Genomic DNA, 115343 nt, shown 5'->3' on the forward strand with positions numbered 1-115343 from the left:
AAAAGGCACGTAAATCAGGTCACACTCGCCCTGGATTTGAAGGTGGTCAAACTCCTTTATACAGACGTTTACCAAAATTTGGTTTTAAAACTGTAGGTTTTAGAAAACAAACTTTATCAGTTTCACTAGACGTTCTTGAAAGATTAAAAGAAACATCAATCAACCGTGAAGTTTTAGTAAAATATGGCATCATTAGTTCAAAAACTAATGAACCAGTAAAAATCATCGGAAATAAGATTGATAAAAAAATTGATGTTAAAATCAATAAAATTTCAGAAGGTGCCAAAAAAGCAATTCAAGCAGCTGGTGGCAGCGTTGAACTAATTTAATCTAAAAAGATGGCAAAAACTAATTCAAAAAATCTTTTAGGTCAAAAAATTATTAAGTTATGCAAAAACAGGGATTTTGTAATCTCTGTTTTTGTCACATTATTCTTGATTTTGTTGTTCAGAGTGATCAGTGTAATTCCACTACCTGGAATTACCATCCAACAACACGATAATGCTAACGCAGGAGTAAGTGACTTTTTTGATCTATTTAACTTATTAGGTGGTGGTGGATTAAGTCAACTTTCACTATTTGCAGTTGGGATATCACCATATATTTCAGCACAAATTATCATGCAGTTGTTATCAACTGATTTAATCCCTCCGCTTAGTAAATTAGCAAAAACAGGTGAGCTAGGAAGAAGACGCATCGAGTTAATTACGCGTTTTGTAACTCTTCCGTTTGCAGTGATTCAAGCTTTTGCAATTATTGCTTTAATCAATAACCAACAAAATGGTCAAATTAAGTTTGATAATAATGATGCTTTACACCAAGCGTTTTATATCATTACCATGACCGCAGGAACATATATCTCAATTTTCATTGGGGATATTATTTCTAAAAAAGGTGTTGGTAACGGGATTACATTATTAATTCTGTCAGGGATCTTAGCAAGATTACCAGATGGTTTTATCGTAATGTATCGTGTGCTAGGTGGGGTGATTATCACTTCAACACCAATGCTAACAGCAGCAATTAACTTCAGCTTATACTTCATTGCGTTCTTGGTATTGTTATTAGCAGTTACTTTTGTCAATTCATCAACAAGAAAAATTCCAATCCAACAAACTGGTGAAGGAATGATCTTAGATTCTGAAAAACTGCCATTCTTGCCAATTAAGCTCAATGCAGCTGGGGTTATTCCGGTAATTTTTGCCTCTTCGATTATGTCAATTCCGATCACAATCGCAGAGTTCCAACCACAATCAGAAGGTCGTTGATTTGTTGAAGATTATTTATCATTAAGAACACCTGTGGGAATTAGTATTTATGTTTTATTAATTATTATCTTCACATTCTTTTATAGTTATATTCAAATCAACCCTGAACAAATTGCTCAAAACTTTAATAAGTCACACAAATTCATTCCAGGGGTTCGTCCAGGAATTGATACTGAAAAACACATTACTAAAGTTTTAATGCGCATTAACTTTATTGGTGCACCATTCTTAGCAATTATTGCTGTAATTCCTTATATTATTTCATTATTACTCCACGTGCCAACAACACTGTCATTGGGTGGAACAGGAATTATCATTATGGTATCAGCAAGTATGGAGTTATACCGTTCATTGCGTTCAGCAGCAACAACCACTTCATACCAAAGATTACGCAAAGATATTGCCAACAGAATTGAAACTGAACTATCATTGAATGATTATGCCAACAAGCCAAATCAACAACATGATCAGTATGGTTTAAATATGCAAGAAGATAAAACTAATGCACAAAAGAAAGAAAAAGATGATTCATTAGAGGTTAGCCAACTTTGATAAGATTAATATTTCTAGGAGCACCAGGAACAGGAAAGGGAACAATCTCTTCACACCTAAAAGAAAATTATCAATTCTTTCACATCTCAAGTGGAGACTTGTTCAGATTTTATACAACCAATGGTTCACAATTAGGTGAAGAAATTAAAAGTTATATCAACAATGGTTTATATGTTCCAGATGAACTAACTAATAAATTGGTGCAAGATTTTTATCAAAATAATCAAAATCAAGAAAAGATTATTTTTGATGGATACCCAAGAACATTAAACCAATGTCATTATTTAGAAGATGTTGTTGGTATCACGCACGTTATCTTATTAGAACCATCAAATTGGGATTATATTATTAACCGTTTAAGTTCAAGACGATCATGTCCAAACTGCAAGCGTATTTATAATATTAGTTCTGAAAACTTCAAACCAAAGGTTGATAATCAATGCGATGTTTGTCATATTGAATTATTACACCGTAAGGATGATGAAGCTGGCGTTATTAAAAAACGTATTGAAGTTTATAATGCCGAAACCAAAGCTGTAATTGATTATTATAAGAATAAAAACCTATTACATACAATTGATGCTAATAAGGATTTTGAAGAACTTTATCAAGCAGTTTTAGATATTGTTAGTAAATAAAACTAATCACTAATGATTTACTTAAAAAACCAAGAAGAAATAGATAAAATCAAAAAAGCATGCGAAATTTATAAGCAAATTGTTCAAGAATTTACTTATGAAAAAATTGCTAATAAATCACTTAAAACAATTGATTTAATGCTAAAAGATTTTGTTGAATCAAAAAATGCCAACAACTGTTATCATGGTTATTTAGGTTTTAAGGGTTATCATTGTTTATCTTTAAACCAAACAATTATTCATGGAATAGCCACTGATGAAATTTTTGGTGCAAAAGATAAATTATCAATTGATATTGGAATTGAATTAGATAACTATTATTGTGATTCAGCTTTTACCATCCTTGGTCCAGAAGTAAATCAAAGACAAAAAATGTTGTCAGAAGCAACATTAAACTGTATCTTTGAAGTTGTTAAAAAAATTGTTCCTAACCAAACAACCACTGGTGATATTGGTTATTGAACTGAACAGTATGCCAAGAAATTTAATTATCAAGTAATTCGTGATTTTGGTGGTCATGGTTGTGGGATAAAAATTCACGAAGATCCATTAGTATTAAATTTTGGTACACCAAACAAAGGTACAAAATTAAAACCAGGAATGATCATTTGTATTGAACCAATGTTTTTTGAAAAAAACAATCAATACTACATCGATCCAGCCGATCAATGATCAGTTAAACCAATAAATAAAAACCAATTTGTTTGTCACTGAGAACACATGGTTTTAATCACAGAAGATGGCGCACAAATTCTTACTATATAACTTAAATAAATAATATTTGAATAATTATTTTTAATTTTGTGCAAAATCTAATTAATCAAAACTCATCAAAATAATATCCAAGTATCTATGCTTGGATTTTTTTATTTCATATACTTAATATATTAATACCTATAGACAGGAGAAAATAAAATATGAAAAAAATTGGTGTAATTGGATGTGGGTTCGTCGGATCTACATACATTCACGCATTACTAGAAGAAGGAGTTCAAGCTGAATTTGTTTTAGTTGATAAAAATGCGTCATTAGCAGAAGGACACGTTAAAGACTTACGTGACTGCAAAGCTTTAAAAACTTACAATGGTTCTACATTTACATATGGATCATACGAAGAACTTAAAGATGCAGATGTAGTGGCAATTACAGCTTCAATTCCAACTGTTCCAACAGCAGATGGTCAAATGTTTACTGACCGTTTACAATTAATGACTTCTAATATCAAAATTCTTTATGAAATCGGAACAGAATTAAAGAAAGTTGGTTTCAAAGGATTAAGCATTATTCCAACTAACCCATGTGACGTAATGGCTGGTGCTTACCAAAAAATTACAGGATTTGATCCACACAAAATCATTTCAACAGGTTGTTTATTAGAAACAGCTCGTACTAGAAAAATGACAGCTGAATTACTAGGTGTAAACACTGAATCAGTTGAAGGATTTGTTATTGGTGAACATGGTTCAGGTGCTGTTGTTCCTTGATCAATTTTCAGAGTTGGTAATGTTCCAGTTAGCCAATTAATTGAAGAAAAGAAACTTTCAGAAAAAGACGTTAAAGAAATCTTCCCTAAAGTTGTTAAAGAAGCTTTTGAAATTATTAAATACAAAAAAGCAACTTACTACGGTATTGCTGAATCAATGTCATTAATTACAAGAGCTTACATTTATGACATGAACATTATTTTAGGTGTTGGTGTTCAACTAGATAAAGAATACCTTGCTCCAGGTATTTACTTCACCGTTCCAGCGATCGTTGGTGAATGTGGTTGAAAACTTCACTCTAAACTAAAACTAACAAAAGAAGAACAAGAAGCCTTTGATAAGAGCGCTTTAAACATCAAGAAAGTAACTGAAGAAGCACTAGCTATTGTTGGTATTAAATAATATTATTTAACCAATTCATTTAAGAAGCCTTTCAAATATTTATAACTCTAATATCCGTCTATCCTAATATTAATGAATACGCAGTGTTTTGCTGCGTATTTATTTTTATTTTTATCGATTTTATAGGATTTTTAATGATATTTTTAATAATTACCCTCATATTTGAAATTAAAAAAATACAAAGTTATTTTGTAAAACAAAATAAACTAGATAAAAAAATAAAATATAACTGGATTTTTTTGGAATTGTTTGATAAAATTATAAAGTCGTGATTGCGACAACATTGTTCTTTGAAAACTGAATACAACAAATCTTTCTAGTCCGAAATTTGATTAAAGTATCAATCAAATTTCATCAACAAAAAATAGATTCAAATAGCTAATGGATCAAATACATAAGTTACTAAGGGCTTATGGTGGATGCCTTGGCACTAGAAGGCGACGAAGGACGTGCAAACCTGCGAAAAGCTACGGGGAGCTGGTTGGAAGCGATAATCCGTAGATGTCCGAATGGGGGAACCTGATTAATAGCGATATTAATTATTTAGATCTGAATTCATAGGGTCTAAAAGCAATACGTTGTGAAGTGAAACATCTCAGTAGCAACAGGAAAAGAAATCGAAAGAGATTCCGTGTGTAGTGGCGAGCGAAAGCGGAACAGGCCAAACCAAGATTTATCTTGGGGTTATAGGACTGCAATGTGGACTTTGAACTGATAGGAGAAATAGTTGAAAAGCTATGCGACACAGGGTTATAGCCCCGTATCTTAAATTGGTTTGATACCTAGCAGTATCCTGAGTAGATCGAGAAACGTTATCTTGATTGAATTCGCCCAGACCATTGGGCAAGCCTAAATACTAACTAGTGACCGATAGCGTATAGTACCGTGAGGGAAAGGTGAAAAGAACCCAGGGATGGGAGTGAAATAGATTCTGAAACCATATGCCTACAACGTGTCAGAGCACATTAATGTGTGATGGCGTGCGTTTTGAAGTATGAGCCGGCGAGTTATGATAGCAAGCAGGTTAACCGATAGAAGGGTAGCCAAAGCGAAAGCGAGTTTGAATAGAGCGTTTAAATGTTTGTTATTATAGACCCGAAACGGGTTGAGCTAGTCATGGGCAGGTTGAAGTTAGAGTAACATCTAATGGAGGACCGAACCGACTCTCGTTGAAACGATAGCGGATGACCTGTGACTAGGGGTGAAATTCCAATCGAAATCCGTGATAGCTGGTTCTCGTCGAAATAGTTTTAAGACTAGCGTAAGATCATGATTAGTTGGAGGTAGAGCTACTGAATGTATGATGGCGCCGCCTTGGTGTACTGAATACAATTAAACTCCGAATGCCAATTAATTTACTCTTGCAGTCAGACAGTGGGGGATAAGCTTCATTGTCACAAGGGGAAGAGCCCAGATCATTAAATAAGGTCCCTAAAATATGCTAAGTGGAAAAGGTTGTTAAAATACTTAAACAGCAAGGATGTTGGCTTAGAAGCAGCCATCGTTTAAAGAGTGCGTAACAGCTCACTTGTCGAGTGTTTTTGCGCCGAAGATGTAACGGGGCTAAGCATATTACCGAATTTATGGATTATCTAGATTGTCTAGATAGTGGTAGACGAGCGTTGTATACGGGCTGAAGTCAAACCGTGAGGATTGGTGGACTGTATACAAGTGAGAATGCCGGTGTAAGTAACGCTTGAGAGTGAGAATCTCTCAAACCGATTGACTAAGGTTTCCTGGACGAGGGTCGTCCTTCCAGGGTTAGTCTGGACCTAAGGCGAGGCAGAAATGCGTAGTCGATGGAAGAACAGGTTAATATTCCTGTACAAACAAAATAACTGATGGAGTGACGGAGAAGGTTAATGCATCCCCATTATTGGATTTGGGGTTAAATAAGAAGTCTTAGGAGTTGGTAAATCCGCTTCTTTTAAGGACAACTTATGAATACGAGCGAACGCTCTGCAAGTAGCGAAGATGCATACATCACGCTTCCAAGAAAAGCTTCTAGGGTTAATTATTTTGTTTCCAGTACCGAGAACGAACACACGTGGTCAAGGAGAAGATCCTAAGGTTAGCGAGTGAACTATAGCTAAGGAACTCTGCAAATTCATCCCGTAAGTTCGCAAGAAGGGATGCTCAATGTAAAAGTTGAGCCGCAGTGAAGAACAAGGGGGGACTGTTTAACTAAAACACAGCTCTATGCTAAATCGCAAGATGATGTATATGGGGTGACACCTGCCCAGTGCTGGAAGGTTAAAGAAGGGTGTTAGAGCAATCGAAGCTCCCGACTGAAGCCCCAGTGAACGGCGGCCGTAACTATAACGGTCCTAAGGTAGCGAAATTCCTTGTCGGGTAAATTCCGTCCCGCTTGAATGGTGTAACCATCTCTTGACTGTCTCGGCTATAGACTCGGTGAAATCCAGGTACGGGTGAAGACACCCGTTAGGCGCAACGGGACGGAAAGACCCCATGAAGCTTTACTGTAACTTAATATTGGGCAGAGTTTAGACATATAGAGAATAGGTGGGAGACTTTGAAGCAACTTCGCTAGGAGTTGTGGAGTCACCAGTGGAATACCACCTTTGTTTACATTCTTCTCTAACTGGTTGCTGTTATCCAGCAACAGGACAGTGTTAGGCGGGCAGTTTGACTGGGGCGGTCGCCTCCTAAAAGGTAACGGAGGCGTGCAAAGGTACCCTCAGCACGGTTGGAAATCGTGTTAAGAGTGTAATGGTATAAGGGTGCTTGACTGTGAGACTTACAAGTCGAACAGGTAAGAAATTAGGTCATAGTGATCCGGTGGTTCAGTATGGAATGGCCATCGCTCAACGGATAAAAGCTACTCTGGGGATAACAGGCTGATACTGCCCAAGAGTTCACATCGACGGCAGTGTTTGGCACCTCGATGTCGACTCATCTCATCCTCGAGCTGAAGCAGGTTCGAAGGGTTCGGCTGTTCGCCGATTAAAGAGATACGTGAGTTGGGTTCAAACCGTCGCGAGACAGGTTGGTCCCTATCTATTGTGCCCGCAGGAAGATTGAAAAGATTTACTCTTAGTACGAGAGGACCGGAGTGAAGACACCTCTTGTGCTCCAGTTGTAGTGCCAACTGCACCGCTGGGTAGCAACGTGTCGAACGGATAAACGCTGAAAGCATCTAAGTGTGAAACCGACTTTAAGAATAATCTTCCCTCCCAGCAATGGGGTAAGAATCGTTGTAGACTACGACGTTGATAGGCTAAATGTGTAAGTGCCGTGAGGTATTTAGCTGATTAGTACTAATAATTCGAGGACTTAGGTTTGATCAAATAACATTAGTTATGAAATCATATATGATTTGTTGTATTTAGTTTTTCAAAGAGCAATGTAAGTGTGATATCCATATCGTGATGGAAACACCTGGACCCATTCCGAACCCAGAAGTTAAGCATCATGGAGCCGAAGGTAGCTTAGGTGAGAATAGGAAAATATCACGCTAATTAAAAACATCACCCGTTAAAAGGTGATGTTTTTTTATTATCTAAATAACTTTTTCATTAATTGTTACATTTTACTTATTAGCCTTCTTTTTCTTTGCTAGTTTAACAAAACCATAAACAGATAAGATTATGATGGCTAAACCAATTAATGAAGCTGAAACAGCAACAATAGCGATATTCTTTGGATCTTTAAAATCAAAACCAGAAGTACTATCTTTTTGACCTAATTCTTGCTCTTGTGGCGTTGAGTTTTGATCATCATTAGTTAGTTCATTATCATTCTTATTTTCATCAAAACCTGCTTGTGTTACAAGATCTAAGTTATTAATCGGCTTTGTGATGTCAAAATCACTCCAGTTTCTTACAATCTTATTTAGTTTATTAATTTCAGTTTTCAGTAAATCTGAAATCTTAGTTTTATTATTATTAATTGGAGTGATTTTAGCAACCTCAGGATTTAATAATTCAATCGTCATTTTTTCATTAGATAAATTGATTTTGTAATTAATTTCAAAGATCTCATTTTTATCAAATTTACCGTAAATTCTATAAATATTAGGTTGGACAGTTTCTAATTTAATAGAAAAATCTTTAATAGGATCAAAACCAGTATTTTTAATTTTGTCTAAACTATATAAACTATAGTTTATTTGATTAGATTGTTCATTTGTTTTTATTGAATCGTTGAATATATATAACTTTTGCTTATCAAGAATACTTATTAATTTAGACATCAAGACTTTTACATCTTTTTTACTAATCATGTATTCATCATTAATTTTCAAATTAATTACTTGCTCAGAAGCTAATTTATTTTCATAGTCAGTTTGAAGATTAATTTCAAAATTCTTGTTTAGATATTTAAGTTTAAACTTAGGATCTTTAGACCAATCAAAGCTAATCGCAGTTTTATTTAAATCGATTAATTTGTTAAATGTTTTAAATTTAACTAAATAGAATTTAGACTTTACATCCTCATCATTTTTAAAGAAATACATTTTTTGAGGAATAATTTCAGGATTTCTTTCATTTCCGTGAGTTTCAAGATCATGAGCATTCAGAACCCTTACAACCATTCAAAAGTATCCATCAGTATCATTAGAATTTAAATTAAGCTTATACTCATCTTTTAATTTATTTTTAATTTTTACATCTTCTGGTTTTGTTAGATTATGATCAAGTGAATAAACATCATTTTTGTTTATTATTAAACTATTTGAATTTTCATAAACAGTTTTAAATGAATCGATAACAAGATCGCTAATATCTTCTGAACGATCAATCCCTATTTTTTGATTAAAATCTGAAGCAAATAAAGGATCGAAACTTTTAACAGTAAAATCTTTAATATCAGCTATTTTATTTCTAAATTTAATACCTAAATAATCATAGCGATATTTGATAACTAAAACAATTGAAGTTTCATCAATTTTAAATGCTTTATTTTCACTTTTTATATTTAAAAAATTGTTAATTTTACCGTTGTTTTTTTCGATTTCTGAACTTTCAAACCGTAAATTATCAATCTTAATTTGTGCTAAATTTCTACTCAAATCTTTTGATGGAATTTTATCAATTATTTCACTACTTTTTAAATCAATAGATTTAGATTCACCATTAACAATAAAATCTCTATCAACAATTTTATTGTCTGAAACATATAAATCACCTACTAATTTAGTTGATGAATTAAATTCTTCGTAATATTTAGGTAAATTCATGATGAATTCATACTGATCATCATCAATTTCTTTTGTTTCAATTCCTAATAATTTAAATACTTCTTTTTGAAAATCACTTACGTAATTATCAGCTTTTGAACTCATTAAATTATTGATAGAACTTTCTTCATTATAAGACTCAGAATTTTGTTCTTTTTCTTGTTTAAGTTTTTCAAAATCAGAATAATCTCATGATAAAGCTTTAGACTTATTTCATGTCATTTTTTCCGCATATTTTTTAGTTTCTTTAATATGATCTATGATTTTTAAAAACTCTTTTTTATAACCTAAATGAAAAGATAAATTTTCATCATTTTTAGAAAAAACATAATTGCTTTTGATAACAAAATCAGGTGAATAAATTTCAATATTATCTTTGAATACATTTAATAGATTTCGATAACCATTATTGATTAAAGTTCTATCAAATGAAAATGTTAAAGCCTTGTAATCAAATGTTTCACCTAATTTAAAGTAATCCTTGAACAAATTGTATTTTGGACTAATTAATGTTGAACTAGAATGAATTGATAAAGTATTTGTATCTTCCTGGGTTGTTGTTTTATATAAATTCTTAATAAAATCGTTATTATCACGATAATATGTGTATTTTTTATCGTTTAAATAACCATAAATCTTGTTATATAAACCTCTTCCATCTGTAAAATAAAAATCTTCATCAGAACTTCTTATTAGATAATAACGAATCTTGGATTCAGTGTTATTTATATAGTCAGTATTCGGAATAAAACTAAAACCATCTCAACTATATGCTTGCGTTTCTTCTAAGCTTCATTTCAATACCCGATAATAATCAATAGTTGAACCATTTCCATTAAATTTATTTAAATCCAGACCTCCCCTTCAGGGTACGTTTAATTCTGGTACTGAATATACTTTGTCTGACAAATCAATATTAGTAAACGCAATGAAATCATTAGGTTTTGCCGCATCATCTTCTGATTTTCTTAAAATAGATGATACAAATCCTCTCTTTTCAGTTTTATCTTTTTCTAATAATGAATCATCGATATATTTATATAGCTTGTCACTAAAATCTTTTGGTGATAGATCTAATATAATTTTTTCATAAGTTGGATGTTGAACTTTAACTAATGTTGGATATGCACCAATAACCTTTGTTTCATATGATTCAGTAAAACCATTTTTCTTTCCTTGGAATTCATAGGTTTTATTTTTAGGTTCATCATACGTTCCAAAATCTGTTATTGGTGGATATTTTCCTAGGGGTGAATGACCTAAAGGTTTCCATGTGTATGAACTACCTGTCAAATCTGGTCATACGAGAGAGCCTTTTTTATCACCATCTATATAATTATTTCCATATTTTTTGTAATCAATTAAAGCATTTTTAAGATTAACCTTTTTTTCAGTATCTAGCCGAGTTGGAGAAATTGCTTTAACTTCATAAATCTTATAGAACTTATTATTAAAACTTTCTATAGTGCTTTTAACTTCACTAACCAAATCACTTATTGCACTATTAGTCTCTTCTAGAACCTTTTTCCTAATTGAACTAATTGAGTTTTTCGAAGGATCTTTTTCCAAATCAAACGACTTAGAACTGGTGTAATTATTCTTTTCTTTAAAACTAATCTTATCGTGGTTAATTAATTGAAATTGATTAAGATCAGCTCTATGTGTTGATGGGATTGGTCTGTTTATAAAACTTAAACTAAAAACCGATAATCCATTAATTAATAAATATAACTTTTTCATTTCATAACAAGATATGTATAAAATGTTCAAAAGCGTTAAAATATGTATTATTATTTTTTATAATTATTAAACTAAACACAATATTAAGTAATTAAAAATATGTCAAGAAAACTAAATGATCAGGAGTTAGTTCGTTTAGATAAATTGAATCGATTAATTGAATCGAATCAAAACCCTTACGAAGTAACTAAAGTTGATAACACTCACAATAGCAAAACATTCAAAGAAGAATTTGAAAAGTATTCTAAAGAAGAATTGTCTAGCTTGAAGTTGAAGCAACCTATTACTGTAAGTGGTAGAGTAATGGGGATAAGAAGAACATTTATCTTGATTCAAGATTTTTATTCGGAATTCCAACTATATATTAATAAGAACAACCAACCTGATGTATTTAAGTATTTCCAAGAATATTTAGATTTAGGTGATATTGTTACAGCCACAGGTAGACCAATGAAAACTAATACCAATGAATTATCATTGGATATTGATTCATTGAAAATTATTTCAAAATCATTAAGAATTCCACCAGAAAAATTCCATGGGATTGCTGATGAAGAAATTCGTTCAAGAAAACGTTATTTAGATTTAATTCATAATGAAGAATCAAGAAAACGTTTTGTATATCGTTCAAGAATTATTACAGCAATGCGTCAATTCTTTAATGAAAAAGGATTCTTAGAAGTTGAAACGCCATTCTTACACGCTCAAGTAGGTGGTGCTGCTGCTAAACCATTTATTACGCACTACAACGCATTAGATCGTGATTATTATTTAAGAATTGCTCCAGAATTACCATTAAAGAAAGTTATTGTTGGTGGTTTTGATAAGATCTTTGAAATTGGTAAATGTTTCAGAAATGAAGGGATGGATTCAACCCACAACCCTGAATTTACCAGCATGGAAACATACGTAGCTTATGCTGATTATGTTTATATGATGGAATTAACAGAATCAATTATTAAATATGTAGCAAAAGCAGTTGATGTTTCATCAACAACATTTAATGATCAAACTGTTGATTGAACTAAACCATTCCACAGAATCAAGATGACCGATCTGATTAAAAAACATACAGGCATTGATTTTACGCAAGTAAAAACTCTTGATGAAGCATTAAAATTAGCTAATGAACATAAAGTTCATGTTAAAGAACATGAAAAAACAATTGGTCATATTACTAGCTTATTCTTTGAAGAATTCTGTGAAAAGAAATTGATTGAACCAACCTTCGTAACACATCACCCAGTTGAAATTTCACCATTATCTAAATTAGATTATTCAGATACTAGATATACTGAACGTTTTGAATTATTCGTGTTTGGTCGTGAATTAGCTAATGCATTTAGTGAATTAAACGACCCAATTGATCAACGTCAAAGATTTGAAAAACAATTAGAAGAAAAGCAAAAAGGTAATGATGAAGCTTCAGAAATGGACGAAGACTTCTTAGAAGCACTAGAAAATGGATTACCTCCAACTGGTGGTTTAGGAATTGGAATTGACCGTTTAGTTATGATGCTAACTGGAACAGCTTCAATCCGTGATATTTTAATCTTCCCGCATCTCCGAGAGGAATAAATTAATTTTTAAATAATATTATAATCATTTAACCGACACAACATTGAGGTCATTGGTGGAAGAACAAAATTATTACGAGATATTAGGTGTAAGCACTCGCGCTAGCTCAGATGAGATTAAAAAAGCGTTTAGAAAACTTGCCAAAAAATATCACCCTGACGTAAACAGTGATCCTAAGTCAATTGAAAGATTCCAAAAAATCAATGAAGCCTACGAAGTTCTTCGTGATGAAAATTTACGTAGAGATTATGATGAGTATGAACTAGATCTTTATGATGACGATGAAGATGACTTAGATACTGACGATTTATCACTTACTAAGGATATCCTTAGCAAGATTAAGACACAACAAAGAACCAAAAGTTCTCAAAGTTCAGCTGCACAAACACCACCAAAACAAGAAGCTGGACCAGCCAGAACAACATCGCAAGCTTCAACTCAAGAAGTTAAAAAAGAAGCACAAAGAACTGTTAAAACAGATCCATATAAACCAAGAGATTTATATGAAATTTTAGGTGTTACTAAAAGAACTAGCGATCAAGAAATTGAGAAAATTTATAACCAATTAAAAGCAAGATATCCAGAGAATTCACCAAACCCTGCAATTGCTTGAGCAGCCAAAGAAATTAAGTGTGCTTACACGATTTTAACTGACCACGCTGCTAAAACTAAATATAACCAATTAAAGATGTTTACTTTTGAAAATGTCATCCATTTTGGTGGAGTATTTTCAAGAGCACATCACTTAGAAGAATTACAAAAACAAGCTTCTAAAAAAACAACTAGTTCAAATCAACCAGCTAACAATCGTAGAGTTCATCAAGCTAAAGAAGAGTTCAAACGTCAACCAATCAATAACTTTACAAGAACTACGGTTTTTCAACAACCAACTCAACAGTTCCAAAATACTGCTCAATTTAAAGAACCAGAACCAGAAATCGACATTAGTCAACTAAATGTCGATTTAAATCCACATCATGATAAAGATGCCCTGGAAAAATACGTAAGCAGAATTGAAGCAGCAAAAGAAGCTGCTCGTCAAGCTACAAATAAAGCTAAAGCAGGAATTCATAAAAAAGAAAGCTTTATTACGCGATTTAAAAACGAACACCCAGTATTAACATCATCAATCATCGGGATTTTAATTGCTGTAATCTTAATCGTTATCATTATCGTAATCCTAGCCAAACTAAACATTTTTTAATTATGGACAAAAAAGACATCATCAACCACGTAAACGAAGATCACTTAGATGCTATCGTTGCAATTTATCGTCATTACATCAAAAACGAAGAAGTAAATTCAATTAAATTAATTGATTTGGATTTAGAAAAAATGATCGTTGAAATCAACAATCAAAATCATTCAATTAATTACATAAGACCAGTTAATGATCTTAAAGAAGTTAAGTATGTGATTATTGAAATGTATCAAAATGCACAATACTTATTAAATATGGAAAAGGTGCAAGTTGAATACGATCAATTCATGGACCAAAATCATCGTAGTGTTTATTTATCAACCCAAAATAAAAATAACGAATTGTTATGTAGTTCAACAATTTTATTAAAAAAAGATAAACAACATTATGTTTATATTTCCAAAGTTGCACAGCACTATCAAAATATTAAACATAATCATAAAAACTTAGGCGTTTTATTTATTGAAAACTCTGATGATAACAAAACTGAATTCTTAAGAAATGCTGTTCAGTTTGTGGCTGATTTTGAAGAAATTAACAACCAAGAATTAGCTTATGAATTACTTGATATTTTAGCAACCAATCCAATTGAAGCAAAAATAGCAAATATGCTTAAAAAATTCAATGATTTTGTATTATTCAAGATTAATCTAAAACACGGAAGAGCAAAATTTGGTTTTGGTAAAGCTTATGATGTAATTGATCATAAATTAGTGCCAATTAAGATGGAAGAAGAACACAGAATGCGTGATTAACGCATTCTTTTTTATTTAAAAACTTTATAAATAAGAACAAAACATAGTATAATCTTTATTAACTAGATTAATACATCTATTAATAAATGAATAATAGTATTTTTTTCATGCCAAGTAGCTTTGGTGGAAACACCAATTTGGCAATTTTTGTTAATTTACTTATTTATGTTCTAATCCTATTAGCTGTGCCTACAGTTTTAATTTTTGCCTTAAATTTCATTAAGCCAAAATTAAACCCAACTCAACAGTTATACCTATATGCTTTTTCATCAGCATTATTAATTTGTATTGGAACAATTGGTTTGTTGTTTGAATCGATTGAAGGGGCAAATCTTTATATTGAAACCCCTGAAATTTTAAATGTTGATCCAGCTTATAAGAGCTTAATTAAAATCGGAATATTGGTTGGTGGATCAATAATTGGATTAACAATTGTTATTGGTTTTAGATTTTTATACATTCATTTTACCAAGCAAGACCATTGTAATCATTCACACGATCATTCATTGCACATCATGAATGAACATGAAGATTATGAACATAAAATCAAGCAGCACAAACCAAATGTTAAAGCTGCTTGATTGGTAATTATTTTATTGTTATCTCATAGAACAATTGACGGATTTGTTTTAGGTGGAACAGTATCATTACTAACCTTAGATCCATCTAAAATTAACGTTGGTTTTATTGTTTCATTTAACATTCACATCTTGATTGAAGTTATTATTATTCATTACCGTCAAATTCAATTTGGTGAACGTAAATACAAAGCAGCATTACATAACTTTTATACAACAATTTTAATTGTGCCAATTATGTTTATTGGTGCTTATGTTAATCAATGATTGCGATCGATTGGTTGATTAATTCCATTGGTAAATGCTAGTGGTGGTGTAATTATTACTTTCATGGCAATCATTGAATTAGTGCCTGAATTTATTCACAACAAACAATTAAAAACTGCTGCTTGATATAAAGTATTAATTTCATTTGCACTTGGTTTGGTTGTGGGAATTTTCATCTTATCATTCCACCAACACACGCACGGAAATCCAACCAACACACTAGCCAACCAAGTCCAAGTTATTTTTAATGATCAGATACTAACGCGTGATTTTAAACAACGACTTATACTTCTTAATTAATAAGAATCTTTGCAGATAATTTTTGTTATTAACTTTAAAGAAATGCATTCTTCTTTTAACGTTAAAAACAACACCTCTTTTTAAAATATTTTTTAAAAATTCAAGATTGTTTTCTAAATAATGAATAACGTATTCTTGATGATTATTTGCGATCATTTCGTTTAAAAACTCAATAATTTGATCTTCATGTTTTGGTTGATATCTTCGTAAATTCATATCAAACAATTCAGGGTCGTTGTAACAAATTAATGGCTTAATATATTCTGGTTTTCAACCATCTTTTAAGTATTGATTTAACAGCTCAAAATACGTAATTTCATTGTTATTAATACCACTTAATTTTTGCATTTGTTTCGTGTAAAAAATGGTATTAATAAAATCAAGATTTTCATATTTTAGTTGCGTAAAAAACAACGGCTTATAAGTTTTTGAATAACGAACTAAATTGCCAAAATAGAGGGTTTTTTTATTTAAGAAATTTTCAGCATTAAGGATTGATAAATCTAATTGATTCCTTACATCTATAATTTGATAAAAATCAGTTTGAATTAAATTATTAATAAATAAATAATTTAAAGCATTAGCCAAATTATTAAATTTTTGCTTATGGATAATTGCTGTATTGATCTTATTAGTTTCAAGAATTTTATTGGTTAAATCAACAGATTCATCCAATAAAATTAAGATCTTTTGATCTTTTAATAAATCTAATGTTGCTTGTAAATTGTTACCACAATTTCTTAAATATAAAACAAAAGTAAGTTCCATTAATTCAAGGTGTTGATACTAGTTAAAATAACTAAAGATATATAATAATAAATATAATTAATTTAGCTAATTAAATTTAAATTTTTGCTATGAAGAAATTCGATGGTATCAGTGCATCTAACGGAATTGCGATTGCACAAGCATACGTATTAAAAAATCCAGTATTCGATTTTGATAATAATAAAATTGATGCTTCACAAGTTGATGCAGCAATTAATTCAATTAAACAAGCTTTTGAAAAAAGCTCGTCTCAATTAAGTGAAATTAAAGCAATTGCTAAAAAGAATATCGGTGAAGAAATTGCTGCTGTTTTTGATGGTCATATTAATATTGTTAATGACCCAATGTTGTTTGATCAAATTTCAACAGAAATTAGAACCAATTTAAGCAATGCGCCAACTGCGTTGTCAAAAATTTATGATCAAACAAAAGCAATGTTTGAAGCAATTGATGATGCTTATATGAAAGAAAGAGCTAGTGATATTGCTGATGTTAAAAAACGAATTTTATCAAACTTGTTAAATGTTGAATTACCAGATTTATTATCAATCAATCATGAAGTAATTTTGATTGCTGAAGATTTAACACCATCAGAAACTTCATTATTAAATAAACAATATATTAAAGGATTTGCTACTAATATTGGTGGAAGAACTTCACACTCAGCAATTATGGCAAGAACGCTAGAAATTCCTGCAGTATTAGGTTTAAAAACAATTACTGAAACTATCAAGCACAATGAATTAATTTGTATTGATGGTAACAATGGTAATGTTTATAGCGAACTTAGTGATAAAGACATCAATGACTTTAATCAACAAAAACAAAAATACCAAGAAACTAAAGAACGATTAAAGAAATACTTGCCACCAAAAGCAGTAACATTAGATGGCCATGAAGTAGTGGTGGCTGTTAATATTGGAAAACCTAGCGATGTGCTTAAGGGTAATGAGTATGGTGCTAAGGGTGTTGGATTATTTAGATCAGAATTCTTATACATGGATTCAGCTAACTGACCAGATGAAGAAACTCAATTCAAAGCATATAAAGAAGCAATCGAATATGCTAAGGGTGAAACTGTAATTATCAGAACCTTAGATATTGGTGGTGATAAGAATTTAAATTATTACAAATTCCCAGAAGAAATGAACCCATTCTTGGGATACCGTGCAATTCGTTTTACCAACGATAACCCTGATATTTTTAAATCACAATTAAAAGCAATTCTAAGAGCTTCTAAATATGGAAGTGCTGGCATTATGTTCCCGATGATTGCTAACTTAGATGAATTGCTAAAAGCTAAAGAAATTTTAGAAGAATCTAAGAAAGAATTAGATGCTAATAAAGTTGAATATGGCAAACCACTAGTTGGTATCATGGTGGAAATTCCATCAGCTGCAATTATGAGTGATGTGTTGGCTAAACATGTTGATTTCTTCTCAATCGGAACTAATGACATGATCCAATATTCATTTGCAGTTGACCGAATGTCAAAAAATGTAACTTATTTATACCAACCACTAAACCCAGCATTATTAAGAATTGTTAAGATGACAATTGATGGTGGATTATCAGCTAACATCTGAACTGGTATGTGTGGTGAAATGGCAGGAGAACCATTAGCCATTCCAATCTTATTAGGTATGGGTCTAAAGGAATTTTCAATGTCAGCTTCTTCAATGCTAAAAGCTAAAGAATTGATAAATAACTTAAAATATTCTGATTGTAAATTGTTAGTTAACGAGGTAATAAACCTGAAAAATCAAGAAGAAGTTATTGAAAAAGTTAAGACATTTTTAAAGAAAAATAATTTAGAAATCTTCTAGAAAAAATTAAACAAAAAAACGAAAACAAAAGTTAATTAGTTGTTAAATAATTATCTTAGCTTCACAAAAAGGCAGGTAATTATTATTAACAACGCTATTGATATCAATCAAACTTTAGATCAATATTATTGATATGCATTCAAAGTAGCTAGTAAGATTTTTTATAACTACTACTCATCTTTACCTTATGAATCATCCGACTTGCACCAGATATCTGCACTAGCAATCATGGATGGCACTAAGCGTTTTGATCCAAACAAGAACAATAATTTTGACGCATATTTGCGTAGATATATCTCTTTGTATATTATTGGGATTTTTAAAAAAGAAACTACCAATAAAAGAAAGATATTAAATTTTAACTGTCAAAAAGAAAATGTAACTGATGTTTGTTGAAAATCACCTGAGCATTTTATTAAGCTACAAGAAGTGCGAGATGAGATTAGAAAAATCCTAAAGAAATACCGCCCAAAAGATCGCAGGATTATTCTTAATTTTTTAGATGGTAGCAAGATCCATGAGATTGTTAAAGAACTAAATTTACAAAAACATAAGGTTAGTTATGTGATTCATAAATTTAAAAATGAAATCATTAATAATGATTTAATAAAGATGAATCTCAATTATTAATTCAAAGCATTAGAATATAAATTGATCTATTATTGACGATTGATGTCCAGGCTTAATTGCTTGATTGGTAATAAAATTATTAGTTAGTAAATAAACAATATTTAATTATTTAGCCGAGTTTTAAATTTACTAAAAACAGTATTTGAAGCAAAACTATATGATTGATACTGCTTATGAGCCACTAATAAATAATAAAAACCTTCATAAGATTAATCTTGTTTATTAGTTGTTTGTGCTAGATTATCTTAATTGATGATAGATTTCCGGGAACTTATAATCACTTAAGATTATTTGATTAACAAATATAGCAGTTGGTCCTAAAAAAACTAACTGCTATTTTTTGTTTAAAGCTAATTTGTGATATAATTTTAGTGTTGTTTTCAATATCATACTAATTTTTTCGGAGAAATAAATGGCATTATCAAGCGCTAAAAAGACTGAAATCATCAAAAAGTTCCAAAAAAATGAAAAAGATGTTGGCAGTGTTTTTGTTCAAGTTGCTGTTTTAACTGAAGAAATTAAGTTATTAACAGATCACTTGTTAAAAAACAAGAAAGACTACATCTCAAAACGCGGTCTTTATACAAAAGTTTCGAAGCGTAAGAATTTATTAAACTATTTAAAAGAAAACGATTTGAATGCTTACAGAAACTTGATTTCAGAACTAGAATTAAGACATTCTTAATCTAACTAAAAGTAAATGAAGCACACAAATATGTGTGCCTTTTTTATTTTTACTGATATATTTTTATAAAAGATATGGCTAAAATTAATTTTTTCACACTAGGTGGACAAGACGAACAAGGAAAGAATTGTTCAGTGCTTGAAGTTAATGATGATATCTATTTATTTAATACAGGTAGTTTAGTTCCAATTAACAGTTTGTTAGGAGTAGAACAATTAATACCTGATTATTCATATATAGCTAATCATAAAAAGAAAGTTAAGGGTTTATTTATTGGATACCCTTCACAATCAAACTTAGGTTCATTGCTTTATTTATTAAGATCAATCAAACCACAAGTTTTAACTGTATATACTTCAATTGTTGGTAAAACGATTATTGAAAGTATTATGGACAAAAACCGTGATTTTGAACCTTATAAAAAAGCAATCAATATCGTTGTTTTAAATCCATTAAAAGAATTTAAACTAAGCGAATCAGTTAGTGTGATTCCGTTTAGAGTATTTTCATCAATTCCTCACAGTTATGGATTTTGTATCAATACCCAAGACGGTTTAATCGTTTATATTGATGACTTTATTCTTGTTAATGATAAGAATAAAACCTTTAGTTCTGATTTAATGGACTTAAAGATGATGATTAATAATAAGAAGGTGTTATTATTAATCGTTGGTGCTGGTCAGGTTGGTAAAAATATTAGCAACACTAGTCCAAACCACCGTTCAAAACAAGCAATTGAGAAATTTATTAATGACAACAAAGGTCGAACGATCATTGCTTGTTATGATGATAATGTTTATGCGATTTTCACAGCAGCAACAATTGCTAGAAAACGCCAAAAACCTTTCATTGTTTATAGCCAAGCATCAATTAACTTGTTCAACACGATTATTAAAAAGAATATGTTTAGCACTCGTGATTTGCAAACATTACCAATCAGTGAAATGAACAATGAAAAAAACGCAATCATTGTGATGAGTGGCACGCCCCACAGTTTATATAACCAATTAGCCAAGGTTGCCACAGGTGAAGACAAACGCTTAAAACTTGAAAAAGAAGATCGTTTTATCTTATTAACACCCAAGATTGCAGGATTTGAAAGTTATGAAGCACGCATTCTAGATGAAATTGCTAGATGTGATGTGATTTACAAACGCTTAAGTTCAGAAGTATTACCAATCAAAGCTTCAAACGAAGATCACAAGTTCTTAATTAACTTATTAAGACCACAATATGCAGTTCCAATCCAAGGATTGTATAAAGAATTTGTTAAATATCTAGAAGTAGTTAACCAAACTGGTAATTTCAAAGAATACCAAAAACCAATCTTGTTATATAACGGTGAAATCTTAAACTTTAACAACGGTCGATTAACTAACAAATACGAAGAATTGCATTTAAATTCAAAATGTATTGATACTGCTGGTGTTCAAGATGTTAAGTCTTCAATTCTATCTGAACGTTTCCAAATGGGAACGAATGGGGTAGTGACTTTATCGCTATATTTTTCAAACAAAAAGATGGAATTCTTAGATCCAATTGATATTGAAACTTACGGCGTTAGTGATGAAGTTGATAAACTAAATGAAGCGATTAACAAAGCCAAAGAACAAATCAAAACAGTTAAAACAACATTTATAACTGATATTAAAGAAAAGATTCAAAAGAACATGAAGCGTAGAATTACGCTTAATGATTACAATGATTTCAAGAAGACAATTCGTAAAGTTATTGTAAAAATCTTTGAAAAAACTCTATTTAAAAGTTCAGCTGTCATTACAAGTATTGTTGAATTAGAATAATATTAATACTAAGATTAGATAAAATATGGAAAACATCAAAGAAAGAGTTACCAACTTTAAAATTCCATTAACAAAAAAGAATCATGTCATTAGGGTGATGGTTTCAGCATTTTTAATGGTGTTATTGTTTCTGTCGTTCTTTAGAGCTCCATATTTTGGTGAAGTTATTGATGGAGTAATTTTTGATTTATTATTCTTTGGAACAGCAAAATATATTGCTTATTTTATCTTATTTACTGTTCTGATAATATTGATGCTACCTAACCCGATAATCTTACGGTTTTATCGATCTAAATTAGTTTGGTGGTTCATCTTATTCGTTGATATTTTCATCTTATTATTATTTGGTGTTGCTCATTATTTCATTTATTGAAAAAGTGTTCCTGACATTAATTTAAATAGTTATGTCCAAACCTTTTTTGAGAATTGAAAAAAATATTCAGGCGTTAATGGTGAATGATTATGACAACTAAAAGGAACGTTAGTTTCTGGTGGGATGATTAATAGTTTATTCATTGCAATTAATGCCCAATTCCCAGCGTTGATTGCCGTTGAATTAGCATTACTATTCTTAGCAGTCATCATCATCTTTGTTGGTGTTTATTTCAACATCAAAGGCTTCATTAAATTTAAGAACAAACTAATTAAAGTAATGGGTGGTGTGATCAATAAGGATTTCATTCCTTTATACGATCGTTTGTATCAAAAAGATAATCAAGATAAACCACAAGAAAAAACCTTCGTTGAACCAAAACAAGTTGATGATGTTTATCATGAAACTGGTAATTTACAAACCAAAGAATTATCATTTTCACAAATCCATAAAACGGTTTATAAACAATTACGTCCACTAGAATTAAAACAAGTTTCAATTAATGAACAAAAAAACAACGAATCATTCTTAGAAAACATTGCCACTAAATTAGAAAAACTATTTAGAAAAGCCAAAATCAGAGCAAAACTAATTGAGAAAAAATGTGGACCAACTGAAGTTAAATTAATCTTTGAATTTGCTGATCGCAACCAAATTAAAGAGATTAAAAACTTAAAACAACAATTCATTGATATCTTTGAAACCAGTGTTGTTAATGTTTCACAAAAAGGTGATATTGTTGAATTATCAACCAGCGTATTTAACCAAAGTAAGATTGCTCTAACTGATGTGATGCCAAGGGATGATGGAATTTATCGTAACGAATTAAATTGTGCCATTGGTATTGATGAAAACTTCCACCCAATTAATTACGATCTGAAAAAAGAAAAATGCTTATTATTTGTTGGTGGTCTAGGATCGGGTAAAATGATGTGTGCAATCTCAGCGCTGACATCATTAGTAATCAATCGTTCTCCGAACGATTTACAACTATGTATTATTGATTCACCAAATTCTAAGTTATCAAAATTAAAAGATTTACCACACTTAGTAAATGAACCAATCAATAGTGTTGAAGGTGGCAATAACTTATTTGAAACAATCATCAACGAAGTTAAATATCGAACCAGAATACTAAGAGATCATAATGTTGATTCGATTGATCAATTCAATAAGAACAACATGGATAACCGTATCAAAGATATGGTCATTTACATCAATGATTTAAATGATTATTTAGATTATGATTTCTCATACATGTTTAAGTTTATTTCTCACATTCACAAGGTTGCCAATAAGCTTAATATTTACTTAATTTTAGTAACCAACAAGATTGCTAACAACATGATTGATGATGAATTAATTAAGTGTTATGGTAAGATTATTAATCTAAAAGTTGACACTGAAGAAGAGTCAAAAATGTTGATTAATAAAAATAGTTTGTATAAACTATATAAAAACGGAGACTTATACATTATTGATCCGCTATCTAGAGAAATCATTACTCGTGGGTTGTCATGTTTTATTGATAACCAACTATTAGATAGCGTGATTACACATTACACAATTAACTATGAAAAACATTAGCTTAAAAGAATTAGAAACATTAATCGAAACAAATAAAAAACCACTTTTTGTTAAATTTACATGAGAACAATGTGGTGTTTGTAAAATGAACGAACCGATCATTGAAAAAGTGGCAAAAGAAAGACAAGAACAATATGATTGCTACCACATTGATGTTGATAAAGAACAAATGTGAGCAGAAGATGATCCCAACCACAAATGAGCAATCAAGGTTGTGCCAGTTTATATGGTGTTCAAAGATGGTAAAAAAGTGTTTGAACATGTAAACTTCATTTCAGAAGACAAATTAAACGCAGAATTAGACAAACACATTTAGGTAATTAAATGGATTTAATTAATGGATTTTTCAATTTAGAACGTGAACCGGTTTTCTTTGAAATCCATTATCTTTTTTATTACACATGAACTAAGGATGGGCTAAAACGTCTACAAGAAACTAACAAGATTAGGTTCAGAAAGTATGACAAGATCCAAATTAAACCAGCTCATGCTAATTCGTGATACCAGTTATTTAGCATCTTAAATAAAACCAACAAAGCTGTTGTTGGTGAAGTTTATTTAGATAAACTTAAATATTTATCAAATAGTTCGGTTTTTTCCAAAAAACGAGCAAAACTTTTAGTCGTTAATATTAAGCAAAAAGACTATCAAGAAATCTTGACTAGTAACAAAAATATTATCAGCACTTTGTTTTCGAATTTCTACAAAGGATTATTGATTAAAGAAAACAAAGAAAAGTTTTTAAACGTTTGGAAAAACCGTTTTATTTTTCATAAAAAAGTAATTGCTGATCGTTTGGCTAATCAGTTTGATCAATACGCACATAAACTAACTGAATTACAAAAAACAATTAAGCTATACAATGATCAGTTTTATAATGCTAAGGACATCAATCTTAGTCACTTTAATTTATTAAAAAGAAACTACAAAGAACTGATCGATCATCTAAGTGCTTATGATGTTGATTTTAAAACAATCAATGAAAATAATTTTGACATCATTGCTGCCAAAAATCCATCAGAAAAAATCTCGCAAATTTACTACTTAGAAGATCAAATCAGCAATCTAAAAAAACGTATTGAAAACCTTAAAAATAACAAAAAATACGGACCTTATTGAGTTCAACAACATGATGAAATTAAGCGTGTTGAAACCCAGATCAAACAACTAATCAAAAATAAAAAAGTCCAAGAAAAAGATATTAAAAAAATTCTTAAGAATTACATTAAGGGTTTAAAAAAACAACGAACATTTAACCAATCAAGAATGTTTATTGAATCTGATTATTCAGATAAAATTTATTATTTAACTGAATGATTTAAAGCAAACGAACTAATCAAGATTGTTAAGAAAATTAAATGAATAAAACACTTAAATATTACAGGTGTTAATAACTTCATTGAAAATACGAAAAAGATCATTAATCAAACTGCTGATAACATCGATGATTTTGATCAATTAATCAAACAAACCCAAGCAAAACAGTTAGCAAATTTATACTCAGACTTAAGATATAAATTTAAGAAATTAGCAAAAATTTCTTTACACAAAAGCAATCAAAATCTGAATGAATTAATTGTTAATTTAGTCGAAGAAAACAAACTAAATTACGGTAGACACCTAAATGATATTTTTCAAAAAAATATCTATTTATCACGTCTAAAAGATCAATTAAAAGAAAGTATTAAGATTTATAGAAATCAAACCAAAAAACCTGATCTTTATACTTTATTTAATAAAGAATATAATCCAGATTATTATTCAAACGCTTTAAGAAGACGGTTTAAAAAAACCGTCTTAAATAAGATTTATAAGTTGTCAATTTATAGTTATCAAAAACTGTATCATTACTACTTAAATTTATCAAACACCTCAAGAAATGATATTCAAGCAACAATCTTTTATATCAATGCTTTTGGTTTCAAATTAACCTTAGACTTCTTGAATTCATATAAGATGAATCCTTCAATTAGTTTTTATAGCAATTTAATTAATATCCGATGAGCTACGCGTTTAATTTGAAACCAAATTAAGTATTTTATTGATGAGATTGAATTACAAACTGATAGCTTAACTGATTTTCCTAAAATTAACTTTGATATTAAGAATTATGCGAAAACATTAAAAGAAGAATTCAAAGCCAAATACAAGGATTATTTAGCTAAAAATCATAAGATTCATTCTAAGATTGCTCATCGTTATGAAAACTATATTGTTCAACATGTTTTAGATCTAAAAACTCAAATTAAATCTAATACCCACATTAAAGTAAATTATGAAACTTACAAACAAGATGTTGAACATAAAATTAATGCCACTAAAGAACTAATTAAAGTTGATAAATTACGACAAGAACAATACAAACAAGAATATTTATCTAAGAACTTAATTGATCAAAATAAATCGTATTTTGATCGTTTTAACAAACTTAAAAATACGATTAAAACTTTATATAAAAATCTCGAATTGGTTAATAGAGTTTTATATAAGAAAAAACTATTAAAAACTAAAAATGCAATAGATATTAAACAGATCAATTTAATCTTGAATTATTATCTAGCCATCATTAATCGCTGACAATATTTATACAGTTTATTTAGTGATTGAAGTTTGTTTAAATATCGTTCTAAAAAACTTAATAAGATCTTAACTGAACTGTATTTATACCGTTCATATAAAGATGTTGGTATTAGTGAAGACATCAATTATAGTTATCTAAACTTCTTATCAAATTCTGACGCAATAACAGTTTATTTATTGTCAAAATTTGTAAAATTACCACGACTATTATTTATTGAAGATTTCAAACTTAATACCAAGCATGAATACAACGTATTCAAAGGATTATTGTTGAAATACCAAAACCAATCAGAAGCTGCTATTGTTTTAAATGATTCTGATATTCAATTAATGAATGATCTAGGGACAAAAGAGTTGTAATGAAAAATCAAAAAAAAGATACTTCGAATTTTATTAGTATTGTTGGTGCGCGCCAAAATAATTTAAAAAACATCAGCTTAGATATTCCCAAAAATAAATTGGTAGTTATCACAGGTTTATCAGGAAGTGGTAAATCTTCTTTAGCTTTTGAAACCATCTATGCTGAAGGACAAAGAAGATATCTAGAATCATTATCACCTTATGCACGTCAATTTTTGGGTAATAATGAAAAACCAGATGTTGATTCAATTGAAGGGTTATCACCTTCAATTTCGATTGATCAAAAATCAACATCACATAACCCCAGATCAACCGTTGGCACGGTTACTGAAATTTATGATTTTTTACGGCTATTATGAGCAAGAGTGGGTGATGCTTATTGTGCTAATGGTCATGGGAAAATTAAAACAACAACAATCAAACAAATCATTGATCAAGTTTTAGAATTACCTGATGATAGTCGGTTGCAAATTTTAGCTCCTGTTATTAAGTTACAAAAAGGAACATTTAAAAACGAATTCGAGAAATATCGTAAACAAGGATTTGTTCGGGTTTTAGTTGATGGCACAACTTATAGTTTGGATGATAATATCGAGTTAGAAAAAAACCAAAGACACGATATTAGCATCATTGTTGATCGTATTGTTTTACATAAAGATAACCAAACTAAATTAAGAATTACTGATGCCATTGAAACAGTTTTAAGTATTACCAATGGTTTAGTTCATATTATTACTGATCAAGAAAAATACGAATTTTCTTTAAACCACTCATGTGATCAATGTGGGTTTAGTATTCCTGAATTAGAACCACGATTATTTTCATTCAACAGTCCGATTGGTGCGTGTGATTATTGTAAGGGTTTAGGTTTTACCTTTGAACCTGATGTTGATAAAATTATTCCTGATAAAAATTTAACAATCAACGAAGGTGCGATTGATTATTTTAAAAATACCATCAACACTTCATCAAATGATTGACAACGTTTTTCATCAATCATTAAGCACTATAAAATTGATGTTAATACACCAATTAAAGATCTATCTAAAAAAGAAGTTAATTACTTATTAGAAGGTTCAGATGAACCAATTGAAATAATCATTGAATCCAAGAATAAAAACGGTGTTAGTTCACGTCTTGATTATGTTGAAGGAATTGCCAAATTAATTCAACGTCGTCATTTAGAAACTAACAGTTCAATGGCTCGTGATTATTATTCAAAATACACTTCACAACAAAAATGTAAAACATGTGATGGTAAGAAATTATCACCAGCTGCATTAAGCGTAAAAATTGGTGGATTAGACATTGTTGAATTTACTTCACTTAATATCAACAAAGAATTAGATTTCATTTTAAACCTAAAATTTAGTGAAGAAAAAACCAAGATTGCTAAATTCGTTTTAAAAGAAATCTTAGATCGTTTATACTTCTTAATCAATGTTGGATTAGAATATTTAACATTATCAAGAAATGCATCAACCCTATCAGGTGGAGAATCACAACGCATTCGATTGGCCACCCAAATTGGTTCGCGATTATCAGGCGTTTTATATGTTTTAGATGAACCATCAATCGGGTTACACCAAAAAGATAATGATAAGTTAATCAGCACGCTTAAATCAATGAAAGATTTAGGTAACAGTTTAATCATCGTTGAACATGACGAAGACACCATGATGGCAGCTGATTATTTAATCGACATCGGACCAGGTGCTGGGATTTATGGTGGTAAAGTTGTTGCTGCTGGAACTGTTGATGAAGTGATGAAAAACAAGAACTCATTAACTGGTCAATATTTATCAAAACAACAAAAGATTGATGTTCCTAAAAAACTACATCCAGGTAATGGTCAAAAAATTATTCTTAAAGGTGCTAGTGCTAACAATTTAAAGAATATTAACGTTGAATTTCCCCTAAACAAATTTGTTGTTGTTACTGGTGTTTCAGGTAGTGGAAAATCAACATTAGTAAACCATACTTTAGTTAATGCGATTGAAAAAATTATCTTCAATAAATTCGTTGAAGTTGGTAAATATAAATCTTTAATTGGTATCAATAATATCGATAAAATCGTTAAAGTTTCACAAGATCCAATTGGTAGAACGCCACGATCAAATCCAGCAACATATGTTAAAGTTTTTGATGATATTCGTGATGTGTTTGCTAACGTTATTGAAGCAAAAACTAGAGGGTATACTAAATCACGTTTTTCATTCAATGTACCTGGTGGTCGATGCGATGATTGTCAAGGTGATGGTGTTAAGTGTATTGAGATGCATTTTTTACCAAATGTATATGTTAAATGTTCTAGTTGTAATGGTAAAAAATTCAACGAAGCAACCCTTGAAATTAAATACAAAAATAAGTCAATTTATGATGTTTTAGAAATGTCATGTGAAGAAGCACTAGAATTCTTTAAATCAATTCCAGCAATCAACAGAAAACTTCAATTAATGTGTGATGTAGGGTTGGATTATTTAAAACTATCAACAAGCGCAACTGCACTTTCAGGTGGTGAAGCCCAAAGAATTAAGTTGGCAAAATATCTTCAAAGAAAAGCTACTGGTAAAACAATTTATGTTTTAGATGAACCAACAACAGGATTACATTCTCATGATATTAAGAAATTATTATCCGTATTAAATCGTTTAGTTGAAAATGGTGATTCTGTGATTGTTATTGAACATAATCTTGATTTGATAAAAGTTGCTGATCACATTATTGATCTTGGTCCTAATGGTGGTGATGAAGGTGGTTATGTGGTTTGTGCAGGCAGCCCACAAGAGTTAGTTGATAAATATACTGACAGTTCATATACGGCTAAATATTTAGCTAAAGTGATGAAGGACAAATAGTTTAAAAACATGTTTTTAAACCTAGATTGTCAACAAAATTATCATTAAATAGCAAATTTCTTATATATAAACAATTTCATTTGCAATCCATAAATGTTTGTAATTGCTAAAATGTTATAATAGAATAACGAAAATTATGGCGTCAATTACAGAATTAATTAAACAATTAAGAGCTAGCACACAAGCTGGTTTCATGGATTGTAAGAAAGCTTTAGAAGCTACAAACAATGATATCGATGCAGCAATCAAATGATTAAGAGAAAACGGGATTGCTAAAGCAGCTAAAAAAGTTGATAATGTTGCTGCTGAAGGTATCATTAAATTAAAATTAGCAGACCAAGTTGCAACTGTTGTTGAAATTAACTCACAAACAGACTTTGTTACTAAAAATGATCAATTTATCGCATTTTCTAACGAATTAATTGATTTAGTGCACAAAACTCAAACAACAGATGTTGCTCAAATTGAAGCATTAAAATTAGCAAGTGGTTCAACTGTTGCTGAAACTCAAATTCACTTAACAGCAATTATTGGTGAAAAGATTTCAGTAAGAAGAGCGCAATCTGTTCAAGAAGAAGCTAACACTTCAGTTGGAACTTACTTACACTCAAACAACAGAATTGGTGTTATTGTAAAAACTTCAAAAACTGAAGACAAAGAATTCTTAAAACACTTAGCAATGCACATTGCTGCATCTAATCCGAAGTTTGTTTCAGAAAAAGATGTATCAACTGATTTCATTGAAAAAGAAAAAGAAATTGCAAAAGCACAAGCTTTATCTGAAGGTAAACCAGCAAACTTTATTGATAAGATTGTAGAAGGTCGTGTTAACAAGATTTTTGAAGAAGTTTGTTTAGTAAATCAAAAATTCTTAGTAAATCAAGAACAAACAGTTAAGCAAGCTGCTAAGGATAAAAACATTGAAGTTTTAAGCTTTATTAGATTCGAAGTTGGTGAAGGTATTGAAAAAGTAACTAGCAACTTCGCTGATGAAGTTAAAGCTCAAATGAAATAAGAGATCGGGTTTTAAAGACAATGAACAAGCCAAACATCATTATCAAAATTAGTGGAGCTTCACTTCAAGATAAAAATAATAACGATTGTTATTCTTATGAAAAGATTAATAGTTTGGCAAATCAAATAAAAACCTTATCATCAAAATACAACATTGGATTAATTGTTGGTGGTGGTAACATTTTCCGTGGTAAATTAGCTCAAGATTTCGGTGTTGAAATCAATAAAGCTGATTATATTGGTATGTTGGCTACTGTAATTAATTCATCTTTATTAGAGTCAAAATTACAATCAATTGGATTAAAAACCAAAGTGTTATCAGCGCTAGAAGTTAAGGGATTGACTACTGACATTAATCCAAAGAGTTTGTCAGAAATCTTTAATGACTGTCAAGTGGCATTCTTTGCTGGTGGCACTGGTAATTCACACTTTACAACTGACACAGCTACAGTTTTAAGAGCCATTCAAATTAATGCTGCAATGGTATTGATTGGTAAAGATGGTGTTGATGGGGTTTATACAGCTGATCCCAAAGTTGATAAGAAAGCTAAATTTATCGAAAAAATTACTTATAAAGAAGCATTGTCAAAAGAACTTCGAATTATGGATTTAACAGCTTTTTCTTTGGCTATGGATCATAACTTGAAGTTATTAATCTTTAACATTGAAGCTGACAACGCCTTAATTAATACAATTAAGAAAAACAACAAACATACAACAATCACAAATTAATTAATCGATTTTATGGAACTTAAAGTTTATTCTGATTTCTTTACAAAAGAAGCTGATAGCAAAATTTCATGATTAGAATCTGAACTTTCTAAAATTCGTTCAGGTAGAGCTAATTTAAGCATTTTAGATGATGTTCGTGCTGAATACTACGGCGAAATGACACCATTAATTGAAATGGCACAACTATCAATTCCAGAACCTAGAGAAATTTTAATCAAGCCTTATGAAAAAGCTCAAGTAAACCCAATTCAATCAGCTTTATTAAAGGCTAATTTAAACTTAACTCCTGTTGTTGATGGTGATAAAATCCGTATTAAATTACCACAATTAACTGAAGAAAACCGTAAAGAAAACGTTAAGAAAGCTAAAGCAGTTGGTGAAAAAGCTAAACAAGAAATTCGATTTGTGCGCCGTGATACTTTAAACAAAGTTAAAGCTGACAAAATTGCTGACAAAGATCTTAACAAATATTTTGAAACTGAAATCGATAAGATTAGTAAAAAATACATTGATCAAGTAGATTCGATTTTAGCTAAAAAAGAAAAAGACTTACTTAGCCTTTAGGCGATGAAACTAGGATACCAAAACTTTAAAAATTGAACAACAAACAAGAACTCTAGAGGCTTTATGACTCTAGTTATTGTTTGTTTTTTTGTATTAACATTCATTTTTAGTGCTTTTGCAGATCCTTATAACAATTGATCAGTTTTCAAACCAATTCAAACTTCAACAGGATTAACTGACACAATAAACAATGCAACAATTAGAACAATATTTAGCACCTTTGTTTTAATTATTTTGTGTTTTGTTTTTATCTTGGGATTTAAAGAAATTGGTAACATTATTTTTAATGACAATAAAAAAGCGATTGTTACTTTAATACTAAGTAATTTGGTTTTTTATTTAATTATTAACATCACTTACATTAGCATTGGGCAATTTCATTTAATCAAACCAGACTATGAGTTGATTGCTAACAATGTTAGTGAAAAATTTAATAAAACAGCAAATGCTTCAATTTTTGCTATCGTATTTTTAGTAGCAATTATCATGGTAGTTTTTAACATCATTCTTAACTTTATTTTGTTAAAAATTACGAAAAAAATAAACAAAAAAGACATTTTAAGTTTATTAGGATTATGGTTCTTTTTTAACATGGGATTGTATGCAATTGCATTCACATTATTCTCAAAAGGTTGAACCACTTTCTTATATCTTTCATGCTTAGTTGTGATGACTGATTCGTTTGCTTATATTATTGGTAAACGCCATGGTAAATTAAAAATGATTCCCCACCTAAGCCCAAATAAAACTTGAAGTGGAGCAATCTTTGGATCATTATCAACATTAGTTTGTATGTTGGGCATTACGTTGCTATATTCAATTCCAATCATCCAAGGATTAGTTAATAATTCTCAAACATCAACTGATCAACATAATTTGATTAAAAATATCTTCCAAGTAACTTTTTATACTCAAGATATTAATATGGTCATCTTCTGATGGTTCTTTGCAACCTTAGCAATCTTTGTTTTTTCAATTATTGCAATTCTAGGTGATTTATATTTTTCATACATTAAACGTCTATATCAAGTAAAAGACTATTCAAATGTATTAAGAGGTCATGGTGGTATCTTAGATCGCTTTGATGGCTTTAGTTTTGTTTTTGGTGGTTTTTTAATTTATCAATTTGCAATTAGTTTTGCTAATTAATTTTTAACAACAACCCTTAATTAATTTATGAAAGTATTAGTGCTAGGAGCTACTGGATCAATTGGTAAACAAGCAATTGATGTTATTTGTCAATTAAAATACGAACTAGTTGGTTTTTCTTATAACAAAAACCATAATGAAGCAAAAAACATCATCAAACAGCTAAATCCAGAATACGTATTATGCCATTCAGATCCAAAGCATAATAAGAATATTAATGATCTAATTCAATTAATTGAAAAATCAAAACCAGATATGGTGATAAATGCGATTAATGGATCGGCTGGTATTGGTGCTTCATTAACTACTTTGGTTAAGAAAAAGGATTTATTATTAGCCAATAAAGAATCGTTAATTATTGCTGGTAATCAAATTAATAAACTTAAAAAGAATGCTAAAGTTGAAATCTATCCCATTGATTCAGAACATAGTTCTTTATATGCATTATTAAAAAATGTTAATAAAAAACATGTCAAAGAATTAATCATTACTGCTTCTGGATCAAAGTATTTTGGTTTAAATAAAACCGAATTAAAAAAGATTACATACAAAGATGCAATTAACCACCCAAATTGGAAAATGGGTGAAGAAATATCGATAAATTCAGCAACTTTTATTAATAAAGTTTATGAAATTATTGAAGCATATTATTTATTTAATATCAAAAATATTAGCCCTGTTGTTGAACGCACATCAACGATCCATGCTGGTGTTATTTTTAGTGACAACTCCATTCATTTGCACGCATCAATCAATGACATGCGTTGATCAATTCAATCGGCATTAACAAGATTTAATAACAAATCTAATGTCGTGCACCAGTTAGATATTTACAAAAAACCAATCAAGTTTGAAAAAATTGATTTTAATCAATATCCAGTATTTAAAATTGCTTATGATATATTAAACAATCACGACACAACCAGAGGGGTTGTATTAACCACAATCAATGAGTTTGTCTTGGATTTATTTAGGAATAATAAGATTAACTTCACTAAAATGAGCGAGATTATTATTGATTATTATTGGAATTATCCACATAAAAAAATCAAAGACATCTGGAAGATTGAGGATTTAATATTTAAAATTAAAGAAGATATTTCCAAAAAATATAATCATTTAATGAAATAGAAGATGCAACATAACAACGGAAATTTAGCATTGTTAATTCTGATTTTAGTCTTTGCAATGATTGTGACCTTGTCAATTCATGAGTTAGGTCATTTTGTTTTTGCCAAGATGGCAAAAGTTCATGTCAAAGAATTTTCAATCGGAATTGGACCAACATTATTTTCTTTTTATAGTCATAAAAAGAATATGATTTTTAGCTTCCGCATAATTTTAGCAGGAGCTTTTGTAATGCTTGAAAGTGATAAACTCAGACAAGCATATTTGGATGATCCAAACTCCAAGAACTATAACTTTTATATAATGCCAAAACCAAAAGGCACATACAGCCTTGAAAAGGTGGCATATTGAAAACAAATGCTAATTATGTTTGGTGGCATTTTGTTCAACTTCTTAGGCTTTTTAGTCTTTTTGGGAATTTATAGTTGGATCTTTAAAGATTCAAACTCAACCTTAGATTTAGGTAATTTCTTTAAAAACATCTTTATTAATATTGGTGATGCTTTTGTAGTTCACGAACTATGAAGACCAGTTAGTCCAGGCGGTGGTTCTGGTGGTGGTCACGTAGCACCTTTTGCATCAAGAGAAGCGAACTGACAATATTTATTACTATCAATTACCTCAGTTAATGCAGCTACTGGTGTGTTTAACTTATTACCAATTGCACCATTAGATGGATCTAAGATTTTTCAATACACATACGAACGTATTGCGAAAAAACCAGTTAATGAAAAAATATGAACAATCACAACAATTATTGGTGTTTTGATTGTATTATGAATTTCAATCGGAAGTATTATTAACCAAATTAAAATAGGATAGCAACGATGACTAAGGACGATATTCAAACGTTTATTGCGAATTTGAATAACTATTTAAATATTCCTGCTAATCTAAATAGTTTTCTTAAAAAATCAACGGTATCATGCAATATGGATGTTGGTGACAACCGTAAAACTTTAAACATTGAATTCGTCCTAAATAATGGCATTAAAGCTGAGTATTATCAAGATTATTTAGAAACGATTAAAGCCTTTGAGAATGAAAACAAAGAGCTTTATTTTAACTTTAACTTTACGGTTGATCAAAAATATTGAACTACAGAAATAATCAATGATGCAATCATTGATCTTTATTTGTTTTATAAGACTAAAAACCCGTTTGTTAGTGCAATTAATCAAATTAATGAACGAAGTTATGAAGTAGTGTTTGCTAATGCTGAAATGAAGCAAGCATTCGATGAACAATTAGATTGGTTAATTGAACGTTTAGATAAAATTGGTTTTTTTCAAATTACTTTAACAACATCATTAGACATCAATGTTATTAGTCGTAATTTAAACAAAGAACGCGAAGAAAACGCTAAAATTTTTAATAATAAAACTAGCAATGTAGTTAAAGAAAAAGAACCAGAATTAAGTTTAGAAGAATGTAAAGAATTAAATCAGATTTCTGAGAATGCAGAACTAACTGAGATAGCTGAATTTGATCCTGAAGAAGTTACTTCACTAACCACAATGTGAGGGAAGATTTATAGTTATGACTATAAAGTTAATGGAGCTAATAGAACATTAAGAATCGGGATTGCTGATAAGAATAGTGCCACTTCAATTTTTAGTTGAGTTTCACGCAGCCAACACCTATCAAGTGATTATTTAAGTAGTTTTAAAAAAGGTGATTGAATTAAGATCCAATTAAGAATTAAAACAGGTCGAGAACAACGTAAATTTACAGAAATCTTAAAGATCCAACATGTTGATATTCCTGAATGATTAAAACCATCTCCAGATGATTTTACAGATCGTCATGAGTTTTTCTTTCATACCAAAATGAGTGTTCATGATGGGCTTAATGATGTTGATGATTTAAAAGCATTTTGCGAACAAAATCAAATTAAAGATATTGCGATTACTGATACAGGAGTGGTCCAAGCATTCCCTGAATTGGCTAATTGAAAAGAAAAAGGTAATCCTGATATTAAAGTTCATTACGGACTTGAGGTTGATGTTTTTGATGATGAAGATTTTATTGTTAAAAACAATAAAAAATTACCTTTTGATGATGTTGTTTTTGTTGTTTATGATATTGAAACAACAGGACTGAATGCTTATTATGAACAGATGATTGAAATCGGCGCTGTTCGCATCCAAGTTAAGTTAAATAAAATTAATAACAAACTGGAATTTACTAAACTTGATGAGTTTGAAAAATTCATTAAAAACAAAAAACCACTTTCTGAATTTACCACGAGCTTAACTGGTATTAAAGAAAGTGATTTGAAAGACGCAAAAGATGAAAAAACCGTTTTAAATGAATTCATTGATTTCATTCAACCAGATGATATTTTAGTTGCTCACAACGGGATTGATTTCGACTTTATTTGATTAAATACCAAGATTGATCAATATCAATTAAAAACAATTAACAACCCAATGTTAGACACTTTAAGATTGGCATATCAACTATACCAATCTAAGAGTTATACATTGCAAAAATTAGCAACAAAATTAGGAATCAATTACGACGAAGAAGCAGCCCACCGCGCTAATTACGATACTGATGTTTTAAGTAAATGTTTAATGAAAATGTTAAGTGAAGTTAATGCTAAAGAATGAACTTCATTTTTAGATTTAAATGATAAACAAAAACTTGTAAACGCCCAAGGTGAAAAATTCACAAAACCATTAAAATCTTCGATAAAAATCGAAGAAAATAATAATTCAAGTGATGATAAAAAAGATATGTTGAATGAAAATTTATTCAACCGTATCAGAACTAGAAAAGCACTAGTTTATGCTAAGAATAAAGCAGGTTTAAAAAAGCTTTATAAATTAGTTAGTTTATCATCTACTGATCAGTTTTATGGAACACCAAAATTGTTCTGATCTGATATTCAAAAATACAGCGATGATCTATTAGTTTCATCACACCCATTATTAGGTCATGTGATTCATGCTGCTAAGTATGATACGAATGATAATTTAAGAAAAATCATTAAGAAGCATGATTTTGTTTTAGTGCCATTACCATCATTATTTAAAAAACAAGTTAGTCGCAATGATATTTCGTTATCAGATGTTCAAGATCTAATCAAAAGAATTATTGACATCTGTGAACAAGAAAAAATTCCATACACATTCAGCTCAGCTGCACACTATTTAAGAAAAGAACAAAAACAGTTTTATGAATGTTTAATCAGTGCTGAAGTTACTGGTAAAAAAATTCACCATTTTTATGATCGTGATATGAAAGCGAATCAGCAAATTCCTGATTTACATATCCGTAGAAAACAAGAAGTATATAACGATTTTTCGTTTATTAAAGAACCTGAAATTTTAGCAAATTTAATTCATAAAAATGGTGCTAAAATTTCATCAATGTTTAAGGATGATGGATTATTACCATATCCAAAAGATTTACATCCACCAAAGATTGAAGGCTCAGATGATAAATTAACTGAATTGGTAAAAAATCGTGCTTATGAATTATTTGGTGACAACATTGATCCGATCATTCAAGATCGAATTGATTACGAACTAAAAGCCATTGTTGGTAATGGTTATGGTATTGTTTATTGATTAGCTCACTTATTGGTTAAAAAATCCAATGATGATGGTTATATCGTTGGTTCACGGGGATCGGTTGGTTCATCAATCGTGGCATTGTTGGCTGGTATTTCTGAAGTTAATCCCTTACAACCATACTACTATTGTAAGTTGTGCAAAACTACAGAATTTATTGACGATATTGATGATGGACATGATCTTATCAACAAGCCATGTATTAATAAAAAATGTGATGGTGAAATGAATGGTGAAGGTCATAACATTCCGTTTGCTTCATTCATGGGATTCAATGGTGAAAAAACGCCAGATATTGACTTGAACTTTTCAAGTCAATACCAAGCAACTGCACATAACTACGTAAAAGAGTTGTTTGGTGAATCACACACCACTAGATGTGGAACGATATCAACCATGCAAGATAAAACTGCGTATAAGATTGCGCGGGATTATTTAGAACTAACCAACTCAATTGAACAAGCTGAAAAATTATCTGGTTGATATGCGAGTGAAATTAGTGAAATTAAAAGAACCACAGGACAACACCCTGGTGGGATTTTAGTTTTCCCTAAAGATAAAGAAATCGAAGATTTCTGTCCAGTTAACTATCCAGCTGATGATAAAAAATCAAAATGAAGAACATCACACTTTAAATTTGAATACCTTCATGACACATTGTTAAAACTTGATATTTTATCGCAAGAAGACCCGACAATTTTAAGAAAACTTTATCAGATCACAGGCGTTAAACCAGAAGAAATTCCTAACAATGATAAAGATGTATTATCTTTATTTAATTTAGAACATGGTTTAGATTTTGGTAAAAATGAGATCTTAAGAAATGCCACAGGTGCTTTGGGGATTCCTGAATTTGGGACCAAAACAACTCGTGAAATTTTAAAGATAGCTAAACCACAATCAGTGGCTGATTTAATTCGTGTATCTGGTTTAAGTCACGGGACTGATGTATGAACAGGTAATGCTGCTGATTTAATTCTTTATAAGAATTATCGCCTTGATGAAGTAATTGCTTGTCGTGATGATATCATGACTTATTTAAGTGGTATTGGGATTGAAAAAAAGACTGCTTTCAGCATCATGGAAGATGTCAGAAAAGGCAAGAAATTAAAACCTGAGTATGAAAAAGTTATGCGTGAATTTGAAGTATCAAATGACTACATTGATTCATGTAATAAAATTAAATACATGTTCCCCAAAGCCCACGCAACAGCCTATGTATTAATGGCATGAAAAATTGCTTGATTTAAACTACATCACCCGATGGCGTTTTATGCTGCAATTTATTCATACAAGGTCAAAGAACATGACGTTTTAACTTGTATTAATGGTGGCATTGAAGCTGTCACAAAACGCTATAAAGAAATTAAAACATTAATTACAAAAGCAAAAAATTCTAAAGAAAAAGTTGCACTCAAAAAGAAGGATGAAGATTTATTTTCAACCTATGAACTATACATCGAGATGCTTGAACGAGGCATTAAATTAGAACAAGTAAGTTTACAACATTCTGAAGCTGCAGAATTTACAGTAAAAAATAATAAAATTTATCCACCGTTTAATAGCATTGATGGTCTGGGTGATGAAATTGCAAAACTGATTGTTAAAAATCGTGATGAAAACGGCGGCTTTAAATCCCAAGCTGATTTAAAAGATCGCTGTAAGCTGGATAAAAATGTTTGAAATTATTTTGTTACCTATAAGGTATTTGGCGACTTGAAGGCAGATGAAAAAATTCGGTTATACTAAAATATATTAGACAATTAAGATATGGCTTCTGATTGAACTTGATTAAAGAATAGATTAATAAATGATAAAACGAAATCAAAGAGCTTTTGAATACCATCGTTATCAAGCTCAATGATTGATTTGGGGGAGTTATTAAAAGTAACTTCTAATATCTTTGATCATTCAATGCCAGGGATTATTTCGTATTTAAATAGTAATGATTATCTAGAATTAGATTTAAAAAAACTACGAGAAATTCCTGATGAAGAAGCAGAACGCCGCTTTGGTTTTGATGATGCTAAGGATTTATACAAACATTATGTTGATCAATTTAACAAGTTGTATAAATCAATGAAAAAACAACTTCGTGAAACGGGTGATGATTCCTTATTTATTGGTTTGCCATTAATTGAAGGAAGAAATCAATATGGTGATTATTACAAAGCACCATTATTATATGTTCAAGTTGAATTAAAACAAATCAATCAGTTTCAAAAAATTGTTTTATCAATCAATCGTCAAGAGTATTTAATTAATACGACAATTTTAGCTGTTGAAACTAACAAGCGTGGTATTTTATTTGAAAACAAATACGATCAAACTAAATTAAATCTTAACCAAGCATTAGAAATATTCAGATCACTTGATATTGGTTTTAAACAACCAATTACCAATGAAGTTGTTCCGTTTTTTGAAATAACCAAAAAAGACTTTGCTGCTAAATGAGCTGAAAACGGCGGTGTTAATAGTATTGCCAACAACATTATTTTGGGAATCTTTGATGTTAAAGGTGATAAGTTGTTGCAAGATTTTTCTGACATCATGATGAACGATCCTGTGGCAATTGATGATCTATTTACCAACAAACGGGATTTATTATTTAACCATGATGAGTTTGCCAATAACTATTCATTAAGTGATATTTATTTAGCCTCACACCTAGATTTTTTCCAACAACTAGCCGTTAAACATGCGCTGGATGGTAATGTTGTAATCGAAGGTCCGCCAGGAACTGGGAAGTCTGAAACGATCTTAAATATTTTGGTTAATATTGCTCTTAAAGGTAAGACTGCTTTATTCGTGACTGAAAAAACCACAGCCATGGAAGTGGTGTATAACAGACTGGGTAAATACAAAAATTTAGCACTATATATTCCTGCATTAGATAAAGAAGCTAACCGTTTTTATTCGCAGTTTTCTAGCTATGAAAAATTCTTTACGGATAACTATCACAACAATGTTTTAAACACTCCACAAGCTAAATTTGAACCAGGATATTTAAAACAATATTTAGATTTATCATTCCAGATTCAAAGAATATATAACCACCAAATTAGCTCTGGTGATTTTAGCTATCCATTCTTGGATTTAATCTTAAACTTTAAACCATTAGATGTTGATCATATTGAAATTGATGATTACACCAGATTTAATGAATGAGTAAGATTATTTACGGATGAATCTTGGTTAGTTAAACATAAAGAATACATCGTTTTGTATAACGAAATTGATGCAACATGAAAAGCTGAAACATTTGCTAAATTCTTGAAGATTTATCAAAATGATCCAAACGATCTTAAAACTTTAATGTATGCAATTCATCTTTATGTTAAGAAGAATGTTGTTAAAGAAAATTATGTCGTTCCGTTTTATTTCAAACCATACGATGAATTAATTCGATCAAGCCGATTGGTGGTTGATCAAATTAACCGTTTTTTAGAACTAAACAAATATAAGTCAGAAACTTATAAACGTATTATTCTAAAAAACGAAGAGATCAATATAAAAAAATACCAACGTGAGTATTTTAATTCTTGGTTTGTTCAAAATCATTCAAGTGCATATTTAGGTAAATTGAATTATGCCCAAAATGCGTTGGATCATTTACAAGAAAATTACAGTTCAGATGTTGATGTTTATATTCAATCATGTAAGCGTAATTTAAAGTCGATTATTATTCGTAATTTTTATACCTTATACAAAGAAGATAAAAAGACATTATTAGAAATCTGTCGTCAGGGACGAAATAAACATTTCAAGAATATTAATTGATGGTTTAACTTAAATCGTGACATTATTATGAAGCTATTCAAGATTCATATTATGTCGTTTGAAACTGCTTCTGTTTTGTTAGAAAACAAAAAAGATTTATATGACTATGTAATTATTGATGAAGCCAGTCAAGTATTTTTAGAACGCGCATTACCAACCTTATACCGTGCTAAAAAATACATTATTGCAGGTGATACCAAACAACTTAAACCAACAAGTTTTTTCTCATCAAGATCTGAATATGACGAAGTTGCATTAGACCAGATTGCTGATGAAGATTTAATTGAAGTTGAAGAATCATTAAACGCAGTAAGTTTAATTCATTTCTTAAAAGAACGCAGCCGTATTAACGTGATGTTAAAGTATCACTATCGTTCTAATTTTGGTGATCTAATTGCTTTTACCAACGATCATATTTATGACAGTGAATTAATCTTCATGAATAAAGCGATCAAACAATCTAATTCGTTTATTGTTCATGATGTTGTTAATGGTAAATGAAAAGATCGTAAGAATGTTGCTGAAGCCCAAGAAGTTGTTAATCGGATTCAAAAATTAACATTAACCGAAGATTATAAAAAGACGGTTGGGGTGGTTGCTTTTAACAAAAATCAAGCAACATTAATTGAGTTATTATTAGATAAACTAAACGATCCAAGAGTTAATGAATGACGTGAAAGATACAACGAAAACGGTGAATATGTTGGGTTGTTTGTTAAATCAGTTGAAAATGTTCAGGGTGATGAACGTGACATCATTTTATTCTCAATTGCTTATGATAAGACCGTAACTTCTTATGGTCCAATTAGTAGTGTTAATAATGGAATTAACCGTTTAAATGTGGCAATCACACGATCTAAGGATCGTATTGAAATTTTCAAATCATCAAAAGCTAGTGAATATAATGGTTGGGGTTCGCCTTCTCCTGGTTCACGGTTATTCGTTGAATATTTAGATTATTGTGAAAAAACTGCAATGAATGTAAATATTGCAACATTTGATAAACAAACCAGAGAAATCGAAGAAAAATTAAAACAAAAACCACAGATTTTTAGTGATGTTAAAAAGACATTAGAACAAGCCTTTGGACAATACTTTACCATTAAACAAAATGTGGATAATGGGTCTTATAATTTTGATTTCGTAATCTATTATGATGACATTCCATTCTTAGCGATTGATCTTGATATCAAAAACTTTAATGGCATGGCTGACTTTAATGAAAACTACGTTTATAAGAAAATCTTCTTAACTAAGCGTGGTTGAAAACACTATAACCTTTGATCAACTGAATGAAAACTTGATAAGAAAAAAGTTTTATTAGATATCAAAGATATTTTAGATAAAAGAATTAGACAAATTAATAGCGAAAAGAACCAATAATTTAATTTTTTTAAAAGGTTATTTATTAATTAAGAATAGTTTATCTTTATTTAATTTTGAGGAAATCTTGTGAATAAATTAATAAGCTTCATAAGTCATAAAAGTTTATATTGCAACATAATTGCATCAGTATTTTTATTGCTATTTTTTGCTGTATTTATTTATTGAAAAATAGAATTCCCGACATTTGATAAGTCATTTTTTGAAGTAAGCAATATTTCTTTCTTCAGTAAAATTTACTATTTTTATCTTATCTATTTTTTGTTTATAGTTTTTAGTTTAAGTTTTGGGTTGTCGGTTATTTGTTATTTCAACAAAATAGCGCTTAAAAAACAAATTAAAGAAATTACTAACATAAGCTTTGCTTATGTTCTTGTTTCGTTTTTACCAATCATTGGAATCATAATAGATTTATTGCTTCTTAAAAGAAGTTCTTTAAATTACCGTGATTGAGTTTTAAGTAAGAATTATGAAACAAAATGATTTCTTAAAACATTCACCTTGGTGCAAATAATTTTTGCAATAATATGTTTTATTTTTTTAAACACAATAACATTTTTAGTCCACGGTTTAGTAGCATTTGATTTTTTATCTTTAATAACTATTATTCCTGTTGGTCTTCAAATATTAGCAATATTAATTTTATTAATCCTTGTCGTGTTGTTAGTTATTCATTTCACAGAATATGCAAAACTTAAAATTCTAGTTGATGTAGATCTTAAACTAAAGAAGAAAAACCTTTGTAAATTGTTTTTTTCTTCTTGAAGAATAACTCACCCAATGTATAAACTTGAAGTGTTTAACAATATAGATATTCAAGAACAACAAAATTAAATTTATGAAAAAAAATATTGGGTTTTTTGAGCTATAAAAGTTTTATTGTTAATACACTTTTTACAGTATTCTTGATAATATTTATTGCTAGCAATTTTTATCTTAAGAATATTTTAATTAAAGATGTAGATGTTAATCAATTAGAAGAACATGAAAAAAACTTATTTCTTTTTAATGTTAATTTTCAAGAATCTTTAATTTATATTAGCTCATTAATATATTCAATAAGTTTTGGGTTTGTATTAATTTTTTACATAAACAAAATTTCATTAATTAATAAAATCTACGAAATAACAATGATAAATCGATGATTGATTATTGTTTCAATTTTTCCTGTTGTTGGAAGTGTTGTTGATTACTTAATTTTTAAAAAATGCTTTAACTTTTTTTATGAATATAAACAAAATAAACTAAGGGCAAAAGATTTTGAATATCATTTTATTCAATCGATTAATTTAACCCAATGGATTTTTAGTTTATTTATCTTTTCAATTATTAATTGGATCTTGTTTGTGAACAAAACCACGAAGATTATTGGTAATTTGTTTGGTGTTGATGATCCGTTATTGTTAACTGATATTCCTTTGTATTTTAATTCTTTATTAATTGCTTTATTAATAACAATTTATTTAACAATGTTGATAATTGATTGGAAACTTAAAAAACAGATTGTTGCTAAGTTTCAACTAAAAAACAAAGATGTTTATAAATATATCTTCTTACCTTGGTTGTTAACAAAATCAATGTATGAAAATCAAAAATTTGTTAAGTTTGATTTAACAATAAACTAAATTAATCTTAATTAAATATTCTTGAACTTTTTAATTATCTAGTATAATTAATATAAGAATTATTATGATGCGACAACCTGCGGGTTGTCGTTTATTTTTTAAATTCATGAGTGTTGATAATAAAAGTTTCTTAGAAGCGATTGAAACAATCGCTCAATCTAAAAATATTTCTAAACAAGAAATTAGTGTCATCTTAAAAGATGCGATTATTCGAGCATGTGCTAAGGAAGATCCAGATCAAAGAATTGATGTGATGATTAATTTTGATTCTGGATTGTTGAAAATCTTTAAATTATATAAAGTAGTTGAAGATAACGTGCCAGAAGAAGAGTTTGATGAAATTAACGAAATTTATTTAAAAGATGCACTTAAAACTAATCCAACAATTCAGGTTGGTGATGATTTCTTAAAGTCATTAAATATTGGTGATTTATCAAGATTAGTTGCAACAAATATTTCGCAATATTTCCGTCAAAAACTATCAGAATTAGTTAACAAACAAGCTGTTGCTGAATGAACTCCTAAACTAAATAAAATTGTTCGTGGAACAGTTGAAATTGATGAAAATAACCAAAACGTTTTATTAGTTAATTTAGGCGGAATTTACGCATATTATTACAAAAAAGATTGAGTAATCAACGAAGAATTACAACCTGATAAAGAATATGATTTCGTATTAACTCAAATCAAAGAACAATCTAAGAGTTGACCATTAGTAGTATCAAGATCTGATGCTAGATATGTGCAACACGTTTTAACTGAAAACATTCCTGAAATTAAAGAAGGAATTGTTGAAATTAAAGCAATCCAAAGAGTGGCTGGACAAAAAACAAAAATTGCAGTTTCATCAAACAATCCAGACATTGATCCAGTAACACTTATCTTAGGAGATGGTGGTAACCGCATTAAATCAATTGCTGCTGATTTAATTGAACACACAGCGGGCGTTAAAGTTAGTAACGAAGTTATTGATGTATTCCACTGAAATGATGATCCATTTAAATTAATTGCTAATGCATGTTATCCAGTTGATATTATCGGGATTGATGTTTTAGAAGATTCAGAACGTGATAAGAGTGTTGATATTATCGTTGAAGATCAATATTTACCATTCTTAATTGGTCGCGCTGGAATTAATGTAAGACTATTATCTTATATGACTGGCTGATCAATTGATTTCAAAGGTCATTCTATTGCTATTGAAGAAGGAATTAACATTGTTCCTTTAAACTATTCACCAATCAACAATTCAGTATTAGTTGATCAATTTAAATTTAGTAACCGTAGAAGTAGAATTGCATCTAAACAATCATTCAAGAAAGTTGATAAGATTGAAACTCCATTGGTGGCATTCTCAACAGCTAATGAATCTGATTCAGATATTAAGGTTGATATTGACAGTATTTACACTGAACCAGAACAACAACGTTATGAAAAAATTGACATCACTAAATACCAAGCTAAAAACACAGCACAAGAATCAATTAGTGATGAAATAAATGACGAAATTTACGAAGAAATTGCACAATTTGAAGAATTCAACCCAAGTCAAATTGATGAAGAATTAACAGAACAAACACCAAGTGAAATTGAACCACAAATCAGTTCAGTTAACATTGATGAATCAGATATTTCAAACCAATTAGCTAACCTTGATGTTAATGATTTAGCCATCAACAACACTCCAAATTTAGATGCTAATAAATCAACAAAAGCAACTAAAAAAGATAAAAAAGCTAAAGATGAAACCGTTGAATTCGTTCCTGTTGACGAATCAGACTATGACAATGTTCAAAATGATAATGCTTCAATTACGCAATTAATCCGTGAACTAGATACAACTCAAACTCAGAAAAAAGAAGTTAAAAAAGTTGTTGTAGTTGATGATAAAAAAGATAAAGACAAAGATAAGAAAAAGAAGAAAAATCAACGTCAAAGCTTGGACAGTTTTGAAGACTTATAATACCTTATTAGCTTATGAAAAAAACCAATCTACGACTTGATTTAATAACCAAAAAACAATTGTCTAAAAACCAACTACACCGTTTGGTTTATTACAACAACCAATTAATTTTAGACAACGATCAAACAATCAAGGCTAGAGGCGTTTATTTCAATAAAGAAAGCAAACTTATCATTGATAAAAAAACCAAAGCATTAATTCAAAGAAATTTGAGGGTTAAGATTTCAGAAGAACAATTTGAGATTTTTAATAATGCATTAAATAAACGAGGTCAATATGAAGAAAAAACCAGCAAATAAAAAACAGTTTGATAAACGATCAAAGATTGATATTAAATCATATTTGAAAGAAGTTAAAGTTGGAGTTAAGGATGGTGTTTTTATTTATACCGACCCGTTAAGCATTGATCAGTTTGCCAAAAAAATTAACCAACCAGTAGCAAAAATTATTAAATATTTCTTTGCAAAAGGAATTAATACGATTAATCTAAATACAATTTTATCCTTAGAACAAATTGGTGAATTGTGTTTAGAATTTGGACTTGATTTTAAAATTGAAAAACAAGTAACCAATGAAAACATTTTAGATAATATTGAATTCAAAGATAAAGAAGAAGATCTAAAAAAACGTCCAGCGATTGTTACTGTAATGGGACACGTTGACCATGGTAAAACTTCATTATTAGATGCAATCAGATCGACCAATGTAACGTCTGGTGAAGCTGGTGGAATTACCCAACACATTGGTGCTTATCAAGTTAAACGTGATGAAGAATTAATTACTTTCATTGATACCCCAGGGCATGAAGCGTTTACTGAAATGCGTGCTCGTGGTGCTAATATTACTGATATCGTTGTATTAGTTGTGGCTGGTGATGATGGAATTAAACCACAAACCGAAGAAGCAATTGACCATGCTAAAAATGCTGGTGTGCCAATTATTGTTTTCGTAAACAAAATGGATAAACCAACAGCCAACTTTGATCGTGTGGTGCAACAAATATCTAAATATGATTTAATGCCAGAAGAATACGGTGGTGATACGATCTTTGTTCAAGGTTCAGCCTTAAAACAAGAAGGTTTAGATCAATTATTAGATTCAATCTTAACGTTAGCTGAAATTAATGAATACAAAGCTAATCCTAATGCTGATCCATACGGAATTGTAGTTGAATCTAAATTAGTATCAGGACTAGGACCACAAGCTACTGTAATCATCAAACGTGGAACTTTAAAAGTTGGTGACTATATCTGTATTGGTGCTGCGTTTGGTAAAGTGCGTTTGATGCAAGATGAAAATGGTAAGAATATTAATGAAGCCACGCCATCAACTCCTGTTAAGATTTCAGGGTTAGATATGGTTCCAGAAGTTGGTGAAAAATTCTTAGGATTAGCTACTGAAAAACAAGCTAAGGAATTATCAGAATCATACAAGATCAAACAACAAAAACAAAAGCATTTAAGCATGCAAGAAAGTCATGAGAAAAAAACTCGTGTCAATACTGATGGTATTAAGTGCTTAGATTTAATTATTAAATCAGATGTTCAAGGTAGTCTTGAAGCAATCAAATATGCAATTTCTAACATTAATGTTGAAGGGATCACTACTAACATCATTCGTGCTTCAACTGGTGCAATTTCAGAAACTGATATTAAACTAGCACAAGCATCAAATTCTACGGTTATTTCGTTTAATTTATCAGTTCCCAAACAAATTAGAGATCTAGCTAACTCATCAAATATTGAGATCTTATCTTATGAAATTATCTATAAGATGGTTGAAGATCTAGAAGCAATCATGAAGGGTGAATTAGATCCTGTTTATGAAGAACAAGAATTAGGTCAAGCAATTGTTCGTGCATTATGAAGACACTCAAAAATTGGAACGATTGCTGGAAGTTATGTGCAATCAGGTAAAGTTGTTAAAAACGGAATGTGTAGAATTGTTCGTGATGGTGTAATTATTTACAAATCTAAAATTGGTTCTTTAAAAGTTAAAGAAAACTTTATAGATAAAGTTGATAACAACAAAGAATGTGGAATTGTAATTGAAAATTACAATGACATTAAAGAAAACGACATCATTGAAGTTTATGAAGTTGTTAAAAAACGAGTGCAATAATGAGTAACATTAAAACATTAAGATTAGAAGCAACAATTCATAAGATTTTAAATAATGCGATAGCTACTGAAATTGAAAACCGTTTGGTTCGTGAAAGTTCAATTACATCAATTAAACTATCAGCTGATAAAAGTTCTGCTAAAATTTATGTAGATTGTTTTATTCAAAAGAACATTGCTAAAACATTGCAAGCTTATGAAGATATTAAGGGTGTGTTTCGACATATCCTAAGTAAAAAACTAACAATTCGTAAGGTTCCAGAATTACACTTTTATCAAGATAATAGTGTTGTTAATGGAATGAAAATTGATCAAATTTTAGAAGAAATTAAAAACGAAGATAAGAACAAATAAAGTTATATTATGTCAAAGAAAACTAACATTTTTAAACGTTATCAAATGTCGTTAAACAACGACAAATTAATGAAAAGAAAGTGAATTTGAATTGGTGTAATTACAACCATTTTAATGATCTTTTTTGGTGTTATTCTAGGAATCATGCAACGCTTTATTTCATTACCACCAACACAATATCCAGCTGTTAATAGTGCCAATGATTTAAACCAAGCAATGCGTATTATGGCAATTATTTACTTTGCCATTTTCTTTATTCCTTATCTTTATTTCATTGCTGCATTTTTCTCAGGAATTAACCAAGTATACCGTTCTTTTGTATTACACATGGTAATCTGATCAACAATCATGATTGGATTATTAATGTTGTTTATTACATGTATCTTATTGATTGTTGGATACAGTAATCTAGATAGTTACAATTTAGCAAGAAACTTCATGTAAGATGGATTTTAATAACCAAATAGTTGTTATTGATAAACCAAAAAACATATCAAGTGCTTTTTGCTTGAATTTATTTAAGAAAAAATTCAAGATCAAAAAAGCAGGCCATAATGGCACATTAGATCCGTTAGCATCTGGTGTTTTGGTAGTTGGCACTGGTAAAAAAACTAAGGAATTAAATTTCTTAAATAAAGATAATAAACAATATTTGGTGCGTTTAAAATTCAACGAACACACTGATAGTTATGATAGCTGCGGCACAGTTATTAGAACTAGTGATTATATTCCGACTCAAGATGAAATCAATGCTTATCTTGAGTTATTTATTAATAAGGAGTTTTACCAAACTCCACCCAAATTTTCAGCATTAAAAATCAATGGTGTTCGAGCTTACAAGTTAGCCCGCAACAACATTGATTTTGAACTTCAAAAACGATTAACAATGATCTATAATGCTAAATTAATTTCGTATTATGATCAGTATGCTGAAATTTTATTAGATGTCAAAAAAGGGTTTTATGTTCGTTCTTTTGTTGTTGATTTAGCATCATATTACAACACCACAGCAACAATGGTTGAACTAATAAGAACCAAATCTGGCAAGTATAGTTTAAACGATGTGATCGAGTATAGATTTAATAAGTAAGAATTTAGATCTTATTAACAAAAATCTAGATTTAGTAATTGGTTATTTTGATGGCATTCATCAAGGACATTTAAAGTTATTTAATTTATCTAATAAATTTAATGTATTAACTTTTAAACATGTTCCTAAAAAACAAAAAGTTCTTTATCAAAGAACACATGCATTAGAAGAGTTAGCTAGTTTAGAAAACATCAACCAATTATTAGTTTATGATGTAAAAAACAACAACTTATCAGCTCAAGAATTTATTGATCAATATCTTAAAGTTATTAATCCGAAACGAATAATTATTGGATCAGATTTTAAGTTTGGTAATGATCAAAAAACTTATCAGTTATTAATTGATAATGGGTTTGAAACAATTGTTGTTGATAAAAATGAATGCAGCACTTCTAAAATTAAAGAATTAATTTTAGCTAAAGATCTTAGTAGCGCTAATCAATTATTAAACCAACCTTTTTATCTAAAAGGTGAAGTGATTGTTAATAACCAAATTGGTCGCACCATTGGTTTTAATACTGCTAACATTTTAGTTGATGATCAGATTATTGATTTAGTTGAAGGTTCTTATGCTAGTAAAGTAATTATTGATGATAAAACCTATCTTGGCATCAGTTTTATTGGCAAACCCAAAAGTTTTGATCAAAAAACCCGTCAGTGTGAAACGCATATTTTAGATTTCAATCAAGATATTTATCACAAAACAATTAAGGTCGAATTATATAAATTTATTCGTGAAAATCACAAATTTAATTCATTAGATGAATTAAAACGAGCAATCAATAATGATAAAAAAATAACCTTAGATTTTTTTAATAAATTAACCAATAAAAAGAAAGTTATAGTTGCTTTATCAGGCGGAGTTGATTCAGCTGTTTGTGCTTATTTATTAAAAAAACAAGGTTATGATGTTAGTGCAGCATTTATGCAAAATTGAGACAGTGATCTTAATTTTGAAATCCTAAAAAATCATGCCAATGACACAATCCAAGGTTGTGATGCTAAACAAGATTTTGAAGATGCTAAAAAGATATGTGAACAATTAAATATTGAATTACATTACTTTAATTTTGTTCAGAATTATTGAAATGATGTGTTTTTAAAAATGCTTGAAGATTATAAAAAAGGACTAACGCCAAATCCTGATGTTTTATGTAACCAGTTTGGTAAATTTGGTTGGTTTATCAATGCATTAAAAAAACAATTTGGTGATGATATTCAAATTGCCTTCGGGCATTATGCTAAATTAGAACACAAAAACAACGAGCCATATTTAGTTCATACAAATGACCATAACAAAGATCAAACTTATTTCTTATCTAAACTAAATAAAGATCAATTAAAAAATATTATTTTTCCTTTAAGTGATTTAACCAAAACTCAAGTTCGTGAGATTGCTAAACAAGCAAATCTATATGTTGCAACTAAAAAAGATTCAACAGGCATTTGTTTTATTGGTGAACGTAATTTCAAGGATTTTTTAAGTAATTATTTAGAAGTTAAAAAAGGTGATATTGTTTTAATTAATGAAAACAAAAAACTCGGACAACACGACGGATTATATTTTTATACAATAGGTCAATCTCGACAATTACATGTAGGTGGAACTAAAGAAAAAATCTTTGTTTGTGACAAAGATTTAGCTACTAACACCTTATATGTTTGTTATGAATCAACTAAGAATGATTATCTAAGTTCAGATTGTTGTGAATTAATTGATTTTAATTGGTTAATTAAACCAGAAGCATTGACCAAAAAACTATATGTTCGCTTTAGACATCGTCAAAAATTACATGAGTGTGAGATCATCAAACATGATGATAAAACCTTAGTTATTAAGTATGAAAAACAAATTGGTGTTACGACAGGTCAGTATGGGGTAATTTATGATGAAAACTTGTGAGTTGTTGGTGGCGGTCAAATTAGCAAGATAATAAAAAAATAATAAAATTATAGAAGCTTTACTACATATTATGCAAAATAAATTTTCAGGAAATAATGTAAGAAAAATCTGATTAGATTTTTTTAATTCAAAAAACCACGAAGTTGTTGAATCTAAATCATTGGTGCCAATCAATGATCCTAGTTTGTTATGAATTAGTGCTGGAGTTGCCACTTTAAAAAAATATTTTTCAGGTGAATTAAATCCAACTAATCCAAGATTAACTAACTCACAAAGATGTCTAAGAGCTAATGATATTGAAAACGTTGGTTTAACCAGCAGACACCATACAATCTTTGAGATGCTTGGTAACTTTTCAATTGGTGATTACTTTAAAAAGCAAGCCATTGAATTTGCTTATGAATTATTAACCAAACAATATGGTTTAGATAAAAACAGACTATATATTACTGTTTATAAAGAAGATAATGATGCTTATGATACCTGAATTCAACAAGGTATTGATGCTTCACATATTATCAAGTGTGACAAGGATCGTAATTTCTGAGATTTAGGTTCTGGACCTTGCGGACCATGTAGTGAAATTTATTATGATCGTGGTGAAAAATATGATCCTGAAAAATTAGGTGAGAAATTATTTTTTGAAGATATTGAAAACGATCGTTATATTGAAGTGTGAAACATTGTGTTTTCACAATTTAATAATGATGGAAAAAATAATTACAGCGAACTATTAAGAAAAAACATTGATACTGGTGCTAGCCTAGAACGTTTTGCTTGTGTGTTACAAGATGTGCCAACCAATTATGACACTGATTTATTTTTACCAATCATCAGAACGATTGAAAAATATACTGATCAAAAATATGTAGTAGAAGATTACTTTACTAAAGATAAAAAACGTAAAGAAATTCAAAAAGCATTCAGAGTTATTGCTGATCACTTTAAGTGTGGTGTATTTGCGATTGCTGATGGTGTATTGCCTGGTCCAAAAGATCGTGATTACATTATTAGAAAGTTATTAAGAAGAGCTTTTGTTTATGCTAAAAAATTAAACATTAAATCTGATTATGTAGCTGATACAATTTCAAAAATTATTGAAATTTACGGTGATTTCTTCAAACATTTAGAAATTAATAAAAAAATTATTACCGAAGCAATCATCAATGAAGAAAAGAATTTTTCTAAAACATTAGATTATGGTTTTGAGATTTTTAATGAAGCAAAATCAACTAATAATTTAACGGCTGAAACAATCTTTAAATTAGTTGAAACTTACGGTTTTCCACTAGACTTAATTAAAGAATTAGCAGATGAAGCAAACATCAAATTAGATTTAGAAGGCTTTGATGTTTTATTTAAAAAACACCAATCAGTTTCAAAAACAAATAGTAATGAAACTGGAATGAAAAAACAAAATGAGAACTTAATTAAGTTCGAATTAGCTTCAAAATTTGATTATGAAAAAAACAATATCAAAACCAAAGTTATTGCTTTATTTGATGATCAATTTAATCCAGTAGATAAAATTGAAGCTAATTCAGGTTATGTCGTTTTTGAACATACTCCAATTTATGCAACATCTGGTGGTCAAAGATTTGATGAAGGGTATTGTATTAAAAAAGATGAAGTAGTTATTCATTTTGATAACGTTATCAAAGCACCTCACAAACAACATTTACACCACTTTAAAAAAGCTAGCTTTTTTGTTGGCGAAAAAGTTGAAGCATTACACGATGAACGCTGAAGAAGATTGGTGCGTAAAAATCACTCACTTGAACACATCTTACATGCAACACTAAAAAATACAATTAGTGAAACAATTAAACAATCTGGTGCTTTCAAATCTGCTGAAAAAGCAACACTAGACTTTAACTATCCACTAAAATTAACTGATGAAGATTTAAATAAAATTGAAGATAAAATTCGTCAGGTAATTGCTTCTAAAATTAAAGTTGAAGTTCATCACGTTGATTATGAAACTAGTCAAAAAATGAACGCAATTGCTTACTTTGAAGAAGAATACAAAAAACACGAATTATTACGTGTAATCAAAATGGGTGATTACAGCGTTGAATTATGTGGTGGAACCCATGTAAATAACACCAGTGACATTGAAGATTGTTACATCACAGATCTTTATTCATTAGGTGCTGGTAGATGAAGAATTGAAATCATCAGTTCTCATGAAACAATTCAAGATTATTTAAATAAACAAAAAGCATTAATTGCTAAACAAAGAGAAGAATTCTTTAATGAAATGTTAGGTTATGATCTTAATGTTTTCAGCAACATTAGAAACAAATTAAATAGTTTTGAATTACCTAAAACAATTAAAGAACTAAGAACATCATTAAAAGAATTTGAAGCTTTAAAATCAGAATTTAAAGCTGTCAAATTAGAAGCTGATAAGAAGAAAACTAAGGATAATGCTAATAAGATCAAACAATTAGCTCTAGACAATTTAACTCATAAAATTGTTTTATTATTCTTTGAAGATTATGAAGCAAAATCATTATCAATTTCATTAACTGAACTAGTTAATGAAAAACCAGACCATTTATTCTTCTTTGTTAATAAAATTCAAGATAAAGTTAGCTACATCATGGGTATTAAAAATGCCACCGATAATCTAAATGCTAAAGTGTTAATTGAAAAAATTAATAAAACATTCAATGCTAAGGGTGGTGGTAAATTAGGCTTTGCTCAAGGTGGATTTAGCACTGATATGCCTGTTGATAAATTAAAAGAAGAATTTATTAATATATGCACTACATTGCTTTAGATGTTGGTTCTAAAAAACTAGGTATTGCTTCTGGTGATGGTGAGTTTAAAATCGCTTCACCATATTGTGTTATCACCTACAACGAGCATGATTTTGATCAATGTATTAAGAAATTAAAAGAAAAGCTAAGCTTTTTTATTAACTTCAAATTTGTTGTTGGTATGCCTAAAAATATCAACAATACTAAATCTTCAACCACATTAATGGTTGAAGAATTTATTGAATTATTAAAAGCAAATTTTAATAACGAAATTATAATCTATGATGAACGCTATACATCAATTATTGCTGATCAACTAATGATGGATAGTGAAATTAAATCCAAAAAAAGAAAACAAAAAATCGACAAGGTTGCAGCTTTTGTTTTATTGCAATCTTTTTTTGATGATGAAAGATACGCTAAATAAATTTAAAACATTAAATCTTGAACTAAAGATTCCAATTATGCGTGATGATAATTTAATTAACTTGGTTAATAAATTATCATCTTTGTCTATTAAAACTGTTTTAGAAATTGGAACAGGTATTGGTTTTAGTTCGATGTATTTAATTGAACATTTAAATTATTTAGAAATTGACACTGTTGAAAAAGATTTAGCTAGATATCAATTAGCATCAAAACATTTAGAACAATACCAAAACATTAAATGTATTAATGCTGACTGTTATGATTTTTTACCATCTAAAAAATACGATCTAATTATCTTAGATGGACCAAAAGGCAAACAAATTGATTTGTTTAATAAATTTATCAATTACCTTAATCCGAACGGATTAGTTGTTATTGATAATTTTTATTTAAAAAACATTAAACCTGATAATAAGCTTTATCAAAAGAACATATTGTGACAACAATATGTTCATAATTTAGATAAAAATAAATATGATGTAGAAATTGATCAATCAGGTGATGGAGTAGTTTATGTATTTAGTAAGCCAAGCACAAACATTTAACCAAGCTAAAAAATTTATTGATGAAAAGATTGATTGTATCTTAGTTGGTTATGAAAACTTTGCTTTAAGATGCACAAACACTTTAAATTATGATCAATTAAAAGATCTAGTTACTTATAGAAATCAACAAAAATCATTAAGTAAAATCTTTGTTTTAGTTAATAGTTTTATTTTTGAAAATCAGCTAGAAGATTTAGAAAAAGCCTTAGTTAAATTAGCTGAATTAAAAGTTGATAAAGTTTATTTCCAAGATTATGCAATTGTGCAAATTATTCGAGAAAAACAGCTAAATTTAGAAGTTGCTTATCATTCTGAAACGATGCTAACTTCGTATGGTCAATTTGATTTTTTTATTGAAAATAAAATCAATCATTTAGTGCTTGCCAGAGAACTATTCATGAACGAAGTTAAGCAAATGCATGAACATAAAAAAAGTTTAAGTTTAGAAATGCAAGTGCAAGGTTATGCTTTCTTCATGCATTCAAGATGGAAGATGATATCAAACTTTGAAGCGTATGCTAGAATTCAAGAAAACCTTTCATCTAAGAAACAATTATGAATTAGAGAAGCATTAAGAAAATATCCGAATGCGATTTATGAAGATGAATTTGGTACACACATGTTTACTGGTTATATTATGTGTGCAATCAAACATCTTAAAGAACTACATGAACATAAAATTGATTATGTGAGAATCGATTCAATTATGATTGATGAAACAGTTCATGAAAAAATCACTTTAATTTATCAAAACATAATTAACAAATTAAGAAATAATGAAATCATACAAGATCAATTAATTGATGAAAAATACGAAGAAATCCAACAATTATGTAAACCAATTGAAATTGCTTCAGGGTTCTTTGGTGGTATGAAAGAAATCAAACACTTAATTAAAGAAGAAGGTGATAAGGAAGAAAAATAATGAAATACGAATTGTTAGCTCCAGCAGGAGATGTCCAAAAAGCAATGTTTGCCATTGACTATGGCGCAGATGCTGTTTTTTTAGGTGCCAAGGCTTATTCATTAAGATCTAGTGCTAGTAACTTCTTTTTTAAAGACATCAAAGAAATTGTTGATTATGCTCATGAACGTAATAAAAAGATCTATATTACGGTTAATGTAGTATGTCATAACCCTTTAGTAAAGGGTTATGCTAACTTTATTAAAAGTTTGGCAGAAACGGGTGTTGATGGTTTGATTGTGGCTGATCCATTTATTATTCATCACACAAGAAAACATTTTCCCAATTTAGATTTACACTTATCAACTCAACAAAGTGTAACTAATTCTAAATCAGCATTATTTTGAAAAAATAATGGTTTAACCAGAGTGGTTTTAGCCAGAGAAGTAACCATGAATGAACTTGAATTATTAATGAAAAACCTTAATAACCAAGTAGAAATCGAATATTTCATTCACGGTGCTGTTTGTATTGCATTTAGCGGTCGTTGTATGATGTCAAACAACTGATCATTACGTGATGCAAACGTTGGTGGTTGTGCTCAATCTTGTCGTTGAAAATATGATTTAAAAGATGAAAACAACGAACAATATTCAGATTCATTTACGATGTCACCAAAAGATATGGCATTAATTGATGAAATTAAAAAGCTAATGGAATTGGGCGTTGCTTCATTCAAAGTTGAAGGAAGAATGAAATCAATTAACTATGTAGCAACCGTAATCAAAGCTTATCGTCATGCTATGGATTATTATTTAATCAACGGATTTAATAATGATAATGCTAATGAACAAGCAATGTTAAATGTGGCCAGAAAAGAATTAAAATCAGCCGAAAATCGTTTAACTAAAAAAGGTTTTGTTCATGGACAACCAGGTATTGATGCGATGCTTTATCACGAAGAAGAACGCAAAATATCACAATCATTTGCTTTCATTGTTGATGAAGTTTTAAATGATGGTTATGTCAAAGTTACTTGTAAAAACAACTTTAAAAAAGATCAAGAATATATTATTTATGGCCCTAATTTTAAATTTGAACAAATCAAAATTATTTCATTATTAGACCATAATAAACAAGAAGTTGATGTGGCAAGAGATCCAATGGGAATTTATTATTTAAAATTTGATCAAAACTATGATCTAATTAAAAATAGCATTGGACACATAAAAAAAACCTTGGAGCTTTAATAAATCCAAGGTTTTATTAGTTACTAGCTGCTTGTGCGTTAGTTCATCTAGCAGCTTTTGATTTAATACGACGAGCTTTGTTTTTAGAAATACGACTGTTTTTAGCTAATTTGTCTGCTAATGAGTAAATCTTATCAGCATCTTTTTTATCTTTAGAAACCTTAGTTTTCTTAATTTGGTTTTTTAATGCTGTTTTGAAACCTTTAGTTAATAAATTAGCTTTTTGGTTTTGACGATAGCTCTTTTCGTTTGCTTTAATATTAGCCATTATCGTTTGATTTTTTTAATATAACTTATTAATTATAATATATAGTTGCTTTAAATTTTGATAGATATATCTATCTAAGTTAATTTATTTCTTAAAAATCTTGATAAATTCGAATTTGGATAACCAAAAATGAGATTTTTTTTTTACAAATTAACAAATTTTCTGAATTTTAATTTACTATATACAGACAAGATAGAAATATTTACTTAAATTTGATAAAAATGATGAAAATATTATTTAAAGACAAGAAATTTTTAATCATATTAGTTTCTTATTTATTGTTAGCAATAATCTCAACAACAGGGACTGTTTTATTCTTTAATCAATATCATGATCAACATTTATACTTTTATTGAGCATTCCCTTTTGGACTTTTAATGATTCATACAATCATTGTTGCATCAGTCATTTTTTCTAAAGGTGATTATTTCGATTTATCTGATGTCATTAAAGATAAAAAGAAACTGACTAGAACAATTAGTAGTTTAGAAATTACGCAGTTAATCTTGGGTATAACTGTCTGTGTGTTTCTGATCATTACATTACTTCGCACGATATTTGGAATTCTTATGTACCCTTGGGTTATACTAACTAACGAACTAGAAGCATCTAAACCAGAGATTTTTTCAGATTCATGAATTTATTCATTACGAGAAGATCTTTCTGATCCAATTGGTATAGTTGAACCAATTGGTTGAAACTTAGTTTGATTATCAATTACAATTCTTTGAACTATTGTTTATTTCAAAGTTCCTTTAATGAACAAAGTTAATATCAAAAGATCTAAATCATTACTTTGCTTTAGTGCTTTTAAGAAAATTAATTTTATTCAAGTTCAATAATTTATAAAGTTTAAACAAAAGAATAAAATGACCTAGCTCATTTTATTCTTTTTAGTTTGTTCTTTGTTTAATAAATATTAAACAAAATTAAGGCACATTAAAAACAGTATTATAGAATTAATTAAAATTTGAAATTATATATGATTACTTCGTTTAGATAAGTGATAATATATAAGATTTATCTAGTTGTATATTATGATTAATTCGCAATGAGTGTTCATCATATTGTTGGTTATTATTCCAATAGGTATGATTTCTTATTTTCTTTATAAAAGAAAAAAAGCAAAAGGCGGTGGTGATTTTGTTGGTAGAACAAAAGAAGAAAGACGCAATGAAGTTTGGAAAACAATAAAGCGTTTTTTACAAGATAATGAGATGCGTGGTCGTGAAATCATGTATTCTTTTGTTGCCAAAAGACCATCAGCTAATGATGATCGTAAGATATACAAAAAGTTCAAACAAGAAACTAAGCAATATTTAGCTGAACACAAATTATCTAAAAAAGAAAAGAAGGAATACATTAAAAAACGAAATAAAGAAATGGCTCGTGAACGTTATTGTATTTATTTCCAAACACTAGATGCAAAAACAAGAAATGTTTTTGATCCGATGATTATTGAGGCTGAAGTGACATCAATTCCAGCTCAAAGACGTGGTGAAGCTCCTGAACGTAAAATTTTGATTAATGGTTTGCAAGATTTTAAAAAAGAGTTTGCTTGAATTGAACCACTTAAAAATAAAGAAGATGCTCGCTTAAAGAAAGCCGAAGATGAACGTTTAAGAAAACTAGAAAAGAAACGAATTCGTCAAGAAGCAAGAATGGCTAAAAAAGAAGCAAAGCTTAAAAATAAAATTTAAAGACTAAAAATGGATAAAAAACGAATTGCCTTTTTTGGAACAACAGAATTATCCCTAGCGTGCTTAAAAGCACTGCTAAGTGATAATTCTTTTGATATTATAGCGATCATAGCACCACCAGATCGTGTTGATTTAAGAAATAAAAAGAATAAATTAAATCCAGTTAAACAATTTTGCTTGGAGCAAAATTTAGTGCTGCATCAACCAGAAAAACTATCAATGTTTTATGAAGAATTAAAACAAATGAATTTAGATCTTGGGGTATGCATTGCTTATGGTCAATTTATTCCCAAGCAAGTTTTAGAATTATTTCCTGATGGAATCTTGAATGTTCATCCATCAAAATTACCTTTATTAAGAGGTGGTGCACCGATCCACCACGCGATTATTAATGGCTTTGATAAGACAGCAATTTCAATCATGAAGTTGGATGAAAAAATGGATCACGGACCAATGTATGCACAACTAGATTTAGATATCAATCCTGATTGGAACCATGATGATTTAAATGCAGAAATTATCGCAAAATCTCCACATTTTTTAATTTCAACAATTAAAAATATTTTTGAAAAAAACCTAAAACCAATTGAACAAAATCATGATCAATTTACATTAGGTTTAAACATTAAAAAAGAAGAAGAACATTTAGATTTATCACTAGATGCAGCCAGTTTTGTCAACTGACAAAAAGGATTGTGATCTACTCCTGGTGGTTATCTTATTTATGACAATCAACGAGTAAAAATTGCACACGCAAAAATAATTGATAATCAAACAATTAACAATGATGAATTAGTTGGTTTGATTTATAAAATTGATGCAACAGGAATTTATGTTTATCTAAAAAAAGGTAGTATTGCTATTACTAAATACTTATTACCATCTAAAAAAGTAGCTGACATCAAACAATCAATTAATGGAAACTTATTATTTAAACTAAATCACAAATTTGAATAAAACTATGAGCAGTCAAAAAACAATCTTTAAAAAAACTGATTTTTTAAATACATTCACTCGTCCTAAATCTTTATGAAGATTTAATGACACAGAAATTATTTCATTAGTTCAATCAGAACTAGGTTTAAGTAATGATAATTATGATGATTTACAAGAAACTTTAGAGGATGAACAACCCACATTAATTGACTTTGATAAAATTGACTTCTTAACTCAAGAAGAAAAAACAACAGACGAACCGCTTATTTTTGAAATTACCAAACTAAGAGAAAAAGCTAATGAATATATTAAAAGAAAAATCTTAGTTCAAGAAACTGATTATGGTAATTTGTCTGATGACAATATTGAGTATCAACAAAAGCAAATTGAAGATATAGTTTGTGTTGATGTTTTTGATAAAAAAGAAAACCAAACAATTCTTAGAATTATTGATTTTAGTGAGTTTGCTAAAACACCAATTGTTTCAAGTGCTAGACTTCATGAAATTATCAAAAATCACGATTATTCTTCGTCAAAATTGTTAATTCTTAACGGTGTTTATCTTAATGAAAAACCGAATTATTATTTACAAACATCAGTTCAGGGAATATTGTTTGAAGCAATTAGTAATTCTAATAGAATTAGAGCCAATTTATACACTTTAAAAAACTCAACTGGAACAAAAAGAAAAGATGTTGTTAGTTATTATTATGACTTTCAAATTCTTACAACATTAGGTTATGAAATCTCTGAATGAAACATTGTTTTGGTTAAATACGGTTTATCTAAAAGAAATGATGTTCATTTTACGACAACAAATTATATTTGCTTCAGCAAATCTGGTGCGCCACTTACCAAACCACTAAAAGATGCTTTACCTAAAAATAAGGATTATTTTGATCGAGATTTAATTGATGGTAAGGCAAAATTTAAACGAAGTGGTTATTATGAATTAAGTAAAGATTATGCTGAATTAAATTCATCAGCACAACCACCATTTGTTGATTTATTAGACTTATTTACCGTAGAATTTGATCAAAATAACAAAGAAGAAAAGAAAATTTATAAGTTTCAAACAGAAGATTTATTAGAAGTAAGAAATGCTTTTAATACAGTGTTTGATGAATTGTTAACAATTGAACAATCAAGCACAATGAAACTAGAAATATCTAATCAATACTGAAGTCCATTCTTTGATAATATGAATGCGACAGTGATTAAATATGCACTAGGTAAAAAATATTTCGAACCATTTTTATTAAGTGGTAATGTCTTTAATAATACGAAGTTTTTTGATAAAAACAGTCATTTATTCTTCCCGTTAGAAAACCAAAAACATCAGCCTTTTTCAATTGCTGACTTTATGAATTATGTTTCAGCTAACCATGAAACACTAAAACCAACAAATTATTTTGAAACATACAAAAAAGTTTATAAACCAGAAATAAGAGATACTTATGTTTATGATCAAGCAAGACAGGAATTTGCTAAATTAAAAGATAAGAAAGTTTATTTCGATTTTGAAAGTATTTGTCACCTTTTTGCACCAATGGATGATGTGCTGCCAAATATGCAAATTGTTACGCAAAATTCGTATATTATTGATAAAAATGATGGCACTGATTTAGTATGTTTTAACGATGTAATTGATCCGCAAAAATTAGATGTAAATTGGTTCATTAAAATTATTAATGATTTACATCAAGGACCTGATTATAGTTATGTTGTTTATAATGCAACTTTTGAACGATCAAGATTGTATGAAATGGCTTCATACATTGAACGATTTAAAAAATACTATCCAGATGCATTTAATAATAAAGAAGATTTAAATACTGACTTTTTTGCTAAAGTAAGAGAGATTGATGAAAACCTATTTGATTTAGCAATATTCTTCAATTTACATAACAAATTGTTAGTAGTTAGATCGCTAAACGGCTTTTCGTCAATCAAAAAGGTTTTATTATTAACAACAGATAAAAACCGTAAACAAGCAAAAGCTGTTGATTATGCAACCTTAAATGTTCGCCGTGGTGATATTGCTCAAAAACTAACAGCTAAACGTTTCTTAGGTTTAGTTAGTGATCAAGAATGAGATGAAATTAAAGTTGATTTAGCCACTTATTGTGAAAACGACGTGCGATCAATGGTTGCAGTGGAACACTATATTCGTGATTTATTAGCATCTAATTAATGTTTTTTAGCTTTTAATAATTACAATAATATTAAATAGAACTTAATAACATTTACGGAGACATAATTATGATTTATGACAAATTAGAAAATTTTAAAAAATACTTTAGCATCAGCAAATATTTCGTAAAAATTCAACAATTTTTAGAAGATCATAATTATGATTTATCAAAACTAAAGATTGGTATTCATGAGATTGAAGGTAAAGATTTATACCTTAATGTTATGGATTCAGTTGTTTATGAAAAAACCCAAGTTCGATATGAATTACATAAAAAATATGGTGATGTTCATATTGTGTTTGAACCAGGTGAAATTTATTTTTCACAACACGAAGAAGATAGCAAAAACATGAAAGTTGAAATCCCATATAATGAAGAAAAGGATGTTGCTTTTTATGTTTCAGACACAACTAGTGACAAGGTTTCAAACAATCGATTAGTGCCTTCAAAAAATTCATTTGTTGTCTTTTTACCTGGTGATTTACATGCCCCAAGGGTTTCTGAAAAACCTTCAGATAATATAATTAAATACATCTTTAAATTTAGATGTTCATAAGATATAAACTAGATGCTCAAAAACAAAATTACTAAATTCTTTTCAATTATTTTAGTTGCTTTTTTAGGTTTATTTAACCTAAATATTGCTTCGCCAATAAAAGATAATATTGATCAATTTATTAGCTTAAAAGCTGATACTGTAGTTAATAAAAGCCCAAAACCGTTTTATGATGATCTTAAACAAACAGCAGAAAATAGAACAATAAAAGTTTTTTTAACTAATGATAATTACGAATCGATTTTATCTTCATTAATAATTGCTCAATATTTTATTAGTGATGAAAGAGCAGATGATCAATATAGCCCAGTTGTTTTTTTATACCAACAACAAACAGTTAATGATCAAGAATTTAGTGTTAATATAGCATCTAGACTTGATAATTGATTTAGCCAAAACTACCCAGATCAGGTTAATAATAAATCAATTATTAATTCTTATAATAGTCACCCGTTTGATAAAGAAACTAACATTAGCTACACCACATCTAATGTTTTAAGATTCTTGGATTTTTTACGTGTTTATTATCATGATAAATATTTAAAAAATACCAGTGAAAAATGAAGTAAACATCTATTATTTGATGTATTTTTATCACCAGAATTATTAACCACAATTTGAGAAACGCAATCGCAAAACAATGAACTATTTAACTTCTTGGCTTATGTTCATAAGTTTCATGTGATTAGTAATACCAACTATTTAAGATCAACTTTTTTTGATAGTTATCAAGAATCAATTTTGGATGATTTAAAAACCAAAAGCAACCAAAGATTGATGGCTGATTATGAATTGACATATGATTCAATTTTTCCAGAATCATTTAAACCACTTGATGAACAGAAAAATGAAAATGGTGGTTTTTTAGATGATCCTAGAAGTAAAGAAGATCTAGAAACATTTAATCGTTCAAGTTTATATGAACTTGTTTATCGCGAAGAAAAATTTAGTTTTTATGATGGTCTTGCTTATAGTTGAAATGATAATCAACAAATTGATGAAAACTTACAACTAAAAGTTCATTATTATGAAAAAAACTATGATCGTTTTTTTAAGAGAATTATTAATGATCCAGAAAAAATTAAAAAATTAATTAAGGAATTTCTTAATATCTTTTTATTAACTGATCAATATAATCCAGAAGACTTTTTTTATAAGAATAAATCAATTTTTAGCGATAATAAAGATACTTTTTTATTCATCGAACCAATTGCAACAACCAAATTAACCAAGGGCGATATTTCATTAACTAATACGATTAATAAGTGGAAGTATGATGAATACCAAGCATTAATTAAAACTTTTTATAAGAAGTTTTCAGCCAACAATGATAAATACAATTTCATCTATGTCACCAACCCTGGGTTTGATGGTTTTAAAGAACGCTTTGATGAGTTCCAAAACCTATTGGATTTAAATAATTTATCAATTATTTACACCAAACCTGTATCAGCTTATTTCTTATATTATGAACTGTTTAATCGTTATAAAAGAGGTATAGATAACAATAAGAAAATCTATGTTGGTGGTATTAATCTAAATGATGAAAATGTTTTAGATATATATAACTACTTATCAACTGAAACTGATACGAACAAAGACACAATTAATGAAACAATCAGAGATGTTAATAATTACCCTGTGCCATCAACATTCTTGATTGATGATTTTGAACTATTAAATCGTAACAATCCGCATGATTATTACAACGTAAGAAATATCAATTATGTTAATGCTGGAATTGAGTTAATTAACCAAACAATTGATAATGGATTTAATAATCAGAATTTAATAAATTCTTCGAGTTTTTTTAGCAATAATAACTACACAGATTATGATCCGATTCAACGATTTAATATGATTAACAAAATATTAAATGATGAACAAGAACAAGATAACGAAGTTCCGATCTTTACTGTTAGCATCGTTGTTATTTTATTAATGATCATCATTTTTATGTTGATTTTTATTATTTATAATTATAAGAAGTTTAGACAAGCTAAAAAGCGTTGAAAACAAATCGTTGATAATTCAAAGAAATAAATAAAGATGCCACGAAAACATTTAATTGCTAATCAAATTAATAAAAAACAACAATCTAATGCAAAGTTATGACAAAAACTAGCTAAAGAAATCAAGGCCGCTGTTAAGGTTGGTGGAACTGATCCAGAAACTAACTACCGTCTTAAGGCTGCAATTGATAAAGCTTTAACTTACAACTTATCTAAAGAATCAATTAACCGCAATATCTTTGGTTCTAATAAGGATGATGAAAATTTAACTGAAGCAGAATATGAAATTTATGGACCAAATGGTTTAGGAATTATTGTTAGAACATTAAGTGATAATCCTAACCGTGTGATTTCTTCATTAAATGGTTATATTTCAAAACTAAAAGGGACGTTGGCTAAACCTAATAGTGTAAAGATTAATTTCCAACAACAAGGGATTATTTTAACTGACTTGAATAACTATCATGAAGAATCATTATTAGATTTATTAATTGATTACGAATTAATTGACATTAATTCAGACGATGATGGTTATGAAATTATTACCGCACCAAATTCTTATTATGAAGTTAAGAAAAAACTAGAAGCTGCTGGATTTAAACTACATCACTCTGAACTAAAATTAGTGCCATTATCTTACGTTTCTTTATCATCTGAACAAAACGAATTATTCGAAAGATTCGTCGCTTCATGTGAAAATGATGACGATATTCAATGATTGGTTGCTAATAACGAATAAATTGTGATATAATTTTAAAGGCATAGATTAAGGCCACATAGCTCAGTGGTAGAGCAACCGGCTGTTAACCGGTTGGTCATAGGTTCGAATCCTATTGTGGCCGCCATTTATGGCGCGTTGGTGAAGTGACTTAACACACACGCCTTTCACGCGTGCATTCACGGGTTTGAATCCCGTACGCGTCACCATTAATTTATTAATTTTTAGAAAACCGATTTGCTTTATTTATAAGGTAAATCATGCTAAGGATAACCTTCTTAGCATTATGGAGTGTTAGCTCAGGTGGGAGAGCATATGCCTTACAAGCATAGGGTCGGGGGTTCGATCCCCTCACACTCCACCATGCGCCGACTTAGCTCAATCGGCAGAGCAACTGACTTGTAATCAGTAGGTTGTAGGTTCAATTCCTATAGTCGGCACCATAAGCTTCTTTAGCTCAGACGGTAGAGCAAGTGACTCTTAATCACTGGGTCGTGGGTTCGATCCCCTCAAGGAGCACCATGTTGCACTCGTGGCGGAACTGGCAGACGCGCTAGACTTAGGATCTAGTGTCTTTACGACGTGGGGGTTCAAGTCCCTTCGGGTGCACCATTATTAACACATAGTGTGTGACTTTCATTAGCGGTAATCTTATTAAAGATTAGTATGTGATACAAAGTACCGCTAAAAAAACGACCGCTTAGGTCAATACTCCTTTAATATTTATTTGTATCATATGAATCTTGAAGTGCTACTTCAAGATTTTTTATTCAATGAAGAGATATTAACAAGATTTTAATATCAATTCGTAACAATTTTTTTACACTTCCTTGAAACAAAATTGTTTCAAGGTTTTTTATTTTTAAGCGCATATTTAACCATAAAAAACGATATTGTCAATAAGAAACATACAAGTTTGATTAAAATTTTGCAGACAATATTTTTTCTATTTACAAATTTCTCATTGACCTAAAAATAAAAAACTATAATATTATGGTGAAGAATTGGACAATTTAACTGTTATGGAATGAACTTTAAAAATGCAAGTTTATCTTGGAGCAAGTATTGCTTGTGTCGTTATTTGTTTGATTCTTTGAGGATTATCAATATATCTGTTTATAAAAAGAAAGAAATTAATGTCCAACGCACCATCCATTGGTTTTTCAGGAGCAAAAAACACCGTTAATTTAACGTGGTGAGAAAAGAATGGTGGTTATCTAATGTTTGTGCTGGGTATAATTTTTTTTATGTTTGCAGTTTATGGCTTTACTGAGATTGCAGGCATGAAATAAACTAAAACAGAATAATAAATATAAATAAATTAAAAAATTAGGAAAATATAAAAATGGCTTCAACTAGTTCTCAATTACGAGGACAAGGTACGAAAAAGAAAAGAATGACCTTCAAAGATTTTCGTGCTAAGTCTAAAGAAGTAATTGGTAAGTTATCAAGCGGGTTGATGATTCCAATCGCTGTATTACCTATCGCTGGGTTATTACTGGGTATTGGTTCAGCTATCGATAACAACGTTACCGACCAAGGTGTTAAGATGTTTGCAGCATTCTTAAAAAACGGTGGTAACTTTATTTTTGGTAATTTACCAGTTTTATTTGCAATTGCGATAGCCGTAGCATTCTCTAATCAATCAGGGATTGCTGGGTTTACTGCGTTTGTTGCGTGGTTAACATTTAATGGTTTCCAAAACGCATTAATTGTTGTTCCTTCTACTAATCATGATATTACGATCAATGGTGACCCAGAAGTTTTCGTAAAAACTGCTCAATATTTCAATACTTTATACTGATATAAGATTCCAATTCAAGTATTAAATGATAACGTTGGGATTAAATCTTTAAACACATCTGTATTTGGTGGTATTATTATCGGTGCATTATCTGCATGATTCTACAACAAATACCACACAATCCAATTACCTAAAATTATTGGTTTCTTTAACGGTAACCGTTTTGTTCCAATCGTTACTTCATTAGCAATGGCTCCTATCGCTATTCTATTCTTAATGGTTTGACCTGGTATTGGTCTTGGACTTAATGAAATTGGAAAAGGATTAGGATTATTAGCTGCTAAGGGTAATACAAACTCATTAATCTTTGGTTATATTGAAAGAGCGTTAGTGCCGTTTGGTCTTCACCACGCTTTCTATGCTCCTTTATGATATTCATCTGCTGGTGGTAGTATTTCTAATATTGTTTCAACTGGTGAGAGTGGTGTTATTCCGTTAATTCAAGCAATGGACCCAGAGACTGGTCAGACTTATGTTTATTTAATTAATGGTATTTCTAAGGCTGAAGCTGGTCAAAAAGAATTAGCTTCAAACGTTGATCAATTAAGAAATTTTGCTAACTGAAATGAAGTTCTTAGAGCTTTAAACCCAGACCCTAAATTAACAAGTGATGCTCTTGAGGGTGACCAAAAGATATGATTCTCAATTAACTCACTATTTGCGGGTAAATGAGTTTATTTAACAGGTCAAAAACAAGCTTACCAACTTACATTTAAAACATTTGGTCAATCAACTTTAAACATTCCTGCTGCTATTGCTGGTGTTGATGGATTGAATGCTATGCAGTTGAGAGATGCAATTCAATCAACTGGTCTTCCATATAAAGTTCAAAATACTGATACATTCGTTGCTGCTTTCCCTGGTGTAAACCCTGGTCAATATTCACAAGGTAAATATGCATTCATGATCTTTGGTCTTCCTGCTGCTGCTGTAGCTATGGTTATGGCTGCTCCTAAGGATCAAAGAAAATACGCTGCATCAATGGTGCTATCAGCTGGTTTCACTTCATTACTAACTGGTATTACAGAACCAATCGAATTCACATTCTTGTTCTTAGCTCCTTGATTATTCTGAGGATTCCACGCAATTATGTGTGCGATCTCATTCTGATTAACAACACTAGCTGGTGGTAACATCGGACAAACATTCTCTGGTGGTTTAATCGACCTTGGTATCTATGGTTTCTTACCAGACGGAACTGGACAAGACGTAAGAAGCTGAATTCCAATTGTGATTGGATTATTCTACATTCCAATTTACTTCTTTGCCTTCTACTTCTTCATTAAGAAATTTGATCTGAAAACACCTGGACGTGGTGGTAATAAGTTATACACAAAAGCTGATTACAAAGAAAAACTTGAATCTAAACAAAACAAAGCTACTGGTAAAGTAACTGCTCTTCAATTAACTTCTTACCAATTAATTGAAGCATTCGGTGGTGCTGATAACATTACAGCTGTTAATGCTTGTGCTACTAAGTTAAGAGTATCTGTTAAAGATAAGAAAGAAGTTGACTTTGATAGAGTAAATGCATTAGGTTCTGTGGGAACTTATGCAATCAGTGATACATTAGTTCATGCTGTTTATGGTGGTGAAGCTGACTTAATTAAATCAAATATGTTGAAGATGTTATCTGATGGTTATGATGATTCAGAAATCAAATCAGTAATAAAATCAACAGATGAACCAAAAGTTGAAGAACCTAAACCAACTAAACAAGAACCAAACACTGATCCAGAATACATCGATGACACACCAAGAGCAGCACTAAATCCAACAAAAGCTGAAAAACCAGCTCAAACTCCTGCTCCTACTCCAACTCCAGTTGAAAAACCTGCTCCAACTCCTACACCAACTGCAACTCATACACCAACTGTAACTGTAAAACCTACTCCTGCCCCAACACCTAATAAGTGAATTGGTCCAGATCCAGTATTCCCTATTGAAGACGAAAAAACTAAAGAAATCGACCCTTCAATGCCAAAAGCATCTCCAGAAGTAGATAAGGAAGACTCAGAAGTTGTTGAAGTATACAGCCCAGTTAAAGGTGTGGTAAGTGACTTAGCTAAATTACCTGATCCTTCATTTGCTGGTAAGATGATGGGTGATGGTGTAAGTATTGAACCAGATGATGAAATGTTCTATGCCCCTGTAAGTGGTAAATTAGAATTAGCTTACAACACAGGACACGCATACTTCTTTGAATCAAAAGGTGCTAAGGTGTTAATTCACATCGGAATTGATACAGTTTCACTAAACTCAAACAATTCTGATACAAGCAACTTAATTGGTTTTGCAATGTTTGCCAAATCAGGTGATCAAGTAACATACAAAAACTCACCAATTGTTAAGGCTAACTTAGAATTAATCAAGAAGAAAGAACTAAAAACTTCAACCCCAGTTTTAGCTTTAACTGAAACACTAGCCAACTATGACATTCAACTAGTTAAAAAACCTGGTGATAAAGTTAATGTAGGTGATATCTTATTCAAATTAATTAAAAAGAATTAATTGATCACATAATAAAATTTAAAATAGAGTGCATTAATTGCACTTTATTTTTTTTATTTTTAAATATAAGTAATAACAATTTAAAAAACAAAATTATGAGTGGAAGTAACTGTATTAAAAAACATGTCTGCGATGGCAGCGGTTTTGACTTCAAAGATAAATACCAAAACCTAAAAGGTATGATCAACAATGAGTTTGTTGGCTCTAGTAAGTTAGTAGAAATTAAATCACCAATTGATAATGAAGTAAGCGGATCATTCTACGGAATGACTGGTGCTGAAATTGATGATGCTTATGAAAAAGCAAATGAAGCTTTTAAAATTTGATCAAAACAACCATACGAATATCGTAAAAACAAAATTCTGAAGTTTGCAGAGTTATTAGAAAAATACAAAGAAGAATTTGCTTGTTTATTAGCAGATAATATTGCAAAAGCTTACAAAGAATCTTTAACTGAAGTTGAACGTTCAATTATTTATATTTATGACACAGTTAAAGTTTATGAAAACATGATCAATAACCCATTAGTTATTGGCGAAGATGTTCATAAAGTTAAAAACAAAACTGGAAAATTCACAAGAGAACCATTAGGTGTAGCATTAAATATTTCTCCATGAAATTACCCACTAAATACACCATTATCAAAAATGATCCCAACATTAATTGCTGGTAATACAGTAGTTTATAAAGTAGCAACTCAAGCTGCAATTGTGGGAATTAGAATGGCACAAGTGTTCAAAGAAGCTGGTTTTGATCCAGGAGTTGTGCAATGTGTTGTTGGTTTAGGTCGTGAGATTGGTGATAAATTAAATACCAACAAACACATTAAAAGCATTTCATTTACAGGTAGTACACCTGTAGGATTGGCATTATTAAAACAATCTGCTGTTGGTAACATTTCATTAGAATTAGGTGGTAAAGACGGAGCTTTAGTATTAAGCGATTATGACCGTAATAGTACTCCTAAAGAAATCGTTAAGGGTGCTTTTAGTTACTCTGGACAACGTTGTACAGCAATCAAACGTGTTTTTGTTAAAGAACAAGATGCTGACGAATTTATCCAATTAATGAAAGAAGAAGTCAAAAAATTACAATTAGGTAATCCAATTGATAACCCTTCATTAGTACCAGTAATTGATAAATCGGCTGCTGATTTTATTAAAGAACTATACGAAGACGCAGTATCTAAAAAAGCAGAAGTTGTCCTAGGCGGAACTTTTGAAAATAACTGAATTGATGCGATTTTATTAGATAAAGTTACACCAGATATGCGTGTAGCATGAGAAGAACCATTTGGTCCAATCTTACCAATCATTCGTGTTAAAGATGATGCAGAAATGATCAGATTACACAACGAATCACAGTACGGTCTTCAAGCAAGTATTTTTACAACTTCAAAATCTAAATTTGAAGAAATTGCACCAAAACTAGAAGCAGGAACAATAAACTGAAACCGTTCTTCTTCAAGAGGTCCTGACATCTTCCCATTCTTAGGGGTTAAAGACTCAGGTGTGGGTGTTCAAGGTATTACTGATACGATTTTATCAGTGACTCGTTATAAAGGTTTTATTTATAATGAATAATTTTTAATATATAATATTAAGGACACTTTTATATAAAGTCAGAATAATATTAAGGTTTATTAAAATATAAAAATGAAAAAAGATATTCATCCAACATTAAATAAAGTGGCTTTTTTATGTTCTTCTTGTAATACTAAGTTCGAACTTTTGTCAGTAATTAAAGCTAAAGAAGTTCCAATGGATGTATGCAGCCACTGCCACAGCTTCTATATTGGTGAAACTACTCAACAAGTAGTTAAAGGTCGTGCTGAAAAATTATCAGGTAAATTCAACCAAGGTAAAACTCACATGACTAAAAAACCAGAAGTTGACAAAAAAGCTTCAGTTAAAAAATCAAACGACAAATCTAAATCTCTTAAAGATTTATAAAACCTTAATAACTAATCAAACAAACAATGCCAAATGCTAAATTTGGATTGTTTGTTTTTTATTTATTTTTGTCTATATAGCTATGGAATACAATAAACAGATGTATGAAACTTTATTAGCAATTCGAACTAATGCTAATAAATTAAATAAAGAATTAGAAACTTTATCTGATGACTTTAAAAGAATTCAAGCAATTAATAAAGAACTAAAACAAAAAAAACAATTGCTAGAAACCTTTGAAATTTACGATAAATTAGTTATTAATGGTCTAGAAGCTGAAAAAGTAATTAATGACAACTCAATGAAAGAGTTTCATGAATTAGCCATTATTGATCTAGATGAAGCTAAAAGCAAAATTCCAGATTTAGAAGATAAACTAAAAATCTTATTACTACCAGCTGACCCTAACGATGATAAAGAAGTTATCGTTGAAATGCGTCCTGCTGCTGGTGGTGATGAATCTTCAATCTTTGTTGGTAATATGTTTGATTTATATAAAGAATATTGCTCAAAACAAGGTTGAAAGATCAATGTTATTGAAATGTTATCTACATCAGTTGGATATAGCTTTATTTCATTTGAAATCAACGGTGAAGATGTTTATTCAAAAATGAAGTTTGAATCAGGCGTGCACCGTGTACAACGTGTACCAGCAACAGAAGCTAAGGGAAGAGTTCATACTTCAACAATTACGGTTGCTGTATTACCCCAACAAGATGATGTTGAAATTGAAATCAACCCATCTGATCTAAGAATTGATACCTACCGTGCTTCTGGTGCTGGTGGTCAACACGTTAATCGAACTGAAAGTGCTGTGCGTATTACTCACATTCCAACAGGGATTGTGGCTGCTTGTCAAGAAGGTAAGTCACAAATTGCTAACCGTGAAACAGCCATGAAGATGTTACGTTCAAAACTTTGAGAAGCTGCTCAAAAAGAACAAAACGATGCTTTATCTGAATTAAGAAAAAACCAAGTAGGTTCTGGTGATCGTGCTGAAAAAATCAGAACATATAACTACCCACAAAACCGTGTAACTGATCACCGTATTAATATGACTCTTAATAACCTTGATCGTTTTATGATGGGTGATATTGATGAAATGATTGATGCTTTACGTTCAAAAGAACAAGAAGAAAAGATGAAATCAATCATGAATGAATAATCATGACTTTTCACGAATTAATTAATTATTTATCAAAAAACTACGAAAAATATCAAGAAAACTATTCTTGATTATTTTTTTTATTAATCAAATATTACTCTCAAAAAATTAATGACAAAACCGATCTAATCTCATTAAGGAATGAAGTAATTGATTTTAATTTTGATGACTTCATCAAAGATTGTGATCGAATTTATCATGATCAATACCCAGTCGAATATATTATCAAAGAAGTTGAAATTAACGATTTAAAACTTTATGTTGATGAAAATGTTTTGATTCCGAGACATGATACCAATCCAGTAATTTTTAAGTTTTTAGATCACATTAACAAACGCAATGATGTAAGTAATGTTTTAGATATTTGCTGTGGTTCAGGATTGATTGGATTAAGTATTAAAAAGCATAATTCAAAATACCATGTTTATGGCTCAGATATTTCAAAATCTGCGGTAAAAATAGCTAATTTTAACGCTGTAAAAAATTTATTAAGCGTTAAATTTTACGTTGCAGATTACTTAGAAATTTTTGAACAATTACCTGTTGAAATTGATGCAGTGATAATCAACCCACCATACTTAGATGAAGAATTAAAAACTAACTTTATTAAAGAAATAAGTTATGAACCATTCAATGCTTTGTTTGCCAAAAACAACGGAACTTATTTTTATGAAGAAATGTTTAAATATCTAACAACTAAAAAACACAACATTAAAGTTTTAGCAATGGAATTAGCTCAACCCATTCATGATCGCATCAATCAATTATTAAAAGAATATAATTTAAGTGATAAAGCATCATTCTTTAATGATGATAATGATAAATTGCGAGGTTTTATTATTGAATGATAATCTTAGATATAAAAAAAGACCTTGATGAAATTGTTAAAGCTATTAATTCAGATAAATTATTAATTGTCCCAACAGATACACTTTATGGTGTGGTTTGTAAAAATAAAGATAAGATTTATGAATTAAAAAAAAGAGATTTAAATAAAAAACTAATTTATTTTTGTTCTGACATATATCAAACAGGAATTAAAGATGAATTATTTTTAAAGTTAGCCAATAAATTTTGACCAGGGAAATTAACGTTAATTTTAGATGGTGTAAGTTATCGCATTCCAAACCAACCTGAATTTTTAAAAATCTTAAAAATCGTCGGTAAAATTTACTCATCTAGTGCTAACATTAGCAATCATGAACCTTACAAAACATGACAAGAATATGCTAATGATGAATACTTTAAAAACCAAAAAGATTTAGTTTTAATCAAGGGTAGTATTAATTCATCAACAGGATCAACAATCTATGATCTAGATAAAAAACAAATTTTACGTGAAGGCGATCTAACGAATGAATTAAAACAATACTTACTAACAATGTCGATTAATTCTTAAATTGGTTTTAAAAATCTATTGATCTAGTTAATGATTAAAAAATATAAGAATATAATTAATGAGTAATTCCTAAATATAAGAAATAACTATGGCTAAAAGAAAAATCATATTAGTAGCTGATCATACGGGTGTTTTGTTAAAACAAGAATTAATCGGAATGTTAAAAACTGAATACCATGATCAATTCGAAGTAATTGATTTAGGTTCTCACGATGAAACAGCTCCTGATGATTACCCTGATTTTGCTTTTATGTTAGAAGATTATTTCAAAGATGAAAACTCAACAAATATTGGGGTTGCAATCTGTGGAACAGGTGTAGGAATTTGCATTGCTGCTAATAAAATTAAAAATGTTAGAGCAGGATTAGTTTTTGAAGCTAAGGATGCAGCCTTGGCAATTCAGCATGATAAATGCAATGTTTTAGTTATTGGTGCAAGAATTACAACAATCGATGAATCAAAAGAGATTCTTAGAAGATTCTTAAGTGCTGAATTTGAAGGTGGAAGACACGAAAGAAGGGTTAATAAAATTAGTGAATATGAAAAAAATAAAAAATAAAAAACCTAAAGATCCACTTAAAGCAAATTACTTTAAATTGAATCTTGTTCCAGAAGAACTAAAATCAGCCAGAAAAAAATCATACGCATTCTTTGGATTAGCAATTATTTTTATGCTTATTGCAGTGGTGTTCATTGCTTTAAGTGGAGCTGCTTACAAAGAAATTCTTGATAGTGAAACATCAGATCAACAAAAATTAGAGTTCATTAGAAAAGTTAGCAGTACTGGTTTATTTAGTTTAGTTGAACCCTCAATTGATGAGATTAATACAATTGATTTAGAAATTACACCATTATTCAATCAAGCTGTTGGTGATGTGCGGATCGCTTTGGGAGTGACATCGATTACAAGCTTTGTTTTAGCAATCATCTTTACAATCACTTCTTACATGTATTTCTTAGGTTCAGTAAAGATCCCTGAAACCAACATGAATACAAACAACATTCCAATTAATAAAAATCTTTAATCTTTTTTGATAAAAAAAACATATCTTGAATAAATAATTCATTATATGCATCAAAATCGAGGAATGTTTCTTGAAACATTAATCAACAATACGATTAAACATAATGAATTAGCCCCAAAAGGGCTAATTTTTAAACGTCATTTGCCAATTAATGTTTACAGCTTTGCTAATACCAAAGTAACGGGTTGATTGAAAGAAAAAACCCAAACGGATTATTATGGTTTATACAAAGGTTTTTTCTTTGATTTTGATGCCAAACAAAGCTCTAAGCTTAATTATTCATTAAGTAATATTAAAACCCACCAATTAGAACATTTAAGAAGAATAAGACAACACGGTGGTTTAGCATTTATTTTGCTACTAATAGTTCCCAAAGAAAAGTTCTATATGATCCCAATTAAAAAAATTGATTCTTGATTAAAAAATCAAGAATCAAAAACAATTCAATATCAATGGATAGTTGCTAATTCAATTGAATTAGAACTATATTATCCTGGTGTAATCGGGATATTTGAAGGGTTAGAACAATGAATTAATGCGATTAGTAATCGCCATCTTCCTTTTGCTTAAAAAAACCTCTTGGTTTTCTTTTAGGTTGTAATAATTCATCATCTTCACTTACGTATTTTCACTTAATTGTTGAAGCAACTTCTTTAAGTGGTTTAGCAGCACGGAACTTTACCTTTGGTTTAGGTGGAATTCTTGTTTGAGCCCCTGTAATTGGATCAACTGAAATTCGTTCACGACCAATTGTTACTCTAAAAGTTCCCAGTTCAGGTAATCTTACTTGACCTTCGGTTTTAATTTCTTTTTTTACCAAATCACTATATACTTGGAAGCATTCTTTTATCAACTTAGGATTAGCCCCAGTACATTCAGCGATAATTTTGCAGATTTCTGATTTAGTTAACATTTTTTATGTACAAATATAATTGTTAATATTTTAATATTTTTTAAACCAAGTTATGTAATAGATTAAAAATATTTATATCTTTTCTTAAAATCTGTTAATATAATGTGGTATATAAAAATTTAATAAAATATTTTCTGTGTATGTCTAATCAAGTATCAGAAGAACAAAAAAAAGAATCAGAGTATCAAGAAAATGTTGATAAAGCAATTGCTGCTTTCAATACTTTGTTCTCAAAAGAAAAAGATAAGTTCATTTTTATTAGATCTGTTTATGAAAACGATGGGGTTGCTAATATGGAATACCCACGTCAAAAATTAAATGAATTAATGAATTACATCATTAATGAACCTTCAAAGGGTTATGCTAAAAATTTCTTCTTTAATTCATGTTTAACTAAAATCACAGCTCATGAAGAAATTGAAGATGTTTTAAGTTTATTTAAAAAAGATAAACAGATTTTGGATAAGTTTTGTTTATTTTATTTACTATTTAAGCAATCATTTGATTTTAATGACCCAGAACGTTCAAAGGTTACTAAGATCCAATCAAATATTGCAAAAGAATTAATTGAGGTTTTAAATTTAAATTAAATTATGGCTAGAAGTGATAGAGGAATTAACATAATCATTCTGATTATCTTATTAATCTGTGGAGTTGTTCCAGGGGTTTTATACGCATTATTTAAAATCTTTGTTCCACCATTTAGTTGAATTATTTTTATCATTTTAATCATATTCTTTGTTTTCCCTGGAATTCTTTACTTACTGACATGTTCAGACATTTTTAAAGTAAAAATTTAAAAAACATAGTATACTATAAGAGCAATAACCAAAGACCATGACTGGTAGATGAAAATCTCCTTAATTTGTTATGTAGGTTAGATAGACATATCTAATAAACAATCTTAGTTATTGTTTTCAATATAAATATTGGATTTTTTACACACAATGAAAGCAATTATTCAAAAGAAAATTGATCATGTAAATGAAATTGCTGCGTTGTTAAAGGATGCTAAGTCTTTTGTAGTTTTTGAATACTCTACAATGACAGCTAAAGAAATTACTGCTCTAAGAAGAAAAGTAAAAACTTCTAAGAACGAAATGTTTGTTTTAAAAAACAACATTTTAAGAAGAGCAATTAAAGCAGCTGGAATTGATGGATTTGAAAGCGACATCAAAAACCAAGTAGCAGTAGCTATTGGTCTTGAAGATGCATTCTTACCAATTAAAGCAGTTCATGAGTTCGTTAAAGAAAAAGATGCGATCAAATTCGTTTGTGGATATTTAGAAAACAAGAAACTATCTGCAGCTGATTTAAATGAAATCGCAGTTCTTCCATCAAGAGACGAACTTTACAGCATGTTTTTATCAGTGCTACAAGCTCCAGTTCGCAATTTCTTATATGCACTTAAAGCTGTAGCTGACACCAAACAATAATTTTTAAATTATAGGTAATATTTACAATGGCAAAATTAACTAAAGAACAATTTATTGAAAGTCTAAAAGAAATGACAATCGTTGAAATCAACGATGTAATTAAAGCAATCGAAGAAGAATTCGGTGTTTCAGCTGCTGCTCCTGTTGCTGCTGCAGCTGCTCCTGGTGCAGCTGCTGCTCCAAGTGAAGTAACAGTTGTATTAACATCAGCTGGTGATAAGAAAGTAGAAGTTATTAAACTAGTTCGTGAAATCACTGGATTAGGATTAATGGAAGCTAAAAAAGCTGTTGATACTCCTCCTGCTACAATTAAAGAAAACGTTAAAATCGAAGAAGCTAACGAACTTAAAGCTAAATTCGAAGCAGCTGGTGCTAAAGTTGAACTTAAATAATCAACTTAATTTTTCAAACTTATTAAATATTTAAAACATCATGGCAGTACAACAAAGAAGATCCTCTAAACACAGAAGAGATAAAAGACGTTCACATGATGCTTTAGCAGTTAGCTTAATGAATGTATGTAAGCAATGTGGTAAATTCAAAAAAGCTCACAGAGTTTGCTCTTGCGGAATGTACGACGATTTAAGAGTTAGTAAAGCTAAATAATGAACGATAATCTATCACACAAATCAAAAGAACTAAAACTAGATAGTGTTAGTGAAGTATCTAAATACCAAAACAGTAAGATTAAAGCTGGTCTGGATTGGTTTAGTGCGTCGTTAATATTCTTATTAACAATGATTGGCATCTTTCTAGGAATTAGCTTTGCGTGCTTAGTTATCATTTATGCGTCTTAACTTGATAGTTAAAAGCTATTAAGTTAGTTATAAAAAAACCATATAACATTTTAAACATGTCATTTCTTAAATGATATTGTTTAAAATGTTTTTTTATTGTTGATGATTGATAATTTATGTGAGTGATCAAGAATATTAAGCTTAGAAAGCTATGCTTCTAGTTTTAAATGTTGTTCAAAGATTTATTAATAAGAATATATTAAGAATGCTTATATTTAGCAGTTAATAGTTTAATGATAGATAACATTTAAACATCTTAACTAAACAACTTTAAGATAACGAACAAAACCATTACAGATAAACGTTTAATGAATACTGAGTTTTAATTGATTAGATCTTTATCTATACTTAGGTTTGATTTAATGACACTAAAACAAACGCACATTCTATGATGCAAGGATTGCAAAGAATTAAAGGTTATTTATCTTTTAACTATGATTAGAGATAGTTTATTGTTAATAACTTTCAATAAGACGTTTATAAATATGTTTTAAAAACTCCAACACAATTTTTAAACTCTTAGCTAAAACATAAAAATGAATAAGAGCATTTATAAAGTTTTATTTAGTAAAAGCATTAAATGAAATGTATTTATTAATCAAGAATTTATTATCAAAATCTAAATAAGTTTAATTGCTAAATTATTGTTTATTAAACAATCATAAGATTTATATTTAACTAATAAAATAGTTTATTAATTTATTCAATATTTACCGTTAATTTTGCATATTTTTATAAATCAATAACTAATAAAATAAATAAAAAAACCACTCAACATTTGAGTGGTTTTAATTACCATATAAGATTAATAAATTTAAGCTCCATACTTAATGTTTAAGAAGGTTAAATTTTGATTAAACATTATCTTAGCATTCTTCTTAGTATTAGAGTAACCAATTACAAAGATGTAATTGGTTGATCATTTTTCATCTAATGTATTTTTTCAACTAGCATCAGTGTTTGGTGGAACTGAAAAGATTTTATTTCCATGAGTTTTATTTGTATTTAGATCATTATCATATTTACCATCAACACCAGGATCATCATAAGTAATGAATGCCACTAGTTTTTCTCTATCAAGATTGTTTTCTAAAAATAAATTTACATTAGTTCTTCATATCGCATTATAAGAAAAGACTTCTGGCATAATTGAGGTTCTATCAGTTATGTCGTTAGCATTACTTCTTACATCTTGTTTATAAAACTTCTTAGCATATATCTTAAACTGATAAGCATTTGTAGCAAAGTATTTTTTATTGTTACCAAATCTAACCAAAGCTAAGATTGAATAATCAGCAATCGAATTACCCTTACGTGGTATTGATATAGGATCAATTATTCAAGTTTTATCATTAATTAATAAACTTAAATTATCTTCATTATGTTTATAGTATTTAGCATTAACTTTAATGCGATCACCAGCGTTTTGTCCAATAGTATTAACCTTTTTATTTAAATCTTCTTCAACGATAGAATGAGCGCTGTTGGGTGGGACTTTAGCAACATTAACACCATTAGCAGTTCTGTATTCGTTGTAGTTATTAGTTGATTCAACTTCACCATTTCATGCTTTAAGTGAAACTTGCGTTGGTTTAACGTTAGCTATTTTAAAGCTATCGATTTCTATTTCAATAGGATCGTTGGTTGCTTGTTTATTCGTAAGTAAGATTTTAGTATTGTTAATTGGACTTAAAGTGATAACAACATCATTGTTTGCATTTTTCTCTGGTGCTTTATTAACTTCTAGATCAGCTTTAATTGTTAGATCTTGTAATTGAACAATCTTATTAAAGCGTTTTTTAAATAAGCTATCAATATTCTTTAACACAGTTTCATAAGTAGCTCAATTAGCATCACCTAGATCAATTGATTTAGTTCTTTGATTATTAAAAATCAAAGAACTTAAATATTGACTTACCCCCTTTAAGCCATTTATTTCAACTGTATTAGTTACTGATTTAATGTTTTCATTAGTTTTGGATACAAAGTATATTTGAACTTCAATCTTACCTTGGTTTTCAAACCTATTAATGATTTTTATAATAGGTTTGAAATTATTAAACTTTTGATCAATAGTAATTGATAAATCAGCTTCATTTATCTTTGTTGGGGTTTGTTCATTAAAGCTGGTTTGTTTTAAGCTAAAATCCTTGGCTTTTAAATTATTAACAACATCATTTAATTCGTCAATTAGGCGTTTTTGGTTGTTTGGATTACTATCTTGTGCTTGCACAGATGAACAACTAGCTAATGCACTAGATATTAAAGATGATAATCCTAATAAACTAATTAAACGGTTTATTTTTTTAAATTTCATTCTTTTAATTGAATAATTAAAAAATCCTTTTCAGTTAGTTTATTATATATGACAACTTTGATATTTAAGTGTATTTTCAATAAAAAATTACCCTCCTGATGGAGAGTAATTTATCAAATTGAAAATACAAAAACCGTAGTTAAAGTTTAATGAAATTTATAGATTTAAGATTATTTGGTTTTATTAAAAACTAACGTGAAATATTAACAATTATATTATTAGTTAGCTTTATTGTTAGGCATATATTTAATGTTTAAGAAAGTTAAGTTTTTATTAAACATTAGTTTTGAATCAGGTTTGTTGTTTGAATATCCGATGGCAAAAATGTAGTTAGTTGATTTAGGGTCTAACATGTTTTTTGATTTACCACCATTTTCTAGTGGAAGACTAAACATCTTGTTTCCGTGACCAGTAGGAACATTTAAGCTGTTATCATATTTACCTTCAACAAACTGATCACCATAAGTAAGGAATGATTGTAATTTAGATCTGTCTAATTCGCTTAATAAGAATAAGCTAACATTAGTTCGATCAGGACCAACAAGAGAAAATACTTCTGGAACGATTGAATCTCTGTTTGTAATGCGAGTTGGACCTTTTCTAACTAAGTCAGGTTGCATTATAATTTGGTAAGGTAAATCAAGATCTCTGAAGTAGAATTTCTTAGCAAAAATTTGGAATCTGTAAGCATCAGTTACTCAGTAAGTTCCGTTTTCACCAAACTTAACAGTTGCTAAAATTGAGTATTGATCAATTGTCTCACCTTTTTTAGGAACAGTAATTGGATCAATAATTCATTTAGTGCTATTGATATTAATGCTTAAATTGTCTTTGTTGTATGGACGATATTTATTAGGAACTTGAATTCTACCATTACTATTAGTTCCCACAACATCTATTTCTTTATTTGGATCTTCTTCGATTAATGGGATGGTTGTATAAGTTGGATAAAGTTGTTTTTTATCGTTCTTATATCTTTCATAAGCATTAGTTGATTCAACTTCACCATTTCATGCTTTAAGTGAAACTTGTGTTGGTTTAACATTAGCCACTTTAAGGCTATTGATTTCTAATTGAACTAATTCATCACCTTGCTTATTGTTTGTAAGTCAGATCTTAGAATTATTAGCACCACTTAATGTAATTACTACATCATTGTTTTCATTTTTCTCAGGAGCTTTTTTAACTTCAAACTCTCCCTTGATGGTTCAACCTTTTAATTCAGGAACATTAGCAAAGCGTTTTTTAAACATCTCATTAACATTCTTAGTTACGTATTCATAAGTTTCTCAATTAGCATCACCTAAATTAATTGATTTAGTTTGTTGGTTTTCAAAAACTAATGGAGCTAATTGTTGATTAGTTGTTTTAAAACCAACAACATCTAATGTAATTGGATCTGTTTTTGTATTTTCATCAGTTTTAGAAACAAAGTGAAGTTTAACTTTGATCTTACCTTCTTTATCTGACTTTTCAAGAATCTCAAAAACTGGGTTAAAGTCGTTGAACTTATTATCAAGATTAATGTTTAAATCTTCATTAGTTATCTTTGAAGCTAATTCATCTTTGATATTCTTATCTTTTAAAACAATATCTTTAGCTTCAATGGTTGTGGCTAATTCATTTAATTGCCCAACAATTGGTGTGTTAGTTTCTTTTTGTCTATTGCTTGGTTGTTGATCACTCACAGACGGAGCACAGCTGGCTAGTGCTGTTGTTATTATTGATGAGAATCCTAATAAGCTAATCAGTTGTTTTATCTTTTTAAATTTCATTATTCAAATCGATGGTTAAATTTGGTTCATCGGTGGAAATATTATAAACGAGCAAATTTGCTAATATGACAAAAAAATTACCCTCCTTTAGGAGAGCAATTTATAAATTTTTTGGAATTTTTATTAAAGCGAATTATTTTTATTTAGGTTGAGCTTTTGGAATGTTTAAGAAAGTTAAGTTAGGGTTAAATACTACTTTTGAACCTTCTTTTTTGTTAGAGAAACCAATAACAAAAATGTAGTTAGTTGGCATATCGCTTTCAAGCTTCATCTTTCAATCACCAGATGAGTCAGCGTTTTGAACAATCTTGTTTCCGTGCTGACCTTGAACGTTTAATGAATAATCAAATGTTCCGTTCATTTTTTCATCACCGTAAGTAACGAATGAAGTTAATTTAGTTCTATCTAATGTATCGCCTAAGAATAAACCAATGTTATTACGTGCTTCAGAAGTGTATGAGAAAACTTCAGGAATAATATTATTTCTATCAATTCTTAATCTAGATTTTCCATTTACTTTTTCTGCTTTATTATCATCTGTAGGAGTTAAATCAGTTTTATCAATTCTCTTAGAGAAAATTTCGTATTTGTAGGCGTTAGTTACGAATTCTTTTGCTTTATCACCTTCACCGAATTTAGTTGTAACTAAAATGCTGTAATCACTAATGTTATTACCGCTTCTTTCAACAGTGATTGGATCAGCAACTCATCATTGTTTTTTATCGATATATAACTTTAAGTTATTTTCGTTGTATCGGTAATATTGTGGGTTAACTGCTACACGACCTGGATTTTTAGAACTACCAACAGTAGAACCTAAATTTTTCTTTATATCATCCTGAACTAAGCGATTAGAATCCTCTGTTTGTTTTTCATCAACTGTTGATCAGTTAGCTTTTCTGTAATCTTCAAAAGCATTGATTGATTCTTTAGTTCCGTTTCATGCTTTTAATGAAATTTGAGTTGGTCTAACGTTAGCAATCTTTAATGAATCGATTTGGAATTCAACTCCGTCATTTGTAAATGTAGTTGGAACAAGAGTAATCTTAGAGTTTTTAACTGCTTTGAATGTAAGAACTACATCTTTGTTGCTATCTTCTTCAGGAGCTTTAACTAATTCAAACACACCCTTAATTTGGTATTTTTGTAATTCAGGAATGTTTTTGTAGTGTTCATGGAATACTTTAGTAGCACCAGCAGCTGTTGAAATTTCTTCAAAAGTTTTTCAATTAGCATCACCTAAATCTAATGTTCTTTCTTCACCTTGGTTAAGTAAAAGAACATTTTCAAGGCGTTGTTTTGTTGTAAGTTTTACTTGTAAACCGTGAATAACAATTTCTTTTTCAGTAGTCTTAACACTTGCATCAGTTTTAAATACGTATTGAACTTTGATTGTTAATTCACCTTTAGCATCATCTTGTTTAACTACTTTAATAACAGGTTTGAAATCATCAAACTTGTGATCCATGCTAATTGAAATGTTTTCAGGAGTGATTTCAGAAGCAGCGTGAGTCTTGTTTTGTTTATCTTCTGTTAATCTAACACTATTTTCATTTAATCCTTGAACTTTTTCTTCAAGTTCTTGCAATAAAGATTTGCCACCAGGATTATGATGACCCCCCCCTGAAGATGTAACAGTAGAACAGCTAGCTAGAGCACTTGTTAAAATTGTGCTTAATGCAAAGAAGCTAGCGAATCTAATTAACTTTCTAACTTTCATAAAATTTCGTTTGTTTATTAATGTTTTTTTAAGAATAATGCGAATTACACATTCGCATATTATAGTAATGTCTTTAAAAGACATTCATATAATATTATATACGATAGAACTGAATTTGTTTTTGAATTTAAACATTCAGATTCATAAAATGGGCTACAAGAATACAAAAAAGATCAATCATTACGATTGATCTTTACTTGTTAATTATTCTTTTTTATTAATCTCTTTTTTCATTAAGTTTTCGTATAAACTTACTTCTTTGTTTGGTTTAATGAATTTCTTTAATTCAGCAATTTCTTCTTTGTTATATTCGCTTGGTCGTGCGTAGTTGATTACAACTACTAGATCACCTTTTTTAGAATAGCTACCAAACATGTGGTTATCAACTTTTAGATCAATTCCACCATTTGAGATGGTGATAATATCACCATTCTTAGTTCCTGGTTTTAGATTGATTTCTTTGATTTCTTTTAGGGTTGGGATTTTAATAGTTCCACCAGTTATTGCAATTAGTGGATCAACTAAAACATTAACTAAAATGTCATTATCACGTAGTTCAAAGATTCTTGAAGGTTCAATCTTAACCCTTAGGTATAAATCACCTACTAAGTTCTTAAAGATATGTCCTTCGTTGCGAACAACTACTACATCTTGATAAAAAACATTTGAATCAATTGACACATTACGTTCAACTGTTTCATCAATCATGCGCTTAGATTTACAACGCTTACATTTGTTCTTGATTGTTTGACCTTCACCCTTACAAGTTGGACAGGTCTTTTTAGTTTGGAACATGCCTAGCAATGTTCTTCTTTGTTCTAGAACATAACCTTCACCATTACAATCTGAACATGCTGCTACATCACCATCAGCTGAACCTGTTCCATCACAATCAGGACAAGTAATTTGACGGGTGTATTTAATGGTTTTGACACAACCATTAGCCACCTCTAAGAAAGTTAAATTAATTTCATGAACTAAATTAACATCAATTTCTTCAACATAGCCATGGTCGTGATAACTGTGTGCGCCACCACCAAAAAACTGCGAGAAAACATCGCCAAAACCACCCTCGAAATCAAATCCACTAAACACGGAATTAAACACATCATAAGGGTTGAATCCACCTTGGTGAAAACCTGATGCGTTTAAACCTTCATGACCATAAGTGTCATAAAGTCTTCGTTTTTCTTCATCACTTAAAACTTCGTATGCTTCATTTACTTCTTTGAATTTTTCTTCAGCATCAGGTTCTTTATTGCGATCTGGGTGGTATTTCATCGCAAGCTTTCTAAAGGCTTTTTTAATATCCTGTTGACTAGCTGATTTTGATATCTCTAAAATTTCGTAATAATCTCTTTTTGAAGCCATAATGATGATTTGATTTTAGCACTCTAATTAATAGAGTGATAATAATATAATACTAGAATATTTTAATATTAGCAAATTGATAATAAAAATTTAAAAGTTAATGATATATTTTAAATGTTATATTTTATATTTTTATATACATATATTATTGAACATTTCAAAATTGAATGAAATTAATTAAATCTAAACTTTTATTAGTAACTACTTTATTAGGTGGTTTTTTAGCTTCTTGTGCTAATACTCCAACAAATAGCACAACAAACCCTATAGATGATAAAGAAAAAGAAAAACAAACTGATCCAAACAATGAACTAATTGATAACCCATCATTGCCTGGATCAGTAACAGGTGATACACAAAGTATTCAATTGTCATTAAAATCAAAAGAAGTTGTTGCTTCTGATGTGATTGTTAATGCTAACAATAAAAATAATTTAAATTGAGAAAAATTTAATACTAACCTAACATCAGAACAACAAAAAACTGCCATCATCAATAATATTGATATTGATGATGAAAAAGGTATGATTAGTTTTGATCTTGGTGTTAATGATAAGAAAATTACATTTAAACAAGCTGTTGAATATAATTTTAAAAACATTGCTTCATACAATGTGTCTTGATTAAATGTTAAAGATAGCACAACTGATGATTCAATTGATGAATTAAAGAAAGTTGTTAGTGATAAAGATCTATCTAAGTTTGCAGATCCTGCATTGATTAGTGTTGATAAAAAAAATCATAATCGTTTTACTTATTTAAGTGGTTGGTTTGATATTAGTCTAAAATACACTACTCATAAAGAAGAACCTGATCTATTTACAGTTAGATATGATAGTGAATTAATTAATAAGAATAGTAATAAGAAAGAATTCTTTAAGATTACTGATAATAATAAAGAAAAGCAAATCTGAACATCAAATACTTCTAAGAGAAATATTTTTGTTGAATTTGTTTCTGATATTAAAAAGGCTGTGGATGATGTAATAATCAATCAAGAAAGTGACTTGCTTCAAAAACCAGTTAGTTATTATGTGGATGATAAGATGCAGCCAAAAGAAGATGTATTGTTGACAGCTGTAAAACCCAAAGGATTATTAAAATTCCAAAACCCAAGATTTGATAACTACATGGATATTTCTTTATCAAATAAAGCATCTAAATTCAATTTTGATACGAACCAATTAACTTTTAGGGTTGATATATATAAACCTCAAAAAGACGATGGACAATTTTTCCGTCAATTCAAAGAATTCACAATTACTTTAAAACCAGATCAAAAAAAATCTAACTAAGTAATAACAAATATATAAGATGAATTAATTATGAAAAAGGGAATGCAAACAGGATATAGCCACATCGATAAGCAAGAAAAGGCAAATAACTTGTTTGGTAAGACGCCGATTGCAAAAGCGATCTGAATCGTATGTTTACCAGGATTATTGGCATCTTTTTTTGCTGGACTATATAGCTTTTTAGATCAGATTTTAATTCAAACATTAGTGCCTAATGTTAGAACATTAAATGACGTATATAATGGTGTTTATTCGCACATTAATGTTTATCAACATGTTTTAGATCAGATTTTTGTAAACTCTGATCATGTAGTGTTGCCAAACATTTATTTTATTAATGGTGAATATTGACAAGCATCAATGAACCATCCAGTGCCTGATGGTTATTTTAATGCTGATTTTTTAACTGTTTTTGGCGAAACAATTAAAACATCACCAACGATAACATTAGATAGATCATTCATACAACAATATATGAATGATTATCAAATTTTAGATAATATCGTTTTGTTATACAAGAATGTTTATAATGCTCAAAATAATATTAATAGCAACGAGATCTCGCAATTATCTAATGTATCAGTAATTGCCAGACAAGCTGTTAATTCATTCCAAAGTATAACAATTATTGGTAATGCTGTTATTTATCTAATTCCCTTAGGTGCTGGGGTGTATTATACGAAATCAATTAGTTATAAATACGAAAAAACAGGACGCGATATCTGGGTGATGTCATTCTGAGCAACATTGATTTTATGTATTTTTGCAACCTTAATTTGTTATGCCTTAGTTGGTGGGGGTTTACAACGTCAATTAATTGGAACTGCTAACTTAAATCAAACAGCATTATCTACATTAAATAATAATGATGTTGCTAATATCATTAAAAACATCAGAAATATTGATAATAATTCATTAAATAATGTTAGTTTTACTAACTATGGTCAAGTAATTATTGGTTATGATAATTCGATTGCTGATCTATCTGCTGAGTGGGGTGATCAGTATAGCTGACTTTATGTGAGTGGGTTTTTCATCGTTGGATTATTCTCATTATTGTCATACTTAATTCGTTCAGAAGGACGTAATATTTATGTGACAGTTGCTGCCATTGCTTCGAACTTATTAAATGTCTTTTTAGACTGGATTTTCATGCAATATGGTAACTGAGGACTAATTGGTGGAGCTGGTGCTTCTGTGATTGGTTGAGCAGTAAACTTATTACTATACATTGGTTTTGTGATGTATTGTAATCACAAAAACACCACATGGATTAACTTTAAAGATCTATTTAAAGTTAAGTTTAATATCAAGATTATTATTCCAATCATGACGCTGGGATTATCATCTTTTATCCGCAGTGTTGGTGTAGCATTAATGTTCTTGGTTTATAACATCTTGTTGATTAGAATATCAGGACAAGATTTCCAAAACTATCATGCTAGTTCAATGCCGTTATTGATCTTGTTCTTTATTTCGTTATTTGGGATAGCTGATGGTGGACGGCCGTTAGTTGGTTATAACTATACGAATCGTAATTACAAACGGGTGCATCAAGCGTTCTGGTGATCGTTGTTGGTAACATTTACTTATTCAGTTTTATCTTATGTGATCGTGTTATTGATTGCTAAACCAGTATTAGTTTCATGATTTAATTTCAAAGATCCTGATGTTGTCACTAACGTCCAACCAATTGAAGATGCCAATGCTGCATGATTATATACAGCAATCTCAATGTTAAGAACCATAACATTTGCTATCACTATTTGTGGTTTAATGTTATTCCAAGGAACTAATAACATTATTCGTTCTTATATTGCTTCTGGTATTGAAGGTGTGATTATTGCTTATGTGGTATTCTTTGGATTATTTGGAATAGCTCAAGCTTTACCAAAACAAGATAATACATATATTTGGGTATATGTCAGTGGTTATGCAATATCACCGTTCTTAACATCGGTTGTTGTGTTTATTACTTCATTAATTTATTTAAGACGTAATTTAAATCCGAAGAATCAAACTAATGAACGTAAGATGAACAAGCTTGATTTAATGCAATATAATTTCTTCTTAAATGAAGCTAGAAAATACAACTTACCAACACCAGAAGAACAACATAAATTAGCTGATCAAAATCTTAATTTAGCAGCCACAAATAACAGTGTAAATGAAGAGAGTTCACAAGCTTAATTTATTGGTATAAATTAACAATTTAATTTACTTAAAAAAATTTAAAATCATCGGTAAAAACGATGTTTTTTATTGTTTATAAATTATGAAAAATTAATTAAATTGATTGCTTATTTGTTTATTTAAATTGTTATTTTTATAACGCTTATTTTTATCTAATTTCATTAGTGTGTAATAAGTAGCTCTAGCAATATGTCAAGCCATTACAGGAGGCACTGCATTACCAATTACTTTATAAGCTGCTGATGCACTAACTACAAAGTTAAATGTATCAGGAAATGATTGTAATCTAGCACATTCTCTAACGCTTAATCTGCGTCATCCACTTATATCATTTTTATCTTTTAATAATGTTCGATAATGACCTTCAATATTACCGTGATGTTCAGCTCTTATTGTTGGCGCAGGCTTGTTCTCATGAATTCTATTATTACCTTGCATTTTCTTATTTAAATAAAACTTAGCTTTAGATACATCTTTAATTGAGTGATTGCTAATAAAAGGATCATTTAATTTATCTCATAGATCATCAATAGCATCTTTTGCACTAATTCATTTATTACCAGTTAATTCACCTGTTTCATCAAATAAAGGTTCTGGATAATAAACATCACTATAATTACCTAAATCTTTTCTAATGCCGATAATGATAACCCTTCTTCTAATTTGAGGAACACCATAATTTGCTGCATTTAAAACCTGATATTGAACATAATATCCATGGTCTTCAAATTCATTCAAGATTGTAGTTAATGCTGATTGATTAACATTTTCTCCTTTAAAGTTTTTATTAGAGTTTCTTATGCCATCAACATTTTCAGCAATAAAGATTTTAGGTTTGTAATGATCAATTACTCTGATCATTTCTAAATATAACTGACCACGTTTATCGCTTAATCCTGCTCTTTTGCCTGAATAAGAAAATGTTTGACATGGAAAACCACCAAGAATAACATCAACATTAATATTAGGAAAATCTTTTTCAAGAGTTAAATCAGAAATGCTTTTTGTTTCAACTTTATGCTTGAAATTAAATTCATAAACCTTAGATGCTGGTTTTAGAATGTCGTTAGCAAAAACTATATTAAACGGATTTGTTTGATAATTCTTATTCAAAAATTCAAATCCTCCAACAAAACCTAAATCCATTCCACCAGCACCAGAAAACAAACTTAATACATTAAATGTTTGTGAATTTTTTGGTATTTTAATTAAATTTGTATTTATTCAAAAATGTTTAAATTTACCGTGTTTTTTTAACATAAATGTATTTAGTAAAGCAAAAATAAAGCTAATTATTTAGATTTTAAAAAATAAAAATTTGATGCAAAGTGTATTTATAAAAAATGCTTTAAAAATTATTAAAACTGAATCAGAAAAGATTAAATAACTTTTTAAATTCAGATTTATTGATTATTTAACGAAATTGTTATTAAAAATCTTATGAATAAAGTTTTTCTAGGACAAGTATTTACTACGAATATATTGCTATAAAAATGCTTGAATTAATATCAATCAAAAACCCTAAATTAGTTTTAGAAGCAAGTTCAGGAAATGGAGTTTTTTACGATAAATTAATAGAAAAATATAATATGTTGTTGGTATAGAAATAGATAAAAATATAGCTCATAAAAACGCTATTATCAGATCTTATTTTGATAGAAATTATCAACCAGATCTAATTATTGGTAATTTGCATTATGTTGATTTAAAAACGTTAAGAATTTACCTAAAACTAATTCATTAAAACATAAACCTAATTTATATTTATTCTTTAAGATATTTATAAAAGTTGGTGGTGCTTATCGTTTTAATTCAAAATTACAACCAGGTAATATAGCTTTTGTTATTTCGTCAACAAAAAGAGATAAGTTATTAAAATCAATTGCTTATGAGCCTAATAAGTGAATCCGTGCTCTGCCTAAGCAATCAAAAGCTTTTAGATACTAAATCTTTGTTAATTGCAAAACAAGAAATAAAACACCGTTTTATATGCAAGAAAACCCAAAACCTTCACTATGATGCATCAGTGCTTTGTTTATTCGTAAATAGCAATCTACAAGATAGCAAGAAAATTATTAACAAACTGAATAAAATTGATTGATAACTAACAAGGATTAAAAGAGATGACAGATTCCACTTCACTCAAATCATTTTATTAGCTGTTATTAATGCTTATTAATCGTTATTAATATAAAAACACCCTTATTAAATTAATAAGGGTGTAAATTGTATTATTTATTTTGTGATTTTGAATTGGCATTCAATTCAGGATCAGATTGTTTTTGAAACAACTTCTTACCTTTGTTAATCTTATGGTTATATAATTGTTCGAACTTGTTAATGTTTTCTAATTTTACTTGTTCAGGTGTGAAGCCCATTTGTTCATAAACTTCCTTAGATTTATTAACAAGGATTGGTTCTAATAAAACAAAGATCGTTCTAACTGCACAACAACCAATGAATAAGACGTTAGCTAGTTCTTGCATCAAACCTTCTTTGTATAAGTTTCATGGTTTTCTGATCTCAATTACACTTGAATATTCCTTAGAAATATTTAGTAATAATTTGATGGCTGATTTAACATCATTCTTATTAACAAAATCTTCAAATTGTTGAGGAATTTTCGCTAAATCTGCTAAAAACTTATCTTCTAACTCACCACCAGCTTGATATGGTTTAATGATTGAATCTTGTCTTGTTTCAATCATCGGAATGATACGGTGCACTAAGTTACCAAGGTTGTTAATTAAATCAGCATTAATTGTTTCTTGGATTAATTTTTTACCAACCTTACCATCTTCACTCAAGCTAATTTCTTTTAATAAGAAGTATCTAAATTGATCAACACCAAATAGTTCAACCATCTCAACAGGGTCAATCACATTGTTAAGTGATTTAGACATCTTATTACCATTTTGATCAACAATTCAACCATGAGAAATCATTCTTGTTGGTTGTTTGATACCAAGCATTTCTAAGAAGATAATTCAATAAATTCTGTGGAAGCGGGTAATTTCTTTAGCAATTAAATGAATTCTTTCACTATCATCATTGTTTCAGAATTCTTGATAAACACTATCATCAGCTGAACCAAAACCCATTGATGTTAAATAAGAAAACAATGCATCTAATCAAACATAAATTTTATGACTCTTATTTAGGGGTGTTTCAATTCCTCAGTTAATACTAGTGCGGCTGATTGATAAATCTTTTAGACCAACATTAACAAAGTTATTTAGCATCTCTTTGTTTCTAGATTCTGGGAAAACAACAGGATTATTTTCTTCTAAAGATTTCTTAATAAAATCGCTAAATTCTGATAATTTTATGAAATAAGAAGGTTCGTTGATGGTAACAATCTTATGACCAACATTACAATATAATTGATCATCGCTGTCATTAGAAACATCCGTATTTAATCTTTGTGCTACATCAGCTTTTTTCAAAGCATTAGATGAAGTATAACCTTCTTCACAATCAACACAATATAATCCTTGTCATTGATCTAGGTAGATGTAATTCTTTTTATGAAAAAGATAAAATATTTTCTTAACAACTTCTTGGTGGTTTAGTTCAGTTGTTCTTACAAATCTTGTTAATTCAATGTTTAATAAATCAAATAATTCTTTGAATTTAACTGAATATTTATCCACCATTTCTTGAGGTGTTATTCCAAGAGATTTAGCCTTAGTTTCAATTTTCTTACCAAATTCATCAGTTCCTGATAAGAAGAAAACATCATAACCTCGTTGTTTTTTAAATCTAGCTAAAAAATCACCCAAGATCGTTGTATAAGCATGACCAATATGTGGTTGGCCTGATGCGTAATAAATTGGGGTTGAAATAAAACACTTTTTAGTTTTTGCCATAAAATATATTATCTTCTTTAATTAATTTTAATTAAATTTATTCAAATTATTCAATGTCATAGCCAACTTGCTTAAATTTGACATCTTTTGATAATTTTCGGTTTCTTGCATTCTTGGATTTAAAATACAGCGTCATTGGCACATAAGTTAATCCGAATGCTTCACGGATTTTGTTTTCTAAAAACCGTGCATAAGAGAAGTGTAAATAATCAGGGTTATTACAGAACAATACAAAAGTTGGGATCTGGCCTTTGGCTTGAGTTGTGTATGTGATTGATAAACGGTTACCATTAAAGATTGGTGCTTGGTTCATCATTTGGGCCTTGCTGATGACATCATTTAATAATGATGTTGAAATCTTAATGTTTAGTTGTTGTTTGATCAACTTAATGGTTTCAAAAATTGTATCAATTCTTAGGTTTTCTTTAGCGCTAATAAAGATGATTGGTGATCAGACTAAATACTTGAATTTATTACGGATCTGTTTTTTGTATAAATTCATTGTTTTTTCGTCTTTTTTAACAATATCTCATTTGTTAACAACAATGATTGTGGGTAGGTTTGCTTCCATGCATAAACCACCAATTACTTCATCTTGTTCTGATAAATCTTGTGATCCATCTAACATTAATAAAATGAATTGTGATCGTGAGATGGCTTGCTGGGTGCGTTGGACTGAAAACTTTTCAATTCTAGTGGCAATCTTACCTTTTCTTCTGATTCCTGCCGTATCAATAACCTTATATAGTTCTTTGTTATATTTAAATGTTGCATCAATTGCATCTCGTGTTGTGCCTGCGACATCAGATACTAGAACCCGTTCTTTTTTTAACAATTGGTTTAATAAACTAGATTTGCCAACATTTGGTTTTCCAATAATACAAAAAGTAGCAGCAAACTCATCGTCTTTTTTGGTTTCGAATTGTTCTTTGAGTTTAATAATTTCATCTAATAGATCACCAATACCAATTGCGTGTTCTGCTGAAATGATCATTGGTTTACCAAAACCTAAACTGAAATAATTACTTAAATTAAGATCGTTTTTATTTTGATTTTCAATCTTGTTTAATACGAATAAAATCTTCTTATTCTTATGTTTTTTAAGTAATTTAGCCGCATAGTGATCGTCTGAATTAATACCTTCTTTATAAGAACAAACAAATAAGATAACATCAGCTTCATCGATGGCAAATTGAACTTGTTGTTCAATTGCTTTTTGAAACTCATCACTATCAGTAGTCAGCCCACCTGTGTCAATAATTTGGAAGCGTTTAGTCAATCATTCTACATCACCAAAAATACGATCTCTGGTAATCCCTGGAACATCATCAACGATGGCAATTCGATTCTTAATTAAACGGTTAAATAAAGTTGATTTACCAACATTTGGTTTTCCAACAATGGCAACTTTTAACATATTTAATTACCTACCTTTTGGTGATATAACTTAACAATTTGATCAACCACTTGATCAATTGTTAAGTTATCTGAATTAATTACAAACGCATCATCAACAATAACTAATGGAGCTAACTCACGGTTAGCATCATTATCATCACGTTGTTGGATGTCTTTGCTAAATTTATCAATATTTTGATCAGATAATTCTAGATCTAGTTGCTTAATTCTTCTGATGGCACGTTCTTTGGCTGATGCAGTTAGATAGATCTTTAAGATTGCGTTTTTTAACACAATACTACCAATATCTCTACCGTCCATAACTACAGGGTTTTTGGCTGCATAATCTTGTTGCAATCTTAGTGCTAGATCACGAATTTTTTGATCTTGAGCAATCAAACTAGCACCCATTGATACTTGAGGATTTTCTAGTAAATCTGAAATATTTTCATCATTTAAAAATACTTGATCACCATTAAATACGAAATTAAATTGATGATAGTTTTTAATTAAATCATCGTTATTTCAGCTATTTTTATTAATTAAATAATAAAACGCCCGAAACATCTTACCTGTTGATAAATAATCAAAGTTAAGATGTTTGGCTACTAATTTAGCAACTGTAGATTTACCACTACCAGCAGGACCATCGATTGCAATCTGTTTGTTATTCATATGTTATTGATAAATTCCAAAGATGACAAATAAAAATATTATACACACTGCCATTAATGTTATTAATGTAATTAGTAAAATTTTAAACGATCGTGATTTGTTTTTATTTTTAGCTATCTCAATAACATCAACGGGTTTGAAGAACTGTTCATCATTAATTTGCTCTTGAGCAAATTTAATGATGTGTTTTAGTTTCATTAAATCATTATTTGAGTTTGAGTTAAAGCTGATGGCTAAATGTTTGATTGATTCAAAATCGTTTTCAATCTTTTTAATATCAACTAAACCAACATCTTTTAAGATCCAGCTATTATTTTCTTTAGTGCTTGTGATGTCTTTTGAATAATCAGTTAAAAATCTGGCTTGTTCAATAATGTTAATTAAATCGTGTGAATCAAAAGTTTCAATCAGTTCTTTAAGTGCTTTTAGTTGTTCAGAATTGGTTTGGGAATAATTAACTTTAAGGTTAAATAAATTAGGTTTATTAATACGATAATCTAATAAGATATTGTTACTAATGCGTTCTAAATCATTCTTATATTTAGTAACACTTTTATCTTCTTGATCAAAGATTTTATTTAATTGAGCTTGCTTTTTTTTGGTTTCACGAACAATTTTATTTTGGTTTAAACGGCTCATTATTTAATCTTGATGTGTTTTAGTTACACGATAGCTAAATTTTAAAATAAAATATTTAACAATTTAGAAATTATCAAACATAAACTCATATGAAACTACTTGTATTAACATTAAAACAATTCCAAGATATTGAATTAGTTAGCTTCACTTCAATCATGAAAGCATCAAAGAAATTTACACAAATTGATTTTTATTCACCTGATAATTTAAGTGAAGTGGTTGGTCAGTTTGATATTGCTCATATTAAAACAATTAATTCATTTGATGTTAATGATTATGATGTGATTTATATCCCTGGTGGAATGGGTGCAAAACATTTAAGAACTAATCAAAAAGGTCTTGATTGTGTTAAACAATTTGTTGATAACAATAAATGGGTGATTGCAATTTGTGATGCTCCGAATGCTTTGAGTGAAAATAATATTTTAAATAAAAACGATAGTTATATTTCATGAAGTGATGGCAGCATGAATGACATTAATCGTATTAAAGATTTTAATGTGCAACTAAACTGTTCTAATAAATTAATTACGGGTAGATGTTCATTAACAACATTAGATTTAGCTTTTTATAGTTTGGAAATGATTTTTTCTAAAGAATTCAGTGATGAACTAAGAACTAGATTGACTGGTAAAGCATAAATTAATCATTGTTTCTTAATGAAATTTAAAATTTTTGTTAATTTTTGTTATAATCTATAAGGTTATATGGTGCCTTAGTCAAGTGGTAAGGCTTGGAGCTGCAACCTCCACATCGTCAGTTCGATTCTGACAGGCACCTCCATGTATGTCCGGGGCGGAATATATTTTGGTTCGACTCCAAAAACATACACCAATTAATTAACAAACATTACGGGAAGTAGCTTAGCTTGGTAGAGCACTTGGTTTGGGACCAAGGGGTCGCAGGTTCAAATCCTGTCTTCCCGACCATTTATGGCTGGATACCTCAGTTGGTTAGAGGGCTCGGTTCATACCCGAGTTGTCGTGAGTTCGAATCTCACTCCCGCCACCATGTTGGATCTATAGCTCAATGGTTAGAGCCCCCGACTCATAATCGGTTGGTTACAGGTTCAAGTCCTGTTAGATCCACCAAATATTAAAAATTAAAAAATTTTTGGCATAGTACTTAGTTTTTTAATTTTATTGAAAAATAGAAGGCAAAAGCCTTTAATAAGTACTATCATATGGATGCTTACCCAAGTGGCTGAAGGGTTCGGTCTTGAAAACCGAGAGTGGCTTAACGGTCAGCGGGGGTTCGAATCCCTCAGCATCCGCCATTAAAAATAAAACTTTTCAAATATTTACACATCATTTAAATATGTTAAAATGATGTGTAATGCATCGCGGGATAGAGCAGCTTGGTAGCTCGTCAGGCTCATAATCTGAAGGTCGGTGGTTCAAATCCATCTCCCGCAACCATGGTTCCTTGGTGTAGTGATAACATACCTCCCTGTCACGGAGGGGTTGCGGGTTTGATTCCCGTAGGAACCGCCATGGTCTTGTAGCTCAGTCGGTAGAGCAATGGTCTGAAGAACCATGTGTCGGCAGTTCGATTCTGCCCGAGACCACCATTATTTCATTGTTTTCATTAAATAAACTATTAAACTTAAATAGAAAAGATTAATAGTAAGCCTCTTAAATTAAACACATACTAAATAAAATTACGCAAATTTATGCGTAATTTTTTATTGATTGTATTATAATTTATAAGGTTGAATGTCGGCATAGCTCAACCGGATAGAGCATCAGTTTGCGGAACTGAAGGTTACAGGTTCAAGTCCTGTTGTCGACGCCATTAATATTGTTAACATATCAATTATAAGTCCTTATGGCATAGTCAATGTCATAAGGATTTTTTTATGTTGCTTATTAATGGATTAAGAATGATTATTGATGTAATAAAAAAACATTATCCCGAAGGATAATGTTTAAGAATAATGAAATTGCTTAATTTAATGCTTATTAAATAAGCTTATAAATACCATCTAAGTATGATGAGAAGCTAGTATCAAGGATGGTAGCTAAATGATTAGCTGGTGTTGGTGAATTAGTGTTATTACCCTTATTGTCGTTGTTAGCAGGAGCAGCAGGTTCAGAACCCATATAGAAGTGAGGAGTTACTTTTCCATTTTCATTGCTAAATACAATGTTCATGATCTTAGTTGTTCCATCAACTCTATTTAATCAACCATTAGTTTGAGTTGGATATGTTTTTAATAAGAACTCAACGATTTCACGATATGCTTTAGCTGATTGATCGTTTCTGTAATACTCACCAGAGTTAGTATTTGATTTGTTTTGAGTTTCAGTTGGCTTAGTTTGTGTTCCATCAGTTTTTTCTTTGTTATCACCTTCTGATGGGTTGCTTGGGTTGTTTCCTTCTGATGGTTTTGTTTCTGTTGTTGGTTTTTCAGGCTCAGTTTTATTAGCATCTTTGTTATCACTACTTGCTTGAGCACCATTTTGATTTCCTGTTTGAGCAGAACCAGACCCAGAACCAGTGCTAGCACCAGATCCAGAACCTTCAGGAGCAGGAGTAGCTGGTTGGCTTTCTACTGTTCCATCATGAGTTCTTTGTTCGCCAGCATTCTTATCATCAGCTGGTTTTTTAGAGAATGGATTTAATTCATTAGATGGGTGTTTTTGATCATCTAAAATATCTTGGAATAAGAAGAAAGTAATACCAGACTTGTAGTTCGGATTATCTTGTGGTCCTTGTCATTTTTGAACTGCTTTTGCGTAAGGTCCAGCTCAAATGTTACCACTACTTAAATCACCACCATTAATGAATTGGTTTTGAGCAGGGTCAGTGTTTGTAAGGATTGAAACAACATAATTTCCGTTGTTAATTGAATTAGTTCCGTAAATTAGATTTTGAATTTTTTCAGACGAAACTGTTTGAATATCCTTAAAAGTTCTATTGTTTTGTAAATCACTAATAGAAACAGTTTTAAAATAACCTGACTGAGCACCAATTGAACAACTTGTTAGTGCAAAACTTAAACCTAAACCGATTGAAGCAAGGCTTGTAAGTTTTTTAACAATTTTGTTTTTATTCATATTTTTATTTATATAACAGATAATATTATATAAAAAGATATTAAATATAGTTGGTATATAATGCATTCAAAAAAATTAATTTTAGTCATTGGACCAACAGGAACTAAAAAATCGTATTTAGCTAACAAATTAGCATTAAGATTAAATCTGCCAATTATCTCAGCTGATGCTTTTCAAGTTTATAAAGAATTAAATGCTGGTGTTAATAAACCATCAGCAAAAACTTTATCTGAAATTGATTATCATTTGGTTTCTGAAATATCAATATTTGATGATTGATCAATAGCTCATTTTAATAAGAAAGCTAAGGATATTTTGTCACGCACTCCAAATTGAACAATTGTGTGTGGAGGCAGCCATCTTTATATCAACAGTTTGATTAATGATTATCAACTAGAAAATGAGTCGTTAGATCAAGCATTATTTAATGAGTTAGAACAACAAGAGAACCAAGAACTTTTTAATCAATTATTAAGCTATGATTTTGATGAAGCAAATAAGATCGGAATTAACAATAGAAGAAGATTGTTAAGAGCAGTGTATTTGTTCAAAAAACACGGTAAAAAGTCAAAAAATGATACAAAAAAGTTTGATTATATTGTTGTTAAATGTATGTCAGAAAAACAGCAACTTTTTGACTACTTAGATAAGCGATTAAATGAGATGATTGATGATCTAAAATGAACTGAAGAAATTGCTTATTTAGATCAACTAATTAAAGATAAAAATATTGATAAAAAATTAATTGCAATGAAGGCATTAGGTTATCCAGAAGTTTATGATGCATGATTAAATAAAAAACCGATTGATCGTGAAGCAATTAATAAGAAACTTAAAAAACTAGTTAAACACCAATTAACCTGAACAAGAAATAAATTTAATGATGGTTTAAAAACATACGAATTTAATTTCTTTAATGATGATGCTGATAAATTGTGTGATGAGATAATTGAATACATAAAAGATAATGACTAAACATCTATACATTCACTTACCGCTATGTCAAAAGATTTGCACTTTTTGTGATTTTAAACGAGAGTTAATTGATCGTTATAATCCACAAAAAGTAGTTGATGATTTATTAAAAGAAATAGAAAAAAAATCATTTAAACAAGAACAATTTTTAAGTATCTATTTAGGTGGTGGAACGCCTAATATATTTAGCGATGAATTATTAGATTATTTTTTATTAAATATTTCAAAATATGCGGCAAAAACGTGTGAATTTACTATAGAATGTAATCCAGATTTAATTACAAAATCACAAGCAAAAGTTCTGAAAAAAAACAAAGTAAATCGAGTGTCTGTTGGAGTGCAAATTGTTAATAATAAAATCCTGAAATATTTAAACAGAACTCATGACATAAATCAGTGTTATCAAGCAATCAAAAATTTACATGAACAAGGCATTGATAACATTAATATCGATCTTATGTATGCATTGCCTCACATGAAAAAAGATGATGTTATTGAGAACATAAAATTCATTAAAAAAACTAAACCAAACCACATATCTTTTTATGGCTTAGATTTAAAACCAGGAGCATATTTAACTAAGACCCCTTATGAGATTGATTTAGATCAAGAAGCAATCCAATTAAAGACGATGAAAGCTGAACTAAATAAGCTAAATTATAAGCGTTATGAAGTGGCTAATTGATCACGCTTAAAAAAGTATCGTTCAGTTCATAATTTGGCTTATTGATTATCCAAAGATTATGCTGCAATCGGATGGGGTGCTCATGGGTTTGAAGACCGTAAAAGTTATTATTATGATGGCACAATTGATAACTGAGAAATCAAGAGCACAGCACTAAGCGAAGAAGACTTTTATCAACGTGTTTTAATGATGGGTTTAAGGCTAAAAGATGGCATTGATATAACCATTGAACCATTCAAGACTGCTTATCTTAAATACAAGGATAAACTCAACTATGTCAGCATTGTTAAAAACCATTTAAAAGCTAACAATATTGATCTACTAAACGAGTCAATTATCAATATTTTCAACTAATCTATTAGTAATAAATACTAATAAAAAGATAGCCTGTCAGCTTGCTTTTTCTTTTCTATATAATTCTTATTAATCTTATTCATAAAAAAGGTATAAGTTAATTTCGCAATGCTATTTTTAAAGAAATTTCATGCCCAAGGGTTTAAATCATATGCTGACAATGTTAATTTCAGCTTTGACGAACACGTAACGGGGATTGTAGGGCCAAACGGCTCTGGTAAGTCAAATGTAGTAGATGCTTTAAAGTGAGTGCTTGGTGAGCGTTCTATGAAAAACCTGAGAGGAAAAACCAGTGATGATGTTATCTTCTTTGGTTCGCAAGAAAAACCTGCATCTAAATTTGCAGAAGTAAGTTTGACATTTGACAACTCACAAGGTTATTTACATGACAAACGTAAAGAGATCACAGTTACCAGAAGAGTATATCGTGGTAGTGGGGTATCTGAATACTTAATTAATAACGAGCCATCATCACTTAAAGAAATCAATGACATCTTCTTAGATTCAGGTTTAACAAAAGGTTCGTTATGTATTATTTCGCAAAACACCGTATCAAACTTTATTGAAGCTAAACCAGAAGATCGCAGACAAATCTTTGAAGATGCTGCTGGGATTGGACGTTATGCTAAAAAGAAGCAAGACGCAATTAAACAGATTGCAAGAACTAACGATAACTTAAAAGAAATTACAACAATCGTTAATGAGCTTAATCGTGATTTAAAGAAATTAAGTCAACAAGCAGAAAAAGCAAAACTGTATAGTGAAACTAAAGAAAAATTAAAAGATCTTGAAGTAACATTAGCAGTTAATGAATATTTAATTTCCCAAAAAGAAATTGAAGGCTTATCTGAAAAAATTGCGAAAATTGATGAACGTTTATTAAAGAACGACCCCCAATTACAAATCAATCAGGAAAAACTTGATACCTTTAAAAAACGTTATGCAACTGCTGATAATAATGTTCAGAAAATTCAAAACGAATTACAAAAAATTTATGATGAAATTTCATTATTAGAAAAGCGTAATGTTTTTAATGACTTACAACTTAAATCAGATTTAGATTCTAACGATAAAAATAAGAAAATTGATGCGTTAGAACAACTGTTAAAATCATCTGAAGAACAATTAAAAAAATACTTTAATTTAATTACTAAATGAGAAGAAGAATTAAAGGTTCAACATTCAGAAAAAGAAGCATTAACAGTTCAGTTAGAAACATTAAAAAAAGAACTTGCCACTCACCAAGTTAGACGCTATGAAGCAAACTCACAAATTCAGTTTTATGTAAACCAAAAACAAAATCAATTAGCTCAAGATATTGGTGTGCGCACGGTATTAAATAATAAAGATGCAATTGGTGGTGTTCATGGTATTGTTCAAGATTTTATTAAGGTTGATGAACAATATGAAGTTGCGATTTCAACCGCATTAAACCGTGCAGCTAAAAACATTATTGTTGATAGTAACCAAGATGCGATTAATGCTGTTAATTTCTTAAAAGCTAACCGCGCTGGTAAAGCGACATTCTTACCACTAGCCAACTTAAAAGATCGCGAAGTTAAACCTGAACATTTAGAAGTTCTAGATCAAGTTGAAGGTTATTTAGGTATTGCTTGCAATCTAATTGATTATCATGATAAATACGATCCAGCCATCAAAGCATTATTAGGTCAGATCATTATTGCATCAGATTTAGAATCAGCTACCAAGATTTCTAAATTTACTTACCAACTATACCGCGTGATCTCACTGGGTGGTGATATTGTTAATGCTGGTGGGGCAATTACTGGTGGTGCTGAAACTAAACACGCTCAAACAATCTTTAATGTTGATGAAAAAATTGACAGCTTAAAACAAGAATATTCAGTAGCTGATAAAAACATTAATGAATTGAATAAAAACATCGAATTTTACCAAGCAGATCTAACTAAAAAAGAAAACGAATACAGTGAGAAAAAAATCACAATTCAACGTTATCAAGATTTAGTAGTTATTGAACAAAAGAAATTTGATGATTACAAAATTCAATACGAACAATTAACTGATAAAACTTTTGATGGTAAAGATGTTAAGTGAGATGATAAAAAAATCAAATCTGAATTGTTCAGTTTAGAAACTAAAAAAACAACATTAGCTCAAGATTTAAAGATTAATCAAGAAGCGAAAGAAATGTATCAAAAACAAGTTAGTCAACTTGAAAAAGAAGTAAGTAGTTTCTATCGTGAAATTGATGATGATAAAAACGATAAATTAAAACATCGTGAGCTGTTAACTAAGCACGAAAATACGATGTATTTATCAAAATCTAAGATTAATGAATCATACGGAATGGCGATTGAATTTGCGATTGAAAACTTCAATAAACCATTACCAATTTCATTATCACAAGCACGTAATGAAGTTGTTAAATTACAAAGCACATTAAACAATCTTGGTGCAATTAACATGGAAGCGATTGAAGAGCTTGATGTTAAAAAAGAACGTTATGAAACTTTATATAACCAACAACAAGAATTGATTAATGCTCGTGATAAGATCAATGATGCGATTATTCGTTTAGATGAAAAAGCAATCCAAGAATTTGATCAATTAATTAGTGATTTAAATAACGAATTACCTAAAACATTCTATTACTTATTTGGTGGTGGTAATTGTGAAATCAGATACTCAAATCCAGAAGATAAATTAGCAAGTGGTATTGAAGTATTTGCTTCACCTCCTGGAAAAAATATTGGTAACTTAAACCTGTTATCAGGTGGTGAAAAAGCATTAGTTGCTTTATCAGTATTATTTAGTATTTTAAAAGTTTCATCATTCCCATTAGTAGTATTAGATGAAGCAGAAAGTGCATTAGACTTAGCCAACGTTGAACGTTTTGCTAACATCATTAAGAACTCATCAAAACAAACGCAATTCTTAATCATTACCCACCGTGAAGGAACGATGGTTAAATGTGATAAGTTGATTGGTGCAACGATGCAAACCAAAGGTGTGACTAAGATGTTATCAGTGTCATTACACCAAGCTAAGGATATGGCAGAAGAAGTTGAGGCTGAATAATGAGTTTTATTAAGAAGTTATTTAGTAAGTTCAAAAAAAAGCCAGATGTTGTTGAAGAAATTAGTAAAAAAAATCAAGAACATTCTTTGTTTGAATCTAACCAAGAAAAGTTTGATGATGGCTTGAAAAAAAGTTCAAATTCTTTTTCAGATATCATCAATCAATTATCAACCAAATATGTCACATTAAATGACGAATTTTACGATGATTTGTTTGATTCTTTCATTCAATTAGACATCGGATATACTGCAACAAAAAAGATTGTTGATGCCATCATGGAAGAAATCAAATACCAGAAGGTAATTGATCCGACATTGATTAAGCAAATCATTGTTGATAAGTTGTTTATTTATTACATTCAAGACAGTGAAGTAAATATTGATTTAAATTATCAACAAGGCAGACAAAATGTTTTTTTAGTTGTTGGAGTTAATGGCGTTGGTAAAACAACCTCGATTGCAAAACTAGCAAATTATTACAAAAAACTTGATAAGAAAGTTTTATTAGTAGCAGCCGATACATTCAGAGCTGGTGCAGTTGAACAATTAAATATCTGAGCACAACGCTTAAATGTTGATATTTATAAGGATGAAACCAAAAAAGATCCAGCTGCTGTGATTTATGAAGGTTTAAATTTTGCCAAACAAAAAGATTATGATCTAGTCATCTGTGACACATCAGGAAGATTACAAAACAAAGTCAATCTGATGAACGAATTAAAAAAGATCAATGGCGTGATTGAAAAATTCATTGAACGTAAGGTGGATGAATCATTATTAGTTCTAGATGCAACCACGGGTCAATCAGGTCTGATGCAAGCTAAAGTTTTTCATGAAGTAAGTAGTATATCTGGTATCATTTTAACCAAGATGGATTCATCATCAAAAGGCGGAATTATTTTGGGAATAAAAGATCTATTTAATATCCCCGTAAAATTAATCGGATTAGGCGAAAAACTCGATGATTTAGTAAGTTTTGATCTGCAAAAATACTTAATCTCATTAACAGCAAATCTTAAATTAGATTATGAACAAACCAATAGTTAATTTGCAAGAATGGGATTATTTAAATCGGTTGTTTAGTTACTATGAAAAGTTGTTATCATCTAAAACCAAACAATACTTAGAAGAATACTTAATCAACAACCTATCATACAACGAAATTGCCACCAATTATCAAGTATCAAAACATGCTGTTTATGATCAGATTAAAAAGGGAATAATTCAACTCAAAGATTATGAAGCATTATTGCAACTATTAGAACAATCCAACCAACGGATGGTTTTATATCAAATGATTGATGATGAACAACTAAAAGCTAAACTCATCAATCTAGAAACTAAATAAAAATTAAAATATTAAAATTACTAACAAAAGGTTATTATATATAATGTCATCAAAACTAAAATTAATTAAAGAGATTGATTACAATCAAGAAATCAAAGTTACCCAATTCTTCATTGATCCTGCAATGATGCAACAACAACGTGAAAGAATCAAAGCAGCGATTCCTAACATGAATGATGAAACGATGTTGCAATATGAATTATTACAACTAAGCATTAAAGACAACTTATTTTCATCAATCATGAATCATTTAGCATCTCACTTTGAGTTTGAAATTGATCAAGAAGAAATTAAGAAAATCATCGAACAATTAAAAGCAAATGGTTTAACTTCTCAAAAAGAAGAAGTATTAAACAGCATGGCTGATAAGATCATCAAAAAAGGTTTAATGTTTGATTATTTATCAGAACAATGAAAAGTTAAAGTATCTGATGAAGAAGTAAAAAACATGTTGGATATTTATTATCAAAAAACCAACCAATCAATTCATGATGTATTAAACGATAAACAAAAATTTGAATCAGTGCGTGTTTCAATCTTCGAAGAAAAAATGGTGTTAAAAACCATCAGCATGTTTGCAATTAGATTTAATATGCAAAACCCTGCTTATGAAGAAGATCAAAAATCATCAGATAAGAGTGTTGATTAATGCTTAATACTGTATTGATAGGTGGTCAGATTGACAGTTCTAAGTGATCAAAAAATAAAACTGGGTTTTATGTAACGATCACGCAAAAGCGTAAGTTTGGAAATAAGATTTTTACGGATTTTTTTGTAATCTATGCTAACGATGAACTAGGACAAAAATTATCTGAATACGTGCAAAACCACGAACACTTATTTGTTAAGGGTGTTTTAACTACTTATCAAGATAAAAAAACCAAAATTTGAAAAACACAAATTTTAGCCGAGAAAATTTTAGTTAATCACGACAAAACATTAACTAATCAACAAGAAGAAAATTAATATGCTTAATTACTTTAATACTGCTTTATTAATGCTTCAGGTTGTTCTAAAAAAACAAGATGAAGCAATTAAGTTTGGAAACATCCAAGTTAATGATCAAGGATTTTATTTAGATTATTTATCACAAACCATTAAGATCAATCCTGAAGATTTTAATAAGCTTATCAAATCATTAACTAAACTAACCTCATCAGCTAAACCAATCAAAGAACACAAAGTTGATAAACAACAAGCAATCAAGTTATTAATCAATCAACCTTACAGCGTTGAATTGATCAATGAGTGTGAAGAAGATCTTGTTTGTTTAGCGCAAATTGATGATGATTATTATTATGTAGCAAATTGTGGGGTGTTAGAAAATACCAAACAATTAAAAGCATTTAATTTCCAATCAGTTGGTGGGGCGTATTTTAAGGGTGACAAGAATAATGTTGTCATGGTGCGTCTAAATGGTTTTGGTTTTGATAATGATAAAACGATGGCTGATTATTTAGCCGTTATTGAAGAACAAAAACAACGTGATCACCGTCGTATTAATAAGATCTTAGAACTATTCACATTCAATCCGTTAGCAGGAGCTGGGATGCCGATTTGATTACCAAACGGTCAGATCGTGCGTCAGCTAATTGGTGATTATGTTCATAGTGTTCAAACCAAATACGGATTTACTTTTGTAAACACCCCTGTGTTGGGTAGTGTGGATCTTTATAAAAAATCAGGGCACTATGCGCACTATGCTAAAGATATGTTTACTGAAATCAAATTGCTAGATGGTGATAGCATGATGCTAAGACCTATGACATGCCCACACCACTGTTTGGTTTATTTAAACAAAACAAGAAACTATGACGACTTACCAATGCGTTTATCAGAAGATGCATTGTTACACCGTTATGAAGCATCAGGTGGTTTAACTGGGCTTGAACGTGTGCGAGCCATGATGTTATTAGACAACCACATCTTTTGTCGTTTAGATCAAATTAAGAGTGAAATCTTAAATGCTTATAAAGTGATCAATGAAGTAATTAGCACATTTAATCTGAAGTTTCACCGTATTGATCTATCATTACACGATCCAGCTGATAAAGAATCATTTATTGATAACAAAGAAATGTGATCACGTTCTGAAAAACAATTAGAAGACGCACTAATTGATTTAGGACTAACATATACCAAACAAGTTGGTGAAGCTGCTTTTTATGGACCTAAGATTGACTTCCAAGTAAAAACAGCACTAAATAAGATCATTACCGTATCAACAATCCAATTAGATTTCTCACTACCTTCACCTGAAAAATTTGACATTAAATATAAAAACAAAAACAACGAGTTTGAACAAGGGGTGATCATCCACTTAGGGATCATTGGAACTTATGAACGTTTTGTGGCAACATTATTAGAACAAACCAAAGGTGCATTAGATCTATGGTTAGCTCCAAAACAAATCACGATTATTCCAATCAATAACAACGTGCATTTACAAGCATGTAAGCAATTAGCAAACATCTTTGAACAACATAATCTAAGAGTAAGTGTTGATCAACGTGATGAAAGAATGAATAAAAAAATCCGAGAAGCGCAAATCAACAAGGTCCCTGTTCAAGTTATTGTTGGTGATAATGAAGCTAATGATCTGAACCAAATCACTTACCGTTTATACGGACAAAGTGAATCTAACCAACTAGAACTAAGTAAGTTTATTGAGTTGTTTAAAAAACCATATTAGTTAATAAAACAAATGAATAAGAATAAGTTATTAATCATTGATGTTGATGTGCGTTCGATTTATGATGATGGTTATGACATTGACGCACTAACCAAAGTAATTAATGATCTCAAAGATCGCTTTGAGATCATCATCAGTTCAAACAGTTGGTATGAAAACATCTTACATTTTAATAACTTAGTAAAACTTGATGTTGATGACATCAACATCTTAATGGCCAACGGGGCTTGTTTAAGAAAAAAACACGATAAGAAGTTTTATTACGAATCAATCTTTAAAAAGAACGATTATGATCTAATTAATCACTTAGCACTAATCAAACAATCAGGTATTGTTGCCAAGGGGTTAAGCAACCCTGATAGTTATGACAATCTAGCTGCTTCTTATTTCTTAAACTACAACACGATTAAGCAGGCCCGACAACGTTGGAAGCACCAAATGAATTGGAACAATGATTATGATAGTTTCAACCAACAGATTAAAAAGATGGTAATCAGTCAAATTTATCTTTTTAACATTAGTGAATGAATTAACTGCGATGATTTTTCACAAACGATCAAAAACCACGACCGCTTTGAATTCATTAAACTAAATCATGATGATGGCTTGTTTATTAATAAGGATATTAATAAATACAATACGATTAAAAAACATTTCAACGATAGTTTTTTAATCTACTTATCACTAAACGATCATATTAATGAACAATTATTAGATCATTTTGATTACAATGTGTTTTCTAGTAAGATGGCTGAAAGTTATCATAAAAAAGCCCAGTTTATCTACCAGCCTAACCAACTACATTTATTACTAGAAAACCTCAAATCGATTGTTTAGACAACTTTTTTATTATTAAAAAATAATAAGCAAAATCAGTTGTAGTTAAACAATCTAAAATGAGTTAATATTAAAAATATAATCAATAATTAAAATTGTGCTATCTATAAATTAAATGGGCGTTAAGCAACTATGAACCCGAAATTTTACAAGAAATTAATTAAACAACTACCAAAACTAAAAACTAAAGCCTTTAAGAAGTATGCAGCTTATGACTTCAACTTTGCTTATGATCAAAAAGCGAAGTTTTATTTAGTTGGTGTTAATGAAAATAATGAACTAATTAACTTATTAAAACCTAAAAAAGCTTTACCAGCACAACTGTTTGGATTAGATCATGCTGAGTTTAGTTTTGTTAATAATCATTATTATATTGATGCGATTAATGATGTTGGTGAACAAGTATTATTAAGATATAACGCATTAGACCAATCATTAGTTAATACAGAAACCGAAGAACCAGTTGATAGTGCTTATTACACTGATCTAGAAGGTTATGAGTTAGATTTTTCAAATTATTATTCAAGTTATTTAGATTTAGCAGATATGCCAGAAGACGATCTAGCTGATCAACAAAACCTGGATGATGGTAGTTATGATGAAACTCAAGAAGTTGATGAAACCACCGCTTATGACGAAACCCAAGAAGTGGATCAAACCCAAGCAGCTGATGAACAACAACTAGCAGCTGATCAAGCTGGATATGATCAACAGTATGCACAAAATGCCGAAGGTTATGTCGATCCAAACGCTCAATATGATCAAACTCAATCTTATGATCAAAACGCTGGTGGTGACTATGCAGATCCTAATGCACAACAAGCATATGCTGATCCAAATGCACAATATGCTGATCCAAATGCAACTGGTTATGTTGATGCTAATGCTCAATACAATGATCAAAACCAGGCTTATGTTGATCCAAATGCAACTGGTTATGTTGATCCTAATGCTGCTAATGCTCAACAAGACTATGCAGATCCAAACGCACAACAAGCATATGTTGATCCAAACCAACAATATGCTGATGCTAATGCAGCGGGTTATGTAGATCCAAACGCACAATACAACGATCCAAACGCCCAAGGATTCGTTGATCCTAACCAACAACAATTTGATCAAGCACAACAAGCTTATGTTGATCCAAACGCTCAAGCTAACTATGATCAAAGCCAAGTTGATAACACTCAACAATACGACCAAACATCAGCTTATGATCAAACTTCTGCTTATGATCAAACAGGAACTTATACACAAGAGTTCACTCAACAATACGATCAAACATCAGCTTATGATCAAACATCTGCTTATGATCCAGCTTACAACCAACCAGTAGCTGATCAAGCTTACAACCAATTCAATCAAGATCAACAACAATTTAATAATAATGTTGATCCATACGCACAACAAAATAACCAACCAGTAGTTGATTCACCATTACAACAAGCTGCAGATCAAATCTATGCTCAAGCTGAACCAACTGTTGAAGTTGATCTAAATAATGATGTAGTTCAACCAGACCAAGTTGTTGAAGCTCAACAAGTTGTTCAACCTGAACCAGTTGTTCAACAACCAGAAGTTCAACCTGAACTAGTTCATGAAGCTAGTGAAGTTCAACCAGTTGAACAAGCTGCACCAGTTGAAGAAGATAAGACAGTTGTTGAAGAAAATAAAGCTGAAGAAGTTAAAGAAGAAGCTGCTCCAGCTGTTGATAAAAAACCAACTAAACCAGCTAAAAAACAAATTCGTTATGCAGTTCAAGGTGTTAAAAAACCTGAACCAACAAAACCAACTGATGACACAATTGAGTTAGAAACTGACCAACCAGCACCAGTTGACCAACCAGTTAAAGAAGATGTAATTCAACAAGTAGTTGAACAAGCAGCTCCTGTTGTTGAAGCTGTTAAACAAGCTGCTCAACAAGCAGTTCAACCTTCACAAGAAGAAGTTGTTAAAGAAGACAAAACAACTGTTGAAACAAAAGTTGGACAACCAGTTGAAGAAGACAAAACAACAGTTGAAACTCAAGTTGAACAACCAGCAGTTAAGACTGATGAAATCAAACATGTTCAAGAACAACCATCTGAACAATTAAAATCAGAAGCAGTAGTTCAACCTTCTCAACCAGAAATTCTAGAAGAAGACAAAACAACTGTTGAAACTAAAGTTGAACAACCAGTTGAAGAAGATAAAACTGTTGTTGAACCAGAAGTTGATCAACCTAAGAAGGATTTATCAAGCTTAGAAGAAATTCCAGTTGTTATTGAATTACCTAAATTTGAAACACCTGAAATTAAAAAAGTTGATTTAGAAAATTCACAAACCATTGAATTTAAATCATTTGAACTGCCAACGCCAGTTGATTATTCAGTTAATAACAAACCACAAAAACAAATTGATGAATTTGAACTAGTTCAATTACAAGTTCCATCATTAGATGATCAATTAGAAGATCAACAATTACAATTAGAATTTGAACAAGAAGACGAATTAACTTTTGAAGAAGTTGAAGACACATTCTCAAAAGTTGAACCAGTTTTATCAATTCAACAAGAACAACCAGAATTGAAATTAGAACCAATTTCAATTACTCCAGAAGTTCAAGTTCAAGCACAACCTAAACCAACAAGAGTTCAAATCAGAGATTCAATCCAACAACAAGCTCAATTTGAACGTGAACTACCTAGATTAGTTCAACCAGTTGAACAAGTTAAAGTTACTAGATTAGATGATCTAATTGAATTAGAATACGACGAACCAGCTAAATCATTAAGTCAAGTTCTAGAAGAAATTGAACCATCAATCAAACAACAACCATCACTTGATAGTTTAATGCCTAAGGTTAATAAACAAGTTAACAAGGCTAAAGTTGTTCAACAACAACAACAACAACCAATTCATAATGAGTTATTAAAAGCTCAACAAGCAATGCAAGCTAACAGCTTCAATGCTAATGCTTTTAATAACCAAATTAACGAACAAAAACCAATCATTCAAGAACGTCATATCATTGAAGAATGAGATGATGAAGTAAGTCAAGAAGTTGTTGCGCCTAAAAAACCATTGAGTGCAAAACAAATGGAGTTCTTAATTCAACAAGCAGTTGATTTTGAAGAAGAAGACACTCCTGTTGTTGTTCAGAAAAAACCAACTAAATCAATTCAACAACAAGTTGATGAACTATCAACTGCTGAAGTTGAAATCCAACCAACTCCTGTAATTCAACCTACACCAGTTCAACCAGTAGTTCAACCAACCCCAGTTGTTCAACCAACACCTGTTGTTCAACCAACAATCAACCAAACAATAACTGCTCAACCTGTTGAACAAAACTTATTCTTAGAACCTGAAATCAAAGTTCAACCACAAGCTTTATACACAGCTTCAAGAGAACAAAAACACATTCTAAACAACGACAACTACATCCCTGGTGTGACTCAAGCTGTTAATGAACCAGCACCAAGCATCAATATCAACCCACAAGTAGTTCAACCAACCAACGAAGTTCTAAGACCACAACCACTAAGAGAACAACAACCTGAACACTACCACCAAGAATTAAACAACTACCAACCAACTCACCAACCACACTATCACCAAGAAGCTTATAGTCAAAACCAATACCAAGACTATGATGCTAGATATGTAGATCATCACGATCACTATGCTAATGATCGTTATGATCACTATCACGATCAACAAAATCAATACGTTGATCAACGCCCTGGTCACGATCAATACTACGATCAACCAAGATATGAAGAATATCCTGAATCATATGAACCAGGATATGGTTCATATCAAGACCAACCAAGAAGAAGTGCTTCAAATGATTATCAATCTAGATATGAACCTAGATATGAACAATATGAAGCATATGAACCTAAACCATATCAACCTAGAAGATTTGAACAACCTAGAAGATATGAAGATGATTCATATCTAAATCAACAACGATATGAACCATCATATCAACCATATGAACCAAGAGCTAAGTTTGAAATCAGAAAACCAGCTGCTTATGAATTAAATAAACCTTCTAGAAGATATAGCTATATTTCTTCTAGAAGATCAGAACCAAGATTTGAATCTAGAATGATGCCAAACAATTTAGCTAGAAGAGAATTAAACTATTTAAGACACAAAGAAGGTTATGGTTATGATTATGATCGTCCATCAACACAATACTACCGATCAAACTATGACACTTATGTAGGTGAGATCAGAAGACCAACAAGACCATTATTAACAGGATCTAGTGCTTCTAGACCAATAGCTAGACCGATTGCTCCAGTTATTGCGCCAAGAAGAGTGTTACCACCTAGAAGAGTGAGCGTAACACCAGTTGGTGTTAGAAGAGCTTCTTACATGCCACCAATGCGTGGTGGAATGATGCGCTCACGTTATTCAGCTAGAAGACCAGTAATGTCAAGAGGTTATTGGTAATGAATAGTGAACAAAGCCAAGATGTCGCCTTGCAGTTCTTCATAGAACACACAGCTTACTCGCGGCGTGATATAGTTAGCATCACTCAAATCCATAACGGGTTTACCAACTTGTCTTTTTTGATCATAACTAGTGATGATCAAAAATACCAAGTGCGGTTTGCTAGAAACAATGAATTAGTTTCTAGAACTAATGAATACAATGTGATCAAAGCGCTGAATATTGACTTATTCATCTACTTTGATCAAGACACTGGTGATTGCATTAAAAAATGAATTCCAGGTAAAGAAGTTGATTATTTTGATCGACTTCGGCTTGATAATTTAGCAATAGCAATCAAAAAGATCCACCAAGTCGATCTTAATAATCTAAACATCCTACCAATTGACTGGTTTAAGGGAATTGAGAATGCTAAATTATCAACCCGACATAAAAAGCTTTATGTCGAATTGATAAATAAGTATAAAGATCTACCAACAACTTTAACCCATTCAGATCTAAATGCCCACAATATGTTGGTAGATCAGTTTAATCAGATTCATCTGATTGACTATGAATGGTCAAGGATTAACACGCCATACTTTGATTTAGCAAACATGGCGCGAGAATCACTAAACTTAGATCAAGCTTACTATTTGCTTCATGCTTATGGTGGGTTGGATCAAAAAGTCTTTGAGGACTTTTTGATCATCACTTGTTTGTTTGCACTCATCTGAACTTACAATATGAAACAAACAGATAAAATCATTGCTTATCGCAAGATGGTGCAAACGCGTCTAGACGAGTATCTAAGATTGTTCACTACCCATTAGAGTAGTAGAAAAAGAGTAAAAATATATTAAAATTAATTGATTATGTTGAAAAATAAACGGTTAAAATCAAAACTTCTAAGCATAATGGCAACTTTACCAGCTGGTATTGTGCTAGCTAGTGGTTTTGTTATTGATAACAAAACAAATCAAACTTCAAACGAATTAGTATTACACGCTGAAGGTGATAACGGTCAAAACAATCAAGTTGTAACAAAACCACCAATTACAGAAGAACCTTGATTTTGACCAGTAATTGGTGCAGGGGGTGGTTTAATTCTTATTTCATTAGTTCTAGGTTTAGGAATTGGAATCCCATTAGCCAAGAAAAAAGAACGCATGATGCTTCAAGAACGTGAAGAACATGAAAGAATGGTTCAATCACTAGGTTCAATGGAAGAACAACAACAAACCGAACAAGTGGAAGAAGAAACACAAGCTGTTGAAGAAACGCAAGCAGTTGAACCAACACCAACTGTGAATGTTAATCCACAACCAGCAATCCAACCACAACCCATGCCACCTGTTAATCCCCAAATGGGTATGCAACCTGGATTTAATCCACAGATGAATAATCCTCAGATGAACCCACAAATGGGTCCACGCCCAGGATTTAATCCTCAGATGAATAATCCACAAATGAATCCACAAATGGGTCCAAGACCTGGTTTTAACCCACAAATGGGTAATCCACAAATGAACCCACAAATGGGACCACGCCCAGGATTT

The 115343-nt window shown here is 30.0% G+C and carries 91 protein-coding genes, 15 tRNA genes and 2 rRNA genes (2 of these 108 cut by a window edge); 94 read left to right on the plus strand and 14 right to left on the minus strand.

Annotation, left to right across the window (positions count from 1 at the left end):
* From rplO to rrf, 7 genes are all read left to right on the plus strand, one after another.
* Nucleotides 1–329 carry the 3' portion of a 50S ribosomal protein L15 gene (rplO, locus tag JJE79_RS00290; protein ID WP_222926494.1) on the plus strand. It extends 115 nt beyond the left edge of the window, so the window shows 329 of its 444 coding nt (coding positions 116–444); its start codon lies off the left edge, out of view; the stop codon is at nt 327–329.
* Between the two features lie 9 nt (nt 330–338).
* Complete coding sequence (gene secY, locus JJE79_RS00295) at nt 339–1823, plus strand: preprotein translocase subunit SecY (protein WP_222926496.1); 1485 nt, start codon at nt 339–341, stop codon at nt 1821–1823.
* A complete protein-coding gene (locus tag JJE79_RS00300) occupies nt 1817–2458 on the plus strand; it encodes a nucleoside monophosphate kinase (protein ID WP_222926498.1) in 642 nt (213 codons plus the stop codon). Before secY ends, JJE79_RS00300 begins: the two co-directional genes overlap by 7 nt.
* 12 nt (nt 2459–2470) lie before the next feature.
* Nucleotides 2471–3223: a type I methionyl aminopeptidase gene (gene map / locus JJE79_RS00305; protein WP_222926500.1), complete on the plus strand. Its 753-nt coding sequence runs from the start codon at nt 2471–2473 to the stop codon at nt 3221–3223.
* A 152-nt stretch (nt 3224–3375) separates the two neighbouring features.
* Nucleotides 3376–4344 carry an L-lactate dehydrogenase gene (locus tag JJE79_RS00310; RefSeq protein ID WP_222926501.1) on the plus strand — a complete coding sequence of 323 codons (969 nt, stop codon included), beginning with the start codon at nt 3376–3378 and terminating at the stop codon, nt 4342–4344.
* A 392-nt stretch (nt 4345–4736) separates the two neighbouring features.
* Nucleotides 4737–7646, plus strand: a 23S ribosomal RNA gene (locus JJE79_RS00315).
* Between the two features lie 69 nt (nt 7647–7715).
* Nucleotides 7716–7820 (plus strand): 5S ribosomal RNA (gene rrf, locus JJE79_RS00320).
* A gap of 74 nt (nt 7821–7894) precedes the next feature.
* On the opposite strand, the gene JJE79_RS00325 is transcribed toward rrf, so the two are convergent.
* Complete coding sequence (locus JJE79_RS00325; RefSeq protein WP_222926502.1) at nt 7895–11284, minus strand: hypothetical protein; 3390 nt, start codon at nt 11282–11284, stop codon at nt 7895–7897.
* 99 nt (nt 11285–11383) lie between these two features.
* On the opposite strand from JJE79_RS00325, the gene lysS reads away from it, so the two are divergent.
* From lysS to JJE79_RS00345, 4 genes are all read left to right on the plus strand, one after another.
* Nucleotides 11384–12862, plus strand: a complete 1479-nt coding sequence (gene lysS, locus JJE79_RS00330; protein ID WP_222926504.1) for a lysine--tRNA ligase — start codon at nt 11384–11386, stop codon at nt 12860–12862.
* Nucleotides 12863–12917: 55 nt separating this feature from the next.
* Nucleotides 12918–14066: a DnaJ domain-containing protein gene (locus JJE79_RS00335; RefSeq protein ID WP_222926505.1), complete on the plus strand. Its 1149-nt coding sequence runs from the start codon at nt 12918–12920 to the stop codon at nt 14064–14066.
* Nucleotides 14067–14068: 2 nt separating this feature from the next.
* The gene (locus tag JJE79_RS00340) at nt 14069–14818 is read left to right on the plus strand and encodes a DUF2470 domain-containing protein (RefSeq protein WP_222926507.1); all 750 of its coding nucleotides are present in this window, start codon (nt 14069–14071) and stop codon (nt 14816–14818) included.
* A gap of 86 nt (nt 14819–14904) precedes the next feature.
* Nucleotides 14905–15963, plus strand: a complete 1059-nt coding sequence (locus tag JJE79_RS00345; protein WP_255565845.1) for a hypothetical protein — start codon at nt 14905–14907, stop codon at nt 15961–15963.
* Here JJE79_RS00345 and JJE79_RS00350 read toward each other — a convergent pair.
* Nucleotides 15922–16731 carry a hypothetical protein gene (locus JJE79_RS00350; RefSeq protein ID WP_222926509.1) on the minus strand — a complete coding sequence of 270 codons (810 nt, stop codon included), beginning with the start codon at nt 16729–16731 and terminating at the stop codon, nt 15922–15924. The two genes, JJE79_RS00345 and JJE79_RS00350, sit on opposite strands and share 42 nt — an antisense overlap.
* Before the next feature lie 89 nt (nt 16732–16820).
* Between JJE79_RS00350 and ptsP the strand changes: the two genes are divergently transcribed.
* From ptsP to JJE79_RS00495, 29 genes are all read left to right on the plus strand, one after another.
* Nucleotides 16821–18557 (plus strand): phosphoenolpyruvate--protein phosphotransferase, encoded by a 1737-nt coding sequence (gene ptsP, locus JJE79_RS00355; protein WP_222926511.1) that lies wholly within the window; start codon nt 16821–16823, stop codon nt 18555–18557.
* 39 nt (nt 18558–18596) lie between these two features.
* Nucleotides 18597–19187 carry a sigma-70 family RNA polymerase sigma factor gene (locus tag JJE79_RS00360; RefSeq protein ID WP_255565846.1) on the plus strand — a complete coding sequence of 197 codons (591 nt, stop codon included), beginning with the start codon at nt 18597–18599 and terminating at the stop codon, nt 19185–19187.
* A gap of 412 nt (nt 19188–19599) precedes the next feature.
* Complete coding sequence (gene rpsO / locus JJE79_RS00365; RefSeq protein ID WP_222926513.1) at nt 19600–19872, plus strand: 30S ribosomal protein S15; 273 nt, start codon at nt 19600–19602, stop codon at nt 19870–19872.
* A gap of 74 nt (nt 19873–19946) precedes the next feature.
* The gene (locus JJE79_RS00370; RefSeq protein ID WP_222926515.1) at nt 19947–21674 is read left to right on the plus strand and encodes a ribonuclease J; all 1728 of its coding nucleotides are present in this window, start codon (nt 19947–19949) and stop codon (nt 21672–21674) included.
* A gap of 25 nt (nt 21675–21699) precedes the next feature.
* Nucleotides 21700–23634 carry an FtsK/SpoIIIE domain-containing protein gene (locus JJE79_RS00375; protein WP_222926517.1) on the plus strand — a complete coding sequence of 645 codons (1935 nt, stop codon included), beginning with the start codon at nt 21700–21702 and terminating at the stop codon, nt 23632–23634.
* Nucleotides 23621–23950: a co-chaperone YbbN gene (locus JJE79_RS00380; RefSeq protein ID WP_222926518.1), complete on the plus strand. Its 330-nt coding sequence runs from the start codon at nt 23621–23623 to the stop codon at nt 23948–23950. Before JJE79_RS00375 ends, JJE79_RS00380 begins: the two co-directional genes overlap by 14 nt.
* 8 nt (nt 23951–23958) lie before the next feature.
* On the plus strand, nt 23959–26574 hold the full coding sequence (locus JJE79_RS00385; protein WP_222926520.1) for a hypothetical protein: 2616 nt from the start codon (nt 23959–23961) through the stop codon (nt 26572–26574).
* On the plus strand, nt 26574–29432 hold the full coding sequence (gene uvrA, locus JJE79_RS00390; protein WP_222926522.1) for an excinuclease ABC subunit UvrA: 2859 nt from the start codon (nt 26574–26576) through the stop codon (nt 29430–29432). Before JJE79_RS00385 ends, uvrA begins: the two co-directional genes overlap by 1 nt.
* Before the next feature lie 136 nt (nt 29433–29568).
* Entirely contained in the window at nt 29569–30447 is an 879-nt protein-coding gene (tsf, locus tag JJE79_RS00395) for a translation elongation factor Ts (RefSeq protein WP_222926524.1), read from the plus strand.
* Nucleotides 30448–30467: 20 nt separating this feature from the next.
* A complete protein-coding gene (gene pyrH, locus JJE79_RS00400; protein ID WP_222926526.1) occupies nt 30468–31178 on the plus strand; it encodes a UMP kinase in 711 nt (236 codons plus the stop codon).
* Between the two features lie 12 nt (nt 31179–31190).
* Nucleotides 31191–31742 (plus strand): ribosome recycling factor, encoded by a 552-nt coding sequence (gene frr, locus JJE79_RS00405; protein WP_222926528.1) that lies wholly within the window; start codon nt 31191–31193, stop codon nt 31740–31742.
* Nucleotides 31743–31745: 3 nt separating this feature from the next.
* Complete coding sequence (locus JJE79_RS00410; protein ID WP_222926530.1) at nt 31746–32891, plus strand: phosphatidate cytidylyltransferase; 1146 nt, start codon at nt 31746–31748, stop codon at nt 32889–32891.
* Between the two features lie 27 nt (nt 32892–32918).
* The gene (locus JJE79_RS00415) at nt 32919–34022 is read left to right on the plus strand and encodes an NAD-dependent epimerase/dehydratase family protein (protein ID WP_222926532.1); all 1104 of its coding nucleotides are present in this window, start codon (nt 32919–32921) and stop codon (nt 34020–34022) included.
* Nucleotides 34023–34025: 3 nt separating this feature from the next.
* Nucleotides 34026–34841 (plus strand): site-2 protease family protein, encoded by an 816-nt coding sequence (locus JJE79_RS00420; protein WP_222926534.1) that lies wholly within the window; start codon nt 34026–34028, stop codon nt 34839–34841.
* 5 nt (nt 34842–34846) lie between these two features.
* A complete protein-coding gene (locus JJE79_RS00425; RefSeq protein ID WP_222926536.1) occupies nt 34847–39349 on the plus strand; it encodes a PolC-type DNA polymerase III in 4503 nt (1500 codons plus the stop codon).
* Between the two features lie 21 nt (nt 39350–39370).
* A complete protein-coding gene (locus JJE79_RS00430) occupies nt 39371–42763 on the plus strand; it encodes an AAA domain-containing protein (RefSeq protein WP_222926538.1) in 3393 nt (1130 codons plus the stop codon).
* Nucleotides 42764–43893: 1130 nt separating this feature from the next.
* Entirely contained in the window at nt 43894–44388 is a 495-nt protein-coding gene (locus JJE79_RS00435; protein WP_222926540.1) for a hypothetical protein, read from the plus strand.
* Nucleotides 44389–44455: 67 nt separating this feature from the next.
* A complete protein-coding gene (nusA, locus tag JJE79_RS00440) occupies nt 44456–46351 on the plus strand; it encodes a transcription termination factor NusA (RefSeq protein WP_255565848.1) in 1896 nt (631 codons plus the stop codon).
* A gap of 14 nt (nt 46352–46365) precedes the next feature.
* Complete coding sequence (locus JJE79_RS00445) at nt 46366–46650, plus strand: DUF448 domain-containing protein (protein WP_222926542.1); 285 nt, start codon at nt 46366–46368, stop codon at nt 46648–46650.
* A complete protein-coding gene (gene infB / locus JJE79_RS00450; protein WP_222926544.1) occupies nt 46628–48472 on the plus strand; it encodes a translation initiation factor IF-2 in 1845 nt (614 codons plus the stop codon). Before JJE79_RS00445 ends, infB begins: the two co-directional genes overlap by 23 nt.
* Nucleotides 48472–48825 carry a 30S ribosome-binding factor RbfA gene (rbfA, locus tag JJE79_RS00455; protein WP_222926546.1) on the plus strand — a complete coding sequence of 118 codons (354 nt, stop codon included), beginning with the start codon at nt 48472–48474 and terminating at the stop codon, nt 48823–48825. The genes infB and rbfA overlap by 1 nt, the downstream gene beginning before the upstream one ends.
* Before the next feature lie 9 nt (nt 48826–48834).
* On the plus strand, nt 48835–49269 hold the full coding sequence (locus JJE79_RS00460; protein WP_222926549.1) for an MPN157 family protein: 435 nt from the start codon (nt 48835–48837) through the stop codon (nt 49267–49269).
* Between the two features lies 1 nt (nt 49270).
* Nucleotides 49271–49915 (plus strand): tRNA pseudouridine(55) synthase TruB, encoded by a 645-nt coding sequence (gene truB / locus JJE79_RS00465; protein ID WP_222926550.1) that lies wholly within the window; start codon nt 49271–49273, stop codon nt 49913–49915.
* Nucleotides 49887–51860, plus strand: coding sequence for a tRNA 2-thiouridine(34) synthase MnmA (gene mnmA, locus JJE79_RS00470; protein ID WP_222926551.1), 1974 nt, complete (start codon nt 49887–49889; stop codon nt 51858–51860). The genes truB and mnmA overlap by 29 nt, the downstream gene beginning before the upstream one ends.
* Nucleotides 51861–51888: 28 nt before the next feature.
* The gene (alaS, locus tag JJE79_RS00475) at nt 51889–54603 is read left to right on the plus strand and encodes an alanine--tRNA ligase (protein WP_222926552.1); all 2715 of its coding nucleotides are present in this window, start codon (nt 51889–51891) and stop codon (nt 54601–54603) included.
* Nucleotides 54585–55010 carry a Holliday junction resolvase RuvX gene (gene ruvX / locus JJE79_RS00480; RefSeq protein WP_222926553.1) on the plus strand — a complete coding sequence of 142 codons (426 nt, stop codon included), beginning with the start codon at nt 54585–54587 and terminating at the stop codon, nt 55008–55010. Before alaS ends, ruvX begins: the two co-directional genes overlap by 19 nt.
* On the plus strand, nt 54991–55557 hold the full coding sequence (locus JJE79_RS00485) for an O-methyltransferase (protein ID WP_255565849.1): 567 nt from the start codon (nt 54991–54993) through the stop codon (nt 55555–55557). The genes ruvX and JJE79_RS00485 overlap by 20 nt, the downstream gene beginning before the upstream one ends.
* Nucleotides 55526–56482 (plus strand): U32 family peptidase, encoded by a 957-nt coding sequence (locus JJE79_RS00490; RefSeq protein ID WP_222926555.1) that lies wholly within the window; start codon nt 55526–55528, stop codon nt 56480–56482. The genes JJE79_RS00485 and JJE79_RS00490 overlap by 32 nt, the downstream gene beginning before the upstream one ends.
* Nucleotides 56482–57711, plus strand: coding sequence for a U32 family peptidase (locus JJE79_RS00495; RefSeq protein ID WP_222926556.1), 1230 nt, complete (start codon nt 56482–56484; stop codon nt 57709–57711). The genes JJE79_RS00490 and JJE79_RS00495 overlap by 1 nt, the downstream gene beginning before the upstream one ends.
* 16 nt (nt 57712–57727) lie before the next feature.
* Here the strand turns inward: JJE79_RS00495 and rpsT are convergent, their stop codons facing one another.
* Nucleotides 57728–57979 carry a 30S ribosomal protein S20 gene (rpsT, locus tag JJE79_RS00500; protein ID WP_222926557.1) on the minus strand — a complete coding sequence of 84 codons (252 nt, stop codon included), beginning with the start codon at nt 57977–57979 and terminating at the stop codon, nt 57728–57730.
* A 224-nt stretch (nt 57980–58203) separates the two neighbouring features.
* Between rpsT and JJE79_RS00505 the strand changes: the two genes are divergently transcribed.
* The 23 genes from JJE79_RS00505 to JJE79_RS00615 all read left to right on the plus strand — a co-directional run bounded on the left by JJE79_RS00505 (nt 58204) and on the right by JJE79_RS00615 (nt 76522).
* Nucleotides 58204–58821, plus strand: a complete 618-nt coding sequence (locus JJE79_RS00505; RefSeq protein ID WP_222926558.1) for a hypothetical protein — start codon at nt 58204–58206, stop codon at nt 58819–58821.
* Nucleotides 58822–59016: 195 nt separating this feature from the next.
* The gene (locus tag JJE79_RS00510; protein ID WP_304618376.1) at nt 59017–59679 is read left to right on the plus strand and encodes a DUF5385 domain-containing protein; all 663 of its coding nucleotides are present in this window, start codon (nt 59017–59019) and stop codon (nt 59677–59679) included.
* A 9-nt stretch (nt 59680–59688) separates the two neighbouring features.
* Entirely contained in the window at nt 59689–60636 is a 948-nt protein-coding gene (gene fmt / locus JJE79_RS00515) for a methionyl-tRNA formyltransferase (RefSeq protein WP_222926559.1), read from the plus strand.
* Between the two features lie 4 nt (nt 60637–60640).
* Nucleotides 60641–62809, plus strand: a complete 2169-nt coding sequence (locus tag JJE79_RS00520) for a DUF2779 domain-containing protein (protein WP_222926560.1) — start codon at nt 60641–60643, stop codon at nt 62807–62809.
* A gap of 68 nt (nt 62810–62877) precedes the next feature.
* Nucleotides 62878–63366, plus strand: coding sequence for a YhcH/YjgK/YiaL family protein (locus JJE79_RS00525; protein ID WP_222926561.1), 489 nt, complete (start codon nt 62878–62880; stop codon nt 63364–63366).
* Between the two features lie 12 nt (nt 63367–63378).
* Entirely contained in the window at nt 63379–65409 is a 2031-nt protein-coding gene (locus JJE79_RS00530; RefSeq protein WP_222926562.1) for a hypothetical protein, read from the plus strand.
* A gap of 6 nt (nt 65410–65415) precedes the next feature.
* Nucleotides 65416–66117, plus strand: a complete 702-nt coding sequence (locus JJE79_RS00535) for a YebC/PmpR family DNA-binding transcriptional regulator (RefSeq protein ID WP_222926563.1) — start codon at nt 65416–65418, stop codon at nt 66115–66117.
* Nucleotides 66118–66148: 31 nt separating this feature from the next.
* Nucleotides 66149–66223, plus strand: a tRNA-Asn gene (locus JJE79_RS00540).
* Between the two features lie 5 nt (nt 66224–66228).
* A tRNA-Glu gene (locus JJE79_RS00545) sits at nt 66229–66305 on the plus strand.
* Between the two features lie 79 nt (nt 66306–66384).
* Nucleotides 66385–66460, plus strand: a tRNA-Val gene (locus JJE79_RS00550).
* Between the two features lie 3 nt (nt 66461–66463).
* Nucleotides 66464–66539, plus strand: a tRNA-Thr gene (locus JJE79_RS00555).
* Nucleotides 66540–66542: 3 nt separating this feature from the next.
* Nucleotides 66543–66618 (plus strand) — tRNA-Lys (locus JJE79_RS00560).
* 4 nt (nt 66619–66622) lie between these two features.
* A tRNA-Leu gene (locus tag JJE79_RS00565) sits at nt 66623–66708 on the plus strand.
* 410 nt (nt 66709–67118) lie between these two features.
* Nucleotides 67119–67388 carry an MPN207a family PTS transporter accessory protein gene (locus tag JJE79_RS00570; protein ID WP_222926564.1) on the plus strand — a complete coding sequence of 90 codons (270 nt, stop codon included), beginning with the start codon at nt 67119–67121 and terminating at the stop codon, nt 67386–67388.
* A gap of 53 nt (nt 67389–67441) precedes the next feature.
* The gene (locus JJE79_RS00575; protein WP_255565851.1) at nt 67442–70411 is read left to right on the plus strand and encodes a glucose PTS transporter subunit IIA; all 2970 of its coding nucleotides are present in this window, start codon (nt 67442–67444) and stop codon (nt 70409–70411) included.
* A gap of 95 nt (nt 70412–70506) precedes the next feature.
* The gene (locus JJE79_RS00580; protein WP_222926565.1) at nt 70507–71994 is read left to right on the plus strand and encodes an NADP-dependent glyceraldehyde-3-phosphate dehydrogenase; all 1488 of its coding nucleotides are present in this window, start codon (nt 70507–70509) and stop codon (nt 71992–71994) included.
* 72 nt (nt 71995–72066) lie between these two features.
* Entirely contained in the window at nt 72067–72363 is a 297-nt protein-coding gene (gene rpmE, locus JJE79_RS00585) for a 50S ribosomal protein L31 (RefSeq protein ID WP_222926566.1), read from the plus strand.
* Between the two features lie 82 nt (nt 72364–72445).
* Nucleotides 72446–73528, plus strand: a complete 1083-nt coding sequence (gene prfA, locus JJE79_RS00590; protein ID WP_222926567.1) for a peptide chain release factor 1 — start codon at nt 72446–72448, stop codon at nt 73526–73528.
* A 2-nt stretch (nt 73529–73530) separates the two neighbouring features.
* On the plus strand, nt 73531–74379 hold the full coding sequence (locus JJE79_RS00595; RefSeq protein WP_222926568.1) for a HemK family protein methyltransferase: 849 nt from the start codon (nt 73531–73533) through the stop codon (nt 74377–74379).
* On the plus strand, nt 74373–74927 hold the full coding sequence (locus JJE79_RS00600) for an L-threonylcarbamoyladenylate synthase (RefSeq protein WP_222926569.1): 555 nt from the start codon (nt 74373–74375) through the stop codon (nt 74925–74927). Before JJE79_RS00595 ends, JJE79_RS00600 begins: the two co-directional genes overlap by 7 nt.
* A gap of 88 nt (nt 74928–75015) precedes the next feature.
* Nucleotides 75016–75486 carry an RpiB/LacA/LacB family sugar-phosphate isomerase gene (locus tag JJE79_RS00605; protein WP_222926570.1) on the plus strand — a complete coding sequence of 157 codons (471 nt, stop codon included), beginning with the start codon at nt 75016–75018 and terminating at the stop codon, nt 75484–75486.
* Nucleotides 75467–75952, plus strand: coding sequence for a hypothetical protein (locus JJE79_RS00610; protein WP_222926571.1), 486 nt, complete (start codon nt 75467–75469; stop codon nt 75950–75952). The genes JJE79_RS00605 and JJE79_RS00610 overlap by 20 nt, the downstream gene beginning before the upstream one ends.
* Nucleotides 75953–75997: 45 nt before the next feature.
* Nucleotides 75998–76522 carry a Holliday junction resolvase RecU gene (locus tag JJE79_RS00615; protein WP_222926572.1) on the plus strand — a complete coding sequence of 175 codons (525 nt, stop codon included), beginning with the start codon at nt 75998–76000 and terminating at the stop codon, nt 76520–76522.
* Here JJE79_RS00615 and JJE79_RS00620 read toward each other — a convergent pair.
* Nucleotides 76494–76865, minus strand: coding sequence for an HU family DNA-binding protein (locus tag JJE79_RS00620; RefSeq protein ID WP_222926573.1), 372 nt, complete (start codon nt 76863–76865; stop codon nt 76494–76496). The two genes, JJE79_RS00615 and JJE79_RS00620, sit on opposite strands and share 29 nt — an antisense overlap.
* A gap of 140 nt (nt 76866–77005) precedes the next feature.
* Here JJE79_RS00620 and JJE79_RS00625 point away from each other — a divergent pair, with 140 nt between their 5' ends.
* The 6 genes from JJE79_RS00625 (at nt 77006) to JJE79_RS00650 (ending at nt 79098) form a co-directional block, all read left to right on the plus strand.
* On the plus strand, nt 77006–77455 hold the full coding sequence (locus JJE79_RS00625) for a DUF1951 domain-containing protein (protein ID WP_222926574.1): 450 nt from the start codon (nt 77006–77008) through the stop codon (nt 77453–77455).
* A gap of 3 nt (nt 77456–77458) precedes the next feature.
* Nucleotides 77459–77665, plus strand: coding sequence for a hypothetical protein (locus JJE79_RS00630; protein WP_222926575.1), 207 nt, complete (start codon nt 77459–77461; stop codon nt 77663–77665).
* Nucleotides 77666–77812: 147 nt separating this feature from the next.
* Nucleotides 77813–78301, plus strand: a complete 489-nt coding sequence (rplJ, locus tag JJE79_RS00635; protein ID WP_255565852.1) for a 50S ribosomal protein L10 — start codon at nt 77813–77815, stop codon at nt 78299–78301.
* Nucleotides 78302–78336: 35 nt separating this feature from the next.
* Nucleotides 78337–78693, plus strand: a complete 357-nt coding sequence (gene rplL / locus JJE79_RS00640; RefSeq protein ID WP_370630556.1) for a 50S ribosomal protein L7/L12 — start codon at nt 78337–78339, stop codon at nt 78691–78693.
* Between the two features lie 40 nt (nt 78694–78733).
* The gene (gene rpmF, locus JJE79_RS00645; RefSeq protein ID WP_222926578.1) at nt 78734–78907 is read left to right on the plus strand and encodes a 50S ribosomal protein L32; all 174 of its coding nucleotides are present in this window, start codon (nt 78734–78736) and stop codon (nt 78905–78907) included.
* Complete coding sequence (locus JJE79_RS00650; RefSeq protein ID WP_222926579.1) at nt 78907–79098, plus strand: hypothetical protein; 192 nt, start codon at nt 78907–78909, stop codon at nt 79096–79098. The genes rpmF and JJE79_RS00650 overlap by 1 nt, the downstream gene beginning before the upstream one ends.
* Nucleotides 79099–79912: 814 nt before the next feature.
* Here JJE79_RS00650 and JJE79_RS00655 read toward each other — a convergent pair.
* The 4 genes from JJE79_RS00655 to JJE79_RS00670 all read right to left on the minus strand — a co-directional run bounded on the left by JJE79_RS00655 (nt 79913) and on the right by JJE79_RS00670 (nt 86281).
* Entirely contained in the window at nt 79913–81415 is a 1503-nt protein-coding gene (locus tag JJE79_RS00655) for a hypothetical protein (RefSeq protein WP_222926580.1), read from the minus strand.
* 218 nt (nt 81416–81633) lie between these two features.
* Entirely contained in the window at nt 81634–83190 is a 1557-nt protein-coding gene (locus tag JJE79_RS00660; protein WP_222926581.1) for a lipoprotein 17-related variable surface protein, read from the minus strand.
* A gap of 139 nt (nt 83191–83329) precedes the next feature.
* Complete coding sequence (locus tag JJE79_RS00665; protein WP_222926582.1) at nt 83330–84910, minus strand: lipoprotein 17-related variable surface protein; 1581 nt, start codon at nt 84908–84910, stop codon at nt 83330–83332.
* A gap of 204 nt (nt 84911–85114) precedes the next feature.
* Nucleotides 85115–86281, minus strand: a complete 1167-nt coding sequence (locus JJE79_RS00670; protein WP_222926583.1) for a DnaJ domain-containing protein — start codon at nt 86279–86281, stop codon at nt 85115–85117.
* A 167-nt stretch (nt 86282–86448) separates the two neighbouring features.
* Here JJE79_RS00670 and JJE79_RS00675 point away from each other — a divergent pair, with 167 nt between their 5' ends.
* Entirely contained in the window at nt 86449–87576 is a 1128-nt protein-coding gene (locus JJE79_RS00675) for a hypothetical protein (RefSeq protein ID WP_222926584.1), read from the plus strand.
* A 30-nt stretch (nt 87577–87606) separates the two neighbouring features.
* Nucleotides 87607–89766 carry a hypothetical protein gene (locus tag JJE79_RS00680; protein ID WP_255565853.1) on the plus strand — a complete coding sequence of 720 codons (2160 nt, stop codon included), beginning with the start codon at nt 87607–87609 and terminating at the stop codon, nt 89764–89766.
* Nucleotides 89767–89859: 93 nt separating this feature from the next.
* On the opposite strand, the gene JJE79_RS00685 is transcribed toward JJE79_RS00680, so the two are convergent.
* Nucleotides 89860–91029 carry a DNA cytosine methyltransferase gene (locus JJE79_RS00685; protein WP_222926585.1) on the minus strand — a complete coding sequence of 390 codons (1170 nt, stop codon included), beginning with the start codon at nt 91027–91029 and terminating at the stop codon, nt 89860–89862.
* 628 nt (nt 91030–91657) lie between these two features.
* Here JJE79_RS00685 and JJE79_RS00690 point away from each other — a divergent pair.
* Nucleotides 91658–91873 (plus strand): hypothetical protein, encoded by a 216-nt coding sequence (locus JJE79_RS00690; protein WP_222926586.1) that lies wholly within the window; start codon nt 91658–91660, stop codon nt 91871–91873.
* Between the two features lie 127 nt (nt 91874–92000).
* Here the strand turns inward: JJE79_RS00690 and metG are convergent, their stop codons facing one another.
* From metG to JJE79_RS00710, 4 genes are read right to left on the minus strand one after another with little or no spacing between them, the layout of a single operon-like run.
* Nucleotides 92001–93638, minus strand: coding sequence for a methionine--tRNA ligase (gene metG / locus JJE79_RS00695; protein WP_222926587.1), 1638 nt, complete (start codon nt 93636–93638; stop codon nt 92001–92003).
* 46 nt (nt 93639–93684) lie between these two features.
* A complete protein-coding gene (gene der / locus JJE79_RS00700; protein WP_222926588.1) occupies nt 93685–95055 on the minus strand; it encodes a ribosome biogenesis GTPase Der in 1371 nt (456 codons plus the stop codon).
* Between the two features lie 2 nt (nt 95056–95057).
* Entirely contained in the window at nt 95058–95711 is a 654-nt protein-coding gene (gene cmk / locus JJE79_RS00705) for a (d)CMP kinase (protein WP_222926589.1), read from the minus strand.
* A gap of 3 nt (nt 95712–95714) precedes the next feature.
* On the minus strand, nt 95715–96350 hold the full coding sequence (locus JJE79_RS00710) for a hypothetical protein (RefSeq protein ID WP_222926590.1): 636 nt from the start codon (nt 96348–96350) through the stop codon (nt 95715–95717).
* Nucleotides 96351–96439: 89 nt separating this feature from the next.
* On the opposite strand from JJE79_RS00710, the gene JJE79_RS00715 reads away from it, so the two are divergent.
* The 10 genes from JJE79_RS00715 to JJE79_RS00760 all read left to right on the plus strand — a co-directional run bounded on the left by JJE79_RS00715 (nt 96440) and on the right by JJE79_RS00760 (nt 98144).
* Nucleotides 96440–96991 carry a DJ-1/PfpI family protein gene (locus JJE79_RS00715; RefSeq protein WP_222926591.1) on the plus strand — a complete coding sequence of 184 codons (552 nt, stop codon included), beginning with the start codon at nt 96440–96442 and terminating at the stop codon, nt 96989–96991.
* Nucleotides 96992–97059: 68 nt separating this feature from the next.
* Nucleotides 97060–97133 (plus strand) — tRNA-Cys (locus JJE79_RS00720).
* A gap of 69 nt (nt 97134–97202) precedes the next feature.
* Nucleotides 97203–97279: transfer RNA gene (locus tag JJE79_RS00725), tRNA-Pro, on the plus strand.
* A gap of 5 nt (nt 97280–97284) precedes the next feature.
* Nucleotides 97285–97361 (plus strand) — tRNA-Met (locus JJE79_RS00730).
* A gap of 4 nt (nt 97362–97365) precedes the next feature.
* Nucleotides 97366–97441 (plus strand) — tRNA-Ile (locus JJE79_RS00735).
* A 94-nt stretch (nt 97442–97535) separates the two neighbouring features.
* Nucleotides 97536–97626: transfer RNA gene (locus tag JJE79_RS00740), tRNA-Ser, on the plus strand.
* Nucleotides 97627–97691: 65 nt separating this feature from the next.
* Nucleotides 97692–97768 (plus strand) — tRNA-Met (locus tag JJE79_RS00745).
* A 1-nt stretch (nt 97769) separates the two neighbouring features.
* Nucleotides 97770–97843: transfer RNA gene (locus tag JJE79_RS00750), tRNA-Asp, on the plus strand.
* Between the two features lies 1 nt (nt 97844).
* Nucleotides 97845–97920, plus strand: a tRNA-Phe gene (locus JJE79_RS00755).
* A 147-nt stretch (nt 97921–98067) separates the two neighbouring features.
* Nucleotides 98068–98144: transfer RNA gene (locus tag JJE79_RS00760), tRNA-Arg, on the plus strand.
* Nucleotides 98145–98311: 167 nt separating this feature from the next.
* On the opposite strand, the gene JJE79_RS00765 is transcribed toward JJE79_RS00760, so the two are convergent.
* Nucleotides 98312–99409 carry a hypothetical protein gene (locus tag JJE79_RS00765; protein WP_222926592.1) on the minus strand — a complete coding sequence of 366 codons (1098 nt, stop codon included), beginning with the start codon at nt 99407–99409 and terminating at the stop codon, nt 98312–98314.
* Nucleotides 99410–99469: 60 nt separating this feature from the next.
* Here JJE79_RS00765 and JJE79_RS00770 point away from each other — a divergent pair, with 60 nt between their 5' ends.
* From JJE79_RS00770 to JJE79_RS00825, 12 genes are all read left to right on the plus strand, one after another.
* Nucleotides 99470–100384, plus strand: a complete 915-nt coding sequence (locus JJE79_RS00770) for a tRNA (adenosine(37)-N6)-dimethylallyltransferase MiaA (protein WP_255565854.1) — start codon at nt 99470–99472, stop codon at nt 100382–100384.
* Complete coding sequence (gene hemW / locus JJE79_RS00775; RefSeq protein ID WP_222926593.1) at nt 100377–101423, plus strand: radical SAM family heme chaperone HemW; 1047 nt, start codon at nt 100377–100379, stop codon at nt 101421–101423. The genes JJE79_RS00770 and hemW overlap by 8 nt, the downstream gene beginning before the upstream one ends.
* Before the next feature lie 108 nt (nt 101424–101531).
* Nucleotides 101532–104483: an AAA family ATPase gene (locus JJE79_RS00780; RefSeq protein WP_222926594.1), complete on the plus strand. Its 2952-nt coding sequence runs from the start codon at nt 101532–101534 to the stop codon at nt 104481–104483.
* The gene (ftsY, locus tag JJE79_RS00785; protein WP_222926595.1) at nt 104483–105529 is read left to right on the plus strand and encodes a signal recognition particle-docking protein FtsY; all 1047 of its coding nucleotides are present in this window, start codon (nt 104483–104485) and stop codon (nt 105527–105529) included. Before JJE79_RS00780 ends, ftsY begins: the two co-directional genes overlap by 1 nt.
* The gene (locus tag JJE79_RS00790; protein ID WP_222926596.1) at nt 105510–105830 is read left to right on the plus strand and encodes a DNA-binding protein; all 321 of its coding nucleotides are present in this window, start codon (nt 105510–105512) and stop codon (nt 105828–105830) included. The genes ftsY and JJE79_RS00790 overlap by 20 nt, the downstream gene beginning before the upstream one ends.
* A 43-nt stretch (nt 105831–105873) precedes the next feature.
* On the plus strand, nt 105874–106479 hold the full coding sequence (locus JJE79_RS00795; RefSeq protein WP_222926597.1) for an MPN555 family protein chaperone: 606 nt from the start codon (nt 105874–105876) through the stop codon (nt 106477–106479).
* Nucleotides 106479–106796 (plus strand): DUF3217 domain-containing protein, encoded by a 318-nt coding sequence (locus JJE79_RS00800; protein WP_222926598.1) that lies wholly within the window; start codon nt 106479–106481, stop codon nt 106794–106796. Before JJE79_RS00795 ends, JJE79_RS00800 begins: the two co-directional genes overlap by 1 nt.
* Nucleotide 106797: 1 nt before the next feature.
* Complete coding sequence (gene thrS / locus JJE79_RS00805) at nt 106798–108522, plus strand: threonine--tRNA ligase (protein ID WP_222926599.1); 1725 nt, start codon at nt 106798–106800, stop codon at nt 108520–108522.
* A gap of 12 nt (nt 108523–108534) precedes the next feature.
* Nucleotides 108535–109359: a hypothetical protein gene (locus tag JJE79_RS00810; RefSeq protein WP_222926600.1), complete on the plus strand. Its 825-nt coding sequence runs from the start codon at nt 108535–108537 to the stop codon at nt 109357–109359.
* 132 nt (nt 109360–109491) lie between these two features.
* Nucleotides 109492–113805: a hypothetical protein gene (locus JJE79_RS00815; RefSeq protein ID WP_222926601.1), complete on the plus strand. Its 4314-nt coding sequence runs from the start codon at nt 109492–109494 to the stop codon at nt 113803–113805.
* Entirely contained in the window at nt 113805–114617 is an 813-nt protein-coding gene (locus JJE79_RS00820) for a phosphotransferase (protein WP_222926602.1), read from the plus strand. The genes JJE79_RS00815 and JJE79_RS00820 overlap by 1 nt, the downstream gene beginning before the upstream one ends.
* Nucleotides 114618–114659: 42 nt before the next feature.
* Nucleotides 114660–115343 carry the 5' portion of a P30/P32 family tip organella adhesin gene (locus tag JJE79_RS00825; RefSeq protein WP_222926603.1) on the plus strand. Its footprint extends 261 nt past the window's final position, so the window shows 684 of its 945 coding nt (coding positions 1–684); its start codon is at nt 114660–114662; its stop codon lies off the right edge, out of view.

The sequence above is a fragment of the Mycoplasma sp. E35C genome (assembly GCF_019873825.1).
Taxonomy (GTDB): Bacteria; Bacillota_I; Bacilli_A; order Mycoplasmatales; family Mycoplasmoidaceae; genus Mycoplasmoides.